General features: G+C 35.9%; 103 protein-coding genes, 1 riboswitch and 1 other annotated feature (1 of these 105 only partly in view). Of the genes, 20 read left to right on the plus strand and 83 right to left on the minus strand.

Translation table 11 applies throughout. The annotated features are described in order from the left end of the window. Positions 1 to 184 precede the first annotated feature (184 nt). A complete protein-coding gene (locus tag BCR21_RS11380) occupies positions 185 to 679 on the plus strand; it encodes a YajQ family cyclic di-GMP-binding protein (RefSeq protein WP_069646582.1) in 495 nt (164 codons plus the stop codon). Between the two features lie 56 nt (positions 680 to 735). On the opposite strand, the gene BCR21_RS11385 is transcribed toward BCR21_RS11380, so the two are convergent. From BCR21_RS11385 to BCR21_RS11595, 44 genes are all read right to left on the minus strand, one after another. After that, complete coding sequence (locus BCR21_RS11385) at positions 736 to 1,701, minus strand: asparaginase (RefSeq protein WP_069646583.1); 966 nt, start codon at positions 1,699 to 1,701, stop codon at positions 736 to 738. Between the two features lie 186 nt (positions 1,702 to 1,887). Then, complete coding sequence (locus BCR21_RS11390; protein WP_069646584.1) at positions 1,888 to 4,245, minus strand: ATP-dependent DNA helicase; 2,358 nt, start codon at positions 4,243 to 4,245, stop codon at positions 1,888 to 1,890. A 149-nt stretch (positions 4,246 to 4,394) separates the two neighbouring features. Next, a complete protein-coding gene (argJ, locus tag BCR21_RS11395) occupies positions 4,395 to 5,555 on the minus strand; it encodes a bifunctional glutamate N-acetyltransferase/amino-acid acetyltransferase ArgJ (RefSeq protein WP_240488094.1) in 1,161 nt (386 codons plus the stop codon). A gap of 214 nt (positions 5,556 to 5,769) precedes the next feature. Next, positions 5,770 to 6,450, minus strand: a complete 681-nt coding sequence (locus BCR21_RS11400) for a Bax inhibitor-1/YccA family protein (RefSeq protein ID WP_069646585.1) — start codon at positions 6,448 to 6,450, stop codon at positions 5,770 to 5,772. Next, positions 6,443 to 6,925, minus strand: coding sequence for a MaoC family dehydratase (locus BCR21_RS11405; protein WP_069646586.1), 483 nt, complete (start codon positions 6,923 to 6,925; stop codon positions 6,443 to 6,445). The genes BCR21_RS11400 and BCR21_RS11405 overlap by 8 nt, the downstream gene beginning before the upstream one ends. Before the next feature lie 217 nt (positions 6,926 to 7,142). Further along, positions 7,143 to 8,480 carry a UDP-N-acetylmuramate--L-alanine ligase gene (murC, locus tag BCR21_RS11410; RefSeq protein ID WP_069646587.1) on the minus strand — a complete coding sequence of 446 codons (1,338 nt, stop codon included), beginning with the start codon at positions 8,478 to 8,480 and terminating at the stop codon, positions 7,143 to 7,145. Positions 8,481 to 8,738: 258 nt separating this feature from the next. Beyond that, entirely contained in the window at positions 8,739 to 8,945 is a 207-nt protein-coding gene (locus BCR21_RS11415) for a hypothetical protein (RefSeq protein ID WP_139125656.1), read from the minus strand. A gap of 1,085 nt (positions 8,946 to 10,030) precedes the next feature. Further along, positions 10,031 to 10,957 carry a hypothetical protein gene (locus BCR21_RS11420; RefSeq protein WP_455326419.1) on the minus strand — a complete coding sequence of 309 codons (927 nt, stop codon included), beginning with the start codon at positions 10,955 to 10,957 and terminating at the stop codon, positions 10,031 to 10,033. 175 nt (positions 10,958 to 11,132) lie between these two features. Then, complete coding sequence (gene asnS, locus BCR21_RS11425) at positions 11,133 to 12,431, minus strand: asparagine--tRNA ligase (protein WP_069646821.1); 1,299 nt, start codon at positions 12,429 to 12,431, stop codon at positions 11,133 to 11,135. A 49-nt stretch (positions 12,432 to 12,480) separates the two neighbouring features. Continuing rightward, entirely contained in the window at positions 12,481 to 13,671 is a 1,191-nt protein-coding gene (locus BCR21_RS11430; protein ID WP_069646590.1) for a pyridoxal phosphate-dependent aminotransferase, read from the minus strand. Between the two features lie 118 nt (positions 13,672 to 13,789). Then, the gene (locus BCR21_RS11435) at positions 13,790 to 14,296 is read right to left on the minus strand and encodes a cell wall elongation regulator TseB-like domain-containing protein (RefSeq protein WP_069646591.1); all 507 of its coding nucleotides are present in this window, start codon (positions 14,294 to 14,296) and stop codon (positions 13,790 to 13,792) included. A 76-nt stretch (positions 14,297 to 14,372) separates the two neighbouring features. After that, positions 14,373 to 17,141: a helicase C-terminal domain-containing protein gene (locus BCR21_RS11440; RefSeq protein ID WP_069646592.1), complete on the minus strand. Its 2,769-nt coding sequence runs from the start codon at positions 17,139 to 17,141 to the stop codon at positions 14,373 to 14,375. Positions 17,142 to 17,829: 688 nt separating this feature from the next. Next, positions 17,830 to 18,699 carry a DUF6287 domain-containing protein gene (locus tag BCR21_RS11445; protein ID WP_069646593.1) on the minus strand — a complete coding sequence of 290 codons (870 nt, stop codon included), beginning with the start codon at positions 18,697 to 18,699 and terminating at the stop codon, positions 17,830 to 17,832. A gap of 44 nt (positions 18,700 to 18,743) precedes the next feature. Further along, positions 18,744 to 18,959 (minus strand): hypothetical protein, encoded by a 216-nt coding sequence (locus BCR21_RS11450; protein ID WP_069646594.1) that lies wholly within the window; start codon positions 18,957 to 18,959, stop codon positions 18,744 to 18,746. 107 nt (positions 18,960 to 19,066) lie between these two features. Continuing rightward, a complete protein-coding gene (locus tag BCR21_RS11455) occupies positions 19,067 to 19,513 on the minus strand; it encodes a GNAT family N-acetyltransferase (protein ID WP_084013297.1) in 447 nt (148 codons plus the stop codon). A gap of 212 nt (positions 19,514 to 19,725) precedes the next feature. Beyond that, a complete protein-coding gene (locus BCR21_RS11460; protein ID WP_069646595.1) occupies positions 19,726 to 20,223 on the minus strand; it encodes an NUDIX hydrolase in 498 nt (165 codons plus the stop codon). Positions 20,224 to 20,299: 76 nt separating this feature from the next. Continuing rightward, positions 20,300 to 20,494, minus strand: coding sequence for a hypothetical protein (locus tag BCR21_RS11465; protein WP_069646596.1), 195 nt, complete (start codon positions 20,492 to 20,494; stop codon positions 20,300 to 20,302). A gap of 72 nt (positions 20,495 to 20,566) precedes the next feature. Further along, the gene (locus BCR21_RS11470; protein WP_069646597.1) at positions 20,567 to 21,046 is read right to left on the minus strand and encodes a hypothetical protein; all 480 of its coding nucleotides are present in this window, start codon (positions 21,044 to 21,046) and stop codon (positions 20,567 to 20,569) included. A gap of 36 nt (positions 21,047 to 21,082) precedes the next feature. Continuing rightward, positions 21,083 to 21,250 carry a hypothetical protein gene (locus tag BCR21_RS17020; protein ID WP_167351782.1) on the minus strand — a complete coding sequence of 56 codons (168 nt, stop codon included), beginning with the start codon at positions 21,248 to 21,250 and terminating at the stop codon, positions 21,083 to 21,085. 32 nt (positions 21,251 to 21,282) lie between these two features. After that, entirely contained in the window at positions 21,283 to 21,624 is a 342-nt protein-coding gene (locus tag BCR21_RS11475; protein ID WP_139125657.1) for a hypothetical protein, read from the minus strand. A 269-nt stretch (positions 21,625 to 21,893) separates the two neighbouring features. Next, positions 21,894 to 22,136, minus strand: coding sequence for a hypothetical protein (locus BCR21_RS11480; protein WP_069646599.1), 243 nt, complete (start codon positions 22,134 to 22,136; stop codon positions 21,894 to 21,896). A gap of 212 nt (positions 22,137 to 22,348) precedes the next feature. Continuing rightward, positions 22,349 to 22,528: a hypothetical protein gene (locus BCR21_RS11485; RefSeq protein WP_069646600.1), complete on the minus strand. Its 180-nt coding sequence runs from the start codon at positions 22,526 to 22,528 to the stop codon at positions 22,349 to 22,351. 364 nt (positions 22,529 to 22,892) lie between these two features. Continuing rightward, positions 22,893 to 23,345 carry a GNAT family N-acetyltransferase gene (locus BCR21_RS11495; RefSeq protein WP_084013298.1) on the minus strand — a complete coding sequence of 151 codons (453 nt, stop codon included), beginning with the start codon at positions 23,343 to 23,345 and terminating at the stop codon, positions 22,893 to 22,895. Positions 23,346 to 23,848: 503 nt separating this feature from the next. After that, positions 23,849 to 24,022, minus strand: a complete 174-nt coding sequence (locus tag BCR21_RS16680; protein WP_240488095.1) for a recombinase family protein — start codon at positions 24,020 to 24,022, stop codon at positions 23,849 to 23,851. Positions 24,023 to 24,346: 324 nt separating this feature from the next. Next, the gene (locus BCR21_RS11500) at positions 24,347 to 24,850 is read right to left on the minus strand and encodes a DNA topology modulation protein (RefSeq protein ID WP_069646602.1); all 504 of its coding nucleotides are present in this window, start codon (positions 24,848 to 24,850) and stop codon (positions 24,347 to 24,349) included. Between the two features lie 375 nt (positions 24,851 to 25,225). After that, a complete protein-coding gene (locus BCR21_RS11505; protein WP_069646603.1) occupies positions 25,226 to 25,645 on the minus strand; it encodes a VOC family protein in 420 nt (139 codons plus the stop codon). A 107-nt stretch (positions 25,646 to 25,752) separates the two neighbouring features. Beyond that, positions 25,753 to 26,478, minus strand: coding sequence for a YcjF family protein (locus BCR21_RS11510; protein WP_069646604.1), 726 nt, complete (start codon positions 26,476 to 26,478; stop codon positions 25,753 to 25,755). A gap of 197 nt (positions 26,479 to 26,675) precedes the next feature. Beyond that, entirely contained in the window at positions 26,676 to 28,211 is a 1,536-nt protein-coding gene (locus BCR21_RS11515) for a hypothetical protein (protein WP_069646605.1), read from the minus strand. A gap of 195 nt (positions 28,212 to 28,406) precedes the next feature. Next, positions 28,407 to 29,558: an MFS transporter gene (locus BCR21_RS11520; RefSeq protein WP_069646606.1), complete on the minus strand. Its 1,152-nt coding sequence runs from the start codon at positions 29,556 to 29,558 to the stop codon at positions 28,407 to 28,409. 1 nt (position 29,559) lies between these two features. Further along, positions 29,560 to 30,180, minus strand: a complete 621-nt coding sequence (locus tag BCR21_RS11525) for a FadR/GntR family transcriptional regulator (RefSeq protein WP_069646607.1) — start codon at positions 30,178 to 30,180, stop codon at positions 29,560 to 29,562. 110 nt (positions 30,181 to 30,290) lie between these two features. Beyond that, positions 30,291 to 31,733 carry an amino acid permease gene (locus BCR21_RS11530; protein ID WP_069646608.1) on the minus strand — a complete coding sequence of 481 codons (1,443 nt, stop codon included), beginning with the start codon at positions 31,731 to 31,733 and terminating at the stop codon, positions 30,291 to 30,293. 293 nt (positions 31,734 to 32,026) lie between these two features. Beyond that, positions 32,027 to 33,073 (minus strand): lysylphosphatidylglycerol synthase transmembrane domain-containing protein, encoded by a 1,047-nt coding sequence (locus tag BCR21_RS11535; protein ID WP_069646609.1) that lies wholly within the window; start codon positions 33,071 to 33,073, stop codon positions 32,027 to 32,029. A 30-nt stretch (positions 33,074 to 33,103) separates the two neighbouring features. Then, positions 33,104 to 33,382, minus strand: a complete 279-nt coding sequence (locus BCR21_RS11540; RefSeq protein WP_069646610.1) for a DUF1294 domain-containing protein — start codon at positions 33,380 to 33,382, stop codon at positions 33,104 to 33,106. A 91-nt stretch (positions 33,383 to 33,473) separates the two neighbouring features. After that, the gene (locus BCR21_RS11545; RefSeq protein ID WP_069646611.1) at positions 33,474 to 34,376 is read right to left on the minus strand and encodes a diacylglycerol/lipid kinase family protein; all 903 of its coding nucleotides are present in this window, start codon (positions 34,374 to 34,376) and stop codon (positions 33,474 to 33,476) included. Positions 34,377 to 34,541: 165 nt separating this feature from the next. Then, a complete protein-coding gene (pepT, locus tag BCR21_RS11550) occupies positions 34,542 to 35,771 on the minus strand; it encodes a peptidase T (protein WP_069646612.1) in 1,230 nt (409 codons plus the stop codon). A gap of 22 nt (positions 35,772 to 35,793) precedes the next feature. Further along, a complete protein-coding gene (locus tag BCR21_RS11555; protein WP_069646613.1) occupies positions 35,794 to 36,912 on the minus strand; it encodes a Nif3-like dinuclear metal center hexameric protein in 1,119 nt (372 codons plus the stop codon). After that, on the minus strand, positions 36,902 to 37,612 hold the full coding sequence (locus BCR21_RS11560) for a tRNA (adenine(22)-N(1))-methyltransferase (protein ID WP_069646614.1): 711 nt from the start codon (positions 37,610 to 37,612) through the stop codon (positions 36,902 to 36,904). The genes BCR21_RS11555 and BCR21_RS11560 overlap by 11 nt, the downstream gene beginning before the upstream one ends. A gap of 192 nt (positions 37,613 to 37,804) precedes the next feature. Then, positions 37,805 to 39,709: an endonuclease MutS2 gene (locus tag BCR21_RS11565; RefSeq protein ID WP_069646615.1), complete on the minus strand. Its 1,905-nt coding sequence runs from the start codon at positions 39,707 to 39,709 to the stop codon at positions 37,805 to 37,807. Positions 39,710 to 40,077: 368 nt separating this feature from the next. Then, positions 40,078 to 41,514 (minus strand): glycogen synthase GlgA, encoded by a 1,437-nt coding sequence (gene glgA / locus BCR21_RS11570; RefSeq protein WP_069646824.1) that lies wholly within the window; start codon positions 41,512 to 41,514, stop codon positions 40,078 to 40,080. Then, complete coding sequence (gene glgD, locus BCR21_RS11575; protein ID WP_069646616.1) at positions 41,514 to 42,665, minus strand: glucose-1-phosphate adenylyltransferase subunit GlgD; 1,152 nt, start codon at positions 42,663 to 42,665, stop codon at positions 41,514 to 41,516. Before glgD ends, glgA begins: the two co-directional genes overlap by 1 nt. After that, positions 42,655 to 43,797, minus strand: a complete 1,143-nt coding sequence (locus BCR21_RS11580; protein ID WP_069646617.1) for a glucose-1-phosphate adenylyltransferase — start codon at positions 43,795 to 43,797, stop codon at positions 42,655 to 42,657. Before BCR21_RS11580 ends, glgD begins: the two co-directional genes overlap by 11 nt. A 71-nt stretch (positions 43,798 to 43,868) precedes the next feature. After that, entirely contained in the window at positions 43,869 to 45,776 is a 1,908-nt protein-coding gene (gene glgB / locus BCR21_RS11585) for a 1,4-alpha-glucan branching protein GlgB (protein WP_069646618.1), read from the minus strand. A 399-nt stretch (positions 45,777 to 46,175) separates the two neighbouring features. After that, entirely contained in the window at positions 46,176 to 48,815 is a 2,640-nt protein-coding gene (gene alaS / locus BCR21_RS11590; RefSeq protein ID WP_069646825.1) for an alanine--tRNA ligase, read from the minus strand. A 329-nt stretch (positions 48,816 to 49,144) separates the two neighbouring features. Next, positions 49,145 to 50,251: a DUF7278 family profilin-like fold-containing protein gene (locus BCR21_RS11595; protein ID WP_069646619.1), complete on the minus strand. Its 1,107-nt coding sequence runs from the start codon at positions 50,249 to 50,251 to the stop codon at positions 49,145 to 49,147. A 127-nt stretch (positions 50,252 to 50,378) separates the two neighbouring features. Here BCR21_RS11595 and BCR21_RS11600 point away from each other — a divergent pair, with 127 nt between their 5' ends. Further along, positions 50,379 to 50,813 (plus strand): GNAT family N-acetyltransferase, encoded by a 435-nt coding sequence (locus BCR21_RS11600; RefSeq protein WP_069646620.1) that lies wholly within the window; start codon positions 50,379 to 50,381, stop codon positions 50,811 to 50,813. Positions 50,814 to 50,841: 28 nt separating this feature from the next. Here BCR21_RS11600 and BCR21_RS11605 read toward each other — a convergent pair whose 3' ends face one another. After that, entirely contained in the window at positions 50,842 to 52,194 is a 1,353-nt protein-coding gene (locus BCR21_RS11605; protein ID WP_069646621.1) for a DEAD/DEAH box helicase, read from the minus strand. Between the two features lie 66 nt (positions 52,195 to 52,260). Then, a complete protein-coding gene (locus BCR21_RS11610; protein ID WP_069646622.1) occupies positions 52,261 to 53,436 on the minus strand; it encodes a VanZ family protein in 1,176 nt (391 codons plus the stop codon). 189 nt (positions 53,437 to 53,625) lie between these two features. Here BCR21_RS11610 and BCR21_RS11615 point away from each other — a divergent pair, with 189 nt between their 5' ends. From BCR21_RS11615 to BCR21_RS16860, 4 genes are all read left to right on the plus strand, one after another. Then, on the plus strand, positions 53,626 to 53,949 hold the full coding sequence (locus BCR21_RS11615) for a hypothetical protein (RefSeq protein ID WP_069646623.1): 324 nt from the start codon (positions 53,626 to 53,628) through the stop codon (positions 53,947 to 53,949). A gap of 136 nt (positions 53,950 to 54,085) precedes the next feature. Next, positions 54,086 to 54,508, plus strand: coding sequence for a cytidine deaminase family protein (locus tag BCR21_RS11620; protein ID WP_069646624.1), 423 nt, complete (start codon positions 54,086 to 54,088; stop codon positions 54,506 to 54,508). Positions 54,509 to 55,271: 763 nt separating this feature from the next. Next, on the plus strand, positions 55,272 to 55,550 hold the full coding sequence (locus tag BCR21_RS11625; protein ID WP_069646625.1) for a hypothetical protein: 279 nt from the start codon (positions 55,272 to 55,274) through the stop codon (positions 55,548 to 55,550). A 153-nt stretch (positions 55,551 to 55,703) separates the two neighbouring features. Then, positions 55,704 to 55,802, plus strand: a complete 99-nt coding sequence (locus tag BCR21_RS16860; protein ID WP_111247096.1) for a putative holin-like toxin — start codon at positions 55,704 to 55,706, stop codon at positions 55,800 to 55,802. Between the two features lie 332 nt (positions 55,803 to 56,134). On the opposite strand, the gene BCR21_RS11635 is transcribed toward BCR21_RS16860, so the two are convergent. The 4 genes from BCR21_RS11635 to BCR21_RS11650 form a co-directional block, all read right to left on the minus strand. Continuing rightward, positions 56,135 to 56,479: a zinc ribbon domain-containing protein YjdM gene (locus tag BCR21_RS11635; RefSeq protein ID WP_069646626.1), complete on the minus strand. Its 345-nt coding sequence runs from the start codon at positions 56,477 to 56,479 to the stop codon at positions 56,135 to 56,137. Between the two features lie 114 nt (positions 56,480 to 56,593). Then, positions 56,594 to 57,436, minus strand: coding sequence for a histidine phosphatase family protein (locus BCR21_RS11640; RefSeq protein WP_069646826.1), 843 nt, complete (start codon positions 57,434 to 57,436; stop codon positions 56,594 to 56,596). 204 nt (positions 57,437 to 57,640) lie between these two features. Further along, entirely contained in the window at positions 57,641 to 58,591 is a 951-nt protein-coding gene (locus tag BCR21_RS11645; RefSeq protein WP_069646627.1) for a DHH family phosphoesterase, read from the minus strand. A gap of 14 nt (positions 58,592 to 58,605) precedes the next feature. After that, a complete protein-coding gene (locus BCR21_RS11650; RefSeq protein WP_069646628.1) occupies positions 58,606 to 59,928 on the minus strand; it encodes a DRTGG domain-containing protein in 1,323 nt (440 codons plus the stop codon). A gap of 626 nt (positions 59,929 to 60,554) precedes the next feature. Here BCR21_RS11650 and BCR21_RS11655 point away from each other — a divergent pair. Then, positions 60,555 to 61,991, plus strand: coding sequence for an MFS transporter (locus tag BCR21_RS11655; RefSeq protein WP_139125658.1), 1,437 nt, complete (start codon positions 60,555 to 60,557; stop codon positions 61,989 to 61,991). 79 nt (positions 61,992 to 62,070) lie between these two features. On the opposite strand, the gene BCR21_RS11660 is transcribed toward BCR21_RS11655, so the two are convergent. Both BCR21_RS11660 and BCR21_RS11665 read right to left on the minus strand, forming a co-directional pair. Continuing rightward, on the minus strand, positions 62,071 to 62,454 hold the full coding sequence (locus BCR21_RS11660) for a phage holin family protein (protein ID WP_069646828.1): 384 nt from the start codon (positions 62,452 to 62,454) through the stop codon (positions 62,071 to 62,073). 179 nt (positions 62,455 to 62,633) lie between these two features. After that, the gene (locus BCR21_RS11665) at positions 62,634 to 63,053 is read right to left on the minus strand and encodes an ArpU family phage packaging/lysis transcriptional regulator (RefSeq protein ID WP_069646629.1); all 420 of its coding nucleotides are present in this window, start codon (positions 63,051 to 63,053) and stop codon (positions 62,634 to 62,636) included. Between the two features lie 434 nt (positions 63,054 to 63,487). Here BCR21_RS11665 and BCR21_RS11670 point away from each other — a divergent pair, with 434 nt between their 5' ends. The 4 genes from BCR21_RS11670 (at position 63,488) to BCR21_RS11685 (ending at position 66,981) form a co-directional block, all read left to right on the plus strand. Beyond that, positions 63,488 to 63,865, plus strand: coding sequence for a helix-turn-helix domain-containing protein (locus BCR21_RS11670; RefSeq protein ID WP_069646630.1), 378 nt, complete (start codon positions 63,488 to 63,490; stop codon positions 63,863 to 63,865). 4 nt (positions 63,866 to 63,869) lie between these two features. After that, positions 63,870 to 64,547, plus strand: coding sequence for an ImmA/IrrE family metallo-endopeptidase (locus tag BCR21_RS11675; protein WP_069646631.1), 678 nt, complete (start codon positions 63,870 to 63,872; stop codon positions 64,545 to 64,547). 633 nt (positions 64,548 to 65,180) lie between these two features. Beyond that, positions 65,181 to 66,311: a baeRF6 domain-containing protein gene (locus BCR21_RS11680; RefSeq protein WP_069646632.1), complete on the plus strand. Its 1,131-nt coding sequence runs from the start codon at positions 65,181 to 65,183 to the stop codon at positions 66,309 to 66,311. Positions 66,312 to 66,780: 469 nt separating this feature from the next. Continuing rightward, entirely contained in the window at positions 66,781 to 66,981 is a 201-nt protein-coding gene (locus BCR21_RS11685; protein ID WP_010760878.1) for a cold-shock protein, read from the plus strand. 102 nt (positions 66,982 to 67,083) lie between these two features. Here BCR21_RS11685 and icd read toward each other — a convergent pair whose 3' ends face one another. From icd to BCR21_RS11745, 13 genes are all read right to left on the minus strand, one after another. Then, the gene (gene icd / locus BCR21_RS11690; RefSeq protein WP_069646633.1) at positions 67,084 to 68,361 is read right to left on the minus strand and encodes an NADP-dependent isocitrate dehydrogenase; all 1,278 of its coding nucleotides are present in this window, start codon (positions 68,359 to 68,361) and stop codon (positions 67,084 to 67,086) included. Further along, on the minus strand, positions 68,358 to 69,503 hold the full coding sequence (locus BCR21_RS11695) for a citrate synthase (RefSeq protein ID WP_069646634.1): 1,146 nt from the start codon (positions 69,501 to 69,503) through the stop codon (positions 68,358 to 68,360). The genes icd and BCR21_RS11695 overlap by 4 nt, the downstream gene beginning before the upstream one ends. A 57-nt stretch (positions 69,504 to 69,560) precedes the next feature. Further along, positions 69,561 to 72,269 (minus strand): aconitate hydratase AcnA, encoded by a 2,709-nt coding sequence (acnA, locus tag BCR21_RS11700; RefSeq protein WP_069646829.1) that lies wholly within the window; start codon positions 72,267 to 72,269, stop codon positions 69,561 to 69,563. Positions 72,270 to 72,850: 581 nt separating this feature from the next. Beyond that, entirely contained in the window at positions 72,851 to 74,242 is a 1,392-nt protein-coding gene (locus tag BCR21_RS11705; protein ID WP_069646635.1) for an oxaloacetate decarboxylase subunit alpha, read from the minus strand. A gap of 1 nt (position 74,243) precedes the next feature. Then, entirely contained in the window at positions 74,244 to 74,807 is a 564-nt protein-coding gene (citX, locus tag BCR21_RS11710; protein ID WP_084013299.1) for a citrate lyase holo-[acyl-carrier protein] synthase, read from the minus strand. Beyond that, complete coding sequence (citF, locus tag BCR21_RS11715; protein ID WP_069646636.1) at positions 74,773 to 76,302, minus strand: citrate lyase subunit alpha; 1,530 nt, start codon at positions 76,300 to 76,302, stop codon at positions 74,773 to 74,775. The genes citX and citF overlap by 35 nt, the downstream gene beginning before the upstream one ends. 1 nt (position 76,303) lies before the next feature. Next, the gene (gene citE / locus BCR21_RS11720; protein ID WP_069646637.1) at positions 76,304 to 77,191 is read right to left on the minus strand and encodes a citrate (pro-3S)-lyase subunit beta; all 888 of its coding nucleotides are present in this window, start codon (positions 77,189 to 77,191) and stop codon (positions 76,304 to 76,306) included. After that, on the minus strand, positions 77,179 to 77,487 hold the full coding sequence (gene citD / locus BCR21_RS11725) for a citrate lyase acyl carrier protein (protein WP_069646638.1): 309 nt from the start codon (positions 77,485 to 77,487) through the stop codon (positions 77,179 to 77,181). Before citD ends, citE begins: the two co-directional genes overlap by 13 nt. 12 nt (positions 77,488 to 77,499) lie before the next feature. Beyond that, positions 77,500 to 78,495 carry a [citrate (pro-3S)-lyase] ligase gene (citC, locus tag BCR21_RS11730; protein WP_069646639.1) on the minus strand — a complete coding sequence of 332 codons (996 nt, stop codon included), beginning with the start codon at positions 78,493 to 78,495 and terminating at the stop codon, positions 77,500 to 77,502. A 12-nt stretch (positions 78,496 to 78,507) separates the two neighbouring features. Further along, positions 78,508 to 78,633, minus strand: coding sequence for an OadG-related small transporter subunit (locus BCR21_RS17280; protein WP_276204494.1), 126 nt, complete (start codon positions 78,631 to 78,633; stop codon positions 78,508 to 78,510). Between the two features lie 36 nt (positions 78,634 to 78,669). Further along, a complete protein-coding gene (locus tag BCR21_RS11735) occupies positions 78,670 to 79,785 on the minus strand; it encodes a sodium ion-translocating decarboxylase subunit beta (protein ID WP_069646640.1) in 1,116 nt (371 codons plus the stop codon). A 42-nt stretch (positions 79,786 to 79,827) separates the two neighbouring features. Then, positions 79,828 to 80,214: an acetyl-CoA carboxylase biotin carboxyl carrier protein subunit gene (locus BCR21_RS11740; RefSeq protein WP_069646641.1), complete on the minus strand. Its 387-nt coding sequence runs from the start codon at positions 80,212 to 80,214 to the stop codon at positions 79,828 to 79,830. A gap of 145 nt (positions 80,215 to 80,359) precedes the next feature. Continuing rightward, the gene (locus BCR21_RS11745; RefSeq protein ID WP_069646642.1) at positions 80,360 to 80,689 is read right to left on the minus strand and encodes a hypothetical protein; all 330 of its coding nucleotides are present in this window, start codon (positions 80,687 to 80,689) and stop codon (positions 80,360 to 80,362) included. 399 nt (positions 80,690 to 81,088) lie between these two features. Here BCR21_RS11745 and BCR21_RS11750 point away from each other — a divergent pair, with 399 nt between their 5' ends. From BCR21_RS11750 to citG, 3 genes are all read left to right on the plus strand, one after another. Then, positions 81,089 to 82,432, plus strand: coding sequence for a CitMHS family transporter (locus tag BCR21_RS11750; protein WP_069646643.1), 1,344 nt, complete (start codon positions 81,089 to 81,091; stop codon positions 82,430 to 82,432). Positions 82,433 to 82,588: 156 nt separating this feature from the next. Continuing rightward, complete coding sequence (locus tag BCR21_RS11755; RefSeq protein ID WP_069646644.1) at positions 82,589 to 83,293, plus strand: GntR family transcriptional regulator; 705 nt, start codon at positions 82,589 to 82,591, stop codon at positions 83,291 to 83,293. Then, entirely contained in the window at positions 83,277 to 84,164 is an 888-nt protein-coding gene (gene citG / locus BCR21_RS11760) for a triphosphoribosyl-dephospho-CoA synthase CitG (protein ID WP_069646645.1), read from the plus strand. Before BCR21_RS11755 ends, citG begins: the two co-directional genes overlap by 17 nt. 80 nt (positions 84,165 to 84,244) lie before the next feature. Here the strand turns inward: citG and BCR21_RS11765 are convergent, their stop codons facing one another. Then, the gene (locus BCR21_RS11765) at positions 84,245 to 84,973 is read right to left on the minus strand and encodes a response regulator transcription factor (RefSeq protein WP_069646831.1); all 729 of its coding nucleotides are present in this window, start codon (positions 84,971 to 84,973) and stop codon (positions 84,245 to 84,247) included. Positions 84,974 to 85,084: 111 nt separating this feature from the next. Here BCR21_RS11765 and BCR21_RS11770 point away from each other — a divergent pair, with 111 nt between their 5' ends. Further along, positions 85,085 to 86,935, plus strand: a complete 1,851-nt coding sequence (locus tag BCR21_RS11770; protein WP_069646646.1) for a sensor histidine kinase — start codon at positions 85,085 to 85,087, stop codon at positions 86,933 to 86,935. Positions 86,936 to 87,229: 294 nt separating this feature from the next. Then, on the plus strand, positions 87,230 to 88,444 hold the full coding sequence (locus BCR21_RS11775; protein ID WP_069646647.1) for a YdcF family protein: 1,215 nt from the start codon (positions 87,230 to 87,232) through the stop codon (positions 88,442 to 88,444). Between the two features lie 54 nt (positions 88,445 to 88,498). Here the strand turns inward: BCR21_RS11775 and BCR21_RS11780 are convergent, their stop codons facing one another. Then, complete coding sequence (locus BCR21_RS11780) at positions 88,499 to 88,840, minus strand: hypothetical protein (protein WP_069646648.1); 342 nt, start codon at positions 88,838 to 88,840, stop codon at positions 88,499 to 88,501. Continuing rightward, positions 88,837 to 90,135, minus strand: a complete 1,299-nt coding sequence (locus BCR21_RS11785; protein ID WP_069646649.1) for a Y-family DNA polymerase — start codon at positions 90,133 to 90,135, stop codon at positions 88,837 to 88,839. The genes BCR21_RS11780 and BCR21_RS11785 overlap by 4 nt, the downstream gene beginning before the upstream one ends. 194 nt (positions 90,136 to 90,329) lie before the next feature. Here BCR21_RS11785 and BCR21_RS11790 point away from each other — a divergent pair, with 194 nt between their 5' ends. Continuing rightward, entirely contained in the window at positions 90,330 to 91,376 is a 1,047-nt protein-coding gene (locus BCR21_RS11790) for an AI-2E family transporter (RefSeq protein ID WP_069646650.1), read from the plus strand. Positions 91,377 to 91,657: 281 nt separating this feature from the next. Here the strand turns inward: BCR21_RS11790 and BCR21_RS11795 are convergent, their stop codons facing one another. Both BCR21_RS11795 and BCR21_RS11800 read right to left on the minus strand, forming a co-directional pair. Then, positions 91,658 to 92,173, minus strand: a complete 516-nt coding sequence (locus tag BCR21_RS11795; RefSeq protein ID WP_069646651.1) for a DUF5067 domain-containing protein — start codon at positions 92,171 to 92,173, stop codon at positions 91,658 to 91,660. A gap of 152 nt (positions 92,174 to 92,325) precedes the next feature. Further along, positions 92,326 to 93,552 carry a serine/threonine protein kinase gene (locus BCR21_RS11800; protein WP_069646652.1) on the minus strand — a complete coding sequence of 409 codons (1,227 nt, stop codon included), beginning with the start codon at positions 93,550 to 93,552 and terminating at the stop codon, positions 92,326 to 92,328. Between the two features lie 131 nt (positions 93,553 to 93,683). Between BCR21_RS11800 and BCR21_RS11805 the strand changes: the two genes are divergently transcribed. Further along, a complete protein-coding gene (locus BCR21_RS11805; protein ID WP_069646653.1) occupies positions 93,684 to 94,112 on the plus strand; it encodes a helix-turn-helix domain-containing protein in 429 nt (142 codons plus the stop codon). A gap of 69 nt (positions 94,113 to 94,181) precedes the next feature. On the opposite strand, the gene nhaC is transcribed toward BCR21_RS11805, so the two are convergent. From nhaC to tyrP, 3 genes are all read right to left on the minus strand, one after another. Further along, positions 94,182 to 95,552 (minus strand): Na+/H+ antiporter NhaC, encoded by a 1,371-nt coding sequence (nhaC, locus tag BCR21_RS11810; protein ID WP_069646654.1) that lies wholly within the window; start codon positions 95,550 to 95,552, stop codon positions 94,182 to 94,184. Between the two features lie 140 nt (positions 95,553 to 95,692). Beyond that, complete coding sequence (gene tdc / locus BCR21_RS11815; protein WP_069646655.1) at positions 95,693 to 97,546, minus strand: tyrosine decarboxylase; 1,854 nt, start codon at positions 97,544 to 97,546, stop codon at positions 95,693 to 95,695. Between the two features lie 64 nt (positions 97,547 to 97,610). Beyond that, on the minus strand, positions 97,611 to 99,017 hold the full coding sequence (gene tyrP / locus BCR21_RS11820) for a tyrosine-tyramine antiporter (RefSeq protein WP_069646656.1): 1,407 nt from the start codon (positions 99,015 to 99,017) through the stop codon (positions 97,611 to 97,613). Positions 99,018 to 99,400: 383 nt separating this feature from the next. Further along, positions 99,401 to 99,603, plus strand: a binding site (T-box leader). Between the two features lie 52 nt (positions 99,604 to 99,655). On the opposite strand from tyrP, the gene tyrS reads away from it, so the two are divergent. Both tyrS and BCR21_RS11830 read left to right on the plus strand, forming a co-directional pair. Next, positions 99,656 to 100,924: a tyrosine--tRNA ligase gene (gene tyrS, locus BCR21_RS11825; protein WP_069646657.1), complete on the plus strand. Its 1,269-nt coding sequence runs from the start codon at positions 99,656 to 99,658 to the stop codon at positions 100,922 to 100,924. A gap of 314 nt (positions 100,925 to 101,238) precedes the next feature. Next, on the plus strand, positions 101,239 to 101,553 hold the full coding sequence (locus BCR21_RS11830; RefSeq protein ID WP_069646658.1) for a YerC/YecD family TrpR-related protein: 315 nt from the start codon (positions 101,239 to 101,241) through the stop codon (positions 101,551 to 101,553). 84 nt (positions 101,554 to 101,637) lie between these two features. Here BCR21_RS11830 and lpdA read toward each other — a convergent pair whose 3' ends face one another. The 10 genes from lpdA to BCR21_RS11880 all read right to left on the minus strand — a co-directional run. Further along, entirely contained in the window at positions 101,638 to 103,044 is a 1,407-nt protein-coding gene (lpdA, locus tag BCR21_RS11835) for a dihydrolipoyl dehydrogenase (RefSeq protein WP_069646659.1), read from the minus strand. Between the two features lie 7 nt (positions 103,045 to 103,051). Further along, positions 103,052 to 104,698: a dihydrolipoyllysine-residue acetyltransferase gene (locus BCR21_RS11840; protein WP_069646660.1), complete on the minus strand. Its 1,647-nt coding sequence runs from the start codon at positions 104,696 to 104,698 to the stop codon at positions 103,052 to 103,054. A 139-nt stretch (positions 104,699 to 104,837) separates the two neighbouring features. Beyond that, entirely contained in the window at positions 104,838 to 105,815 is a 978-nt protein-coding gene (locus tag BCR21_RS11845) for an alpha-ketoacid dehydrogenase subunit beta (RefSeq protein WP_069646661.1), read from the minus strand. A gap of 2 nt (positions 105,816 to 105,817) precedes the next feature. Continuing rightward, the gene (gene pdhA, locus BCR21_RS11850) at positions 105,818 to 106,933 is read right to left on the minus strand and encodes a pyruvate dehydrogenase (acetyl-transferring) E1 component subunit alpha (protein ID WP_025869280.1); all 1,116 of its coding nucleotides are present in this window, start codon (positions 106,931 to 106,933) and stop codon (positions 105,818 to 105,820) included. A 570-nt stretch (positions 106,934 to 107,503) separates the two neighbouring features. After that, on the minus strand, positions 107,504 to 110,116 hold the full coding sequence (mgtA, locus tag BCR21_RS11855; RefSeq protein WP_069646662.1) for a magnesium-translocating P-type ATPase: 2,613 nt from the start codon (positions 110,114 to 110,116) through the stop codon (positions 107,504 to 107,506). A gap of 739 nt (positions 110,117 to 110,855) precedes the next feature. Then, positions 110,856 to 111,024, minus strand: a riboswitch (M-box (ykoK) riboswitch). 81 nt (positions 111,025 to 111,105) lie between these two features. Next, complete coding sequence (locus tag BCR21_RS11860) at positions 111,106 to 111,468, minus strand: DUF6483 family protein (RefSeq protein ID WP_069646663.1); 363 nt, start codon at positions 111,466 to 111,468, stop codon at positions 111,106 to 111,108. A 211-nt stretch (positions 111,469 to 111,679) separates the two neighbouring features. Next, on the minus strand, positions 111,680 to 112,072 hold the full coding sequence (locus BCR21_RS11865) for a DUF1398 family protein (RefSeq protein ID WP_069646664.1): 393 nt from the start codon (positions 112,070 to 112,072) through the stop codon (positions 111,680 to 111,682). A gap of 111 nt (positions 112,073 to 112,183) precedes the next feature. Next, positions 112,184 to 113,116, minus strand: coding sequence for a thioredoxin-disulfide reductase (gene trxB / locus BCR21_RS11870; protein ID WP_069646665.1), 933 nt, complete (start codon positions 113,114 to 113,116; stop codon positions 112,184 to 112,186). A gap of 280 nt (positions 113,117 to 113,396) precedes the next feature. After that, the gene (locus BCR21_RS11875) at positions 113,397 to 115,181 is read right to left on the minus strand and encodes an ABC transporter ATP-binding protein (RefSeq protein WP_069646666.1); all 1,785 of its coding nucleotides are present in this window, start codon (positions 115,179 to 115,181) and stop codon (positions 113,397 to 113,399) included. Further along, on the minus strand, positions 115,181 to 115,343 hold the final stretch of the coding sequence (locus tag BCR21_RS11880) for an ABC transporter ATP-binding protein (RefSeq protein WP_069646667.1). 1,589 nt of this gene lie beyond the right edge of the window; 163 of the gene's 1,752 nt are visible here — the last part of the coding sequence; the start codon falls outside the window, past its right edge; the stop codon is at positions 115,181 to 115,183. The genes BCR21_RS11875 and BCR21_RS11880 overlap by 1 nt, the downstream gene beginning before the upstream one ends.

The raw sequence follows: 115,343 nt of genomic DNA on the forward strand, positions 1-115,343 counted from the left end.
AACAGTTTGCTAAAAAAAAGAAAAGAAAAAAAGAGGAAAATGAGGATTATTTTAGTCTTACTCATTGCCCTTTCTATCGTTCCCCTTCTCTTGAACTGATCTTTATCCTAAAAATATTTTATACTTGTTTCTTCCCTAATTAATGGTACTATAAAAGTAAGAAATAATGAGAGGAGCTTATCCAATGGCAGCAAAAGAAGCAAGTTTTGATGTAACATCCGAAATGAATATGGAAGAAGTCAAAAACTCTATCCAAATCGCACTGAAAGAAATCAAAAACCGTTTTGACTTCAAAGGATCAATCGCAGATATCAAATTAGAAAATAATAAATTAGTCGTGGTCGCAGAAGATGACTATAAAATCGAGCAAGTAAAAGATGTCTTGTTCAGTAAGTTAGTTAAACGTGAGGTCCCTATTAAAAATATCCACTTCTCAACAAGTGAAAAAGCACTTGGCGGTTCTGCCCGTCAATATGGTGATTTGATTAGCGGAATTGATCGTGATAATGCTAAAAAAATCAACGTTGCTATCAAAAATTCCGGCATTAAAGTTAAATCTCAGATTCAAGAAGATCAAATCAGAGTAACTGGGAAAAGCCGTGATGATTTACAGAAAGTGATTACGTTGCTTAGAAATTTAGATTTACCAGTGGAATTACAATTTACGAATTTCCGTTAATATAAAAGCATAACTAGCTGAAACAATTTGTTTCTAAGCCCGTTATGCTTTTTCATTTATTCACTCAAGAAATCAGATAATGCCTGTGGATCTTTCCCACTGTTTAAGCCGACGATCAATCGGATTCGAGCTTTCGGTCCGTTTAAACCTCTAGAAAAAATAATGCCCATTTTCTTTAAATTAACGCCGCCACCTTCATAATCATAAATATCCTCAGCGATTCCATTTGAACAGCGGGATACTAAAACGATTGGGATATTTCTAGCTAAGAGACGTTCTAATGATGGTAAAGTCTCTGGTGGAAGATTACCAGCACCTAATGCTTCTATCACAATACCATCTGTCTGATCATTATCCACTAAATCGAACAAACTGCCATCCATTCCAGCATAAGCTTTAATCACATAAACTTCACCTGATACATTTTGGATATCACAAACTTCTTGCGGACGCACTTCACTAGCAAAAAAAGTACGTTCCTTGGCAATCATACCAATCGGACCAAATGTTGGGGTCCGAAATGTTGCAACATTTGTGGTATGAGTTTTCGTCACATAACGAGCTGTATGAATTTCATCATTCATCACAACCAACACCCCTTTGCCAACAGATTCATCTGAGCAAGCCGTCCAGACTGCACTAATAAAATTATATAATCCGTCTGTCCCAATTTCATTACTAGAACGCATAGCCCCTGTTAGTACAACTGGAATTTTATTTTCTAGTGTAATATCTAGAAAATAAGCTGTTTCTTCTAACGTGTCTGTTCCATGAGTGATCACTACTCCATCAACATTTTCAGTATACGCTTTTTGAATACGTTCCTTTAATTCCAACATCCGTTCTAAGGTCATGTGAGGAGAAGGAATATTGAAAATCGGTTCTACAATCAAATTTACTTTCCCTGCTAGTAGTTCTTCTTGGTTGAGCAGTGGATTCATGTTGTTTGTCGTGACATTTCCATCTGCCTCTTTTGACATCGAAATCGTACCGCCTGTATGTAATACTAAGATTGTTTTCATATTTTAGTCTCCCAACAATAATTTTATTTAAATAAACTGGTAAATTTTTGCTCAAAAAAGAGCCGATAATCAGACCTTCGGCTTTTTTATAGTCATTGTACATCATTAAAAATAAAGAGTAGCTTCTACAAATCAGTTCCTGTTTTAGTATACCAGTAAGACGCGTTTTTTCCTATTATCATTTGCTTAATCCAATTGCCAAAACTGTTGTATAAGCGCCTTTGTCTGTTCATGGGAATAAGAAGTTTGAACCTGATTCCAATGAGGCGGAAAAAAACGTTGAACAGCAGCTGTTGAAAATCGCTGATCCAACAGCAAAACGATCCCTCTATCCTCTATATCTCTAATCACTCGACCTGCCGCCTGCAAGACTTTATTCATCCCAGGAATTTGATACGCAAATTGAAATCCTTGATTTTTTTGTTGATCATAATAACCTTTGATCAATTCTTGCTCATGATTGATTTGCGGTAATCCAACTCCAACAATTGCAGTACCGATCAAGCGACTGCCTTTTAAATCGATCCCTTCTGAAAAAATCCCTCCTAAGACACAAAAACCAATTAATGTTTCTGTCGGTTCTAAAACAAAATCAGCCAAAAAAGCTTCACGTTCTGCTTCATTCATCATGCTAGCTTGTATTTTTGTTTTGACGTGGGGATTTTTTTCTCGGAACATTTCATAAATAATATCCATGTACGAATAGGACGGAAAGAAAACAAAATAATTTCCCTGCTTTTGCTGAATCATATTCGTTAAACTTTCAATGATTTTTTCATAGCTATTAACACGTTCTTTATAGGTCGTTTGAATATATTTTTCGATCACCAATAATTGGTTTTCTTTTGGAAACGGACTGGGAATTCGATAACGTAAACTTTCCTCTCCACCACCTAAAATTTCCTGATAATAATCTAACGGCGTTAAACTTGCTGAAAATAAAATACTGGCTTTTCCTTTGTCTAGTTTTTGCTGTAAAAGATAGTTTGGGTCAATACAAAATTGCTTGACGATGATGTCATAATTTTGACAATTCACATACGTGCAGTAATGGTCATCATACCCTTCGCTGATTTTAGTATAATTCAGCAACTCAAAATAAACAGACAAGATTTGATTCAACTCAGCATGATCTTGATTTTCTGGGAGCCACTCTTTGATTTTTTCAGCTAGCGAATACGCCGCTTTAACAAGAGAATCGATTGGCGCATGTTGATGTAAAAATTCTTTTTCTTCTTCATCACAAACTTGTTTGATTCTTTCAAATTCTTTTTCGATTTTGTTAAGCGCTCGGATCAGCTTGGTCTGATTCTTATCCAGTACTTGTTTCAGTGCTGAAAACTTACTTTTAGACAATTCTGCCGAATACATTTCTCTAGAGCGATTGACTAAATTATGAACCTCATCTACTAAAAATATATTTTCTTTGACTTCTGTCTGCTCCTCAAAAAAACGTCTTAAATAAACAACAGGATCAAATAAATAATTATAATCGCAAATCACTAAATCACACCACAAACTAACATCTAAAGAAAGTTCAAACGGGCATAAGGTATGTTTACGAGCATAGAGTTCAATGATTTCACGAGTAAATTGATTTTCATTGTTTAACAGATCCCATAATCCTTCATTCAAACGATCATAATAGCCATTAGCAAAAGGACAAGCTTCCGGCGTGCAGTTTCGTTCCGTTAAGAAACATATTTTATCTTTTGCTGTTAAGGTAACACTTTTTAGCTGCATATCCTTTTGTTTCATCGCTTCTACAGCATCTTCTGCTACTTGGCGAGTGATTGTTTTAGCGGTTAAATAGAACGCTCTTTCTGCTTGTTCTTCACCAATTGCTTTTAGTGTTGGAAATAAAGTCGAAATAGTTTTTCCCGTTCCAGTTGGCGCTTCAACAAATAATTTTTGATCACTTAAAATTGTTTTATAGACAGCCACAGCTAATTCCCTTTGGCCAGCCCGATAATCGCCATATGGAAAAGGTAATTTTTGTAATGAGCGGTTCCGAATTTTACGCCAATTGGCTTTGAAAATCAGCCATTGTTCATATTTTTGAGTCAGATCGTCAAAGAATTCTTTTAACTGTTCTTTGGTAAATTCCTTTTCTTGTCGAGTAATTTCTTCGGTTGTTGTTTGATAATAGGTCAATTGCAACGTGATTTCATCTAAGTCTTCCTGCTGGCAATAAATATGTCCATAACACATCACTTGATACCAATACATGTCGATTTGTTCTTCTAACAATTCTGAAAATGCAGGTTCTGATGTTTTGATTTCATCAATCACAGTTCGTTTTGTATCATCAATAAAAATGCCGTCTGCACGACCTTCAATTATGTAGGTTTGCTGGTTTAATTCTATGTTAATAGCGAGTTTGATTTCTTTTTGATAATTCTCACCGGCTGTTTTCTGAAGTTTTCGATGGATCTTTGCGCCTTCTAACGCGGTATGTTCGCTAGTATGTCTAGCGTCGATACTCCCTCTGCGCAAAATAAACTCCACTAATCTGCGGACTGCGATTCTTTGCGTATTCTGCATATTCGATCCCACCTATTCTGTCCTTATTATAGAACATACATTCGTAAAATAAAAGAGAAGAAAGTAAAACTTTTAAATTTAGAATCAAGGTGGGGCCGACTAGCTAATTGTATGCTTTTTCTAAGAGTCCAACCAGCAATGATAGATACTCAAGTCGAGTAATCACTATTTATTTTGACATACTCATAACTTAAATCACAACCGATCACTTCAAAACTTTCTGTGCCTTGATGTAGATCGACCGTTAAATAAATGTCCTCATTTTGTTCAATGTATTCAGCGATTTTGTTGATGTTTTGTTTTTCTTCATTATTAGTTGAAAAAATTGGATACTGTCCATAATAGATTTCTACTTTATTTTGATCAAAAATCAACCCTTCTGTTTTACCAAGAGCCATTGCTATACGCCCCCAATTAGGATCATGTCCAAATAAAGCAGTCTTTACTAAAGGTGAGTTGATGATCGATTTCCCGGCATTTTTTGCTTGTTCTTTGCTTTCAGCATTTTTGACTGTCACAAACATCGTCTTTGTAGCGCCTTCAGCATCTTTTACTACATCTAATGCTAATCCTTTACAGATTTGATTCAACGCTTCTTGCAATTCTGTTTTTTTGACTTCATGGTGCCCACTGGCTAAAAATGCGACTGTGTCACTAGTACTTGTATCCGTATCGATACTGATTGTATTGAAAGATTGATCGACTGCTATTTTCAACATAGGATAAATCTCTTGTTTTTCCACTTTTGCATCAGTCAAAATGTAGGACAACATCGTCGCCATATTTGGTTCGATCATTCCTGAACCTTTGACGATTCCTAAAATCGTAGCCTCTCCAACTTTCAAGCTACGAACCTTGATTCGGTTATCTGTTGTTAAAATAGCTTGTGCAAAATCTTCATAATTCTCTTTTAAAACGATCGGCTCTGCATCTAAAAAATTTTCAATGCGCTCAATCGGTAGCTGCGGACCTATTACCCCCGTAGAGGAAGGGAGGATATTTTCCTTTTCGATCGTTAGTTTATTCGCTAATTTTTCTAAAATTTTATACTCATTTTCTCTACCAATTTTACCAGTTGCAACATTAGCAATACCGCTCGTCACCACTACAGCCTGCAATTCAGTATTTTTCACGTGGTCTTTCCCGATAGGAATACATTCTCCGCAAAATGTATTTTTTGTAAAAACTGCCGCAGCATGACAAACTTTATCTGCTACGATCAGCCCAAAATCTTTTCTTTTTTTCTTTATCCCAACATGCGTCCCGTAAAACTGAAATCCCTTTGGCACTTTTTCATACACTTCCATCATTTACACCATCCCATACATTGATAATCATCTGTATTTCTCTGATTTTATAAAAGTATAAATCAAAGCACCAGGTTAGTCAATGCATTTTATATCACATTTTTACTAAATAAAGAATTTTAATTCATTATAATTTTCATTTTGTGTATAAATATCTATATAAACAAAAAAACAGTATCTAGATTTCTCTAGATACTGTTGATTTAGTTTCATTGGATTAATTGTTTTTACCAAAAATTCGTAAGAAAGCTAAGAATAAGTTGATAAAATCAAGGTATAATTGTAACGCGAAGAATACTGCGATACCAGTTCCTGCTTGTCCACCTGATTCGTTATAAACTTGGCGAATTCTTTGATTATCATAAGCTGTGATTCCAGCAAAGATCAGTACCATCAAAATAGAGATGAAGAATGATACTGCGCTACTGCGTAAGAAAAAGAAATTAATCACCATCGCAATGATAATTCCGATCAACGCACTGTAAGCAGCGTGGCCCATTGCAGATAAATCTTTTTTTGTAAACATTCCTACTAATGACATTGCGCCAAAAGTTGCTGCTGCACTTACAAAGGCACTAACCACAGTTGCTTGTGCGTATAATAGTAGTGTCGCAGATATTGTCACACCATTTAAAATGGAATAAACCAAAAAGCCACTAATCGCTAAAGTAGGATTCTTTTGTGCTTTAACACCTAGAAATATGACTAGTCCAATTTGGGCGATCCATAAACCAAAAAACAAAGCTGTTGAATGCAACAATGTTACTAAAACGATTGGGTAAACATTTAAAATCAGATAGGATACCAGCGCACTAACTCCGATTCCCATCGCTAAAAATGCATAAATCTTTGAATAAAACTTGTTTATTCCGGCATTTACTACTGCTCCATTATTCATCTATTTCTCCTTCTTTCTCTTCTAAATCTGTTATTGTAACTTGAGGGGGCTGCACCATTACGACCGCATCAAGTACTCGATCTTCTTCCTCATTTACGACTTCAATCGAAATTGTCACAACATCTTTCATTTTATCTACCTTGATCACTTCAAACTGAAACGTCAATGTTTCGTAATGAAAAACGGGTTCCACAAAGTTCACAGAAAAATTCACCACATGAGATCCTGGTCCTGGTAAATGCTTTGAAATTGCACTCGTGATGATTCCCATCAGCATGATCGATGGTACGATTGGTTTGCCATATTCTGTTTTTTGGGCATAATCATGTTGGATATATAAGGGATTGGCATCGTTTGTTAAGCCCAAATAAAGGAGCAACTCTTTATCTTCGATCGATTCGGTTAAAGACAGCGAATCGCCTTCCTCAATATCTTCGATGGTTTTGCCTAATTTTCTCGGTTTTCCGATATTCAAATTAGTACACCTCCACTAATGATAAGATAATTGTACCAAAATGACGATAAAAGGCAAGTTAAAAAGAAGAGGCAGGTAAAAAAGCGTTTAGCTCCGAGAAATAAGAAGGAATTCACGAAAATTGTTCTTCAAATTTTTGTGAATTTCAGCTTATTTCCGAAGGAGTTGCTTTTTTCCCGCCGTTTATTCTGATTAAGAAATAAATTTAGCTATATAATTATAAAACACTTCTAGTCGTATTACTTAATAGCGTTTCATATGCTTGTTCAAATTTCTGAACATCGCCTGCACCCATGAAGACCATTACAGCATTCTCATGATCTAAAAGCGGAGATACGTTATCTTCTTTGATGACTTGTCCACCTTTTTGGATTTTATTCCCTAAATCTTCGATTTTTACATCGCCTTTTTGTTCTCTAGCAGATCCAAAAATATCACAAAGATATACAGCATCCGCTAAATCCAAGGCTTCAGCAAAATCATCCATCAAGGCAATCGTACGTGTGAAGGTGTGCGGTTGAAACACAGCAATGATTTCTTTATCTGGGTATTTTTGACGAGCGCCATCGATTGTTGCTATGATTTCTGTTGGATGGTGAGCATAATCATCCACAATGATCATGTCTGAAACTTTTTTCTCTGTAAAACGACGTTTTACACCTTCAAAAGTCAGCATCTCTTGTGCTACTTTATCCATATCCAAATCTTCAAAATAAGCTACAGCAATCACGCCTAATGCGTTCATGATATTGTGTTGACCAAATGCTGGTAATACAAAGTGCCCAACAAATTCTTCATTGTGATAAACATCGAAAGAGGAACCTTGTGTTGTCCGTTTAATATTTTTAGCTTGAATATCATCATCATCTGCTAGTCCATAATAGTATACTGGAACATCAGCTTTTAATTGACGTAGATACTTATCATCACCATAAGCAAAAATCCCTTTTTTCACTTGTTTCGCCATTGTTTGAAAAGCAGAAAATACATCTTCGATACTCTTAAAATAATCAGGATGGTCAAAATCAATATTTGTCATAATCGCATAATCTGGAGAATAGGCTAGGAAATGACGGCGATACTCACACGCTTCAAATGCGAAAAATTCAGCATTGGGATCACCATGACCTGTCCCGTCTCCAATCAGATAGCTTGTTGGTGCGATTCCAGTCAATACATGAGACAATAAGCCTGTTGTGCTCGTTTTCCCATGTGAGCCCGTCACAGCTACACTTGTAAACGGCTGAATGAAACGTCCAATAAAATCATGATAACGAATGATTTCCGCTCCTAATTCTTTTGCACGAACTAATTCTTCATGTGTATCAGGGAATGCATTCCCTGCTATCACGATCATGTCTTTTGTGATGTTTTCTTTATCGAAAGGTAAAATAGTAATACCAGATTTTTCTAAATCACGTTGTGTAAAGAAATACTCTTCTACATCAGAACCTTGTACACTTAACCCTTTTTCAAATAATACAAGTGCTAATGAACTCATACCTGATCCCTTGATTCCAACAAAATGATACAATACGTTTTCTTTTTTATCCATGATAATCCTCTTCTCTTACTCGCTATATATAAAAATTAATGTCATCGTTTTTATAAAATTGTACGTTCCCCATTATCGTACAAATCCCCAAAATAATCAACCCAAAACAGCCAGATAATTACTAAGAAAGATGAAAACACTTATCTAGCTCGATGATGCTGTTTTGCTAATTATGTCTCCATACAACGAAATAACTCTGACACAAAAGCTTTGGTGAATACTAGCTGATTTCTTTAAGCTATGCACTATTGTCTCATCTCATTGATTGATGCATTTAGGACCTAGCTCTATTGTCCACAAAATTTGAGCACTGTATATTTTATCTTTCATCAAGCTTCCAGGCATCATCTTCAATAAAAATTGCTGATCACTCTCTTTACCAAAGTCAAATTCTTGCAAACGATGGTCAGATTGACCTTTTTGTCGATAAATTTCAATTTCTTTTTCTTCCGTCATGTACTTCATGTCTTCTTTATCTTGAAAAACTATATCTGATGCTTTTTTTTCGCCTTATCTATTTTAAGTTGTGTAGTACTAAGCTTAATTGCTGTATGACTACTATCTGTAAATAAATACTCTATTAGTATCTTAGACTCTTCAATAGCATGAGCAAAATCAGCCAAAGTTACACTCGTAATACCACCAGTATTCCAATTCCTAGACTTATTATTATAATATGATGCATACTTTGACTAAATGCACGGTCCTCTTCCACTTCGTAATAATAAAATGAATTTAATTTGGGTCTACCTATTCCCAGAAAAACTGACAAATCGTATTTACTATTGCGGTTTCCTGCAGCTCCACTAGTCATAATAAAAGTGTATGCCCTTGCCGAAATTTGATAGATTTTTCCAAGTTTTGTATCAACGACTTACTTTACAGTCGCTTTTGCAGAACGAGAAGGTATGACAATTATGGTAGTTGTAAGATTATTCTCTTTTTTCATTGTAAACTTAGTTGGAGTATCATCTTGCCAATATCCAGGAAGAAGTGTAGGTTTTTGAGGAAGCGATTTATCATTTACAAGTGGAATTCATCCCTCATATTTCAACAAATCAGTCTTTGATAAACCTGCATCATTCGTAATTGGTGGGGGAAACACGTACTCTGCCTTTATTCTTGTAACAGTACGCTTTGAGATATTTATGTAAATTAACGAGCAAAAATTAAGTGTAACTATGGATAGGTAGACTATTTTTCTTTTCATATTATTTCTCCCCCATCCTATAGCTCAATCTATAACTCAGTTATTCAACACTCCAATTGTGAACATTTTTCTATTCAAAATAAGATAATATATTTGAGACGGAAATGGGTTATTTTACTTTGGTAATCATTTTCTACTTGAAAAATTGGATCTGTTGTTTTTAAATACAATACGTTATTAGTCTATAAAAAAAGATTAGTATGATTTCCGGTACAATACCGAAGCCATACTAACCAACTAGTTAGGTAATCTATTTATAATTTTTGAGTCCATATCAAAGGAGACAAAACAATTGATAGACTTTAGAAATAAGCTAGTATAGATTTTAAACGAAGCATTTCTATTTAAAATATTTGCTGTTTTCTAACTCCATACTTGAGTCTTCAATAATACCACTTAAGGACTTATCCAAGATGCCACGTTTTTTATCCTGTTCTGCTTCAGCTACTTTTTGACCGTATGCTGTTTGGCTTTTGGCATTTTCTTTCGCTGTTTTCAGTTCTTTTCGAGAGCGCGGTAATGTATGGCTAATATCTTCTTCTTTACCAAATCGTTCCATATCAGGTTTGATTTGTTGATATTGACGTCTTGTTACCGGAATTTCAGGCGAACCTTTAGGAATGTTGAATTTTTGAACTGTAGGGTCTTCATTCCCTTTCACTTGAAAGGCTGCTGGTTCATCGTCAAAAAGTAAATAAGAATTTTGATCCTTTTTCATAGCATCTGCTAATTCTTGTTCAGTCAAAGTGGGTTTTTTTTCTTCTGGAATGACAGAAGCTGGAATATATTTCGGTACAAAATAGGAACGGGTATCATAAGTAAAATCCTTTGAAAACGCCGCTTTATTTTTATTTGGAGATTGCTGAGAACCGAAACCATACGAACTTCTTTTAGGCATGTTGCCAAATAGATTACTTTTTTGTTTTGGTGACGTCGTTTTATTATGAGTCATCATATAATTAGGCAAATTAGATTTATGACGGGCTAATTCTGCTACTTGTTCTTGGCTGTGGGAAACATGTTGATTATTTGTCTGTGTCGATTGTTTTTGTAGCATTGGTTGAACACTTATCGGATCTATTACAGGGGAACTTTGCTGTTTTACTGTTTGTTTCGGTGTTTGCGTCCCCATATTAGTGAGCATTGGTTCTTCTTGAAACAATGTTCGTTTATTTTCAGAAACTAATTTCACGCCTAAGTCATCGTCATAAGCTGGAAAACGAAAATGTTTTCTTTTAATTTGAGTTGGGTTTTCCATTCGAGTCATTCCTTTATTCTACTTTCTGTCAATTCTACCATAAAAAAGCGGAATTCTAAACAATTTGCCTTATATTTTCTTTTTTCTTGCTGCAATTTTAACTGGGCGTTTGTATTTCTATAAAAATTAGTCGCCAAAACAAAGCACGATGCTTCTTTCAACGACTAACTTCACTTTTATATTTCTATGGGTAAATACGGTTTAATAAACGTGGGAATGGGCTTGCTTCACGAACATGCTCGATTCCTGCTAACCAAGTAACTGTACGTTCTAAACCTAGACCAAAGCCTGAATGCGGAACAGAACCGTAACGACGCAAATCTAAATACCAAGAATATTCTTTTTCATCTAGATTGTGGTTACGAATTTGCTCTAATAAGTAATCATGGTCGATTGCTCTTTCAGAACCACCAATGATTTCGCCATACCCTTCTGGTGCGATCATATCTGCACAAATCACGACATCATCACGAGTAGGATGTGGTTTCATATAAAATGCTTTGATTGCTTTTGGATAGTTTAAAATGAAGACTGGACGGTCAAATGAGTTGGCAATAAATGTTTCATGCGGTGAGCCAAAATCATCGCCCCACTCAATATCGTCAAACCCATTTTTCTTCAATAACTCAACTGCTTCATCATATGAAATACGTGGAAATGGTAATTGAGTATATTTTTTCAAGACTTCTCTATCACGTTCTAAAACGTCTAAAGCATGATCACAATTGTCTAATACACTTTGAACTAGAAACGCTACGTATTGCTCTTGTACTTCTAAACTTTCTTCTTGATGCATAAACGCCATTTCTGGTTCGATCATCCAAAATTCGATCAAGTGACGACGCGTTTTTGATTTTTCTGCTCTAAAAGTTGGGCCAAATGAGAAAACTTTACCGAAAGCTAAAGCGGCTGCTTCCATGTATAACTGTCCACTTTGAGATAGATACGCTTTTTGATCAAAATAGTTTGTTTCAAATAAATCAGTCGTACCTTCTGCTGTGCTGGCAGTTAGAATCGGCGGATCGATTTTCACAAAGTTGTTGTTATTGAAAAATTCATATGTCGCACGGATAATTTCGTTACGGATTTGCATGATAGCATGCTGACGTGACGAACGTAGCCATAAGTGACGGTGGTCCATCAAAAAGTCTGTTCCGTGTTCTTTTGGCGTGATTGGATAATCATGACTTTCACCGATGACTTCGATCCCTGTTACACCAATTTCATAACCAAATTTTGAACGGCTATCTTCTCTGATTTCACCAGTGATCCATACAGAGGTTTCTTGTGTTAGGCTTTTTGCTAACTGAAAGACTTCTTCTGGAACTTCACTTTTTACCACAATTCCTTGAAAATATGCTGTTCCATCACGTAATTGTAGAAAGGCAATTTTTCCACTTGAACGTTTGTTGGCAATCCAAGCACCTATTTTTACGGTTTCCCCTACATGATTTTTTGAATCAATAATTTGAATTTGTTCCACGATCGTCTCTCCATTCATTTATTCTTTTACCTATCCCGAATTAAGTATTTTATTTAATTGATTTTTTCTCAATAAACGCTTTGATCCGTTTGACTGCTTCTTTTAATGTCTCCAAATCTGTAGCATAACTGATCCGAACATTTTCTGGTGCGCCAAATCCTGCACCTGTAACAAGAGCTACTTGCGCTTCAGATAGTAGATCGTCTACCCATTTGGTCACATCTGTGTAGCCACACATCCTTAATGTTTCTTTGATGTTTGGAAATAGGTAAAATGCACCATGCGGTTTCTCTAGTTTGAATCCAGGTAATGCTGCAAACAGCGGGTAAATCTCATTTAAACGTGCTTCAAATGCTTGTCTCATGATTTCGACGGTATCTTGTTCTCCAATCAATGCTTCGATTGCTGCATATTGGCTGACAGCCGTGGGATTACTGGTCGATTGTGATGCAATATCATTCATTGCTGAGATAATCGTTTCATCCCCTACCGCATACCCAATGCGCCAGCCTGTCATCGCATAGCTTTTAGAAACACCATTGATAATGATCGTTTGTTTTCTGATTGCTTCAGATAAAGTAGCTATGGGTGTAAACGTGGCTCCATTATAAACCAGTCTGCCGTAGATATCATCTGATACGATCAAAATATCATTTTGTACAGCCCACTCACCGATTTCACGTAATTCTGCTTCGGAATAAATCATTCCCGTTGGATTAGAAGGTGAATTTAAAATCAATAATTTCGTTTTATCTGTTCTGGCTTCTTCTAGTTGTTCCACGGTTACTTTAAATTCTTTTTCCTGAGCACATGAGATAAAGACTGGTACGCCCTCAGCTAATTTAACTTGTTCTCCGTAACTTACCCAATACGGCACTGGGATAATCACTTCATCATTGGGATTCAATACCGCTTGAAAAAGGAGATACAAAGCAAATTTTGCACCATCTGTTACAATCACATTTTTTGCCTGATAACTCAGATGATAATACGTTTCAATATATTTTACAACCGCTTCTCGCAATTCCTTGATACCGGCAGAAGGCGTATAGTAGCTTGCTTTTCCGCTTTCGATAGCTTGAATTGCTGCTTGTTGAATATTTTTAGGTGTAGTAAAATCTGGTTCACCCACAGTTAAACTTAGAACGTCTTTGCCTTCCGCTTTTAATGCATTGGCTTTAGCAGAAGCCGCTAGCGTAACAGAGGGTTCTAATTTTTGTGCACGTCTTGATATATCCATATTATCGCTCCATTCATTTTTTAGTGGCTAATACGAAAGTGTTCAACGCTAACAAACAAGCTACTTTCCTATCCCCATTTTTCTTGGATTTTACAAATTTCCTCATAAAACTGTCTCGTCAGACATTTTTGATGATCATGATCTCTTCCGCTTTTTCAAATGATAACAGATAATAACTCAATGACCCGTCATCATTTTTTGTAACGACTTCCCAAGTAGGTTTTTCGTTATATAAGCCCAAGCTGATTTTTTGGATATTCTTTTCTTTATAGTCTGTTTCAATAATCTGGCGGATATGCCCTTCTTCCACACCATCTTTTTGATTTAAAACAGTTACTTTGTCTCCCTTTTTCGGGATAATCACAGCCAATTCTTCGCCTTTATCATCTTTACCCGTCACACTAAAGTAGGTATCTTTTCGGGTAAACCAATAAAAGTTATCGACTGTTTCCAAATGTGCATATTCTTTTGCAATTTCTGTCGCTTCTTTTTTCGCTTGTGTTCTTGGATGTGTTGAGCGAATATAGAAAATAGTGATCATGACAATAATCACTAATAACACCGCAATTACACTTACTAGGATCTTGGTTTTTCTTGCTTCATTGTGATCTTCTTGTTCTTGCAATCTTATCGCCCTTTCCAAACTTACTGGCTACCATTATAGCAGAAAATCAGTTTGATTTAATAGATAGTAGTTAAATTTATTTATTTAAAAATCCCTTTAGCTCTGACACTATTTTTGCTAAAGGTTCTTCTTTCACTGATAAATCTTTCGGTAAGGCTTTTAACATACGCTTCCCATACTTTGCTGTCACTAATCGTCTATCCAAAACGAGTAAAGCTCCTTTATCACCATCAGAACGAATCAAACGTCCTAATGCTTGTCGTAAACGTAAAGCGGCTTTAGGCAAAGCCTCATGCGTAAAGGGATTAATTCCTTTTTCTTCAAGATAATCATACCGTGCTTTGACAAAAGGTCGTTTGGGATTTTCAAATGGTAAGCGTGTCACGATCAACAGTGACAACGTCTCTCCGGGTAAATCAACGCCTTCCCAAAAACTATCCGCACCAAGTAAAACACTATTTTTTGAATGAGCAAAACGTTTAAGAATTTTTTCCCGACTACCACTGATTCCCTGAGCTAAAAGCTCTCTTCCCCCATTTAGAAATTGAGGATGTAAACGATAATAAACACTGGATAAAATCTCATGTGACGTAAATAAGACCAGCATGGAACGATCCTGTTCCTGTGTCAATTCTTGGATTACAGATGCGATATACGCTGAAAATTCTGCAGCGTTCGCTTGACTGATCGCTATGGCTTCAGTTGGAATATACAAGCGAGCATTTTGTGCATAATCATAAGGGTCAGGTAACGTTTTAAACAAAACATCCGTCAAGCCTAATTTAGTAGGCAAATACTTCTTATCATTCCCAAATTTCAGTGTGCCACCTGTGTATAAAATCCGTTGATAGCGTCCATACCAAGTCGTTTCCGGCAAAATACTCGCCTCTAAATCGTTGATTGCAAGTAATCCGTATCCTTGAGGCGTGGTATTGTATTCTTTGATCCAACGTGGATGCCATTCATTGACATAAATATCAAAACATTTATAAAGAAATTCGATCCGCTCAAAGAATTGCAGTAAGCTAACGAATATAATCCGCTCAGATGCTGTATACTTTTCCAACTCATCAACAATCGACTGCTGCAATCTCTTTTGAATTTCTTGCATTTCAGTTAAGAGAATCTCAATCTTTTGAATCGAAGTCTCTCCATTCAATGATAAGTGATCGAATATTGGCTTAGTCAACAGTGTCGCTTCCAAATTCGGCTGCTTATCGTTTTTAAACAACTGATTTATTTCGTAAAATAAATCACTAAACTCTTCCACTAAGTCATTCAGGGCTTTAGAATAAATTCGCAATAATCGCTGTTCTTGTGTTTCTGATTTGAAAATTTGATTCACTTGATCAAACAGCTGATCTTCTTCTAGATAAAGAGTTGCTTGTTTTTTAAAGGAAACATAGTTAAATTGACGATTCGCAATCTTCCCAGCAATATCTGGCAGATGATGCGCTTCATCGATAATCAGATAGGAACTTTTAGGCAGAAGTGGAACTTCTCTAAGCGTTTCCTGTGCTAAAAATGCATGATTAACGATCAATACATTACTTTGTCTGACTTTTTTATAAAGAAAACGAACAAAATCTTCTTGATATAACGAATCTTGATCCGATAAAAAATCAATCCCACGATGGGCAACATCGCGCCAAAAAATATGGTTAAAGTTCGTTAATTGAAGTTCATCAAGATCCCCTGTCTCTGTTTCCACCAGCCAAACCAAAACACCCATTTGATATAATGCGTATTGTTTTTGCTGTATCGGATTTTTCAACGTAGCTTGAAACCGTTGCAAATCAATATAGTGACGATGACTCTTAATGATCACAGCTTGAATTGGTTTTGGACAAATTTGATTTGCTAACGGAATATCTTTCTCTGTTAATTGATTTTGCAACACGATTGAAACAGTGCTAATAATAACAGGGTTATCTGGTGTTGCTAAGTAGCTTAATGGGAATAAATAACCTAGCGTTTTTCCTGTTCCTGTCGCTGCTTCAATAAATAAATTTTTATTCTCGTCATTCGTAAAATGGTCATAAACTAAATTCATCATCCGGCTTTGTTCTGAACGATAGCCGATCGTATCTGCGAAAACTTTTTCTTTCGCTTTTTTCTTTTTGGGGAAACTCGGTTTTCCGTACAACTTTTCTTCATATAACGGAACTTCTTTTCTCCTCAGAGCAATTCCAGACACAACATGCTGTTCTTTAGATAGCGGTTGAATATCCTGTTTCATTTCTTCATATATATGATGGATATAAGAACTTGTATCCATTCCTGTTTGCTGACTCAAACGATCGATTGCTTCCATCGTAATCAATGGCAAGCGACGCATTTTCGCTTCGATCAATAATAAAAGTTCGGCAGTTACCTGTGCATCGCTATCTGCTTGGTGAGGATTATCATGAATCAGACCTAAACTTTCAGATAAATCGCCTAAACGAAAACTTTTTTCTGTTGGTAAAAATATCTGAGCTAGCTCAACTGTATCAATTCCGGGAATCTTTAATTTAGGTGTACCGCAACGAAGCAATTCCTGTGTGAGAAAGGAATAATCGAAATAGATATTATGCGCAACAAATACGGTATCCGCTAATAAATTATAAATCGTTAAGGCCACATCTTCAAAATAAGGCGCTTTTTGTACACGAGAATTACTAATACCAGTAAGCTGCTGAATCTGCTTAGAGATGGCCTGATTAGGATTAATGTCAGTCGCAAAACGGGAAATGATTTTTCCTTCTTGGATCAGTACACAGCCGAATTGAATAATCCGGTCAACCAATGGATCGGTCCCAGTTGTTTCTAAATCAACTACTGCATATGTCTGATTATTTTTCATAGACTTCCCCGCCTTTCCTCTATCCCTGAAAATTATACTACAAAACGAACTTTTTTTTTAGTGTTAGTTTGTAAGGATTTTTTTTGAGGGGGATTTAGATGTTTTTTGGAGTTAAATTAGTAGAATGATTACTTTGATTTTCTATGATTTATCATTTTGGGAACTAAATTTCTGACCAGTAGAAATTCCCCCAAGAAAAGTTTTCGTTTCTTTATCACCATGACTAATTTCAATAAGCGTATCAGTTTGTTTAATTCATTTTTCTTAAATTTTAGTTACTTGTCTTGATAGCTGCATACTTTTCACGAGCCCCTATTAAATCTTGCATAATAGTTGGATATGTTTTTTTATATCGTTAGCAGTAATAAAAAATAGAATCAATAAATTTTCTATATAAAATACATATAATTAAACATTGGGTACTCTGAAATTGTATGCCCAGTTATCTGTGGGTCCATAATGAATTTTCTTCTAATTCTACAAGTTTTTTTCTCATACTGTTTGTTCAAATATAAATAATTCCTCTTATAATTCTAAAATGCGCGTTATCGTTTATGAGGTCAATAGACAAGCACGCTATTTTTGTCTTTTTAAACAAAAAAATGGTAATTATTTCACTTTGCTTTTAACTTGCTCCATTTCAATTATTTATTTGTTTACTGACCCTTTTTAGTAATTTATCACGATACTATTGTTTATAATAATACACATCGGAAGGGTAGTTACCACCTTGCTGTGTAATCAATAATCTGGGTATTGTACTATCCGAATTATCACCATCTGGATTTTCAACCCCTATTCCATACAATGCCAGAGCTGCCCCTCCAAGTCCCTCCGTACCTAACCTCGCAAATGGAATTTTGCTTTTTTTGTCTGATTCCGGAACTCCATATACTACAAACTCCTTATTTGTAGTACCGTCAGCATTTATAATTAAAACATCACCTTTTCCATTTTTCCATGTTCCTGCTAATGAAGTGAAATCGCTATTGTTTATTGCTTCAATGTTTAAATCATTATCGGAAACGTTATTTTGGTTTTTTAATAATTCTAAAGCAATATCATCATAATCAGTCTTTAAGTATGTCTTAGCTGGTGACATTGTCGGATCTGGCGGATATTTTCTCATACCATAATGTTCTATGAATCCTTCTCCTAAAGGCAAATAATAGATATATCTATCCTCAGTACCAATTTCTTTAATGTGTATATTTTTATACTTATCTGATACTGATGTGTCAAATGCCACTTGATTACTTATCACTCTTTCAAGAGTGTATCCTATTTTATTTTCAACCCCTAAATTAGCGATCACTCGAGCATATTCTATTTGTATGTCATCATAGTTAAATTCTAGTTCTATAGTTGCCTCACTTTTAATGGTTGTTTCTTGATCCGAATTACTAGCTAGTATTGAATTCACTGAAGAACTATTGGTTGTAGCATTTTCATTCGTATCAGTATTAATATCATTTATTACGGTCTCATTTTTACTGTTTGCACATCCAGTTACAACAAGTAACAACAAAATAAAAATCAGAATTTTACATTTTTTCATATTCCCAACTCCTTTTTACATATCAATGAATTAATTTTGAATTGTTAATATTTATCCTCTTTGGGAGTGCCTTCAGTATTCCATTGATAGCTATCAACAAGATAATGTTTAAGTCCTGCAAATGTTACACCATTAAATGATTTGTTAGGCAAATCCCCCCATACCAAAGATTTGTCAATGATTAAATTTCCTTCTATTTTACTTAATTCAAAATCTGGACAAACCGTTAGCCATTCTGTAATTTCCATTTCATTATTCATCGCTTAGTTACCTTTCTGATTTTTATTCGTACTTATGCTGCTATTCATCCTTTTTGAGAATACCCAAAAATTACTTTCATATAAACTTAACCTTAAACAGAATGATTTTAAATTGAAACTTCCAGACAAAAAACAAGTTCATTTTCTTGTATCTCTCCAGTTTTAAAAAAGTTGAACGATTCATATAAGGATACAGCCTTTTTATTTTCAGATCCAGTACTGAGAAAAATCTTTTGACAATTAAAGCAATCAACCATTTCAGATATAATAAGAGGAATGACTTTCTTACCGATTCCTTTCCCTTGATAGCGATAATCAACCATAAGACGACAGAGTTCATAGCGTTCATTTTCTTTATCGAACCCATACATCGCAAAACCAACAGATTCTCCATCATACATAATACCTTTAGTAATCCAACTTTCTTCAAAATAAGACTGTACGAGAGAATATGCGTTGGATGATACAAAGTTTGCTCCTTCATCTCCAGGGTACATGGAACAAAATATATCCCAATTTTTTTTATCAATAGTTACTAATTTTAATGTAGACAAATTTGACACATCCTTTTTGAGAATCTATTTAATACTATAGAATGGAAGTTTAAGTACTAATTTCTTTGAACGCGCTATCTTTTGGCATAAACATATGCGTAAACAACATTGTCGAGTAGCTCTTCTCTTTCTAATCCAACAGATTTCAAATGCATTTTAAGACTCCTTTCATCCTTACTGATCTTTTTTAGCAATCATAGAATTTCGGTTTACTAGGAATCTTTATTTACAATCCAATTAAAATTTTCATATTTTTCCATTTCGTTCTCTTGTGCTACCTCTTCTTTTATCTTTAATATTAGTGGTGAAGAATTATCCTCATTCAAATCTTCCAACTTTTTCCATATAACTCCATCTGAATCATTAAGCCCATCTGGCAGTACTTTAGGCAATGATTTTCTGCGAGTGGTATCAACCACAACATCATAAAATACCATGATATGATGAACAGTATGGGTAGAATTTATTTCTTTAATAAAAGCATCATATACTCTGGGATTTGAATATGCGTTTATACTATAACCAGTTTCTTCTAAAAATTCTCTACACAGTGTTTCCGTTAAACCTTCAAAATCTTCTTGACTTCCTCCTGGAATATCGAATCTGTTTTTATATGGTCCTGCATTTTTCTTTATACACATTAGATAATTTTTTTTCTTACTAACGCCATAAACCCCAAAATGAGCACTAACACTACCACTATTTTTCATAGTTATCACCTATATTTCTAAATATATTTTCTTTTCCCACTTTACTGATCCTTTTTGAGAGTTAATCTTTAGCTTATTAATCCTTTTTTCTGAGTTCAAAAATAAAATCTTTTTCACGATATTGCAGTTTCTTCTTGATTCTCAGTGCATAATGAATATTATGATCAGATATTCCTGTATAGGCGCTTGCATCGAGAGTGCTGGAAGCCTCATAAATAATCTTACCTTCACCATTCATAACAGTTATTTCGTTTCTAATTCCTTTGGGCATATTTTTTCCCTCCTTTAGTTATTGATCCTTTTTAAGAATCCTGCTATCTTTTAAATTTAAATTTTTTATTTGTCATTCATTTTGTGCTCTTTCCTGTTTCAATTCTTCTATCATTTGCTTCACTTCTTTAATCGAAGTTGCTTTTGGATTTTTAGTTAAATTATATTTTTCTGTGTCTTCTTTGTTTTCAGTGTACGCAACAGGTTCCCCATTAGCAGGACCACTAATAAAGCTGTATGATCCTTCTTCATAAGTCGGCTCTGCTAAAATTTTATAATCATCTGGCGTATCGTAAAGACCAATTATCATAGTGTCCAAATCGGCACTATTTTCTGCCATTTTTCTTATTGCTTGTAATGTATAATTTGGTTCATGGCTATCAGTAGACACTTTTGTCGTTTCATCCGTTACATTTTCTGTTATTATAGTTGTAGTTGAATTTTCTGATTCTAGATTTTTAACCTTTGAAGTAACTACTTCTTCTGATTGCTTACTAGTACAACCTACTAGTGCTGCGCTTAAAAATAAAATTAAAAGAATTGTCTTTTTCATTATTATTCCCTTCTTTTATATAATCCTTTTTAGGAATCACTTTTTTCTTTTTGCCAACAATGATAATGTTGTTACACCCACTGAAAATGTTCCTAACAGGGCATACACAACATAATAGAACCAACTCACAGATAACAGTTTAATAAATACAAAAATCAATGCAAATACTACTATCCACGGTACAGCCTTACTTAATCCTTTCATTCAATTATCCTTTCTGATCTTTTTTGACAGACCTATTTTAAATATTTTTTTATTTTACTTCTTGAAATAGAAAATCGTTTTGTTGTTTTATCAAATTCGCTACTTATGCCTAGTTGGTAAGCTGTCCACGGTGGAGAATCCATCCAAGTCCCGATACCTCCAAGTATCTCAGTTTTTACTAATAATCGTTTTGCCTTCTCTTGATCATGTAAGTTTGATTCTAGAATTTCCAAAGATTCTTCGAATCTTTTAGTAAATTCCGAATAGTTCAATCTTTCAGATAAAAGCTTAATTTTTATTAGTGGCGTTCTAAATTCAAATAAAGCTTTTCTCAATTGGGTATTTTCTTTAACCTTTTTATTTTTTCGGCACATGAGGAATCCCAAAAAATCACTCCTTCAGTTTTAATCTTTTTTGACATTCTATTTTTAGCTACTAATAATGAAATAAATCAAAATTGGTAGTATTAAAGTGACAATAATAATAATGCTCACAATAAACAAAATTTCCCAAAAATATTAAGCATTTTTTTCAATAGCTTCTATTTTAAGATTTCTATAACTAATAAAAGGTAATATCACAACAAAAACTAAGGAAAGAAATTTCACCATATTATTTATCACAGTTTATAAATCTCCTTTCTTTACAGATCTTTTTTGGTAAATCTAAAGTTACGATCATTAATAAAAGTAGTTATCGGAGCTGGTGCAGGCGCAAACATATAATCTATATATTCGGTCACTAAAACAGTATCATCTGAAACAGCTATTGTCACCGTATTATAGTGTGCCCAGTAACCTCTTTCAAAAAATTCGATATCTACTTTATCCCTATCATTAAGTGGTTCACCGTATCGATCTCTATATCCACTAAATATATTTCCCATAACATTCTCCTTCAGTTATTTATCCTTTTTGGGTACTACGAAAAAATCACTTAAACATAAAACTTACGATTTATGTTTACATACCATCGTATAGACTCAAACTTCTGTATATTGTGTAACTCTAGTATTTTTCTGTAAAATGGTCCTTTAAAATTCATACGATTTACTTCACTTGGAACTTTAGCAAACACTACTTTTTTTCCTTTATCATCTCAGAAGTCTTGATCAATACTTGGCCATACAAAACCTTCCAACTTACAACGCCTGAATTCCTTTTCTAACACTTCAGAATCGATATAACTATCCTTTAAGTTTACTAGTCCTTTTTCTGTCACATCACCATAGAAAGTTAATCCTAGTATATTTTTCTTCTGGAAATCTTTAAACTCCATTTATTCCACTCCTTTACCGATCCTTTTTGAGAGAACTTATAGCACTATTCTCAATTTTTTCTAGTTCTAAATTATAGTAGCTCAAATTAACAAACACCAATCCAACTGTGATAGGTGCAAAGTAATACTCCATTAGTTTATTAATAATTTGATAAAGACTTGGAAGCTTCTCATTGATCCAAAGTTCATTGACAACTACAAAAAATTCTACTAATATTATTAAACTGAATACCATCAACAATTACTGATTTATATTGGTTTTTCTTTTCATCTTATACTCTTTTATATCCTTTTTTATCTCAAATATACAGCTATCAATTGTTTCCGTATTCTCATAATTATTCTAATTCGGGACGGACTTATATTAACAAAAATGATTTTTATTTCCTTGCTGATGGTTTTTGACAACATGATTATTCATGAAAATACATCTAAAACGTTCCACATTCGGATATTTTTCACCTAAACTATTAATCTCAAATCCATATTTTTGATAAAATCCCACAGCCTCGCTATCTGTCTCAGCAATTATTCTTGATGGTTTATATATTTCATTAACAAAGTTTATCATTTCACTAGCATTACCTTGTCCCTGATAAATCTTCTTAACAGCTATGTGACAAATAACAAGCAATTCCTCTTCAGAATTATCTACACCTACACAACCTTTTATAACATTATTGCTTTGTTTTACATATAAATCTTTATTAGGAGACCTTAAATATTCTTCTAATACTGGTTCAACCTTGCTCTCAGCTGTTACAAGTGAAAGTAGTTTTACAATATCCATATCTCTACTATTAACTTTATTAATCATTTATCTTCATCCTTTTTGATAAAAATTATTTATTTTACTGTTTCAGCTATTCTGGTTGATTCATCAACTACGCTATCATTTTTTAGTGATTATTCAGCATTCTCAACAATTGTACCTTTTTCAAGAAATGAATTATTTTTATATTCAGATTATTCATTACACTTTTTTATTTCAATAAAATCTGCAAAATAAAATGGTACACCTTTTTCTTTAAGAAAATCGGCACCATCCATTGCTTGAATATGAAGTTGAGTAGAATTTCCAGAATTACCACATTTCCCTAAAAGCTCTCCTTCTTTTATAAATTGACCTACTTAAACTTTAATAAATTGGTATTTTAAGTGAACTATCCCTACAAACATATCTGTTTTTCATCTCGAATAACGATATAATTTCCAGCAATTCCCACTGGAGCATTTGAGATTCTTTCCTTCTGAGCAAGCATGCATGGTATCCCCTTAACTAGAGACCTTCTTACATCATGATCTAGTTCAGAAATACGTTCAACTATCAAATTCTGCAAAAGCTCGAAAGACGGATAGCATTACCTTCCCCTGTGATGTGAACGTACCGAATTTTTCTTTGTCACTAATCACTTGTACATTCTCGCTAGAAAAGAAATCAACTAATTCCAAAAGGTCTTTGGTACTACGTCCGAGTCTACTCCAATTTTCCACAACTACAGTACTTTATGCCATCACTACCACTATAATTATACCTTAACCGAAGTTATCTATACATTGATTTTGTTGTAAATTTTGGGAATAAAGGGTTTAAAAAATGGGAATTATTCGTCTCGTTCTAAAAGCAATTGTTTTTTTGAAACTGATAAAAAACATTTATTGTCTATACTCAAAAATCTTTAGTTTAAATAAATGACTTCTATTAGCCTATTTGTAAATAGACCACTTGTACTTTACAAATAAAGCCCACCAGACAACAGAATGGCGGGCTGCTTGAGTTAATTAGAACTTATGGTAACCACAGGATCAATAATTTTTTTATAGCTCATCTAAAAAAAGTTGAATCTGTTTTTTATTTTTTAAAACTATTACTTTCTTAGTTTTTGGTATGTTTTTTAACATTCTAAGAATATCAATTCTTTGTTTGTTAGGAAAATTCCATACCCATTTTATAAAGCTAAAATCAAATTTCTCTGGGCAATTATTTTGCATATCAGGTCTAGTTATACCGTTATACTTTTTTACTCTTTTTAAAATCTGATAAATACAAACGAATCTATTTCGATCTAAAAATATTATAGTATCTGCCGATTTCATTCTAATATCCAGCGTTCCACCATAGTTTCCGTCAATAATCCATGAAGGCTTCATGATTAAATTATTTTGTATTTCATTTTGGTATTCTCTATCTGTCATTTCCCAGTTGGGCTTCCAAAGTAGTTTATCTAAATGAAAAACTTCAATATCTAATTTTTCACCTATTTTAAGTGACAATGTCGACTTACCAGCTCCACTTGAACCAATTAATATAATTTTTTTCATGAATATTCCCTCCAATATATTTTTTTCGGAAATTTCATTATATCATTAATAAATCAACTTGGTATAGCCTTGTTAAAGTTTAGTTGGCTTTACTAAAAATTAACAAGGCTTGCACTAAAGAAAATCAAAATTAGGTATACTTAAACGTTACGATTCTAACTCTCACTGATTAATCTTTTGGTTAAATCAAGACACCTAGGACTTTGTTTTTTATAAATATTATTAAATTTATAGGTTGCTAGAACGTAGTAATCTGAATCTATAGCCTAGTTGATAATTACGGATAAAAAGCGCATTAATTTCCTTTCTATTTTCTCCAATTTCTTGAATCAATACGCATTCTAACTATCCACTACTGGCAATTTAATCAGAAAATCATATTCGTTCACTCATCGGATGTTGCTCATCAAACTGAACCAAATCCCATAAATTACCATACAAGTCTTTAAAAACTGCCACCACGCCATAATCAGCTTCTTTAGGCTCCCTCACAAATTCAATTCCGTTTGCGATCATGTTATTGTAATCTCTATAAAAATCATCCGTACCTAAAAATAAAAATACTCGTCCACCTGCTTGATTTCCAATAAAATCACGTTGAATCGGTTTCGAAGCTTTTGCTAGTAAAATCGTTGTTCCTTTTGAATTTGGCGGCGATACCACAACCCATCTTTTATCTTGAACTGGTTGATAAGTATCCTCTATCAATGTAAAACTCAGTTTTTGTGTATAAAATGCGATTGCTTCGTCGTAATCATCAACAACCAATGCTATATGGACTATAGATTGTTTCATAAAAAAGCTCCTTTTTAATTTTAAAGTTTCTGACACACTATTTGAATTCAGTCATTTTTCTGACCATCGGCTCTGTAGTTCGTATCATTCCTAATTTTCCACAAGCTCTATTTTGATTTTTTATTAGAATTTTGAACTACATTAAATAGCTTTTGAAATTGCCCTTGAAACGTCATTGTTTGCTCAAAAATATCTTCTCCATCATTTAACATTTTGACCGTCACCCAACCAAGTGTTTCTGTGATCGTGCTCGCAACAGTCGCATTTATCGCAGCGCCAGCAACAGTCCCGACACCGGGAATAAATTTTATTATATTGCCCACTGCACTTTTGCCTAGTCCAACGACCACAATTTCTTTTCCTAGGCTTTTCCCCATACTTTCAGACCATGACTGCCCAAATATTTTATGCAAACGAGCCATCATCGTTAACTGAATCGGAACAAGTAGAAGTGCATCCGAAAAAGGAATTGGTGAACAACCTACGATTGCAGCAGTTAAGGACGCTGCATGAACGGTTTTATGACATTTTTTACGTGTATCCTCATCTACACCTTCTAAAAATTCATCGAAAATACTATCAAATTGTATTTTACTTTTGGCTAGAATTTTTTCTGCGCGCTCTTTTGATTTTCCGTAGCTATTAAGGATAACGGATGATGTTTTACCAGGAAATTTTTTTATTACTTCAGAGAAAAACGATTCAAATTCTTTTTCATCTGCTTCATTATCTATAATTACAATTTCTTTTTCTTTTAGTTGGTTACTTTTTTTAGTTGTTTTTAAGCGTGATTTTTTTTCGTCTGCAGTTTTTTTCTTAAATATTTTCTTCATGTTCAATACCTCCACTATGTATATATTTCAAATAATACTAGTAACGCTTTGCTAATTATAATCATACATTAGAAATCTTATTTAACCAATCCACAACACTTTAGTCTCGAAAAAACTAAAAAATAGGCTACGACAAAACTTTTACAGTTCTGCCTTAGCCTATTAAATTTCAATTCACTTTTTTTCTATTCTGCCAACTATTTTTCAACCGGCATCAAACTTAGATTTTGCATATATTGATCCATTAAAATATAGCCTTCCAAGCGACGCAATAAATCAACTGAACAGCGGACTTTTTTACCAAACAATGAACGACTATAAGCAATTTCCCGCATTTCTTGTAGAAAACCATCTAGAGAAGAAACTAAACCACCACAGCTTAAGCGACCACAAATCAAGACATCTTCTTTTCGTTGTCTTAGTACTTGGCCCCATGAATAATTTAAATATTCTGCTTGACTGATTTGAGCTAGTAACTCTGAACGTAAGATGCTTTTTTTCTGCGTGTGACTTTTCTTTGTCCCTAATCGCATACGTTTATTCATAAAACACAAATAGATTTCATCTTCTAGGTTTTCCATCTCGCTCTTAGAGAAATTTGGGATTTTTGCTGGTGCCTCAATGCGTTTACAAGCTTTCAATTGCTTGGAAAAACGTGGCCAGTTGCTTGGCGTAGCCTTTTTCGTTTTTCCTTTTTTGAATACTAGCAATGTGAGATCTAACGGTTCATAAGCTACAATTTCCTGCTTTGTTTCTTTTTTCAGTTCAGGATCAATTATTTCTTTTGCTTTGTCTGTCTCCATTTGTTTACGTTTCAATTTGATTGAAGTACGTTCTTTTTGTGGTTCTTCATTATTTTCTATTTTTGGGATTGGCGAAATTGTAGGCTCTTCTTCTGCTTGGAAATCTTCTTGAATTGGTTTTTCCGCCAATTCGTTCTCCGACTTTTTTTCTGTTTCCGCTCCTACTTCCTCCGTTGGTTCTGCTGATTGCTCAACAAGTTCAGGTTTTACAGCTTCTTCAACCGTAGCTTCATCAACAAGCTCAACTTCTACATCGACACTTTCATCTATATCAGGATTTTCTGCTGTTGCTTTTTCAGCTTTACTCTCTTCAATCACTAAAGGTTGAGCTCTTTTAAGATGGATGGTCTGAATACTTCTAGAAATGATTGGATTACTTTTAGGTGTATGCATTTCGATTTTCTCTTGATTGATCGTTTCTGTTAAGTCACTGATCATTTTACGTAGGCGGAAAATCTCATTTGATGTTTCAAGCATTTGCTTCATCATTCCCTGCATTTCTCCAGAGTTCAATGTGGCTTCTCCTCGAGAAACAAGCGAGCGCTCCTCTTTTTCAAGCGTAATTTCTTCAAACCATTGTTTCAAGTTCATGCGAAGTTCTCTTCTAGTTGGCTCAAAACTTCCCATCAGTAATGTGTAATACATGATTTCAGTTTCAACATACATATAAATCTTTTTAACGACTAATTCTTCAAATTCTTCCGTTGCATCCCAGCTATCACAGATTGCATCAAAAAAAGCTTCACCTTCAGCTAAATTTTGATAATCTTTTGCTAGATTCAACTTCCGAACTAAATAAAATGAATAAGGTGTATCTACATTATCGGCATAAATCTCACGGCCAAGATAATCGGGATCAACTTCTTTACAAAGATAGGTTGATCTTTCTTCTTTTTCTGGTTGACGTTGTCGTTTACTAATCGTTCTCACTTCCTCAATTTTTTTCCTGTATAAATCGTATCATTTTTTTAGAAAAAAGAACAGACTTCCCTTCTATTATACCGATAAAAAGGAAGAAATGTTCTCATTTTTTTTCAAATATATGAAATTAAAAGAAAAACACGATGTTTAATTACTGTTTTACTCAATAAATAGAGTAGAGAAAATAATGAATTTACCGACAATTTATATTTTCTTCAAAATACTAGTAAGAAAAACAATGAATAAAGACAGTATCAAAACAAACCATAAAGATGCATTTTCAACTGCAAAACATTCGCTAACTACACCCATTAAGATTGGAATGCATCCACCTATCATATAACCAAATGATTGAACCATGCCAGTCCATGCACTCGTTTCTTCAGGTGAATGCGTTAATTTTAGTGGCAACAACAAGCCAATTGGAAACAGTCCGCCTAATCCTGCCGCAATCAAAAAAGTTGCACAAATGAAAAACCAAAATGGTCCTTTGATCATTAATCCCACTATACCAAGTACAACCATAAGGCTGCTGAAAAACGCCCAACTCTTTATTTTCCCACGATAATCCATCAACATTGGAATCACAAAACTAAAAAACATCTGGCTCAATGTGTAAAAGGTCAAAACATAACTGGCAACCGCTATACTTACACCTCTTGAAAATGCAATTGTGCTGATCCAGGTTGTCACTCCGTAAAAAATACCAGATTGAGTACCAAAAAAGAATGTAATCTTCCAGGCTTGTCTATTTTTTAAAGGCAAAGAAACCTTTTGTTTGATTCCTTTATTTTCACCGTCTACTGTTGCACCTTTACCCCAGCAAAAGAAACCAATCAGAGCAAAAATACCGAAAATCGCTAAAGCAAAGGTCCAACGTCCATTGAAGTAACTCGTTAAACTCGTAATGCTACCGGAACTAATAGAAGCCCCTAATCCCATACTTAGTGAATAAATACCGATCAATAAACCTGAGTTATTTGGAAACTCGCTTTTGATATAACCTGATAAAAGTGGTCCAATAATTGCCGTTGCAACCCCAATCAAAAAAGCGGTGCTGATAAGGCCTACATAATTACTTGTAAGTGCTCTTAAAAAGATCGCTAAACTTAAAACCAAAAGAAAAACGAGAATTCCTTTTTTTCGCCCAAGTTTTTGTTGAACAAAAGGGACAGACAAAGCAAAAATCCCCATACAGATCACTGGAATACTCGTTAACAAACTTGCTGCTACATCAGAGATCATCAGTTGTTTTTGAAGCATTGGCAACAATGGTGGAATCGTGGAAATACCCACTCGCAAACTAAACGCAACTAAAAATACCAACCCAACTTTTTTTCTATCTTCTTTTTTCATCTTATTTACTCCTGTTGTTCTCTAAAATCGCTTCAATGACAAGGGATGGATCTTTATCTAGGATGCCTTGAAACATTTTTTGGTGCTGCTTTGTATTATCAAGATACTCTTTTGACTCGATCACTAATCCACTTAGCATTATTTTTAACTCTTCAAAAATCTCTTGGTACCAATGGATAAGAAAATTATTTTTACTACTCTTAACGATCAAAAGATGAAACTCCAAATCTGCTTGTATATACTCCCTAAATTTGCCTTGTTCCAATAAGCGATTCCGTTTAAATAAAGTTTGATTCAATGAAACTAAATCTTCTTCTGTACGATTTTGACAAGCTAATTTTCCAGCAGTCGTTTCGATCATTTCTCTTGCTTCAGTCAATTCTTTAGCCAAATCGCTGTTTTCTTTCACTGCTTTTATAAAAGTACCTGCTCCTTGTCTCACTTCCAATAGATTACTATATTCTAAAATTTTAACCGCTTCTCTTAAAGTAGAACGACCGACACCAAACTTTTCTGCCAGTTGCTTTTCTATTGGTAATTTTGCTCCGACTGCTAATTTCTCAGTAAGAATATATTGTTTTAACTGCTCGATTGTTTCTTGTACAAGGTTCTTATTTTTCATTTTTCTCTGCACCCCAAATCATCATATGAATTATAAATTCATCATATCATTTTTTGAGATAATTAAAAAGAGAGAAAAATACTCTCACAGAGTATTTCCCTCTCTTTCTGTTAATTGATTTGTGCTTTCTTTTTATCACGACGAGCTAAAGCTGGTAAAATCATACCTAATAAAATCAACACAACTGGTGTGATGATATTAGATGCTAATTGGAAGAACCATGCTTTAGGGTCTGCTGCAAAGTCAATTTTTGGCACCATTCCTAAAATACAAGCGAATGCTGTAAATAAGAAACACCATAGTCCAAAGCCAAAAGCAATTTTAGGATTTTTTATAAACTTATATTCAGACGAATAATTTTTATAGGCTTTATTTAACATCATATAAGCAAAGAATACCCATAGATAACGCATTGGCATCACAACAGAATTCAAATTGGTCAACCATTTCACTAATTCTTTGATATTCTCGATACCAAACATCGGTAATACGATGATGATACTTACTAAAATTCCTGTTAATAAATAACCATTAATCAATGTTCCTTTTTTACTTCTTTTACGTAAAGCAGCTGGAACGTAATCTGGATCTGCATCAGCTAAAAGAATTTGTAACGGTGCATCGATTGAAAAGGCTAAAGCTGATATTTGTCCGATACCATTTGTAATCGCATAAATGATCATCAGTAAGTTACCAACGCCATAATACTCACCTAACAATTGGAAGGCAGTATATGCACCGTTAGCCATTAAATCTTCTGGAATATTATTACTTGCAAACAACATCCCCATTGCAAATGAACCCAATACCGCAGAAACACCAACCATTGCAGCCAAGAAAATCATTCCTTTAGGAAATTCTTTGGCTGGATTTCTCATTGAGTTTACATATGGTGAAATCTTTTCAGCGCCGCCAACAGCAAACACGAGCATGGAAACTGTCGTAAAGTAACTAAAATCAAATTTAGGAATATACGTACTGATTTTATCCATATGCGGTGTAGCAAATTCAACAGATGAATTCATCATTGGCGCACCAATTGCTAATAAGATAAACAGCATAGACATTACAAAAATTGCGGTTCCGGCCATTCCACCAATGACTTTTAAGGTCATCAAACCTTTAGTAGAGAGTAATAAGAAAATTAAGAAAATAGCTAAAGAAATCAACGTGATGCCTACAACTGAGAAATTATTCACAATATCTCCATTGCCTTGGATCGCCCAACCGAAAGCGATCAGAACTAATTGCGGTTTTTGAGCTAAATAAGGGATATGTACAACCCAATACGTCCAGGCAGCATAATAAGCCAAACGCTTCGTACTCGTATTTTGAACCCATGAACTAACTCCGCCACTACTGTCTTTGAATGTTGAACCAAGTTGTCCGACAATCAAAGCATAGGGAATAAAATATAAGACCAAAATCAAAATCCAGGATGTCACAACAGAAATCCCTTGTTGTGCATAGTTATTCACGACATTACCTAAGCCCCAAACCATGTTAAAGGCTATCAAACCAACGGTAAACCATCGCATTTGCTTTTGTTCCATCAAAACACTCCTAATCATAATTAAGTATAAAATATCTTTTTAATCATAATCATTTTTAAGAGTTTAAACAAGCTTTCACATGCATAAATATTAATTTTATCAGCAATTTATTAGATAAAAAACAAAAATATCCATTCTCTCTAATAAAACTTTTTTTCTCTTGAAATTAAAAAGACCAAAACCTTGATAATTCAAAGTTTCAGTCTTAATCGCTATTTTATAGAACATTTATTTTTTCTCATTAACATTAGAATATAGCAAAATTGGATTAAATCAATCAAAAATCACCAGTTTTACTCATCCGTGACTCCTTTTTTCTCTTCCCTAACAGCATGAAGTCCTAATTTTATCTCTCGTCTTTTTTGAATCAAGACATAAACAAACCCAATCAAAAATGGTAAAACAAAGCTGCCAAAGCGATACAATAATAAAGATGATACTGCATCAACAGTCCCCACTAAAGGTTTAAAGAGTAATAAATAAACAAATTCAAACGGACCAATTCCTGCTGGTGTTGGAAATACACCAGACAAGATAACTGAAAAACTGGTAAAGGAAAGAACTAAAAGAAAATCAATATTCGGATGATTCACAACCAATACAACATATGGAATCACATACCAAAAAAGTAACTTCGCTACATTCCAGCCAAAAATCCGAATCATGGCTGAACGGTCTTTGGTAACAGTTTGAACCGTTTCTCTTAAAGAATAGATTTGCAGATTGCATTTATCTACCCAATCCCGTAATTTTTTTCGCTTAAAGTGCTTATTTGTCCAGCTTATTAATATCACTTGAAGATTGATACTGCTTGAAAGAATCAGTAGTGAAAAAATAATCACAAAGGTCAATCCGACGCCCATTAAAATAAAAGGAATCATTTTTGGTGCACGTTCATAAAATAAAGAAAATTGGAAAATCAATCCAAGTACTGACAAAAAAATGACGGCGACTTTATACATGATCATATGTAACGCTGTCACGCCTACACCTTGAGAAACCGCTAGTCCTTTTTTCTTATAAAAATAAATTTCAGAAAGCAATGTTCCAGTTCCAAATGAAATCACACGATAAAATGCGACATAACAAGAAGTAAAAAAACCATCTTTCGTTGTGAAATCTTTTTGAAAATAAGAAGCAATCTCTTTGATGGAACGGCCTTCGACGATTTGATATATGACTCCCAACAAAATAACTAGGGCAACAACGATCCAGCTTGTTTCCATTAATTGAGCAAATATATCACTTAGAGAATTATCCATCACATAAATAAGCACTCCGATAAAAATGGCTAACAGACCGATATTCAGGAAAACTTTTGTTTTAGAATTGCTTTTCATAGTTTCTCCCCACTAAATTTGTATTCACGATTATCTTTTATAACTAAAACAAATAATTGCAATAGCCACAAGTGTACCAAAAATAAAGAAAAAATAAAAGCGTAATTTTCTCGTTTTATGATGAAAAAGTTGTTGAGCGAATAAACCACCGATTCCTCCTCCAATCAAGCCTATAAATAAAAGATCAAATTCAGGAATCCGCCATTTTTTTCTTTTAGCTCGCTGTTTATCAAGATACATCACAAATAATTCAACCAAATTTACGATGAGCAAATACACCCAAGGTAAATGTTTCAACAAACCTGTCATTCATTTTCCTCCAACCATCATTCTCTTAATAGAATACCTTGAAAAACCAAGAGTTGTAAAGTTAATCAAACACTTACACAAAAAGTCAAGCCTAAGAACCAGGGACAAAAACAGTCAAACCATGCTTAGCCACTTTCATTTGAATTGGTAAATCTTCACTTGGATCACCATCCACACGTGTTCCAACTTTTTTTTCGTTTTGACTTTTAATGTTTATTTCAGCCGCTGTCATGTATTTGATATCAGGAAGCTCATAAATTTTTCCTGCAATAATTTTGGGTAAATAAAAAGCCAATTTGAAAAAGTTTAATTTCGGTAGAATAGTTAAATGAAACAGCCCATCATCTGGTGATGCCGAATCATCAAAATTTGTATAACCACCAACAGAATTTGTCATCGTCACAGTAACCAGCTGTGTCTTTCCTTGCCACTGCTCTTTTTCTGTTTTGATTTCTAAGCGATAACGTTTTTTCTTTGCGAGCAATTTGAAAAAGTTCTTAACAAAAATAAGCTTGCCGTATTTTTGTTTGTCTTCTTGACTGATCCGAGCCGCTGTATCTGCTAAAATACCAATCGTCATTGTGCTAACAATCACTTTTTCGTTAATCATACCATAATCGATTTTTCTAGTGACTCCACCCAAAATCACATCAGCAGCTGCTTCAAATTTCATCGGTATGCCTAAAACTCTAGCCATGTTATTCACCGTTCCACCTGGCAATAACCCAACGTTTAGGTGCGGCAACTCTTCTTTGAAATCCTCCACATTATGATTGATCGTGCCATCTCCACCAATGAAAATAAGCGTATCAATATTTTCAGTCTTAGCTTTTTCGACTGTTTTTTTGCTATCACAATCTGGGCCAACTTGTTCTAATAGAAAATGCGTGTTTGTTTGTCCGTGATTTTTTGCATACTCTACAAACTGTTCTGCTAATTCTCTGCCTTTATCTTTACCAGATGTTTCATTAAAAAGTATCATTACATTTTCCACTTGAGTTCCTCCTCATACTAAAAATGGTGACAACGTCCCACTATGTTTCAAAGCAAAGGCGCAGCAGGTTCTTCTAACCTTGACAGAAAAACAGGAAGTAAGTCACTACCTGTAACGTTACTCCCTCTTTTCAAATTTTACTACTATAATCAATTGACACTAACTTTATTTAGCGTTAGATTCTGCAATTTTCACAATGACATCCGTCGCTTTTTCCATGGCTTGCAATGAAACAAACTCAAAGCGGCCATGCATATTTTCGCCACCAGCAAAAATATTTGGCGTTGGAATACCTAGATAAGAAATTTTAGAACCATCTGTTCCGCCTCGGACAGGTTCGATCAAAGGCTCGATATCAAGTTCGATCATCGCATTTTTTGCCAATTCAATAATGCTCATATCTTTTTCGATTACTTCACCCATGTTGTAATATTGATCAAATAAATCGATTTGAACGCGTTCTTGATCAAACGGCTGATTGATAATTTCTTGAACTTTAAGAATCAACGCTTTGCGCGCTTCAAATTTTTCACGATCATGATCACGGATGATATAAGTCATTTGTGCTTCTTCTGGAGTACCACTCATTTGAGCTAAATGGAAAAATCCTTCGTAACCGTCTGTTTTTTCAGGCACTTCATTTTGCGGTAATTGGTTCTGGAAATCGATTGCCAACTGCAATGCATTGATCATCGTATCTTTTGCTGTTCCAGGATGCACATTTTTCCCTTGAATGGTGACTTCTGCTTGTGCTGCGTTGAATGTTTCGTATTGCAATTCACCCACTGGACCGCCATCCATTGTATAAGCGAAATCAACGTTAAATTGTTCTACGTCAAATTTATCCGCACCAACACCAATTTCTTCATCCGGACCAAAAGCCACTCGGATTGTACCATGTTTGATTGAAGGGTTTTTGATCAAAATTTCCATAGCAGTCATGATTTCAGCGATCCCAGACTTGTCATCTGCACCTAAAAGTGTTGTACCATCTGTTGTGATCAACGTTTGATTTGCATAGTTTTTTAGATTAGGAAAATCAGTTGTATTTAATGTGAACTTTCCTTCTTTATCTAATTTGATCGTTGATTCACCATCATAGTTTTCAACAATTTGTGGATTGACGTTCACTGCATTGAAATCTGCTGTATCCATATGCGCGATAAATCCGATTGAGCGAACCTCTTTGTCTATGTTACTTGGCAAAGTAGCAATCACAAAACCATTTGTTTCACTATATATCACATCACTCATGCCGATCTCTTCCAACTCTTTTTTTAAGGTTTGCGCAAAAGCTACCTGTGTTTGTGTTGAAGGAGTCGTTTCACTTTTTGGATTTGAGCGTGTTTCTGTTTTTACATAGCGTAAAAAACGTGGCAATAAATTTTCATACATCGTTAAGTTCCTTCTTTCTACTTTATCTAAATTTAAACGGATTTGTATTTACCTCAGATTCGATAAATTCTATAGTCCAATTATAATCTTTTTTCCACTGATTGAATAGTTCGACCAACTTTGGTTTACATAATTGTTCGATATAATGCCCTGGATCGATCACGGGTAAGCCTTCTGTCAGCATATCATGCCCTGTATGATAATAAACATCACCAGTGATATAAACATCTGCCTGCTTTTTAATCGCATCACGGAAAAATTTTTCGCCACTACCGCCACAGATTGCAACACGCTGAATCAGTTTGGACTCATCTTCTGCTACGATTCGCAATCCCTCTAAATCAAATGTCTCTTTGATAGTAGACACGAAATCGTTTAAAGAGACTGCTTTTTCTAAATGACCCACTCGTCCCAAACCGAATTCTTTAGTCATATTTTCAATTTGATACACATCATAAGCTGGTTCTTCATAAGGATGTGCTTCTAACATTGCTTGAATAACTTTTGTCTCGATTGTTTCTGGAAAGATCACTTCGATTTTAGCCTCTTGAACCGTCTCTTCTTTATCAACCGTCCCAAGGGTTGGATTAGCGCCAGTCTTTGGTGTAAATCTGCCTGTTCCGATCAATGAGTAGCTCGTATTTGTATAGTCACCTTGTTGGCCTGCGCCTGCTTGTCCAAGTACTTTACGCATGTTTACTGCATCCTCCACAGGGACAAAGACAGCTAATTTCTTATAAGCGATCGTATGTGTTTTCGTTAAATAGGTCGTATCTTGTATCCCTAGCAATTCGCAAAACCAGTCATTTAGTCCATTATCGATGATATCCATATTGGTATGGGCCGCAAAAACAGCAATGTCATGTTTCAATAAATCAGCATACATTTTTGTTTGTAAATCATCAGTATCTAAACGTTTTACCGGTCTAAAAATAGGTGGATGTTTGGCAATGATCAAGTCAACGTGCTTTTCGATTGCTTCGGCAACAACTTCTGGACGGACATCTAATGTTACTAAAACTCGATTTAGCTTTTTATTCAATGTACCGATGTGTAAACCTACAGGATCGCCTGCTTCAGCTAACCACTGAGGACAATACGTTTCAAAGCGTTCAATAAATACGTTACCATCAAGACTCATTTGACAAAACCTCCTCGATTTCAGTGATTTCTTTTTCTATTTGTTGGATTCTGGCTTGTTGATCGCCAGCGGCTTTGGCTAATTGAGCTAAAATCGTTTCACGTTGTTTTAATTCACCTTGCCATTTTTTTTGAAAAATAGGCGATTGTTTTTTTAGTAAAATAGGACCGAAAAGGCGTTCTTTCTCTGAGTAAGCGACTCTTAGCTCTTGTCTGGAAGCAACAATGATTTCATAGATTTTATTATTTTCTTCTAAGATATCTTCTTCGATAATTGTATAGCCATGGACTGTCAACCAATCGCGTAAGGGCTTTTCGCCAATATTGGGTTGTAAAACTAAGCGTTCGTTTCCTTGAAGACGTTGCTTATTCCAGCCAGCATCTAAAATATCACGAATTAGAACACCACCCATACCACAAATCGTGACAGCCGTGATCTTGTCTGTTTCTTTTACAGCATCTAAGCCATCAGCCAAACGAACGATGATTTGTTCTGTTAAACCATTTTTTCTAACTTGTTTTTTGGCTGCTTCATATGGACCTGTTACGACTTCTCCAGCCACCACAAAATCAAGTTTCTTTTGTAAAACTAATGCTACAGGTAAATACGCATGATCAGAACCGATATCTGCTAAACGGCTTTGTTCAGGGACTAATTCTCCCACACGTGCTAAACGTTTTGATAATTGATTTTCATTCATTCGACATATTCCTCCGTGGTTATTATACCATTGAAAAATCGGGTTGAAAACTTTGAAAGATGGAATTTATTTACAATCGTTTTTTTCAGCTAATTCCGATGAGTAGGTTCATAAAAAAGCAGAACAATCATCAGATTTTTTTCTAAAAATTGTTCCGCATTCTTCTTGGATTTTATATATAAGTAAGTCTATCTAATCATTATTTTTTGCTTGCCTCTCCTGCATTTCTTTTCTTAATTTTTTGTGTGCTTTTTTTGAACCCCTTTCAAGATCGCGATTTCTCTTACGGTCATGATAATTTTCAAATAAGGAATCTAGATCATAGTTTGGTGGATATAGCTCTTTTGCGCTGCGGTCTAGTTTTAATTGGCGTTTATGAACGGTTATTTTTTCATTTTCCACGTAAATCACTACATCATCCGACATTTCTATTGGTTCAAATACTAAACCAATTTTCTTTTTCTCCGTCCAAAATACTCGATCCCCTTTTTCGTATGTTTGAAAGATCGTTTGCTCTTTTTGTTTTTTGACTTTTTGAAGAGACGCTTCTTTTTTCGTTGAATAGTTGCGATCATGTAAATAATTTTGGGCAAGTTTAACGACTTGTTTGTCCAAGTTCATCTTATTTGCGATCCAAAAAGCGTTGCTTTCACCAGTTTCTCCTAAAATTAATTGGTATTTAGGCATTAAGTTTTCTGAATCAAACGCCATTGCAGCAGTCAGAAAATCTTCATGTTGCTCAGAAAAACGTTTAATTTCTCCATAGTGCGTCGTTGTAATAATGATACTGCCTTTTTTGTAGAAAGCCTCCATGATCGCGATTGCTAGTGCTGCACCTTCATTTGGTTCGGTTCCACTACCGATTTCATCGAGTAAAATCAAGCTGTTTTGTTTCGTCTTAGCAAGAATTTCAGAGATATTATGCATATGTCCTGAGAAAGTGCTCAGCGCATTCTCGATACTTTGCTGATCTCCGATATCAACAAAGATCTGATCAAAAATGGCAATATTCGTGCCGTGATCAGCAATAATTTGCACACCAATCATTGTTTGCAACGAAATCAGGCCAACGGTTTTTAGCACAACCGTTTTTCCTCCTGCATTCGGTCCAGTGATCGTCAGGCCGCGATAGTCTTTGCCTAGTGATAGATTCAATGGTACAGCCGTATCTCCTAACAAAGTGTGTTTCACATTGACAAATTCGATGATTCCTTCTTGATTGATTTTAGGTTCAATGCCGTTGATTTCTCTGCTGTATTTCGCTTTAGCAAAAATCATGTCATATTGTGCAACCACTTCTAAATTTGAGTGGATCGAGCTCATTTGTTCTGCAATCAAACCAGTCAGAGTTGATAAAATTTGATACACTTCTGTTGCTTCTTCCATCTTTAGCTGATATAACTTATCATTCAGTTTTGCTACGGTTGCCGGCTCAACAAAAACAGTCGTCCCTTTCGAAGAAGCATCTATAATGGTTCCTGAGATTTGGTTTTTATAAGTAGCTTTGATCGGTACTGTATATCGGTCGTTTTTCTTAACCACGATTGCTTCTTGAATTTTCGGTTTATTTTGCGCATTTCTAAGAAATGAATTTAGTTTCAGTTCAATTTCTTTTTCACACTCTTGAACAGCTCGACGGATTTTACGAAGCTCACGACTGGCATCATTTTCCACTTGATTGTTGCGAATAACCTGATAAATTTCATCTTCGATATCAGAAAAGAGCTGTAACGATTCGCTATATCTAGCTAAAAGTGGTGCGATAAACTGATTTTTTTGCATGAATGATTGGATCAAACGACTACTCCTAAGAAAATCTGCGTAGCTGACTAACTCATTAGGCTCTAAAATAAACCCTTTTTCAACTTGATTGGTTAGATGTTCAATGTTGTTTAAGCCCATAAATGGAACATGTAGATTTGCCAGCAACAAAGCTTTTGCTTCTGAGGTTTCTTGTAAACGTTTTTTGACCACATCTAAGTGACTACTTGGCTGTAATGCGTTGATTCGCTCTTTTCCGTAGTAACTAATTGCATAGGTCATTAGTTTTTCTTTGATTGTATTAAATTGCGTTTTATTATATGTTTCTTGATTCATTGGTATCTCCTTCTCTTTTAAGAGATACCTATCTTGTTTTGAATAAGCCAAAGAAATTCCTTTTAGCTGCGTATAAGTTTTATCGATCAATCGGGTATACAAAAAGGGATGAAGTCTCCCTTCATCCCTCACTAATCAATAAATATAGATAGATATACTACAGTCTATCAGGTGATTTTTTATGAGTTAAGATAGGTATCAACATAGGTATGCTAAAGAAGCCATCTAAAAATGGTTGTTTATTCTTCAGCTATTCATTTCCTCTAGTTAGATACTTACACTCACAAAAACACCTCTATGGCTTTCTTTGGCTATTCATTTCTCGCTAAAAGTATACCTCAGTTATTTTTATTGGTCAACAAAATTTTTTAGAATCCCACCATCTGTTCATATAGATCCAAGTATAATCGGCTTGATTTTTCCCAGCTAAAATCCTTCGCCATTGCTGTTTCCATCAATTGTATCCACGTTTTCTGATCATTCCAATACAAATCAATCGCCATATTTGTGCTATATAATAAGTAATAGGAACTAAAATCAGAGAAACCAAAGCCTGTTCCTGTTTTTGACACTGGATTAAAGGGAATCACGGTATCTTTCAAGCCGCCAATTTCGTGAACGATCGGTAAAGTACCGTAACGCATTGCGATCATTTGTGATAATCCGCAAGGTTCTGTTGCAGATGGCATCATAAATAGATCAGAACCCGCATAAATCAATTGCGCCAAGTCAACATCAAACGTAATCTTCGCTTTAAATTTAGTTGGATAATGCTCAGAAAAATAATTAAACGAATGTTCAATTCCCGGATCGCCCGTTCCAAGAAGTACCAGTTGAACATCTTTTTCCAAAAGTTTCGCTAACTCATCTAAAATCAGCTGAAATCCTTTTTGAAACGTTAAACGACTGACGATACCAATCAACGGTACATCATCCCGAATGGGCAGTTCCATTTTCATTTGCAACGCTTCTTTGTTTTTCTTTTTACCTGATAGGTCGTTTATCGAAAAATTTGCTGGGATCGATTTGTCTGTCTCTGGATCATTCATTTCATAGTCGATTCCATTTAAAATGCCGGTTAATTTTTCTTGTTCTAACCGTAGAACACCATCTAAGCCAAAACCAAATTCAGGTGTTTTTATTTCTTCTGCGTAAGATGGACTTACTGTGTTCACTCGATCAGCGTATAAGATCCCCGTTTTTAAATAATTGACGCCATCACCAAAGCGGGCAGCACCATCATAATAACGATCTAGTCCCATTCCAAAAAAGTCTGGCAACAAATCTTGGCTATACGCTCCTTGAAATTCAATATTATGAATCGTTAACACCGTCTTGATTGAACGATAGGCTTCGATCCATTGGTATTTTTCCTTTAATAAAAAAGGAATCATTGCTGTGTGAAAATCATTTACATGGATAATATCAGGTAACAAATCGATTTTCTCCAACATTTCAATGATTGCCAAAGAAAAGTAGGCAAAACGTTCTCCGTCGTCCTCGTAGCCATAAAGATTTTCACGATCAAAATAATACGCGTTCTCAATAAAGTAATAGGTAACATCATTCAGAACTAAACGTTTAATCCCGCAATATTGATGCCGCCAACCTACATCAACATAAAAGTTGGTTAGGTCCTCACATTGTTCTTTAAAGGATTCAGGGATCTTTGTAAAATAGGGCAAAACAACAGAAAGTTTTGCCCCTTTTTTAGCTAGTTCTTTAGGCAATGCACCTATTACATCACCTAATCCCCCCGTTTTAAAAAAGGGTGCGCATTCTGCGGCTGCAAATAATACCTTCATCATTCACGTCCCCCAATAACATCTGCTTCAACCACTTGATTTTTATGGATCACGACAGGATTATGTGCTGTACCAGAAATTTTTACCCCGGCCTTGACTGTGACATTTTTATCTAATATAGCATATTCAATCACTGCATCTTCTTCAATTTGAGCGTTCGACATCACGATCGTTCGTTTCACTTTAGCTCCTTTTTTAATCATCGTTCTTCTTGAAATCAAACTATTTTCCAAATGTCCCTCAATGACACAGCCCGTTGCACACTGACTATTTTTTACACTGGAGTTCTCTGAATAATAAGTTGGTACTTCATTCTTACGTTTCGTGTAAATTTTTTGTTTTGTGTACATCAATGCATTGAATTTTTTTACATCTAACATATCCATATTAGCCTGATAGTATGAAGCAACATCATCGATATTACTTAAATATCCAGTATATTCGTATGCTGTCGTCTGAATATCCGCTATTTTTTCTCCTAAAAATTCAATCAAACTTATCGAACTGTTGTTGGCTTGACCGATTATTAATTGTTCTATCAGCCACTTGGTTTGAACGATAAAGATGTCCATAGAAAGACTCAATTGTTTTTCTTTTTCTAAATCTTGCTCAAAGGCCTGAACACTTGCGACATTTCCAGTTTTGTCGACTTGAATGATTCGATTATTTGCTGATAGTTTTTCTGCTTCCATCCGTTTATAAACAACCGTCATCTTATTGTTTTGTTTTTGATGAGTTTTCAAAACAGCCCGCAGGTCAATCGCACAAAGCATGTTACTTCCCATAAAAACAGTATACTCAGATTCTGATTTTTCAAGATAATCGATGACCGCAGAATAATATGGCAGTCCTTGTGCTTTTTGCTTTAAAAAATCCTGATAGAAATAAACAAAATAGCTATTTTGTAGAGAATCTAAATTCCATTCTTTACCACCACCGATATGATCAAAAACGGAACGTGTTTCCCCTTCATTGAATATCATAAAAATCGAGTTGATGTTTGCATTAGCAATGCTTGAAAGAGGAAAATCGATCAACCGATATTTGCAATCAAAAGGCAATGTATCTAATGGTCGTTCTTCAGTTAATGGTAATAGGCCTTGAAACGCTGATACATTTCCTAAAATCGCACACATTTTTTTAGTCTTCATCGCTTTGCACCCCAATCACTTCAGAATAGCCGATCACTTCAATGTCATCTTCTTTATAAATCACTGCATTGTCGCCAATAATCGCATTTTCACCGATAATCGCATTTTTGATTTTAACATTTTTTCCGATTGTTGCACCCGGCATGATCACACTACTTTCAATCGTTGAGCCAACCTTTACTTGCACATTAGTTGAAAGAATACTATCTTTGACCGTTCCTGCCACATAACAGCCATCAACTACTAATGAATTGCTAACTGAGGCTGTTTCAGTAATAAAATGTGGAGGAGAAATAGTGTTTTTTGAGAACATACGCCAACTTTTATCTCGCATGTGTAACTCATTTTCCAAACTTATAAATTCCATATTTGCTTCCCATAAAGACTCGATCGTTCCGACATCTTTCCAATAACCATCAAAACGATAAGCATAAACATTTTCACCAGCATCCAAGTAGGATGGAATGACGTGTTTCCCGAAATCAAGCATTTGACCATCTTTTGAATAGTTATTTAGTAAGACATTTCGTAGTCGTCCCCAATTAAAAATATAAATGCCCATTGAAGCCAAGTTACTCTTAGGTTCTTCTGGTTTCTCGTCAAACTCGATGATCCGATTATTTTCATCCGTATTCATGATACCAAAGCGTGATGCTTCTTTAAGAGGCACTTCAATAACAGCCACGCTCAATGAGGCATTATTCGCAATATGTTCTTCTAACATCTCTTCATAATTCATTTTATAAATATGGTCCCCAGATAAAACCAATACATATTGCGGATCCATTTGATCAATATAGGAAATATTTTGATAAATTGCGTGGGCAGTCCCTTCAAACCATTTTTCACCATCGGAACTAGAATAGGGTTGTAAAATCGTCACACCAGAATCAATTCCATCTAAGCCCCAGCTTGCGCCATTTCCAATATGGTTATTTAATGCAAGCGGCTGATATTGTGTGACGACTCCAACATTTTTGATGCCTGAATTGATGCAATTACTTAATGTAAAATCAATAATTCGATATCTGCCGCCAAAAGGCACAGCAGGTTTAGCGATATTTTTCGTTAACTTTCCTAGGCGTGTTCCTTGCCCACCAGCTAAAATCATGGCCAACATTTCTGTTTTCATCTACTTCGGGTGAAATTCCACCCTGCCCCCTTTCAAAAATCCCTGTTCTTTTATCTGAAATTAAGAATTCACTAATTAATTGTCGTTCTTTTTATTCTTGTGTTGATTACTTTTGGCTTTAAAATGATTGCTCCAAGAGAAGGAACAATGGTCTGAATTCGATAATCAAATTGTTTAAAAGAGTCTTTACTTGTTTCACTTATTTGATTTGGTTCGGTCCATGTCCCACCGAAATCTTTCATCTCAGTATTCAGTACTTCCTCATAGGTCCCAGGAAACGGCACACCAATCGTAAAATTTTGTCTTTCTACCGGTGAAAAATTCAAGATAACGATCAAAAAGTCTTTTTTGCTCTTCCCTTTCCTGATAAAACTCAATACTGTTTCTTCGCTGTTATCAGCGTCGATTACTTCAATCGTTTCAGAAACATGATCTAATTCCCACAATGCCTTTTCATTTTTATAAAATTGATTAAGTGTCTTTGTAAAATACTGCATGCTATGATTCATTTCATCCTCAAGATCGATCCATTCCAGACTTTTATCTGACTTCCATTCTAAAAACTGGCCCCATTCACTTCCCATAAACAGAAGCTTTTTACCAGGATGAGCCATCAAATAGACGTATAAATTACGAAGTTGAGCAAATTGCTTATATCGATCGCCCCACATTTTATGCATCAAACTTCTCTTTCCATGAACGACCTCGTCATGAGATATGGGTAAAATGTATTTTTCATTCATCATATACATAAACGAAAAAGTCAGTAGACGAAAATTATATTTTCGAAACACTGCATCCATTTCATAAAAACGCAGCGTATCATTCATCCAGCCCAAATTCCATTTGTAGTCAAAACCTAAAGCTCCGCTTTCAACAGTTCCTGTTATTTTAGTCTCTGAGGAACTTTCTTCGGCAATCATGATTACCTCTGGATGAGTCTGTTTGATGACAGCATTTAGTTTTTGTAAAAAGTAAAAACCGGCCCAATTACGATTGCCTCCTTCTTGATCAAGAAACGTAGGTCCTTCATCATAATCAAGATAAAGCATATTAGAAACAGCATCCACACGTATCCCATCAACATGAAATACCTCGATCCAATATAAAGCGCTGGAAATCAAAAAACTCTGTACTTGTGGTTTGCTTAAATCAAAATTAAGCGATCCCCAACGAATATTCTCCGCCAGAACTGGATCGTCATACTCAAATTGCGGCGTTCCGTCATAATAAGCCAACGCATCATCATTAATACAAAAATGCCCAGGTACCCAATCAATGAAAACACCGATACCATTCACATGACAGGCTTCCACAAACTCTTGAAACTCAACTGGTGTACCATAATACGAACTTAGTGCAAAATAGCCAATCAACTGATAGCCCCATGACTCACCTAATGGATGCTCCATCAAAGGCATAAACTCAATATGAGAAAAGCCCATTTCTTTTACATAAGGAATCAGTGTGTCTTTTAACTGTTTAAATGTATAGGGCGTTCCATCCTCTTCACATTGCCAAGAACTTGCATGAACTTCATAAATATTTAATGGCTGCTTAAAATGATCCTGCTGTTTTTTTTCTTGATGCCAAAGCCCATCACGCCAATTTTTCTCAGCTATTGTGTTGACCATTGAAGCATTATTGGGTCGTTTTTCGAAAAAAGTAGCAAAAGGATCGATTTTATAAACTTCTCTGCCATCTGCTTGTTTCACTAAATATTTATAGAAATCACCTTCTTTTGCACTTGGGGTGAAAATTTTCCAGCTACCAAACTCTTCCTCTTTTGCCATAGGTAACGAACGATCCCAGTTATTAAAATCACCCACTAACCAAACAGCTTGCGCATTTGGTGCCCACAATCGAAAAACAAATCCTTTTTGATCCTCATAAACTGCTTGGTGAGAACCAAAATAACGTTGACTATAGAAATTTTCGCCTGTTTGAAACTGTTCGATCTGGCTTTTTTCATTAGACATTTATTTCTCCCCACTCTCCTAAAAAGCATTTACATTATTTTCTACTTACATATGAATCAAAAAATCATGATTTTATTTCATGATAGACAAAAAAGTTACAGAAAATATTTTTCTTTCTGACTTTTACAAAAGAAAAGACACTAAACTTTCTGAAACTATCACTGATTTTAACCGTTCAATAGAATAAAAAAATCACAGATTACTTCTATGCAATAAGGATTTTTTCACTTTATTTTTTTGTACGTATATAAACTATTCATCCCATCATTATTAAATGAATATGAGTAATACTATCTTAAATCTAACAACAAAATGAAAAAAATGAAAGAAATAGCCCTCTGAATTGAAAAATAAAAAAGCAGACAAAACCATGTCACTCGGTTTTGTCTGCTTTTAGTATTAATTTGCTAACCAGTTGGCTACTTCATTCAACGCATCACTGATCCCCGCTGGATTTTTACCGCCAGCTTGGGCCATATCTGGACGGCCACCACCGCCACCGCCTACTTTTGGTGCGATTGTTTTGATTAAATCACCAGCTTTTAGGCCTTTTTCGTTTGCTGCTTTAGACATAGCTGCTAACAAGCTGACTTTGTCCTCTTGCGCTGTAGCTAAAACTAAAACATCTGACAATTCTTTTTGTTTCCATTGATCTGCTAATTGACGTAATTGATTCATATCTTTTACGTTTACTTGTGCCGCAATGTATGTTGTCCCATTGATTTCTTTAACGTCTTTGAAAATGTCTCCAGCTTGTTGATTTGCTAATTTTCCAGCAAGTTGTTCATTTTCTTTTTGTAAATCGCGTAATTGTTGTTGTAATTGTTCAGTTTTTGTCACAACTTCTTTCAATTGAGGTGATTTAACAATCCCAGCAATTGTTTTTAATTGTTTTTCTTCTTCATTCATAAGCTCATATGCTTCTTTACTTGTAACAGCCTCGATCCGGCGTACGCCCGCACCGATTCCTGATTCAGAAACAATTTTGAAAATACCGATATCTTCTGTATTTGTTACATGTGTTCCACCACAAAGTTCGATCGAGTAGCCACCGATATTGACAACACGGACTTCTTTCCCATATTTCTCACCGAATAAAGCCATAGCGCCCATATTTTTAGCTGTATCGATATCTGTTTCGACCGTTTCAACTGGAATGGCTTCCCAGATTTTTTCATTGACGATGGCTTCCATTTGAACTAACTCTTCTGGAGTAACTTGTCCAAAATGAGTGAAGTCAAAACGTAAGTGCCCTGGAGCAACCAATGAACCCGCTTGATTCGCGTGATCGCCTAAAATGTCTTTCAACGCACGGTGTAGTAAGTGCGTCGCCGTATGATTTTTCAAGATGCGATTGCGCATTTTTTCATCTACATGTAGTTCGTATGTTGCGCCTTCAACTAATTTACCAGTCACTTGAACTGTGTGTAAAAATTGACCATTTGGTGCTTTTAAGACATTTTCTACGTGGGCTACGATCGTACCATTTTGATCTTTGATCGTTCCGTGATCGGCAACTTGTCCACCCATTTCTGCATAGAAAGGAGTTTCAGCAAAAATCAACTGTGCTGTACCTTCTGACAGTTCGCTAAGAATTTCTTCGTCTTTTAGAATGATCAAAAGCTTGCTTGTCGCTTCTAAGTTACTATAACCGACAAATTTACTTTCGACTTTAATATCCGTCAAAACAGCCGATTGAACACCCATTGAAGTTGCTTTACTTCTAGCAGAACGAGCACGATCTCTTTGGGCTTCCATTTCTTTTTCAAAGCCTGCATGGTCAACTTTTAAACCAGAATCTTCTGCGACTTCTTCTGTTAATTCAACAGGGAAACCATACGTATCGTATAATTTAAAGATCTCTTTCCCATTCAAAGTCGCTTCGTTTGCCGCTTTCACTTTTGTGATCAAGTCATTTAAAATCTCTAGACCTTCATTGATTGTTTCGTGGAAACGTTCTTCTTCTGTACGCACTACTTTTTCGATAAATTCTTTTTGTTGCAGTACTTCTGGATAATAACTTACCATCACTTCTCCAACGACTGGAACTAGTTTGTATAAGAAAGCTTCGTTGATTCCTAATTTTTTCCCATGCATAACCGCACGGCGTAATAAGCGGCGCAATACATAGCCACGGCCTTCATTTGAAGGTAACGCACCGTCACCGATTGCAAATGATAATGCACGGATATGATCTGCAATGACTTTAAAGGAAATATCAGTTTGCGGTGATTGACCATATGTTACTTGTCCGCTCAATTTTTCTACCGCATGAATGATCGGCATAAATAAATCTGTTTCAAAGTTAGTTGGTGCATTTTGAACGATGGAAACCATTCGCTCTAAGCCCATGCCCGTATCAATATTTTTATGCGGTAATGGCTCATAAGTATCATCCGCTTGGTGATTAAACTCAGAGAATACTAAGTTCCAAATTTCTAAATAACGTTCATTTTCGCCACCAGGATAATTTTCTGGATCATCTTCTGCGACATCGTTGAAAGACTCACCACGATCATAGAAAATTTCTGAATCTGGACCACAAGGACCTGCACCGATATCCCAGAAGTTATCTTCGATATCAATGATATGATCCATCGATAAACCAACTTCTTCATGCCAAATACGTTTTGCTTCTGTATCTTTTGGATAAACTGTGACATATAATTTTTCAGGATCAAATGCCATCCATTCAGGAGACGTTAAAAATTCCCACGCCCAATGGATCGCTTCATTTTTAAAATAATCGCCGATTGAAAAGTTTCCTAACATTTCAAACATTGTATGGTGACGAGCAGTTTTCCCAACATTTTCGATATCATTGGTACGAATCGATTTTTGAGCATTCGTGATTCTTGGATTTTCAGGTACAACAGAACCATCAAAATATTTCTTCAATGTCGCAACACCTGAGTTGATCCATAATAATGTTGGATCATTGACAGGAACTAAAGAAGCACTTGGCTCCACAGAGTGTCCTTTTGATTTGAAAAAGTCTAAATACATTTGACGAACTTGACTACTTGATAATTGTTTCATTGTTCGATTCCTACTTTCTAAAATAAGTGATTGGTGTTGGTTTTTGTGCAACAAAAAAGCGGCTTTCACTGCAATACAAGGACGACAAATCGCGGTACCACCTTGTTTGCAATGAAGTCGCTTGACATACATTCATTACCTCTTAAACTCGTTAACGCTGAGTAACGTTGGTATTTCTACCAAAATTTAGTAAAGGGAGCAATTACGTTTTTGCGTTATTCTTCTTTCAGCACCGAAGAACTTTCTGTAAACACTAAAAAAACGAATCATATCCTTTAGATTCCCTACAAATTATAAGGAAAGAATGAAAAAAAGTCAATGTTTTCTGTTTAATTTTCAATTAGAATTGCTTTTCGGTATAAATAATCGGTTGGGCTTAATTTTTGTTCAGGTAAAAGAACATGGTCGGAACGAAAATAAGTGGATAACGGCAACATCTCTTCAATCAAGCTACTACGATTGGATTCATTTTGAGTTAATTTTATTGCGGTCGGATCAGTCGTCAATTCATAACGATCTTTTTGCGTATCGATCACTAACCCAAACATGTTAGCCCCGTCCATTTTACTTTTGATTTGGCGTCCAGATTCATTTTCCTGAATCAGTAGTTCATTGCCCCAACGGAATAACCGTCTTGTTCCTCCACCTACAGCAAATTCCCATTGATCTTCAGATAATAAACTAAAGCCCTCTCGTTTAAGTGATAACTTTAGTTCGTCATGGGTACAATCTGAATGGCTATAGACAAAATAGTAATCAGATTCAGGTAAAAATTCTAGATAAAATTTATCTTTCTCCAACAGTGTTTTCGGAAATGACCAACTAAGACTTTCAGCAGCTGTTAATAGTGGAAATAATTTTTCACAAATCTGTCTTTCATGGGGAAAGAATTGTTGGATTTCTCCTTCAAATGTTCCTGTGACTGTATCAAAAATTCCTAAAAATTCTGTCCCAGCCGGTAATGCATATTTTTGAACAAACATTGCAGGAATTTTAACTTTTCTTAATTCTGTCGTATGTTCATTTATGTATTCTGAAATTCCTTCTAACGAGGTTAAATCATAGCTTATTTCTTCTTCATTCCACTCATCGGCAGAATCGATTGCTTCATTGGTCAAGGTGGTCTTAAATGTATTCTTTGCCAAATGCTCAGTATCAAATCCCAACAGTTCATGCGCTCGTAAACCCTCTGCACCTAAATCCCAACCAAGGATCGCTTCATTATTTCCTGGGATAAAAACAAACAATTCACCATCTAATTCTAATTCGAAGGTGCGGCACTTAATGCCATACAATTCAAAATTCACTAATTCAATTGTATTCACTTCTATTGTTGGCGGAACAAAATACATCAATAGTTGCTGTAAAAGAGCTTCTTTTTCAACATCTTTTAAGTTTTTCCAATTTGACCACTCAATTTGTTCAAATAGGTCCAAGTTAAACCCTCCTCGTATTTTAAAAACGACGCTCGTAAGTATTGCTAGATGACATCAAAAATATCTGCTATGATTAATTATACCATTGAATGAATCTTTCACTAAGAAAATTATCTGGAGGGCTTATATGCACACTCACTTTGGCTGCGAGCGCTGGCATCAAGCAGCGGCTTTTGCCTTACGTTATGATGTTTTTGTTTTAGAGCAAGGCATTTCACTGCAGGATGAATTTGATGAACTAGACACATTAGAACGTAATTATTTTGTTGTTTATGAGCAATCACTTGCTGTTGCAACGATTCGCTATCAGAAAAAAAACGATGACACCGTTCAGCCAGATCGCTTTTGTGTAAGAAAAGAGCATCGCAATCAAGGAATTGGTCGAACATTGCTTCTACTTTTAGAAGATAAGGCGACAAAAGAAGGCTTTAAATTCAGTATTTTATCCGCAGAAAAAACTGCATTGTCTTTTTACCAAGCATTGGATTACTCAGTAAACTCTGAAGAGTATTTAGAAGACGGCATTATTTGCGTAGAAATGATCAAAAAATTAAGCAGCTAAGATGACTTGACCATCTTGCTGCTTTGTTTTATTTATAACTATTTTTTTTAGATTTTTTCGCTGTCCGAGTTTGCTGACGACGTTCAACTTTACGTTTTTGCTTATTGCTAGCTGAAATTGCCCATTCGATTTTCTTTTTATAACCTGGTTTGATTTTTTTCTTTTTCTTTTTCACCAAGCCAATCAAGGTTGGGTCTTCTAACGCATCTTTTGACTTCTCACGTTTTGTACGGCGGTTACGATCATAGGTATCGATCAGCTCACCATTTTTGATTTCTTTTGGCTGAAACTTAATACCTAATTCCTCAACCTCAGAAATTGCTTCTTCATCCGCAGGTGAATAAAGTGTGATTGCTGTTCCATCCAGACCATTTCTTCCAGTTCTACCGACACGGTGAATAAAGAAATCTAAATCACTTGGAACTTCCGCATTGATCACATGAGAAACACCTTCAATATCGATTCCTCGTGCAGCTAAATCAGTTGCCACCACATATTGAAATTCAAGATCTTGCACTTGGCGCATGACACGTTTACGTTCTCTAGGAGAAATATCCCCATGGATTTTCGCAACTTTCAAGCCTTGATCTTTTAAATAATCAGTGATTTCATCCACTCGTTGTTTCGTATTCGCAAATATGATCACTAGATAAGGATGCCCAATCGTCAATAATTGGTAAATCAAACGATTTTTGTCTTTCCCTTTTGTAGAAATCAGCCAATTATCAATGGTTTCAGAGATAATATTTTTTGGTTGAATATGTTCTATAACTGGATTTTCCATGTATTTCTTCAAGAAAGGTTTTAATTTTTCTGGAATGGTCGCAGAGAAAACCAACATTTGTAGTTTATTTGGCAAACGTCCAGCAATTTGATCGACTTCTTCTAAAAAGCCCATGTCCAGTGTCATATCAGCTTCATCGACTACAAAAGCAAAAGCTGTATGTGCTTTTAGTGCTTGCTCGTTCATCAAATCTAAAATTCGACCTGGTGTTCCAATAACCACATGGGGTTGTTGATGTTTCAACTTGGCGATTTGACGTTGCTTATCCGTTCCACCGACAAAATTCGTCACACGAATTTCAGGTTGACTGAATTTAGCGATTTGGATCGCTTCTTGATAAATTTGATTCGCTAATTCACGACTAGGTGCCGTGATTAAAATCTGTACTTCATCCAATTGAGGATTTACTTTATTCATCAATGGTAATAAAAATGTATGGGTCTTTCCACTTCCGGTTTGAGATTGTCCAATTACACTTTTGCCTTTTTTAATGACAGGAATCAATTTTTCTTGTACTTCTGTTGGTTGTTCAAACCCTTTATCCGCTAATGCTTCCATGATAAAATCGTTGAACTGAAATTGTTTAAATGAACTCATTTACCTCACCTCTTTCAAACTTGTTGTGTAAGTCCTCATGCATTATACCACAAAAACCGCAAATCCTTATTGATTTTCTGTATTTTTCTTCTCTTTTATCGTACTGATCGTATAGGTATGACTTGCTTTTTCGTAAAACAGCCGCCGTTTTTTTCTGATTAGCACATAGAAAACATTGATGAAAAACAAGAGTAGTAAAAATGAACAAAATAGAAACAGTATAAAACTCACAAGCTGCAACATCCGATTATTCGAATTCAACAAATCAGATGCACTTGTCATGTATGAACTGATTAGGCCATAAACAAAGTACAAATACCCGTATCGAATAAATAGAGCCCTAAAACGAATTTTTTCACGTCCTTCTTCCACTACTTGAATCCGTACGACTTTCTTGCCGATCGTTTCCCCATTCGTAAGTTTCGGTAATAGCATAAACACTAAAAATACCATAACAAAAAACCAAAGTCGTCCTTCTAACGCAGGATATCCTGCAAACCACTGTTTATACTGAGGAATTAGATTTAGAAGAAGCATTGCAATTGTTTGAACGATGGAAATCACAAACCAATCAATCAAAAAAGCGACAAAGCGCCTGAATAAGCTAACGAACTGTCCTTTTTCATATGCCGCCTCATCCAATTCATCTCTTGTTGGAAATAAAAAGGTCAACATCGGTGTAATCGCATACCCGACAATTCCACCAAACGTATTATTGATCAGATCATTTACATCAGCTAAACGATACGGTCTAGGATAAATAAAGTACAACCCGCTCAACTGTGTCAGCTCAAAAAATAACGACAAGAGAAAACTGGCTAAAACAACTTTTTTAAATGAAAGTTTATAATAATAACGCAAGTACACCCCAAATGGCACTAACAACAAGACATTGAACACAGGTTCCAACACGACTCCTTGCCTTAAAGAAGGAATAAACGTACTCGGATCATGAATATTTAATACCGTATCCTGTAAAAATCGACTGACAAAATAAAATGGCCGCAATTCCAAATACTGACTCGTATATTGTGCCACTTCCGCTCGAGGTGGCAAGGGTAAAATAATTAAAAAATATGCACATAATAAATAGAAAACAAATGAATAAAGAATAAGCGCTCGCCTAAATAAAAACGTGCCATATTTGCGGTATTCACGAATAACAAGCACAAACGATATCGCAAAAGCTAAAAAAGGAAAAACAATGATCGCTGTTTTAATTGGTTCGGCATATGCTGACATCTGGAAAATCACTCCTTCCTCTTTAGTGTAGTGGAAAATAAAAACTTTGTCATTTCTAAAAACGCTAACTTTAACAAAAAATATATTTTGCAAATTGAAAAAATTGCAGTATGATTAAGTTATAGAGCAATAAACATCAGTACTTCTAATAAATTATAGTAGTCAATTTTTACATACGGAGGCTTTTCTATGTTAAATCCATACTTTGCATTTGGCGTTCCTATCTTTTTACTCTTTCTATATGTTGTGTTTGCTATTATCAGAAAAAAAAGTAAGCTGCATTATATTGGTTTTGTCCTTTTATTGATTGCCACGTTTATGATGGCGTTTAGTTTTCAGGTGTTGCAAGGGCTGTGGACTTTGGAGGATACTCAGGCTTCGAAGCAGTTAAGTAATTTAAAATACTCCCCAGAATTATTGTGGATTCCCCTTATTTTAGGTGGTGTTTTGGCTATTGTTAATCTTTGGCGTGGTGTGAAGAGAGTGCAATCGTTTCGGGAAGATTCGGATTAATAACAAAATTAGAAAATAAAATGATAGTTCGAAGACTTGTCTTCATTCTATCGTTTTTTGGTTCTAAACCATAGCTGTTCTTTGAGATGTAACCTTGTTATAATGAGTCCTATCAATAATTGAATGGAGTGAAATGATGGATATCTGGGAAACGTTGTATGAAAAAGCAAAAAAAGAGTATTATCCCACAGAAGTTACACCTTTTATTTATACTCATCATGTTGTTTGCGCATTAGAAAGTGAAAACGGTAAAATTTATACTGGCTTTTGCATTGAAAGTTGTTGTGGTGTTATGGATTTATGTGCTGAACGGACTGCCGCATTAAATATGTATATGAATAGTGGTCAAACAGTCATTAAACGCAGCATTACATTCCGTAGTGAGGCACCAGAAGGTTTGGGCGGAATGCCTTGCGGTGGTTGTAGGGAACTATTACTACAGTTTTCTCCTAAAAATAAAGATACCGAGATCATGGTCGATTATCAGAAACGAGAAACGGTTAGACTGGAAGAGTTAGTTCCAAATTGGTGGGGTTGGCCAAGGTATGAAAATCAATAGATCTTAACACTTGCGAAAAGGGGTAAAAAGACAACAAACAATACGCGCTCACTTTCTCCTATTTGTTACCTATTAATTACGCACTATTTAGGATTTTTCATGAAAATAAAGTTTAAAAAATTTCTTCTGTTCCCGTTGAGCCGACGTATTCAATTCGGTATACTTAAGTTGTAGAATAGAAATGAAACGAAGGTAACTTTTCCTAGTTTAAACGATAATTAAATAATCATTGGCACTTTTTCAATGGACCGCCAATCCAATGAAAAAGAACATTGTAATGACAGCACACACTGCCGGAACAAATTGCCAATAGTGCGAGAAACAAACTCGCTTGTTTTGTTGTATCTAACTTTTTTTAGATACGAAAGACAGGTTTATTTGTTGGACTATTGTCAACGGTATTGGTGAAAACTGATACCGTTTTTTCTATTCTGCTACTCTTACATGGGAGGTGAATAGTTTATACGTTGTACAAGCATAAAACAGAAAAAATAGGCACTTTATCAATTGGCGCCAACCGACTGATAAAGCCCTGCATAGACAGCACACACTATCTATACAAGTTGCCCATTGCTAGTTCCGAAGTTCTAGCTTCTTTATTGTACCGAACTTTTGTCTGAATTTCTAGACATGATTGTTATTTTTCGGTCGTTTAGCTAAACTTCTCTCGCATTGGAAACGATATTGGTAGTTGTGCACTGCTTGTATCGTTTTTTTTGTATCATTTCACACATTATTTTAAACGAAAGAAAGGAAGATTTTTATGGAAAAATCAATAAAATGTGTTAAAGCAATTCCTTATCAAGATATTTTAGATTTAAAAGAGGTCTTAGAAAGAATGCAATCCTGGGAAAAACCGTTGTTATTATTGAATGATTTTTTCAGTGACCAAAATATACCTGTGAACAAAAAGAAAATCATTCGCGAATATTATGCTTGCAGAAAAATTTATCACAGCTATTTTAAAGAAGTGGAAAGCATGCTGCAAATTTTAGATAAGCAGATTTGTGTCCTTACTGAGAAACAGTCGATTCCTATATAATATATAAGCGACAAAAAGAATAAAATAAACATACGTTCTTGATGTTTATTATGATACAATAAAAAAACAGAGAAGTTATGACGGTGGCTACTTCTGAAAGGTGGTGGTGCTTATGAAAGTAAGTACTGAAATCTTTAGAGAGGAGAATGCCTTTTGTCCGCATTGGAAGCAATTCAGCTGATTTTAAGCTTTGGTATGTTTACCATCGCCTTGATCAAACTGATTGTGGAATTGCTTAAAGACAAAAAATAACCGTCAGCTTTGACTGGCAACGGTTATTCTTAAAAAATAATTTAGTCTAGTTACCGTCTTAAACGGCTCTGTCGAAGAGGGTATGTTAGCGCATATCCTCTTTACGATTTTTATTATAGCATAGAAATGAATAAGTTTATAGTTAGATTATCTTTATTTTTATAATGATGTAAAATCAATCATAGGAAGAAAATTAATGAAAATACTTTAATTAGATTAAATCAAAAAATATTTTACACTCTCTTTTTTTAAATATGCAAAAAAACCGAGTATTAGATTTTACATCTAATACTCGGTAAAAATCAATAACATAAAACAAATTTTTTTATCCTTTAATTCTTCTTTACAAACTCAGATTTCAATTTCATCGGACCAAAGCCTTCTACTTTACAATCGATATTATGACCATCTGCTGCATCAACCACTAAACGAATACCTTTAACTTTCGTTCCTTGTTTGATTGCACCACTTGCCCCTTTGACTTTTAAATCTTTGATAACTGTCACATTATCACCATCAGCTAACACATTGCCATTTGAATCTTTGATGACAGACGCTGTATCTTCTGCCGCATCTGTTGGTGACCATTCATGTCCGCATTCAGGACAAATCATCATGCCACGATCCTCGTAAGTGTATGTTGAGCCACATTCAGGGCAACTTGGTAAATTTTCCATTTAGCTTAAACTCTCCTTCATTGTATCGTTCTCTTTTAAAGTGTTATCACTTCATTCTATCGCACTTCTAAACGAAAGAAAAGAATTATTATATTTACAATTAGTGAAGTAAATCTATTTATTTTCTTTTCCTTTCTCTACATAAGAAAGGTCATTCACACTATCGATTGTATATTTCCCATCTTTATACGTTACTTTTGACACACTAGCATTTTTCAATCCGCCATCTGGTAAATCTGCATTTGCATCTAATTCACCTAACAAAGTAATAATACTCATTCCGTGAGAAACAAGCAACACATTATTCGCACCTTCTTTTTGCGCATCCTTCACAATATCATCCAAACCTGCAGTTAAACGAGTCACGATCGTTTTGCTATCTTCGGCAGGCCAGTTCACACCTTTTTCAACATTTTTCTTATCCAAATCTGATAAAATATCGGCAAATTCGATGATTCCTTTATAGAAACCAACTTCTTTCATCCAATCATTATATTCCTCATATGTTTGTCCTTTTTCTTTAGCAACAGCCGTTAGCATTTCTTCATTCATCAAGCCTTCATACGTACCAAAATTATATTCTCTTAAACGTTTATCCTTCGTCATTTCTTTGGTTAATTTTTCTTGACCGTTATTTTGCAAGACTAGTTCAGCCGTTTCGATTGCACGTCCACTGTCACTAGTCACAACCTTATCAAATTTGACATCAGATAATCCTTTACCCAATTGCTCTGCTACTTCAACGCCTGCTGGGGTCAATGGTGCATCGATCCAACCTTGTGAACGGTCCACCGTATTCAACATCGTTTTACCATGACGCGCAAGGTAAATCACTACTTCTGAATTATCTTTCTCTTTTGTATCAGCTTTCTTTTCTTCTTTAGCCGTTCCATTACTACATCCTACTAAAACCATTGACAATAATACCACACCAACAAACATCTTTTTCAATTTCATCATTTTTTCTCCTCCATGCTATTCCTTATTTTTAGTTAAATGATGCTTGGATACTTTTGTCTATTAGAAAAAAGAAAAGACCCAACTACACCAAATAAAGTTATTTGGTACAATCAGGTTTAGCTTGTTATAAACAATCACTATCCGCTATTTAACTAGCTTTAGTATAACGGATGCCGCACTAAATGTAAATGTTTTCATTCTCTATTTTTTATATTCTTTGCACAACTGCTTAATTTCAGAGTAGATTTCATTGATCTCTTCTGGATTTTTAGCATTCGCTCCACTAGCCAGAGGATGTCCACCACCATGATGCTTCTTAGCCAGCTCATTGATCACAGGTCCTTTTGAGCGTAAACGTACTCGGTAATAGCCTTCAGGTTGTTCTACAAAAATTCCCCATGCTAAAACTTCGTCAATCACACCTGGTAAAGATACAATCGAAGCCGTCTCTGAATCCACAATCCCATATTCATCAAGTAATGTCTGAGGCAGTATAACTTTTGCTGCACCATGTCCGTCTACTTCAATATTTTGATACACATATCCTGCTAATTTTGCGACACTCATCGGAATTTGCTCTAATTCACGATTTAATTCAGCCGCATTAAAGTCATACGCCATCAGTTCAGCGGCAACTTCTAAAGTATGCGGTGTTGTTGATGGATATAAAAATCTACCTGTATCCCCAATAATTCCAGCATAAAGCAGACGAGCCGCATTGTTATTCATGATCAATTCCTCTTGATTTAAATGATAGAAATCAGCGATGATCTCGCTACAGCTGCTCGCTTTTGGATTGACCCAGACTAAGTCCCCATAAGGATCATCGTTAGGATGATGATCGATTTTGATCAATTCAGCACCTAAATTGTAACGATCATCACTGATTCTAGGAGAATTAGCCGTATCTGTCACGATAACTAAAGCATTTTGATACGCTTCATCAGACACTTCATCCATTTCCGCTAAAAATTCTAACCCTTCAACGGGACCACCTGCTTGATAAATTTTTTTCTCTGGAAAACTCTCTCTCAAAATCTCTGCTAAACCAACTTGTGAACCGATCGCATCTGGATCAGGTCGTTGATGACGATGAATAATGATCGTTTGATACGCTTTGATTTTTGTTAAAATTTCTGTTACAACATCCATATTTTTACTTCCTCCTAAGTCCGCTCCATCACTTGGCAAACAACGATTGCTTTAGCCACTAGAGCATTCTCTAAATAAACTTCGATATCCAATTTAGCTGAACGACGGCCGATTTCTAAGACTCTTGGACGAATATCCAGTTCACTTTCTAATTGAATCAGGCGCAGATAATGTAAACTCATTTGTTCGATCAGCACATTTCTTCTTTGATTGGTGATCATCGTGCGCTGTGTCACATTTGAGATGATTTCACTTAACACCCCAAAAGATATCGTCCCTACACTGTTGACCATTTGAGGTGTGACAGAGAATTTAAACTGCGGTTCACCTGCTTTACTCACCTCTTCGACAGGCATTACTTCACCAGAAATTTGGTCTGAAATCGTATCCGCAATTTGTGGCTGCCGCTGAACTAGCTGCATCGCCTTCATTACATCCTGTCTGGAAACAAAACCAACTAAAGATAAATCATCTTCAACAACTGGCATTACTTCCAGCCCATCCCAAATCATTTGATGGCTAACACTGGCTACACTCATCATTTTTTTCACAACGATTGGATCTTTTGTCATGACCTTATCCATCGTCAAGGTTTCCGTTTTGCCTAAAACATCTTTAGCTGTAACAATTCCCACTAAACGCAGGCTTTTATTCACTACAGGAAAACGAGAATGATGTGTTTTTTCAGAAAGTTTTTGATAGTCTGCAATTGTATTAGTTGAGAATAGATAATTCGTTTTTTCTAAAGTTGTGTAAATATCGCTGACAAGCATGATATCTTTTTTGATTAATTGATCGCTTAACGCTCGATTGATCATTGTGGCTACTGTAAATGTATCATATGTTGTTCTTAATACCGGCATGTCTAATTCATCTGCCAGCTCAGCGATTTCGACTTCTGTATCAAATCCACCAGTAATCAAAACAGCAGCCCCATTTTCTAAGGCTAATTTCTGAACACCTTGCCGATTCCCAACAATCATCAATGATCCTGGCGTGATGTAGCGCGTCATTGCTTTTTCAGTCATCGCACCGATTACAAACTTATTTAAGACCTTATCTAAACCGGCTGACCCACCTAAAACATCCCCTTCAATGATCCGAACCACTTCACCAAAAGTCAATTTTTCAATATGTTTTTTTAATTTCCGTTCGATCCGAATAGTTCCCACACGCTGAATCGTTGAAACCAGTCCAATATTTTCAGCATCTTTGATCGCTCGATAAGCAGTCCCTTCGCTGACACCAAGATTTTTGGCAATACTTCTAACAGAGATACGATCCCCAATTGGCAATCCTTCAATATACTTTAATATTTGATCATGTTTCGTAGCCATAATATCCTCCTTATTTTAAAAGCTGAACGAGCTCGTTCTGTCTCGACTGGAAAATAGGGAAAAATGACTGAGATGCTTTTTGTCTCATTCAGTTTTTATCTTTTTCCTGAGAGACTAGCTCGTGAAGCTAGATAGTTTTAAAAGCTGATCTAGCTCGTTCTGTCTTTTCCCCGAAAGGCTCATTTCTTAAGCCAGATTAAAAATCTATGTTCATAAGTGTCTATACATCTGTTCTACTTTCATTCATGATTAAACAAGTGTAATTTTTATAAAAATCAGTAGCTTTGTTTTTTTAGTAAGTAATCTGTTTTAATTCACTCTGAGTCGACTTTGAAACAGATACAACTTCCTTATTTATTGACTTCTTTTAAAAAGTATAACAAAAAATTCTATATTTTAGTACAGTTTTTCTTCTTTTATTGTAACAGAAGTTAAAAATAAACAAACATAATTTTCTTTCTCTTTGTGATCACTCTCATAAAATTTCGTAAATTCATTCATCATCTAATTTTTTGAGGGAAAAATAAGTTCTTTCCAATTATTTTCATTATTTTTTCACTGACATTTTTTCAAAAAAAGGAGTATGATAAGAACGGATTGTTTACAATTTTTAAGGAGATGACTAGATGGAATCAGTGAATAATTTTCAAGAAAACCCTATTGTACAAAAAAATCGCTGGTGGATTTTGGTTTCAGTGGCAATGTTTACCTTTATGTCCACTTTAGATGCCAGTATCGTCAATATAGCGTTGCCGACAATTTCCAAAGATATGAATGTACCGATGAATCAATCAGAATGGATCGTTTCAATTTATTTGATGATTGTCTGTGCTTGTTTGTTACTTTTTGGGAAAATCGGGGATAGCTTTGGCAAAATCAAAGTATATCGGATCGGAACCGTAGTCTTTACGTTAGGCTCATTATTGTGTGGATTTAATCATTCGTTAGGCTTTCTTTTGTTTGCGCGGATCGTTCAAGGAATTGGTTCAAGTATGACGATGGCTGCAAATTCTGGGATCATTACAGAAGTTTTTCCGTTTAAAGAACGCGGTCGAGCATTAGGTTCGATCGGAGCTTTCGTTTCTCTAGGGTCAATTGCAGGACCCGGAATCGGTGGCTTGATTCTTTCTCAATTTTCATGGCCTTATATTTTCTGGATCAATGTTCCAGTTGGGATCATCACGATTTTGATTGGCGAGAAATTCTTACCAAAAGATATTACCAAAAGTGGCAAAAAAGTTGATATACTTGGATTTATTTTGTTTGCTGTTTTTATTATGACGTTCTTTGGCGGTATCTTTATTGGTCAGGAAATCGGCTTTAATGCTGCTTTATCAGTGGTATTATTTGTTCTTGCAGTCCTTTCATTCATCATTTTCATTAGAGTAGAAAAACGTGTCAGTCAACCTTTGATCGCCTTTTCGATTTTTAAAAACAAAGTCTTTACGATGAGCTTGATCACAGCTGTGTTGATTTTTTCATCTAATTTCTTTGTCAATGTTGTGATACCATTTTATTTGCAAAATGCACGTGGTTTACCCGCAAGTAAAGCAGGATTGTTAATGATGGTCTTTCCTTTATTGATGGTAGTTGGTGCTCCTATCAGCGGTTTTTTAACGGATAAGATCGGTACAAAGCTTTTAACTTTTTCTGGATTGATTTTATTATCGATCACGTCTTTAATGTATATGTTTTTAAATCAAGGTACTCCGCTTTGGTACTATATCTTGGCGACTGGCATTATGGGATTAGGCAATGCACTTTTCCAATCGCCTAATAACACGACTGTTATGAGTAGTGTTTCAAAAGAGGATCTAGGTGTTGCTGGAAGCATGAACTCGTTTGCACGTAACTTAGGCATGGTTTTAGGAATTGCGTTAGCTACAACAATTTTGTATAACGCAATGAGCGCCGTTTATGGTCAACGTGTGACGACGTTTATCAGTGAACGTCCTGATATCTTTATCTTTGGGATGAGAATCACTTTCTTAGGTTCCTTTATTTTATGTTTAACGGCATTAGGTTTAACTTTATTCCGTTCATTAAAAGCTGGAAAAAGATAGGCAGACTAAAAAAATGAAACTGGTCAGGTAAATCTGATTTCAGTTTCATTTTTTTCAATAGATATAAAATCGCTTGGAACTACTCATCTTCTTTTCCGTTTTTGATACTCTTGATAAAATCCTCAAATAGTTCGGTTCCGATTCCCATTTTTTTATAATTTTCAAGAATCGACTTTAACTCCATTAGCAGATAGCCAACGTATAAAACATAAATCAACCCAACCCCTGCTCCACCTGGAATCAATGGTGCTAAAGGAATAAAAAACATCAACAGCACCATACTTGCTACTTTTCTCAAAATTCCATTGATACCTACTTTACTTAAAAAGTTAATTTTTGGATTGATTTTTGCAGCCAAACTACCGCTTAAAAAATCGATGATCATTGCGACACAAATCAATGTTAAAACGTAAATTGCTTTGTGATCTGCATCTACTAAAAAACGATCTAAATACTCAAACATCTTCATAATTACCACCTTTTTTTCATTATTTACTTCAATTTATCGTTGCTTTTTAAAGAGATCCGATAGTTCAAACTAAATGACTTTTCTCGTTATTTGACCATTGTTTAACTAGCGGTATACCAATAGTTTACTCGATTTCTCTCTACTTAAACTGGCATATTTCTCCCATAATAATGTCATTTTTCTATCAATAGTTTCCCACTCTCATAAGACTCTGCAAATCGTATCATTGCCTTATCTAGCTCTCGATAAAACTTACTTTCACTCATATGATGTTTCATATAAATCGCGATATTTGTTGTAAAATTGCGGTCCATATACTTATCGTATAACAGCTGTCTATCATACTCATCCAATTGATTCATGGCTTCTGTAATCTTGGATAGCTCAACTTCAGCAAGATATTTACGCTCAATTACTTTATCAGCTTTACGAGAAAATTCCCCATTAGTGCTTTTCATTTCAAATGTATACGCAGCCGTTACGTTAGGTGAATGTTTCTCTCCAGCGATTCTTACTAAAGAACGATACGTATTTAATAAATCATGAACCTTTTTTTTCGTTTTCTTTCGATCAATTTCAGGGAATAATAACATCTTTTATCCTCTCCTTTATCTATTAGTCTGGCTTTCAATATTTAACGATTGTTACGATTGAAGTGTTAATACAATTTCCTTGTCTTTGCAGCAAAGCAATAGCTCAGCAAAATAATGGCTCTTGATTTTTAAATAGTAGTGATTTTTTTAATTCCTTTCTCTTTATTACTTCTCGTTTAGTGAATTAGCTAATATATAATAAAATCATTGACTTGAATTAGCATTTACGCTATTATATAAGTATAGTTAAATAAGCTCTATTCTACTTCCGTCGCTTTCTCATTTAAGAGATTAACTGCTAGAATGGCTTTGCCTAACTATTTACTGATAAATTAGCTTATAAGAACATTTTAATAGTTTAAAAGCTAATTGTCAATAAAAAATAGCTTAAAAGCTAATGTTTTTTTCATTAAGCTTATGAAAGGTTGAAAAACATGAGTTTAACTTACAGAATTAAAGAGCTGGCTGACAAGAAAAAAGTTACTTTTGCTGAAATCGAACGCAATACAGGTATTTCTAATGGACAAATTCGGCGTTGGGATACTTCTTCTCCCAAAATAGAAAATATCCAAAAAGTAGCTGATTACTTTGACGTTTCTACCGATTACTTATTAGGAAGATCAGCTGTACCTTCCATTAAAGAAACGGCTCAAGAAGAAAATCTTTCATCTCAAATTATGTTTCGGATGAACACAGAAGGCTTATCTGAAAATGAAGTAGACGAATTGAAAGATGAAGTGGATCGTTTTCTTCGTTTTAGGAGATCTGAAATTGAACGTGAACGAGAATTAAAACAAGACGACAAGGCGTGATTGGATGACAGAGCAAATTGATGAATATCTTAGTTTTTCGGATAAAATAAACGATTATATCTCAGCGTTGATGGTCGCAAATAATATCGGTTATGAAAATTACGACTGTTCCTATCTTTGGGATTTCGTAAAATCTAAGGGAGTTTCAATGCGCAGTTTTCCTTTCGATGGCGTGGCAAGAGATCGTATTTCTGGTATGATCGTTAAAGACTCTTTAGAGACAACGATTGGTTATAATCAAAACATGAGTGAAAAAAGAAAGAATTTTACGATCAGTCATGAGATCACTCACTATTTGTTTCATATGACTGAAAATGATACGATTTTTACTGATACAGATTGCAGTCTGCGATATTCATATAATGAAGTCCTTCATGAATTTCAGGCGAATATTGGTGCTTCTGCGATTCTTGTGCCGGATGTCGTTTTCTTTCGCTTTTTGAAAGAAGGATGGAATTTATCCCAATTGTCGAACCATTTTGGGATATCAGAAAGTGCCCTTTATGTCCGTTTGATTCATACGATGCAGGCTAATTTTGGTGTTTCTTATATCGCAGCTAAAACGAATGCAGATGCTATTCGGTATAAATTTAGCGGTAAAGGGCATCATGCGGCTGTTGAGCTTGGAACTAATTTAGAGGCACGGTTGTTTCGAACGAATCGGTTTATCGAAGCGTTGTGATAGAAATATAGAAAGTGAAACTAAAATCAGGTATTTACTGACGATAGTTTCACTCTCTTTTTTATTTAATTAGCGATTTTTGCACAAAAAACCACCACGACCGTCGTCTATGGTGGAAATGAAGGTTGTTATTTACTCTTGGTAGGAGTAAGTATGAAAAACCAATTCGGGATAATTGGCATGAAGACATATTAGCATCTCTATTTAAAATAAAAATGAACCCCTATTTTGTATTTCATAAAAAAACTATGAGGAATTACTCATAGAGCAACTTTTTACATTTTCCTATTGTTTATCTCCTTTTGGACCATATTAGTTCCAACATTTTTATGCCTGTGCTACACTTTTATTAGTACCAAGAAATGTTACCGATATATTATTTAGCTGTACAAATCAATCCTTAGAAAAATAGACAAACTGGCAATGAAACAAAAAATGTTTCACACCAATTTCCTAATTTGCTATAGGATCAACTGATTTGTTCTGCTTTTAATTATATCTAGCTTCGCGAGCTAGCGCTTCGGAAAAAAGATAAAATATGCCTGTGGCCAAAAGCGCCACAAACACATTTTCCTATTTTTCTGTCAGAGCTAAACGAGCCCGCTACGCTTTAAAATTTAGGAGGAATGTATTATGTTAGATCAAGAAAAAGACAATTTATCTGTTCTATTCTCTGACGAAGTTCAAGGTCCCTTTGTAACATTTATTCTGAATACTCATGTCGCTCACCAAGATGTCGAAAAAGATTCTTTAGCCTTCAAAAATTTTGCTAAAGCTGCAAAAATCCGCTTCGAAAAAAAATATACTGATTTATCTTGGGCACCATTCCAAGAAAAAATCGATGCTTTACTGGCTGATGCATCCTTTTGGCGTAATGCGACAAAAAGTGTATCAATTATTATTAGTGAAAAAGACATCTTTATCAATCGATTAAATGTTCCTGTCGACGATCAATATTACGTTGACGATCGACCTTATCTCCTAGGAATCATCAAAAATAATCAATTTAACTATCGTTATTATTTAATGGCTTTAAATCGTGATTCTATGCAACTTTATTTAGTAGAAAACAATCAAGTGAAAACAGTTGATTTACCGGCTGACGCACCAACTGATCTTGTTGGTACTTTAGGTGATGAGTTGACTGGTGGCAGTATGAACTACTCCATTCAAGGCGGAACCGGATATAATGGCTCTTCCAAAGAAGGCGTTGCCTATCACGGTGTGAATACTAAAGATGAAGAAGTAAAAATCGACTGGACTAACTACTATCAAGCCATCGATAATTACTTAAAAGACACATTTGTAAACTCTGATAATTTACCAATTCGTTTGTATGCTTTACCAGAAAACCAAACACTATTTAAAAAAATCGCGAAAAATCCTTATTTAGTAACGGATGCTTCTGTTTCTCTCTCTCCTGCACAAGTTTCGTTTCAGGATATTGAAAAAGGCGCATATAAAATAAATCAAGCACTAGAAACAATCGAAACAACAGCTTATAATCAGTTATTAGACAAAAAATTTGTCGATCAGCTTGTTGATATCGTCCCTGCATCTGATGAAGGAAAAGTATCTCATTTCTTCATTTCTACTGCCAATTTTGTTAATGAGACAACGGACATGTCGACAGAAGAATTTGACCGCCGTAAAGTTTTGAATAAAGTCACAGACAATGTGCTTAGAACTGGTGGAAAAGTCTTTGTTTTAGATCAAAAAGCTTCACCTGATGAAAAAACCTTATTGGCTGTTCTACGCTACTAAACGCTGAAATGGACAAGAGCCACTCAACAAATACGTTGAGTGGCTCTTTAATTAAGTTGATTAAATATTTTTTTAGCTATAAAACCATGTAAAAACTATCTATTAGTAAGGATAACCTTATTCTCATCTAAACAATCTGAACCCTTCCTACTTTCAAATCTATGCAGCTCCAAGGCTGCGCCTTCGGAATAGATTTCTACGATATAACTCTATCATTACTTTCATATTTAACGCTCAATACTCCTATACTATAACAGAAATACATTTATTTTGACAATTAATCCTTATTTCTTAACAAATTTTTATTTTTCAGAGAGATATTACTGGTCAACTAGTGTAAAATATGCTATATTAAGAGAGTAGTTTTTGTTCGGTAATATATGTGTAGCTGTTTCAAATAAACATCTTCCACATTTTCACCTTTCAAGTAATTGCAAAATATGTGTATATCACAAGGAGGATTTTTATTATGGAAACAGGTACAGTAAAATGGTTTAACTCAGACAAAGGTTTTGGATTTATCACTGCAGAAAACGGTAACGATGTATTCGTACATTTCTCAGCTATCCAAGGCGACGGATTCAAAACTTTAGAAGAAGGTCAAGCAGTGACTTTCGACGTTGAAGAAGGCCAACGTGGTCCTCAAGCTACTAACGTTAACAAAGCGTAATTAACTTAACTTTAGTAAATTCAAAACCTGACGAATATTCGTCAGGTTTTTTTATGTCTCAAAAAAACGATGTTCAGAATAGTACTATTCTGAACATCGTTCTTAGTTATCATTAATCAACCGTACTAACTCTTCTCCAAACTCAGAACAACTCAATAAGGTTGCGCCTTCCATTTGGTCTGCAAAATCTTTTGTTACTGTTTTGTTCACCAACGCTTCTTCAATACTTCTTGTAATTAACTCACTAACCTCGCTCCAACCTAAATAATCAAACATTAATACACCAGATAAGAGTAAGGAGGATGGATTCAATTGATTTAATCCAGCAAATTCTGGTGCTGTTCCATGGGTTGCTTCGAAGATTCCATGTCCCGTTTCCAAGTTCAAATTAGCGCCTGGTGCAATTCCAATGCCACCAACTTGAGCAGCTAATGCATCAGAAATATAATCACCATTCAAATTCAGCGTTGCAATCACATCATAATTTTCAGGATGCAGTAAAATATCCTGCAAGAAAATATCAGCGATACGATCCTTTATAATTAGTTTCCCAGCTTTTTCCGCTTCTTCTAGCTGTTGATCTGCTGCAGACTTTCCTGTAGTACTCTTGATTTCTAAGTAGCTTTCCCACGTAAAAACCTTGTCTCCAAATTCTCTTTCAGCTAAAGCATAGCCCCAGTTTTTAAAACCACCTTCTGTAAACTTCATGATATTTCCTTTGTGAACCAATGTTACTGATTTACGATTATTTTTTAAAGCATATTCAATCGCTCCACGAACCAATCGCTCTGTCCCTTCTTTAGAAACAGGTTTGATTCCGATAGCAGACGTGTTTGGGAAGCGAATCTTATTGACACCAAACTCTGTTTGTAAATAACGAATCAATTTTTCTGCTTCTGGACTTTCAGCTGGAAATTCGATCCCTGCATAAATATCTTCAGTATTCTCTCTAAAAATCATCATATCTGTTTTTTCTGGGTGTTTTAATGGTGAAGGCACACCTTCAAAATAGCGAACTGGTCGATAACAAATATATAAATCTAATTCTTGCCTCAATGCCACATTCAACGAGCGGAAACCTCCGCCAATCGGTGTAGTCAACGGACCTTTAATAGCTATACGATGGGATTTGATTATTTCCAATGTTTCATTTGGCAGCCAGTTTCCTGTTTCATTGAAGGCTTTTTCTCCTGCCAAAACTTCTTGCCAAACAATTTTACGTGCCCCTACATAAGCCTTGTCTACTGCTGCTTCAAATACTTTTTTGGCCGCTGACCAAATTTCTGGTCCAATTCCGTCTCCTTCTATAAAAGGAATGATTGGATTATTCGGCACAACCAATTTTCCAGTTTCAAATCCAATTTTTTCCCCACTTATCATGCTTCCATTCCTCCAGAATGTAATTTGCTGTTCAACTCACTATACCTTAACTGTTTAGGTCCAATATAATGTGATCGCGGTCGAATCAAACAATCATCTTTTTTCTGCTCATAAATGTGACCTAACCAACCAGAAACTCGACTCATAGCAAAAATCAAAGTGAACAAATCACTATCAATATCCATACAATGATAGACTGTAGCTGAATAAAAATCGACATTAGGAATCAAGCCTTTTGTCTCTTTTAAATAGCGCTCAACTTGACACGATAAAAAATACCACTGTTCTTTTTGTGTAATTGCAGTCAACTCTTTTGCTAGTTTTTTCAGATGTTTCTTTCTGGGATCTTCTGTTTTGTAAACGCGATGACCAAAACCCATAACTTTTTCTTTGCGATCTAATTTTTGATTTAGATATTCTTCTACATTTAGATTTTCAGAATCGATTTCCTTTAACATATCAAATACTTTTTCGTTTGCGCCGCCGTGAAGCGGCCCTTTTAGAGAACCAATCGCAGCCGTAATACATGAATAAACGTCTGACAATGTAGAGGCACAGACCCTTGCCGTAAATGTACTTGCATTTAAATCATGATCCGCATGTAGGACTAATGCCTGATTCATCGCTGACACCTGTACTTCTTCAGCTTCTGTTCCCGTCAGCATATAAAGAAAATTGGCTGCAATCGATAAATCACTCCTAGGAGAAATTGGGTCTAAGCCTTTTCTTAGCCGAGCATAGGCCGCGATGATCGTCGGCATTTTTGCTTGTAGTGCAATACTTTGCTGATACGTCGAATGCTCATCTATCGCTTCAGCATTTGGGTCAAACACACCCAAAAGTGAAACCGTTGACCGCAAAACACTCATAGGATGAAGGTTCTGGCGTGTTTGGATTTTCAAGCAAGTGATGATCGTATCAGAGATCGGCATTTGCACAGATAGCTCTTGTTTAAATTTCTTCAACTCTCGATTTGTTGGTATTTTTAAATACCATAATAGATAGATCACTTCTTCAAACTGAACATTCTCATCTACTAAATCATCAATATTAAACCCTGCAAATAATAGCTGATTTTCCACGATCGAGCTGATTTTTGTTTCAGAAACAACGACACCTTCTAAGCCTTTGTGAATCTCCATCCAAGTACCTCTCTTTCGTATATAAATAACAACGTTCAAAATCATCCCAATTTATGCTTAAAGTTTTTTACGGATAACCATTGGTAAAATTCCACCATGCTGATAATACGTGATATCAACGGCTGAATCAAAACGAAGAATCGTCTCAAATTGAATCGTTTCTCCATTTGGCTTACTTGCAGCAACGTTTACAGTGTCCAAGATTCCTTTTGTTTCATCGATATCAATGTCAAATAACTCAGTTCCTGTTAATCCTAAGCTATCAGCATCCTCACCTGGTTTGAATTGTAATGGCAAAACACCCATCATCACTAAATTAGAACGATGAATCCGCTCATAACTTTTGGCAATTACAGCTTCCACACCAAGTAACTGCACGCCTTTTGCTGCCCAGTCTCTTGATGAACCCATGCCATAGTCATCCCCTGCCAAAATTACTAGTTTTGTTCCTTGTTTCTGATAGTTCATTGCGGCATCATAAATAGCCATTTTTTCTTGTTTTGGCGCAAAAATCGTATAACCGCCCTCGATATCTGGAACTAATTGATTGCGAATACGAATATTGGCTAATGTCCCTCTCATCATTACTTCATGGTGACCACGTCTGGCTCCATAAGAGTTAAATTCACGGACCCCAACACCTCTATTAATCAAATACTGACCTGCTGGACTATTTTTTTGAATGCTTCCAGCTGGCGAAATATGGTCAGTTGTAACTGAATCGCCAAACTTAGCTAAAACAGCTAGTTTTCTTAATGGCTTTCGTGGTTCTCTTTCTTTTGTCATTCCTGTAAAATAGGGTGGATTCGCAATATACGTTGATTCTTCTTCCCAGCCGTATAATGGTTCATCGTTTGTTTCAATCTCATTCCATTCCTCGTTATCACTAAACACCCGTGCATATTCTTCCTGGTAAAGTTCTGGTGTAACACATTCATCGATCAATGCCTGAATTTCATCTCTAGAAGGCCACAAATCATTAAAATAAATTGGAATATCATTTTCGCCAATTCCAATAGGTTCATTGAATACATCGATATCCACCGTTCCAGCTAATGCATATAAAACAACAAGTGGCGGTGAAGCGAGGTAATTTGCTTTAACTAACGGATGAATACGCCCTTCAAAGTTACGATTTCCACTTAAAACACCTGCGGTTAGTAAATCATTTTCTTTGATTACTTCTTCGACTTCTGGCTTCAATGCCCCTGAATTACCAATACAAGTAGTACAACCATACCCAACGAGATGAAAGCCTAACTGTTCTAAATAAGGCAGTAACCCAGCTTTTTTCAGATAAGCTGTCACAACTTTTGAACCTGGTGCTAATGAGGTTTTTACATAGTTTGGTACATTTAATCCAAGTAATGCCGCTTTTTTAGCCACTAATCCTGCACTTAACATAACGAATGGATTCGATGTGTTTGTACATGAGGTGATTGCTGCAATTGCTACTGCCCCTGGTTTTAATTGATGCTGTATACCTTCCAACTCTAACTTCACACTTTCTGTCTGCTGTTTCTCAGAAAGTCCGAAACCTTGCAAGCCAGCTGGTGCTTTCACAGCGTGCTCAAATGCTGTTTTCATTTCTGATAAAGGAACCAGATCCTGTGGTCGTTTTGGTCCTGCAAGATTGGCTTGTATTTCACTTAAATCGATTTCGATCACTTTTGTATAACTCGGTTCTTGATCATTTACTGGATCATAGAATAATTGATTTTCTTTTAAATAACGCTTAGCTATTGCTACCGTTTTATCTTCCCTTCCTGTTAGTCGCAGATAACGAATCGTTTCATCATCTACAGGGAAGAAGCCGCAGGTCGCGCCATATTCTGGGGCCATATTTGCCACGGTCGCTCGATCAGCTAAGCTTAAACTAACTAAACCTGCACCGAAGAATTCTACAAATTTACCCACAACTTTTTGTTCTCTTAACACCTGTGTTACTTTTAACGCTAAATCTGTCGCTGTTGCACCTTGGGATAATTCATTCACAAAACGGACACCTACAACATCTGGAATAGGAAAATAAGAGGGCTCACCAAGCATACTCGCCTCTGCTTCGATTCCACCGACACCCCAGCCTAAAACTCCTAATGCATTGACCATTGTCGTATGAGAATCTGTCCCAACTAGTGTATCAGGATAAAGTAAAATTGTGCCATCTTCTTGTTTTTTTTGCGTCACAACCGTTGCCAGATATTCAATATTGACTTGATGAACGATTCCTGTTGCAGGTGGTACAACCCGATAATTATCAAAGACTTTTTGCGCCCAACTTAAAAAGCGGTAACGTTCTTGATTACGTTGAAACTCCATTTTCATATTTAACTGCAGCGCTTGTTTTACTCCAGCTACATCAACTTGAACTGAGTGATCGACAACTAAATCAACTGGAACTTCGGGATTGATTGTAGTTGGATCACCACCGAAGTCGGCAATTGTTTTTCGTAAAGATGCTAGATCAACGATCGCTGGGACACCTGTAAAATCTTGAAGAATCACTCGAGCTGGCTTGAAGGGAACTTCGCCTTTGTTGTTGTGTTCTGAAGACCATTCAGCCAAATCCTTGATATGCTCTTGTGTGATCCCAGTTCCATTTTCTTGCCGCAGCAAAGATTCCAACAAAACACGAATACTAAATGGCAACGTTGAAATAAATTGAGGTTGCTCCGTTTCTAGTGAAGCTAATGAATAATAGTGATACTTCTGATCTTTCATTTCAAAAAAAGTTTTCGATGCTTGTTTATTCGTAATCAAAAACATCCCTCCTAAATTTAAGCGCTGAGCCAGTTCTGATTTAACCTTGGCTGAAAAATAAAAAACTGTGAGAACAGCGCTCACTACCATACTCATAATTTATGTATGTTTCAAACAGCTCCCCCACATAACTAACTTAATTCATTTCTATGTACAGGATCAAAATAAAAAATGATATAGCTATCCTATTCTATACATGACTTGATTTCAGCTATTATAACGGCATTATAAACAAATGTAAACCTTTAGAACAATGAGAAAAGTCATATTAATTAACTCGATCATGTTACATTTATGTCACATATAAAATAACCGATATATAACGACTATATCAAGGTTAAAAAGGTTCCACCCTATCTAAAAATTAGCTTTTATGCATTATTTTCACATTTTTTTTTAATCTAAAATGCATAATAAAAGAACTAAAATATACTCCATATCTGCTAACATTTGCTAAGTCATATTTCTTCTATTTTAAGCTATTTTTACCGTTTTCATGTCAGACAAAAATTATTTCATTTCCTTAAAAAAATCCTTATAACAAATAAAAAGAGTTGCAAAATCTGCTGATTTTGCAACTCTTTTCTTTAAATATCTAACGTAACATTTACTTCCTGCATCGGAACATCATAAAATCGATCTTCTCTTCTCCCTAAAAAGTCTTTCCCTTGTTGCGGGAACAACGCATACATCAACACATCTTCGGTTGATTTTGCATATTCTGCGATCTCTTTTTCATATTGCGGAAGCTCTGGCGTCAATAAATCAGCGGGTCTAATCGTAATCACTTCTTCTTCCCCAATGATCAATTTCGTCATTTCTTCTGAGATTGCAACAGGTGGTTTCCCATATAAGCCTTTGACATAGTCTTTGATTTCTTTTGGTACCATTTTATAACGTTCTCCACTGATCACATTCATAACGGCTTGGGTTCCTACCATTTGAGAGAGCGGTGTTACAAGTGGTGGATAACCTAAATCTACGCGAACTTTGGGTACTTCTTTTAAAACTTCTTCGTATTTATCTGCTAGTCCTTGCTCTGTTAATTGACTCAACAAATTCGATAGCATGCCACCAGGTACTTTATATATCAGCGTTTTCGGTTCTGTATCTTTTACTTTAGGATTCAACAAGCCTTCTTCTCTAAACTTATCACGAATTGGATTAAAATAATCAGCTGCTTCCGCTACTTTCTTCATATCTAAATGTGTATTGTACCCTAAATTCTCTAATGCCAACGCCATTGATTCTGTCGCTGGTTGACTCGTTCCACCAGAAAATGAAGAAATGGCTGTATCAATAATATCTGCGCCTGCTTCAACGGCTTTTAGATAGGTCATTTCAGAAATCCCACTAGTTGCATGCGTATGAACTTCTAGCGGTACTTGGATTTTATTCTTGATTTCTGTAACCAAACGATATGCGTCATCCGGTGTCAAAATTCCCGCCATATCTTTAATGCAGATGGAATCGGCACCCATTTTTTCTAATTCTGTAGTTAATCCGACAAAGTAATCAATCGTATGAAAATCACTCGTCGTATACGAAATAGCAGGTTGACAATGACCGCCGAATTTTTTTGTTGCTTCGATTGAGGTTTGCAAGTTTCTTGTATCGTTAAGCGCATCAAAAACGCGGATAATATCAATCCCATTTTCAATTGATTTTTGTACAAAGGCTTCTACAACATCATCGGCATAATTTTTATAACCAAGTAGATTTTGTCCGCGTAAAAGCATTTGTAATTTGGTATGTTTAACGGCTTTTCGAATCGTTCTTAGACGCTCCCAAGGATCTTCATTCAAAAAACGAATACAGGCATCAAATGTTGCACCGCCCCACATTTCTAAGGCATGATAGCCTGCTTCATCCAAGGTTTGAATGATTGGCAACATATCACTTGTTGGCATTCTTGTGGCAATTTGGCTTTGTTGACCATCCCGCAGCACAGTTTCTGTAAAAAGGATTTTTTTTGTCATTTCATCCTTCCTTTCTTAATAAGTTACTGATTGTTTCTTGCATTTCTTCTACGCTATGGTGTCTTTGTCTACCGCAGACTTTTGCTTCTTCGTCACAAATAAAACAAGTTCTTGGTTTGTGATTTAGTTCTGTACGGCTGATTGAATGTCGTGTATGATTGCTTAAATAGATTACATCTAGATCCATCAAACGGCCGAAACGATGTGTTTCTTCAACTTCAATTAGTTTTCTTTTCAGCTCTTTAGGTGTTTCATTAAGGACTAGATAATATTCAGGACCTGTTTTTAACTCTCGGTGTTTACGAGCTGCTATTTTTTCAGGAGGAAAAAGAGAATTGATCTCTTTAATGACAGTTAAAAAGGCTTGTCTTAGCTGCTCATTTGTTTTTATAGGTCCTGGAATATTCATCGTAGCGCTTAATAAGGAACATCTTGGATGTTTTTGTAAAAGTTCTTGCTGGATAGTTACTCGTTTTTCTCTGGCATCTAGCATTTCTACCAAAGTGACCGTCTCTCCCCGTAGATAGGTTTTAGACATTTCTGACCACATCGATAATTGAACCATCACGGTATTCAATCAATGCAACCACTTTATCTCCGTACTCGATCGCATCTGGTCTATCCACGATACTATAGGCTTTTTCTTGTAGTTCTTTCATCGTTAATTGCGGAACATCTAATGCTTTAAAATGTTCGATCAAATCTTGGCGTTCTGGATTGATGGCTATGCCGACTTCGGTTACCACAACATCAATACTGTTACCTGGTGTCACAACCGTATTGACTTCTTCAACAATCGTTGGAATTCGACCTCTGATCAATGGTGCGATCACCAAACTCATCTTACAAGCGGCACTAGTATCCGAATGTCCGCCAGATGCCCCTCGAATGACGCCATCTGATCCCGTAATAACATTCACGTTGAAATTTGTATCGATTTCAAGTGCTGAAAGGATCGCTGTATCCAATTGGTTGATTACGGAACCTTTACTTAATGGTGAAGCATACATATTGGCATCGATTTCGTAGTGATTATCATTTTTACCTAATGAAACAGCAGATGGATGGTCAAAATCTTGGACATCGATGATTTTTTCGACTAGTCCTTCTTCCAATAATTCAACCATTGCGTTCGTAATACCACCTAAAGCAAAACTTGCTGTGATACCATCTTTGATCATTGCCTCTTTCAAAAATCTGGAAACAGCTAATGCTGCGCCACCTGTTCCTGTTTGGAAAGAGAAGCCATTTTTATAATAAGGCGAATGTGTGATTACTTTCGCTGCATATTCTGCAATCAATAGCTCTTTTGGATTTTTTGTAAAACGAGTTGCGCCTTTAGCTATTCCATTTGGATCACCGATTGCATCCACTTCTACTACAAAATCAACATCGGTTTGTGGAATACTGATTGGTGTATTTGGATAAGGCATCAAACTATCCGTGATGATCACTACTTGATCTGCATATTTCGCATCAATCATAGCATAACCTAATGAACCGCAAGTCGCTTTGCCTTTAGTTCCATTTACATTGCCATATGCATCCGAACTTGGTGCTCCAAGAAACGCCACATCGATATGGATATCTCCGGCAGCAATCGCTCTAGCGCGACCGCCATGGGAGCGAATCACAACTGGATTTTCCATGATTCCTTCAGAAATGGCAGCCCCGACTTTATCACGTAAACCGCTAGAAGTAATATTAGTCACCACGCCATTTTTGATATGGTCGATCAATGGTTCATGAACATTTGCGATTGAGCTAGGTGCAATTGATAAATTCTTGATCCCCATCGCGGCAATTTCTTTTAAAACCATATTCATGACAAAATCGCCTTCTCTAAAATGATGATGGAATGAAATCGTCATACCGTCTTTTAATCCCGTTTTTTCAATCGCTTCTCTTAAACTACCCAATAACTTTGTATCTCTTGGTCTGACTGGATTGATTGTACGGCTGGCTTCTTTATATTCATGAATATTTGCTAGTTCACCTTTAAATAAACCATATTGTTCAGCATAATTATCTGGAATTTCTTTGCCTACGTTGTTTTTCATTTTAGACTTCCTCCTCAGAAATTAATTTTGCTGCAATGGCTAAAGCAATCACTCGCTCTGCCCGTTCTACGATTGGTTTATCCACCATTTTTCCATTGACTGAAATCACGCCAGAACCTTTTGCTTCCGCTTCACGAATGCCCCAGATCACTTCCTTGGCGTTTTGGATTTCTTTTTCAGTCGGTTCATAGACACTATTTACTAATGGAATTTGCCGTGGATTAATGACTGATTTACCATCAAAACCTAATTGCTTGATCAACTCAACTTCTGTAAGAAATCCTTCCGTATTCTCTACATCTGAATACACTGTATCGATTGCCGCAATTCCAGCTGCTCTAGCTGAATGCAGAATAAAACTACGGGCAAAAAATAATTCTTGTCCATTTGCATAGCGATGTGTTTTCATATTTGTTACATAATCTTCAGCACCAAGAGCAATTCCAATTAGTCGATCACTCGCTAATGCGATTTCGCGAGCATTTAAAACACCTTCAGCTGATTCGATTGCGGCCATCATTTTAGTCGTGCCAATAGTGATTCCATACTTTGTTTCCATTTCGGTGATTACCGCAGCCACATCAACAATATCTTGAGCTGTTTCTGTTTTGGGTAAACGAATCACATTCACTCCTGCTAAAACCATCGCTTCAACATCCTGACGACCGACTGTATCTAATCCATTGATTCGAACTACCGTTTCTACCGCGGCATAATCAAAGGTTCGCAAGGCATTAAAAACAAGTAAACGAGCGCTATCTTTTTCTTTTAGAGAAACAGCATCTTCTAAGTCAAACATCAACGAATCCGCACCATATAAAGTTGCATCTCTAAGCATTGATGCATTGGCTCCTGGCACAAACATCATCGTTCTTCTTAAGCGTTCCATGACTGAATCACCTGCCAATCAATGTTTTCTTCACCAGCTGCACGATAAACTGCTGCAATAGTCCGCGCTTCAATCGTACAATCTAACGCCCCTTTATCTACTGCATTGACTTTCACATTCGTTACCTCTAATTTTTCCAATATTTCTTGTATTTTAGCTCTAATCTGACGACCAAATTGTTTTTCAACACTACTATCTAAATCGATTTGAATACCGTTAGCATCATTTTGAGCGAGTGTGATCAAAATGTCACTTGATTCAGTTGTACCAGCGGATGCGTTTTGTTTAATTTCCAAACTAGACACCTCTTATTCTTTTTTTTGATTCATTATTTCTTTAAATGTACTATCGGGAACAAGTAATTTTATTTCTTCATAAGCTTGTTTTTTCATTAAAGAACGGACTCTTGAAGCACTAATCACTTCATCATTCGCTTTTTTTCTAGGCAAAATAATCAGATTCAAAGAGGAAGAAAATACCTTTTTCATTGCTTGATTATAAATATTTGTCACAGGCGACAGCGGCTCTTCCCCGACAAACCTTGTCATGATATTTAAAGTTGGAGCAATCCTCTCTTTAAAAAGTAATGCATCCAATTCTGCTTGAACTTTTGCAACATTGTCTTTTGCTTGGTTTTTTAAAAAATAGGAAGGAAATGTTGCACTTGAAACGATATATTCTCTTGTTGGTAAAACCACTACATTTGATAAATGACTGATTCCTTCTTTTACCAGTTCAAAACGTGTCTTTGCATCAAACAGTGATCCTTCCTCAGACAAAACAAAGAGATAAACTGTTTCAGCACATTTAGCTGCTTCTGTAACTAAATATAAATGTCCATTCGTAAATGGGTTTGCATTCATTACAACTGCTGCATTTTGCTTAGTCATTCGTTGATGCTTTTTGAGTTCCATTAAATAGTCTTCAAAATCAGGAAAACCCTGCTCCATAAAAACCAGTTCAGTCGTTGCCGCAATTTCAGTAAATCCTAAAGAGCGAAATAACTTACTGGTTTCTGGTTTTGTATACAAAAAATAATGCTGATAACCTATTTCTTGTAGCCTTTCCCGTAAAGTTTGAACAATTTTAGAAAGCAGGTTTTCGTTTTGATAAGAAAGGTCAATTGCAACACATTTTAAAATATTCCTAAAAGTCGACCCTGTTCCAACAAGCTGGTCCTTATCGTAGATGCCGATCGTATAGTCTAACTGATCATCAGGTATTAAATCAGCGGCAGTCAGAAAATCTGCCCATTGCTTTTTCCCACCCTGATCGCGATCAAGCCAAATTCTTCTGATATTCATTACTATCACTTCCTACTTCTTCGGTGGAAATAATTTATTTAACATAAAAGACGCAAAGTAAATCACGAAAATGACAACAAATACGCCACCCCACCCAAAAATCAATAGCTCCAATGATTTTAGTAAATCAGCTGACATAAGCCAAACTCCTTTCCATTTCTTCTAATCAAAATTCTACGCAAGCAACGCCAATAATAAGCCGCCCGCAATAACAGATGCGATCTGTCCAGATACATTTGCACCTGCTGCATGCATTAAAATAAAATTCTGTGGATCTTCATCCGTTGCCATTTTTTGAATCACCCGACTGGACATTGGAAACGCTGAAATCCCTGCCGCACCAATCATCGGATTGATTTTTTCTTTTCTAAACAGATTCAATAATTTTGCAAACAAGACACCACCAACTGAATCCATTACAAAAGCAACTAACCCTAGGCCAATGACCATTAAAGTATCCACTTGTAGGAATTCTTCGTACTGCATTTTCACTGAAATGGCTAATCCTAGCACAATACTGATTATGTTTACCAACTCATTTTGCGCTGTCACAGATAAACGATCCAAGACGCCACATTCACGTAGTAAGTTCCCAAACATTAAGAATCCAACTAGCGGAAGAGAAACCGGTGCTACCAATCCAGCAACAACTGTAATCACGATAGGGAATAAAATCTTCGCTGTTTGTGATACTTCACCCGCTCGATAGTTCATACGGATTTGGCGTTCTTTTTTCGTTGTAACAGCTTTGATTGCCACTGGTTGAATAATAGGAACTAAAGCCATATAAGAATACGCTGCCACCATGATCGCACCCATGTATTTCGAATTCAATGTATTCGCAACAAAGATTGACGTTGGACCATCAGCTGCTCCGATAATCCCGATAGAAGCCGCATCATTTAAATCAAAACCTAATAAAACGGCCGCAATAATCGTAAAGAAAATCCCAAATTGCGCGGCTGCTCCGAACAATAATAAAAATGGATTTTGTAATAATGGCCCGAAATCGATCATAGCACCAATTCCGATAAATAATAACAATGGAAATAACTCTGTCGAAATTCCTATATCAAACAACACTTGAAACGGACCAGCTTCTCCACCGGCACTTAGTACACCTGAATTGGGAAAATTGACTAAAATAGTTCCTAATCCCATTGGAACGAGTAAGGTAGGTTCATACTCTTTTTTGATCCCCAAGTACATCAGGATGCCTCCGATCACCATCATTACAATGCGACCAGGCTCCTGTCCCATTCCCACTACGCCTTCAATTAATGTCTCCACAAACGTCACTTCCTCTTTTTAAATTAAACTACTTTTTTCTATTTAACCGATTGTAATTAATGGCTCTCCTGGATTGACCATATCACCTTGTTGAACATGAATACCTGTAACGGTGCCAGCTTTGCCAGCTACGATTTCATTTTCCATTTTCATAGCTTCAAGAATGATTAACGGCTGATTTTCCTGTACAGTATCACCAATATTTACCAAGAGTTTCAAGATAGTTCCAGGCATAGGTGACAACATCGCATCATTTCCAGCTGGAGTGCTTGCTACAGATGGTACTTCCTCAACAGGTGCAGGTGTTGGTGCTGCTTGTGCTGCAACTGCTGTTTGTGTTGTAATTGGTGCTTGCGGTACTCCCCCAATTTCTTCCATTTCTACTAAATACTCTTTTCCATCAATTGAGATTTTGAACTTACGTAACATTTTTCTTCCTCCTAAAATTAAAAGTGTAATGGGGCTCGTTCAAGCTCGACGAAAAATAGGAAATGATGACTGAGGTGCTTTTTGCCTCATTCAATTTTTATCTTTTTTCCGAAGAACTAACCATCCCCTCAAGTAATCAAAAAAACTAATTTGCTCTTTTTTCCTTGATTGAACGAATGACAAACTGACTCTCTGCATGATCAGCCGATGCAATACTAGTGGCGATCACAGAAACCAGTTGTGCTTCTGGATTTCTTTTTGAAATGCGTTTAATAACAAACTCGCTTTCTGGTTGATCTCCGGCAGCAATTGCGGTTGCAATTAACGAAACAAATTGATGTTCTGTACTTTCTACTGGGGTGTATCCAGCAATTTCTTGCCACTCATCTTCTTCCTCTACAATAGAAGAAAGTAGTTGCTTATCCGTTTTCATTTCTGTTTTTTCTTTATTAAACAGCCGTTCAAATAGACCCATGAACTCACATCCTTTCTGTTTATGAATTCATTATAGGTAAAAACGATTACAAAAAAATGAAATCATCAACCTCAAATTGTTCTTTCACTGTTCCTCTTCATGGAAAAACTTCTAAAACACATACAAACACTGATATATCAACGTTTTTACCCATTTAAGGTTTTATTAACATCTTATTAACATCTCTTTAAGAAACCGCTCTCATTCGTGTTTTTTTGGTGTTCTTTTTCCTCTTCTCGTCTATTTATCTAAACTTGCTTAGATTAAACTTAGCATTGTTAACGAAACAAGAAAGGGCTTTCTAAATCTACCTTACTGTTATTTTTCTATAGACCCAACACCACAAAGAGACGCCCGATTGTTTCGGAAAACGAATTTAGTGTTGAAGGAGAGAAAAAAATGTTATTAACTGTTTTGTCCTATGTGATGATCATCGTCTTTATGTTTGTCATCATGAAAAAGAAAATGTCACCGTTTACAGCTTTGGTTTTGATTCCACTGATTTTTGCCCTGATCGCAATGTTTGCGGGTGTTTCTAAGAAAGGCTCTATTGGAGACTTTGTTATGGAGGGAATCAAAACAACATCCACCACGGGTATCATGTTATTGTTTGCCATTCTTTATTTTTCAATCATGTTGGATGCTGGGTTATTTGACCCAATCACAAAAAAGATGATCCACATTGCAAAAGGTGATCCGATGAAAGTACTAATCGCTACAGCTGTTGTTGCAGCGGCCGTTTCTCTTAATGGAGATGGTACGACGACTACGTTGATTTGCTGTTCTGCTTTTATTCCTATTTATAAAAAACTGGATATGAAGCTGATGAACTTAGCGGTCATTGTTATTTTGCAAAACACGATCATGAACTTACTGCCTTGGGGCGGTCCAACAGCTCGTGCGATGAGCGTATTGAATGTTGGTGCTGAAATTCTAGCTTACCTAATTCCAGGAATGATCATTGCGTTACTTTATGTGATTTTCATCGTTGCGCCTTCTATGGGTAGAAAAGAACGTGCCCGTCTTGGGATCAAACAACTGACAGATGAAGAAATCGATGTAATGACCACTGTAACAGATGAAGAAACATTGGCGATCCGTCGACCAAAAATTTGGTTGTTCAATGCAATTTTGACTATTTTATTGATTGTTTTATTAGTAACTGATTCATTTGTTGGTCTTGGTTTGCCGCCATTGTTCTTATTCCTTACAGGTACAGTGATTGCATTGATGGTAAACTACCCTGTCTTAAAAGATCAGTCTTCTCGTATTGGCGCAAACGGTGGTGACGCTGTTCAAGTCGTTATTTTAGTCTTTGCAGCCGGCGTCTTCATGGGACTTTTCCAAGGAACTGGTATGGCAGAAGCATTAGCTCAAAGTTTCACAAAAATAATTCCAAATCAATTAGCCGGTTTCTGGGGATTAGTGATTGCGCTGATTTCGGCTCCAGGTACCTTCTTTATTTCAAATGATGGTTTCTACTTTGGCGTTTTGCCTGTTTTAGCAGAAGCTGGGCGTGCATATGGCTTTACCGATATGCAAATGGCATTGGCTTCATTGATGGGACAAGCATTCCACTTGTTAAGTCCCCTAGTTGCCTTCATCTATCTATTACTTCGCTTAACTGGTTTAGATATGGGGCAATGGCAAAAAGAATCAGCAAAATGGGCATTGGGAATCTTCGTTATCTTTGTTGTAACGATCATCTTAACTGGTCATATGCCACTATACATTCCACAATAAAAAACTTAATCCTTGAAAATCGCATAATCTGTAAAATAGGTTGTGCGATTTTCTGTTAAAAAGAAGATTTTCTTATATTTTTTATCTTATTCTTAGCGATACCAAATAGGAATATTTAGTTATTTCTTTACTATTAATCTCCAAAGGAGTAATCAGATGAGTACAATATCAGAAGCAGTTGGGAAAAATTTGGATTTAAGCATCAATGAACCGCTGAAAGAACTTGTTTATAAAGCCTTCCGAAAAACAATCATTTTGGGTGAGATTTCGGCTGGACAACGAATAAACGAAAAAGAGTTTTCCGAAGTGATGAATATCAGCCGTACACCAATCCGCTATGCTTTGCAAAAATTAGTTGAAGAAGGATTAGTTGATCATGTTCGCGGTGTGGGAATCATCGTTCGAGGAATTTCACTCAATGATGCTAACGAGATTTACGCTATTAGAAAGTCATTGGATGTTTTAGCCACGATCACGGCCATGAAAGAAATGACAGTTGAAGATTTTGATGAACTGAAAACATTACTGGAAGAAACAGAGCGTTTAAATGAAACAAATGAAATCGATCAGGTTCTACAAAAATTTTCTGATTTTAATGAATTGATTTATGAAAAAAGCAAGATGCTACGGTTAAAATCGATCGTCATGAAATTACGTGAATACCTAGTCTATTTTCGAGATATCTCGATTCGTTCTAAAGATCGTCGAGACAAAGCATTGAATGAACATTGGCTGATTTATAAATGTATGATAAATCAGGAAGAAGAACAATTGGCATTATTGATTACAGAGCATTTAGATTATTCTCAAACATTTATTCTTAAAGAAATGGAAAAACATTTAAATGAAACAACAACATAAAGAAGCAAGTTCTCAAGTGATTGGTGAATTTGCTTTGCAGGCTTTGTTATATGAAGCCGCCCTTTATCCTAAGCCAGGTCTAGTCGATCCTAAAAGTTGCGGTGCACATGCAGACATGAATTATTTTACTTTTATTGATAGCAGCACAGCTCTTGCTCCATTTCTCATTGAGTATGTTCATTTAGGCTTGATTCATAACGGAACCCCTTTAGATTTATTTGAAAAAGTTCGGGCACTCGGACAGCAAGCTGAAATTGCAATGCTGAACCAAACAGAAGGTGTCAATACTCATAAAGGAGCAAACTTTTCTTTTGCCTTACTTTTGAGTGCCGTAGGAAAAATAATGAGTGAGCAACAACTCAAAATTCCCTTTTCAGAGCAAAATACAACAGCTGTTTTCAACTATGTAAAGCAAATGACACAAGGATTACTTTCAAAAGACTTTGCCAGTTTAGCTCAAAAAAAACAATTGAGTTACGGAGAAAAGCTTTATTTAGAACACGGGATCGTTGGAATTAGAGGTGAAGCAGAATTAGGCTATCCTGTACTTAAAACTATCGCATTGCCTTTTTTAAGACAGCACCGAAAAAGTGAGCAAAGAATCCTATTTTTACTATTACTACTGCATTTAATGGCTACGACTGAAGATTCCAATGTAATCAATCGTGGTGGAATCGTGGCTTGGCGAAACGTCAAAAAACAAGCTTCTGATTTGTTGCAAACTTTTTCCATTGGCAGCTTAGAAAAGGATCTAGAAGATGCTTTGATTCGTTTTGATCAACAGCTAATCAAAGAGAATCTTAGCCCAGGGGGATCAGCTGATTTATTAGCGTTAAGTTTCTTTTTTGGTCGGTTAGAAGGTCTATTTTAAGTTTTACATAGTAGGCAATTCACAAACAGCTGATGACCATTATTGATCATCAGCTGTTTTACAACTATAAATTTCTAAGGTTAAATATTTGCTCCAGCCTCTTTGCCTTCTGGATTAAAAAGATAACCAATGCCCCAAACGGTTTGTAAATATTTTGGCTTTTTAGGATCATCTTCGATTTTATTTCTGAGGTAATTCATATACACCGTGATCAGATTTTTATCCATGTCTCCATCACTCCAGACACTCGCATAAATCTGTTCTTTACTGAATACTTGATAAGGGTTTTCCATGAAAAACAAGATCATCATGATTTCTTTCGAGGTCATATTGATAATTTCACCATTTTTACTAAACTGATACTGATTTTTATCAAAAGAAAATATACCTTCTCGCAACATTGTTTCTTCATGCTGCTGGCTAAGTGTCAGTAATTGCTCTGTTCGATTTAATGTGCTGATGACTTGTGCTCTTAAAACATCTGGTGCAAATGGTTTGGAAAGATAAACATCTCCTCCAGACTCTAGACCACTGATAATATCTTGCTCGCTTTTTTTTCCACTAACAAATATAATCGGTGTCAAAGGTTGACGTTCCCGAATCAATTGAGCCAAATGATACCCATCATTTTCATGCTCTAAACTTACATCTAATAAAAATAATTGAAACTCCACTCGATTCATGATATCTAATGTTTTTTCAATCGTATCACTTTGGTATACCAATAATCCCGTTGACTGAAGCGACTTCCAAATCAATCGGCGAATTGCAGGGTCATCATCTACCACTAAAATTTTTTCGTTACGCAACATGCACACCTCATTATTCTTTTTACATTATCTATACAATAGCGGAATTATCTTTAAATTTCAACATGAACTTGTTATGATATGAACAAACTTTAAAAAGGAGCTAGACCAATGAAACGAACAAATAGAATTGTAAACATCATGATTGCAGCAATGATCGTCTTTATTGTTGTATCCGTTTTCTTTGCAATTCGCGGGTTTTCTGTTATTCGCAAAACAACGACCGCCAGTGGACAAGATTTTTTGCTGCAGTCGACAGAATATGTTGGAAAAGTGATCCAGCTCTCTATGAAAAATCGACACCAAGCACTCAATTATCTGGCGATCGATGGAAATTTAAAAAATAGTGATGATCCAGCAACCTACTTAAAAAACAGCTCGTCTTCGCTGAATACATTTTTTGAATCACTAAATAATGAAGCAGACGCACTTTTTTACATGGAACCAGATGGAACACCTTTATATGCTTTTCACTGGGATTCTAAGAAAAAACAAGTATCGATCGCTGATATTCAAACTATTCGCCCATTTATTAGTCACGACTTATCCTTGAACCAGCTGTTGGCTAAACCGACTGCTCAAAATGGCGATTCGTATTTTATCGATAAAAAGGCCTATGTCAATTTTTACCAAGAAATCAAAACTTCTTCTGGTGCTATCGATGGTTATCTTATTTTACCGCTAAATTTAGAAGCCTTTTATAAAAATTTTCTACAAGATTTTGAAGTAGACTATAAGGGCTATCCAATGATCAAGGATCGGTCAATGACCGTTGTCATGCATCCTGTAAAGCAACAAGTCGGTTTAGATATTATCAACGACCGAGAAAAACTTTACCCTGACTTTGATTATTCTGATCTAAAACGCTTGGAAAAATATCAGCTAAACCATTCTTCTGGAAAATTAACCTACAAATCTTATTGGTGGGATGAAGACACGCCAACAGAAGTCTTAAAAATCAGTGCATTTGAATGGATCGATGTTGGGCTCGCACATTGGGTTGTTGCAATCAATGCAGATTATAATGAACGAAATGATGATATCATAAATTTTGTAATCGTCTTATCTTTTCTTTTAGTCCTATTATTACTATTGATCATCATCTGCTCGCTCTTTATTCATAATTTTAGAAAAAAAGAAACCATCGAAGCTGAAAATCGCCAATTGATCGAAAAACAAAAACAACAAAAAATTCAGCATCAACTTGAACTAGAGCTCTATCAGCGAAATAAAATGGAAACGGTCGGCTTATTAACTACCTCGATCGTTCATGATATGAACAATTTTTTAACACCAATTATCGGCAATACACAATTGTTATTAGAGGAACATGGAGAAGATCCCGTATTGGAAGCAGATCTAGAAGAAATTTTGCACTCTGCTCAAAAAGGCAAACAACTTTCTTCAAATGTATTGCGCTTTTCTAAACCTCAAAAAAGCGTTCAGGAATGGATGGATATCTCTGCTGCTATCGGTGTAGCTACTCATTTGATTGGAGAAATCATCCCTAAAAAAGTTCAACTGACTCTATCTATCCAAGAAAATTTAGGAACTACTAAATTAGAAGAAATAGATTTACAGAATTTGATCTATAACTTGATCACCAACGCCTATCAAGCAACAAAAGATAACAGAAACAAACCACAAAAGATTCAAGTAACAGTTGCTCCTGCTACAAAAGAGATAGCTGATTTACTGAAAACTGACAATCACCGAATGAATCATGTTGACAATTTTGTCACATTGGAAATCTCTGACAACGGTCCTGGAATTCCGTCAGCGTTAAAAGAAAAAATATTTGAACCCTTCTTCACAACGAAATCTGCTGACGAAGGGACTGGACTTGGCTTGTTTGCAGTGACCTCGATCGTCAATAAATACGAATGGCATCTTTCACTAGATTCAAAAGAAGGTTCAGGAACCAGCTTCTTTATCACGTTTCCAGTTCGTTCATGTAAATAATTAGACTAAAAACCGCACAATGCTGGAGATGCATTATGCGGTTTTTAAAGATCAAGTAGTTGTTTTATTCCATCAAAAAGAATAAAACAACTGATTTTTTCATTTCGCTTATTCCGGTTTTAGATAGCATTGAACTAACGCAAAGAGTTTTGTTTCAGTCATCTGTTTTATTAATTTGAAGCTATTTATTTTTATCCAATCATTTCTAAGTATTATAAAACAAACGTTGTAGTATTTTTTTCTCTCATTTTTCGTTATACTAATATGGAAATCATTCATTGAAGGAGTTCTATTATGGTCAATTATTTTATTATTATCATTGGTATCATTTACCTTATTGGTGTATTCACAATCCCAAAATGGCGACAAAAAAAGGTGAATCAAGATTGGAAATTTTATGAATTACTTTGGTTTTCCACTTGCTTTATTATCTATGTCATTTATTTGGAAACACAGCTTCACACTTATTATTTTTTGATCCCCTCAAGCTTTTTACTCCTTTTTCTTTTTAGTTATTTTAAGGAGAAACGTAGATTGGTAAACGGGCTATTATTTAACTTGTTTCTAGTCGTTGGTATGACATATCTAGGCTCCTTGCTTGTTAGGACCTACAATCCACTATTGATTGTTTTAGCAGGAATCACACTGATTGTCTTATTTCTGCTTATATTGATTGGACTTTATGCTTTACTTGTTTTCTTGTATTGGAATGCGATTGTTGTGATGCGTAAAGAAGGTCATTCCTTAGCAAACTTATTGACATTGCTTTTAGCGATCGGTTTGACAGCTTTTCTGATTTTCAATCATTATTCAACACGAATTTTGCCAGAGTGGGCTTCTTTATTATTCGGAATTTTACCGTTATCTATGCTTTATTTTTCCATTGTTTTTTATAATTTTTTAACGATTTCAGTCATTTATCAATTCAATCAGCCTAAATATAATCAAGACTTTATCATCGTTTTAGGTTCAGGCTTAATTGATGGAAAAACAGTGCCACCACTTTTAGGAAAACGGATCGAAAAAGCGATTCAATTTTACAAAGCTCAATCCCATGCTACTTTAAATCCACCTAAAATTCTTATGTCTGGCGGTAAGGGTGATGATGAGCATATCGCTGAAAGTCTTGCGATGAAAAATTACGCTCTTGAAAAAGGGATTCCAGAAGAAGACATTTTAGTTGAAACAAATTCAACAAACACGTTAGAAAACATGGAATTTTCTAAAGAAATCATGGAAACAACTTTTGGTGGAACTGATTTTCATGCGATCTTCACTACCAATAATTTTCATCTGTTTCGCGCAGGTCTTTTTGCAAAAACGGTCAATTTGAAAGCAGACGGAATTGGAGCGAAAACAGCGTTTTACTTTCTGCCAAATGCTTTTTTAAGAGAGTTCATTGCAATCGTAATGATGCACAAACGTCGCCACTTAATTATATGTGGTCTAATCGCTTTGATGATGATCTTCTTAGCATTAATTCAATTCTTTTTAGTCTCTCGCCAATAAAATAAAAGCAACATCTAACATTAGAGTCTTCTTTAACGTTAGATGTTGCTTTTTTTAACGAAACTGGACATGGCGGATTTCGTCATAGCCAATCTTATGTCCCTCGACATAAATCCCTAACTCATCATGACCTTGAATCATCCCTATAATATCCGCTCCATAATTCCCTTCACAATCTAATTCTTCTTTTTGGATCATCACTTCAACTTGATTTTGAAAAGCTTGAGCTAAAATTTCATCGATTTCCATCCAACTCATTTGGATTTTCTTTTCAGCAGGCTGTCTTTTTTTCTCTTGTTCAATGATTGCAGTATGTTCGGATAAATAAAAACCTGCCCATTTTTTCATTTTTCGATCTTGATATTGTTCAAAATAATAGTCTCGTTCCTTGCTCATTGCAATCCCTCCATTCCCCCAGCATGTCCACCTACTAATGATGCTCTTGAAATTGCTGTACCACCAGACGACACTGAACTTGCATGAACTAGAGAAACATAGCCAAAACGTTGACGGATCTCATCAATCAGCTGATCTAATTTTAGTTCTTTCATCTGCTCATCCGGTTCATGAAACAAATCTAGCTGTACATAAGTATTATAATTCAGTTTGGAATAGGTAATTCCAATATGTCGTACTTCTTCTCCATGCCAATGCTGTCTAAAAATCATTAGACAATAATCAATCAACATCTTGCTACTATTCGTTAGCGGCACCTTCATTTGCCTTGAAAATCCTGATCCACCTGACTTACCAGCTCTTGAAAAACCGATGTATAGATGGACACATTCCGTCTGGCAATGAGCTTTTCTAAGTCTAGCTGCCACTTGTTCTGCCATTTCCCGAATCACAACTTCGATTTCGTCCTGTCTTAAATAATCCCGCATCAAAATTTGAGAATTATTATAAGAGCGTTCTTCTGGTATGTATTTTTCAGATAAACGGCTGCGGTCGATGCCATGTGCATGGGCATAAAGCTGTTCGCCGATAATCCCTAAATTTCGTTTCAAACTATTCAAATCCGCATGAGCCAAATCATAAACAGAACGAATCCCTAAATTGTTTAATCGTTTCGCTAATCGACGCCCGATTCCCCACATATCAGTCATCGGTTCAATTGCCCAAACTTTTTCAGATACATCCTCATAATGCCATTCAGCTAAGCGTTCATTATTATGCTTGGCTTCAATATCCATCGCTAATTTTGCTAATAAGGGATTGTCCCCAATACCGACCGTAATCGCTAATCCTGTCTCTTTTTTGATTCTTTGCTGGATGATCTGTGCTAATTCTATCGGCGTTTGTCCAAATAATTTCCAGCTGGCTGTCACATCTAAAAATGATTCATCGATCGAATAGATATGTAAGTCTTCTTCTGCTACATATTCCTTATAGATATCGTTGATTTTCATGTTCTCCTTGATATATTCGTTCATTCGCGGCGGAACGATCACTAGCTCTGGGTGATTTGGTACATCATATTTGCGTGTTACATTAGTGATACCAAGAACTTCCTTTGCTTTTGGAGAAGAAGCTAGAACGAGACCGCCGCTATTTTCCGCATGGCTCATCACGACCAGCATTTTTTCAAGTGGATCAAAATCTCTAGCGACACATTCGACTGAAGCGTAAAAAGATTTTACATCTATACAAAAAATAACTCTTCTGGGCTCTTTTTCATAATCAAAAAACATAGCGTTCCTCTCCTTGTTTTATTTCATAACCAATTATACGAACATACGTTCTTTTTGTAAAGGGGAACACCTTTTTAAATTTAGTTAGAAGAAAAAAATTTCGAATTATTGATTAAACTGCTATCTTAAAATGTGAAAAAGCATTATAGTTATCTTATATGTAATAAAGTTAATAATTAAAAGGAGTGACATTTGTGTCGATTTATGAAAAATTTATTCAAAACGAGCGTTTAAGACGTTTTTTTGTTTTAGCTGTAGTTATCTTCATTTTATTTTTAGCGAGAAGCATGATCACAATGATTTTATTAACATTCATTTTTACGTTTTTGGCGCTTCATTTCGTGAAATTTGTTCAGCATTTTTTTAAAATCCCATCGCTCATACTCGTTTTAGCAACCTATTCTTTGATCGTTTTCTTGATCTATTTAGCTATTACAAAGTATGCACCCGTTCTTATTCACCAAACCGTTCAAATGTATAATTCAGTTGTTCATTTTTATCAAAACCCAGGAGACAATCATAATCAGTTATTGATGATCATCGATGATTATCTGGAGAAATCTAATTTAATGTCTCAAATCCAAAATGGTGCTAGTACGATCTTGCGTTATATTCAAGATATTGGTTCTATCGGACTTGCCTTTGTCCTTTCGTTCATCCTAAGTTTCTTTTTTATGATCGAGAAAAAACAAATGGCAGAATTTTCTAAGTTATTTTTAAAGAGCGATTTTGATTGGTTTTTTCAAGATATTTATTTCTTTGCCGATAAGTTTGTAAATACCTTTGGCGTCGTAATGGAAGCTCAATTTTTTATTGCTGTTGTCAACACGAGTATCACAACGATTTGTTTGGCTTTGATCGGCTTTCATCAATTACCAAGTTTAGCGATCATGGTTTTTATTTTGAGTTTGATTCCCGTTGCTGGTGTGATCATCTCTTGCATTCCATTAAGTTTTATCGCTTATTCAGAGGGTGGAATCAATGATGTCATTTACATTTTAGTTGTGATCATCGTGGTTCATTTATTTGAATCTTACGTATTGAACCCTAAATTTATGTCTAGCAAAACAGATTTACCGATTTTTTATACGTTCGTTATTTTACTGATCAGTGAACGATTATTTGGAGTGTGGGGACTGATTGTCGGTATCCCGATTTTTACTTTCTTTTTAGATATTTTAAAGGTCAAACCTATTCATTCTGTTACTGAAAAAATCCCTAACGATACGGAAAAGCTCTAATAAAAAAAAGAAAGTGAACGTTTGGATTTACTCCAAGCATTCACTTTCCTTGTGGTTTTGGCAGTTTTTGTATTTGGAAAATCAGTCAGGCAGCAAAGACTAATTGATTTCGGACCAAATAACTATCTCTTAACAGCTACCTGATCGATACCCCAATACACGGCCATATATAAGGAAAATCCATTTTCCTTTGCTCCTTTTGAAGCTAAAAACTAGCTCTTCTTTAATCCAAGAAAAAACTAGCTGAACCACCGTTTACAACCCTTTTTTCATTAAACTCTTTACTGTAAGACAAACTCTTTCGTCAATTTCACTTTATCACTGAATAGTTTCGTTGCCTCAACAGATACTGGCGTTGACATATCTGCCAATTTGTAAGGCACTTTTAAATTCAAAGTAGCATTTGGCTGAATTTCAGTCATTGAATCTACATAGCCTTCTTCGCCCATTATCGCTGAATCTAAAGCAATCCCATTTTGAAAGGCTTTTGTTGAAATCGATGTTAAAAACATCGCATTTTTGTCGCTGTTGTTCGTAAATTCATAATCGATCACAGCTACATCTTCTCCTTTGTAGTCTTTGGCAAAGGTCAACTCCTTGATCACAACATGATAATCACCTAAATCACCAGCATCGGTCGCAGTTGGTTCTGCTTCTGATTCTTGACTCTTTACAACCGTCCCTGTCGTTGGCTCTTTTTTGTTTTTTTCTTCTTTAGAATCAGACCCCATATTTACTAGAACACCGCCTACTACTAAAACACCGATCACAATCAAAACAATTTTTTTCACGTTCATTTTTTTGTCTCCTTTGTTATTTAGTCCGTTGGTACACCTTGATATTACTCAATAAACAAAGAATAATCTTATGCATTTTGCATAGTCTGATAACAAAAAAGCTTATTCTGTTATACGAAGCGTAGCGATTCGTGACAGAATAAGCTTTTTTATTAGTTGAAACGTCTGTATATAAACGAATTCAGCTCTAAACCACCTTTTGTGATCAAAAGCCAAAATAAAAACAATAGTCCATAACCAATAGAACGGTAAATTTTATTTTCAGAAGAGAGCAAAGGTAATTTTCTTTGATAATCTAAAAAATTAGTAAATAAAACAACTGGTAAACCAAAAATCAAAAGATAGTCAACAAACTCTCTGATTTTCAAACTTTCTGTTGGCTGATCCACTATATTTGCTGTTATCCCGACAAAGAAAATGGAATACCAAACCAGTGCAGCAGCTCGCTTCCACAATGTTTCCGTTCGAAAACCTGGGACATACTTTCTGAAGAAACTCACAACCACTTCTATCAAACGACTACCTAGAATAACAAACTGCCTCACATATTTGTTTGTGTCCCATATAGTTGTAATAGGTCTAGTATCTGCATACGTTCTGATTGGTCTTTTTTCCAAATTCGCAGCATGAGCCTTCGCTTGTTTAATGGCAGCTATTTGCTTCGATTTTTGCTGTCTAAGTGCCAGATGCATTTCCAAAGCCGTTTGGTAACGTTCGCCCGGCTCTAATTTTGTTGCCTTTCGAATGATCCCTCTTAATACACGATCTTCCGTCAAACGTTTTTTGGGATACTCTTTTACCGAGCAAATATTCATCACAATCCCTAGTGAATACAGGTCACTCCGCTCATCTGATTCCGCAAATCCAAACTGTTCTGGTGAAGCGAATCCCATTGTTCCTAACTGAACAGTATCACTTTCTTTCTCCCCATCAACAGCCCGAACTGCATCAAAATCAATCAGCTTGACCGTCCCCTCATTCGTCATCATAATATTTCCAGGTTTTACATCTCGATGCACTAAGCCTTTCTTGTGCAAGGCACCTAATGCCTCTAAAACAGACATTGCTATCGTTAAAATTTGTTCTGTTTCTAAAATTCCAGATGACTGAATCACTTCCGTCAATGTTTTGCCTTGAATAAATTCTTCGTACAGCCACAGTTTTCCGTCTTGAACAACAAGCTCTTGAATTTTAGGTAAATGGGCCTGTTTGATATTTCGAAGTGCGGCTAAATGCTCTTCTAAATATAATGGGTAGCATTTTTTTACAAAAAATTCTTTGGTATCCATTTTTCGAACAAGAATTGGTCCATTTGTTTTATCCGTTAGAGGTTTGATTTCTTTATAAAAAAATGCTGTCTCATTATTGATCTTTTCCATGATTACACTCCATTGATTTGATTTACTTTTTAATTATAGCAAAGAAATAGTTGTAATAGGATCTATCTTTGTTAAAATCGATGTATAATGGATACAATATAATTTAGATTCACTAATAGGGGATAATGAACATGCACGAGAAAGATACAGACAAACTAGTACACTCACTAAAACAAGCCGAAGATTTTCAAACAATTTTTTCTGAGACTCGTCAATATGTCATTGACCAAACACTGAAAAACTATTTAGCTTATTGGTTGAGTGATAAACAGCTCTCTAAAAGCGCTGTGTTAAAAAAAGCTGGTATTGCAGAAGCGACTGGCTATCAATACTTTGATGGTAAACGAAATCCTTCCAGAGAAAAAGTCATTGCCTTGACGATTGGCTTAGAACTAACCTTGGAAGAAACCAATGAACTAATGAAAAAAACAGGCTATGCTCAACTTTATCCGAAACATCCTTGGGACGCCGTAGTTATTTATGGCATCTCACATGGATTGCCTATTCCAGAAATCGATGATTATTTGTATAACGAAAATCTTAAAACATTTGGTGAATAACCGAATGTTATGCTCATAAAAAAAACAACCTATTCTAAAATAAAGAATAGTGTTGTTTATTTTATTTTATTATTTTTTAGCTTCTTTTTTACCAATAATCGTGACTAAAAATGACAATAACGGTAAAATATAGCAAAATACTGCATACGGCAAATAATTTACTGTTGCAATCCCTAACGTTGCCGAAATAAAGACACCGCTCACTCCCCAAGGAATCAGAGGATTCACGACTGAACCTGCATCATTCAATCCTCTAGACAACAAGGTCAATGGAACATTTTTTTCTTTAAATTTATTGATAAATGATTTTCCTGGTAAAATGATCGACAGATACTGTTCGCCAATCAGCACATTGATACCTATCGAACTCATCATCGTAATAAAAATCAGCTTTTGACGAGAATTGATCACTGTTTCAAACCGATGAAGCAAACATTCAATAATTTCCATTTTTACTAATAGTCCACCCAAAGCCAATGCTAAAATAATCAACGATACCGACCACATCATGCTTTGAATTCCACCTCTGGAAAGCAGTTCATCCACTTGTGGGTTACCAGTCTGAGAAACAAAACCATTTTGGATCATATCGGCTGTATCCACAAATGAAAAATGGGTATTCATCACGAACATCAAAACCAATGATGTACAAATACTCAACAGCAATGTGGGAATTGCAGGAATCTTCTTCCAGGCACAAACGAATAAAATCGCCAATGGAATCAGCTCAACAAAAGATATCGTAAAATGGTCACTTAGCGTATTCACAATGTCGTGTACACTTGTACTGTCCAAAGCGCCATCATAGTGCAATCCCATGACTAAAAAATAACCGAATGAAAGCACAGCTGCTGGAATCGCAGTTTTATATGTATTTTTCAAATGTTCAAATAAATCGACTTCTGAAATTGCCGCAGCTAAGTTCACTGTATCTGAAAGTGGCGAAATCGAATTTCCCAAAAATGCACCTGACACAATTGCACCTGTTGTTAATGCTGGATCAACCCCAATCAAGCTACCCATTCCTAAAAAGGCAATCCCGATCGTTGAAATCGTGGTAAAAGAGCTACCAACCGCTCCCCCTACAATACCGCAAACAATAAAAACAGTCGGAATAAAATATTTCACAGACAAAAAAGAAAAACCTAAAACCATGATCGTCGGAATCGTTCCCGCCGCAATCCAAACACTGATCAAAGCACCAATCAAAATGAAAATCAACATCGGGATAATACCAGAAGAAACCCCATCGATCAATGCATCATGAATAAAATCCCAAGAAAATTTCTTATATACCGCAAATAAAAGCAAATAACCAATCGCAATCAAAATAGCAACATGAGCAGGAATACCGAAACCAATAATACTGGTACCAATCATCAACAGTAATGTTATTAATAAGAAAACTGCTTCGTTAAAATTCACTTGATATGTTTTCATACATTGTTCCCCACATTTTTTTAGAAAGTCGATGAATACTCTTATTCATTTTCTCTCATTATTTTTTATAGAAAAGCTGCAGCTATGGCAAAGCTGATTTAGCGCTTTGCCACACCCACAGTATTTCAACTTACAATCATTTATTCAGCGTAAATTGCTTCTAATTTTTCTTGGATTGCTTGTTTAATTTTTTTAGCGTATTCATCAAAAACTTCTTTATCATTCATATACGGAGACATACCTGCAGCACGTAAAATCGTTACTTTATCTGCACGTTCCCATTCAGCGCGGGAGAACCCTAAGCTGTTTACAAATTCAAATGGGCTGTGACCATATTCTTCGATGGCAAAATCAGTATGTGAAGTAATGAATTCATTGTTATATAATCCACCTTTTGCATAAGATGCATAGTCGTAGAAATCATGGTTTAATTTATTCATTTTCACAAGATCTGTATTGCCTTTTTCATTAAATACATAATCAACCATATTAAAATCAGGTTTTGTTAACGCATGGATTTCAATCGTTTTATCGCCAACTTTAAATTCCAAACCATCGATAAAGTGATAGAAATGATAAGCCCCTTCAATACTTGCACCCATTAATTTACCGTAACCTGTTACGTTAAGTGGTAATACTTTGTGAGCCGTCCAAACAGCGGCAGCCGTTGCACCAGCTTTAGATCCTTCAAGAATGTAAGCTCCTAATAAGGCTGGAATATCTGCCCCTTTTTCAAATACATACGTTGCAAAGTAAGAAATCACGTCACGCATACGGATATCTTTGATGACAACACCACCAGCAGAATATGGAATGTAGCCCATTTTATGTGGATCGATTGTTACAGATTCAGCTTGTTCGATTGCTTTGAATGATTCATAAACTTCTCTTGTCAACCAATCATTTTTTTCTTGGAAGATATTATGTTTGGCATAGGTTTCTTCAATTTTATCCCATTCGATAAATTGATCATTTTCATCTAAGAAAATTGACCGTCCATAACCGCCGTAAGCTGCATCGACATGTACATAGAAGTAGATGCCTTCTTTTGCTAATTTATCACGTAAAGCGATGATTTGATCGATACGATCGACTTGACCTTCTTCTGTCGAACCAACCACACCAACAACTCCAAGAGTCGGAATACCTTGTGCTGCTAAATCACGAATTTGCGCTTCTAATTTATCAATATCCATACGGTATTCACTATTTACTTCACCAGCGATCACTTGGTCTAAACCAATCCCGATAATGTCAGCCGCTTTTAACCATGAATAATGTTTTGTTTGTGGCACGATCCATTTACCTAATTTATCTAAGTTTTTACCACTACGAGCTGATTGCGCTTTGATCTCGTCAAAGTTATCTTGCACTTGATCCAAAATATCTAAAACTTCTGTTGTAGACATGTTCAACAATTCCCAGTCCGTTTTACCTGCAACCATTTCTGGCACAACAGCTTGAATAGCAAACGGTAATGATTTCATATTGCGGGCATACCATAAACCTTCTAAGTTAGCAATCGAACCATCAGCTGCGATGTGACCCCAACCATCTTCATACCCCATCAATGTAGCAAATTCCATTCCAACTTCTTCTTCCATTTGTGAAGTTGCTGGTGATGACTCATAAGCCACGTTATTGCCGTTCCAAAGCATTGCAGTTGTATAGGCAATAATTGATGGCATTAATGTTTCGGCGTTCATATGACCCCAAAAACGGCCTGCTGAGTGCCAAGGAAGTGATTCAGTGCGTAAACGTGAAGATAAAACATTGAAAACACTTCTCATATTGTCCGCTGTTTCTTGGAAACTTTTAGAACTTCTATCTTGTGGTGAAATCACTGGTAAATCTTGCGGCATGTAATTTTGTCTCCAGCCAACGTGCTCATCGATCATTTTGTTTAACAGTTCTTTGAATAAATCAACGTTTTCACCTTTATCACCTATAAATAATGCTTTTAAATTTGTATCGTCAGTATTGAAATTTTTCATGATATTTTCCTCCAATAGTTTCATAATTGATCATGCTGAAAACTCTATTTTTTATCGTTATTTCTTATTTATCTGTTTTCTTCCATTCTGGTTTCTTTTTCTTATAAATGATCAATGCAATACCGATCATAATAACAGTTGCTGCCACTTGGAAAATAATATATGCTACATGTCCACTTTGCGGAACAGAAGTTGGTGGAATCAAGCTGACTAGAATTGTAACAACCACACTAACGATCGCTAAAACAGAGACAAACCACATCAAGCCATTGCCTTTACTTCCTAATCTAAATGGACGTTTCACATTCGGCATACTGTAACGCAACTTAATCGCTGAAAGTGAAATCAATAGATACACTACACAATAAAGAATCGTCGTTGTAATCGTGATGATCAAAAATGCTGCACTGATATCTGGCACAACAACATATAGGAATGAAACAAGTGAAATAACAATCGCTTGGATCATAACAAAAACAATTGGAATTCCTTTTGCGTTACGTTTTTGGAAGAATGGTGGTAAGTTCCCTTCTTCTGCTACTTTGATCATTGATTTACTTGGTCCTAAAACCCAAGCACTCAATTGAACTAAGACACCGATTAAAATCATCAAGGAAATAATATTATTGAAAATTGCTGGAATTCCTAAATCTTGTGTCATGATCACAAATGGTTGTGTGATATTAGCTAGTTCCATTTTTCCAGCTGGTACACTATCTGCCACACTTAAACCAGCTACTAAGTTGAATACAACTAATAGTAAAACAGAAGCAATCACAGCAATTGGATAATTACGTTTTGGGTTATCGATATTGTTTGCATGAACAGATGAAATTTCTACTCCAGCAAAAATGAAGATAATTCCTGTTAATGTCGGTAAGCTACCTAAATCACTAAAATCAGGTAATAACTTGCTCGCTTCAAAATGACCTAAATAACTATCTTGGTTGATTCCATGTTTTGCCATGTACATCATTCCTAAAATAACTAATGCCACAAAAGGAATATAAACACCGATCACAGCGCCCCAGTCACCTGCAATTTTTACCATGTCAAATTTCAAATTCAGCAATGTAATGCCCCAATAAGAAACCAATATCATGATAAAAATGAATAAATTATTGTGTCCTAAATCTGGACGGTCAATGACATACCCTAATAACACTCCGACAGTTGAAGCAACCATCACCATTCCGAAAAACATTTGTACCCATAATAACCATGAAGTAACAAAACCCCATTTTTCTCCAAAAGCATTACGTACCCAAACTTGAGGGCCGCCTTCTTCTGGCCAGCCAGTTGATAACTCAGCTGAAATCAAAGCAATTGGTAAAGCAAAGCAGCATGCTGCGATTAACATATAAAAGATTTGTGCCCATCCTGTTGATGCTAATGTTGGAACACTACGAACCGTTCCAAAAAAGGCCATGGTAATTCCAATTAATCCAAATAATGATAATTTCTTATTCATGTTTCTATTTGACCTCCTGATTAAATTTATTTTTTGTTTCCCACATGTGAAATCACTCCCAAAGTATAGGTAGCTTTAAGCCTCAAGTCAAAAAGAGCAGAATTAAAAAAAAAGGCCGTTATTTAACATTCATCTACTCTATACAGCGCGTCAGCGCTCCACTGCACTAAAGCTTTTGTGTGAAAAAAATAACGTAAAAGATCTAATTGTAAAAAGGTCGTTCGCAATTGTTAGAAATTATATTTGTCTTTATATACTTTCAAAAAACCTAGATTAAACCAAAATCGACTTATATGAGAAATACCTCATTTAAAAATAATAAAAGTAAAAAAGAAGTATTTGACAAGTTGGCTTATTTGTCGTAGAATTGCTACAAAATAACATATCAAACTTTAATAAAGCGAAGTAGCAAGAATGTCCCTATTTCAGAGAGTCAACATTTAGTGAGAGTTGGCATATACATTTTTTGTGAATTACACTTTTAGTTTCCTACCGTAAGTAGGCGTCTATCTACGATACAGATTTGAGAGGTATATGGTTTTTCATATACAATTTGGGTGGTAACACGGCGGAGTTCGTCCCATAGGCTAATAGCCTATGGGGCGTTTTTTATTTTATTTAGGAAAGGAAGAAGAAACATGACAAACATTATTGATGAATTAGAATGGCGCGGCGCCATCAACCAACAAACAGATAGCGAAGGTTTACGTGAATACGTTGAAACCGAGAGCATTTCACTATATTGCGGTGTTGACCCTACAGGAGATAGCATGCATATCGGGCACTTGATTCCTTTTATGATGCTAAAAAGATTCCAAGCCTTTGGACATCATCCATTTATTTTGATCGGTGGTGCAACTGGAACGATTGGAGATCCAAGTGGACGCACGACAGAACGTCAATTACAAACAATGGAAACTGTTCAACACAATGTTGATTCTTTAACAAGACAAATGGAAAAACTATTTGCTGTAGATACTGACAACACATTAACACTCGTAAATAACTACGACTGGACACACAACCTTACTCTTTTAGATTTTTTAAGAGATTACGGTAAATTCTTCAACATCAATACCATGCTTGCCAAAGATATCGTAGCAAGCCGTTTAGAAACAGGGATTTCGTTTACAGAATTTACGTACCAAATCCTACAATCAATGGACTTTTTACACTTATTCCAAAACAATAACGTTCGCATGCAAATTGGTGGAGCTGATCAATGGGGCAATATTACAGCAGGGCTAGACTTGATTCGTAAAAAAGAAGGCGCTGATGCAAAAGCCTTTGGTTTAACAATTCCATTGATGCTAAAAGCGGACGGAACAAAATTTGGTAAAACAGCCGGTGGCGCCGTTTGGCTTGATCCAGAAAAAACAACACCTTACGAGTTCTACCAATTCTGGGTAAACCAAGACGACCGTGACGTAATCAAATACTTGAAATTCTTTACTTTCTTAACAAAAGAAGAAATCGATGCCTTAGAAGTCAAAGTCCAAACAGAACCACATTTACGTGAAGCGCAACGCGTATTAGCTGCCGAAATGACAAAATTTGTTCATAGTGAAGCTGATTTAAATGATGCACTAGCCATTTCAGAAGCATTATTCTCAGGTAATGTAAAAAATCTAACTTCTAAACAAATTGAAGAAGGCTTTAAAAACATGCCTACTATTGAAACAGAAACACTTGATCAAACTCTTGTAGACTGGTTGATCGAACTTGGAATCGAACCTTCTAAACGCCAAGCGAGAGAAGATATCACAAATGGCGCAATTTCAATCAATGGTGATCGTATTAAAGAGTTGGACTTTGTCGTTACAGCAGAGCATAGCTTTGACGGAAAATTCATTATTGTGAGAAAAGGTAAAAAACAATACACTTTAGTGAAATTAATTTCTAATTAAACAAGAATGACGCTATTTTTAAAAGGTGAAGCAAAACTAATTTAGTTTTGCTTCACCTTTCTTTGTTTGATTTTTTACACGTATCCATTCAATTTACTGGACAAAATACAAAAAAGTTTTATAATAAAAAATGCTTGCTAAGAAGTATATAGTGAGTAAAAGAAACATTATTGCTATGTATTATCTAGCTTCGCGGGCTAGCTCTTCGGAAAAAAGATAAAATCTGATTGTGCCAAAAAACGCCACTCTCAATTTTTCCTATTCTTCAGTCAAAGTTAAACGAGTCCGCTACGCTTTTAAATTAGGAGGAACTTATGAAAATCGATAAGATACAAGACGGTCACGGTGATGAGTTTTTCCGTTCTCTGTTAGCTCTGGAAACATTGGAAGATTGTTATAATTATTTTGATGACTTGATGACACTAAAAGAACTAGATTCAATGATCCAACGATTTGAGGTTGCAAAGTTGTTAGTCCTAAATAAAACCTATACTGATATTGCTGAAGCTACTGGCAGCAGCACTACAACGATTTCTAGAGTTAAAAGAATTATAGATGAGGGAAACGGCGGATTGCTTGAAATGGTTCATAGAATCGAGGAACAAGATGATAGAGATCTCCATCGATGAAAAGAGTTATTTTTTGAGTTTTTAAATAAAACAAAAGACCGAGCTTGGCTAGCTCGGTCTTTCTTTGTGTGACAAATATGCTATTTAAATATGAATTGGCAAACCTAAAGCCAACTCAGAAGCATCCATAGTAATTTCCCCTAAAGATGGGTGTGGATGGATCGTTAATGCGATATCTTCAGCATTCATGCCAGATTCAACCGCTAATGATAATTCAGAAATCATATCACTTGCGCCAACTCCGCCGATTTGTGCTCCGATAATTACATTGTCTTCGTTTGTTGTTACCAAACGTACGAATCCTTCAGTTTTACCTAAAGAAATAGCACGGCCGTTACCAGCGAATGGGAATTTGTAAGCAGTTGCTTCTAATCCCGCTTCTTTGGCTTCAGCAATTGTCATACCAACACTTGCTAATTCTGGATCAGTAAAAGCTACAGCAGGCATTGCTTTGTAGTCTACTTCAACTTTTTTACCAGAAATTGCTTCTGCTGCAATTTTAGCTTCGTAGCTTGCTTTATGAGCAAGAGCAGCACCTGGTACGATATCACCAATAGCGAAGATATTTGATACGTTTGTTCTACCTTGTTTGTCCACTTTAACTAAACCACGTTCGCCAACTTCAACACTGGCTTGTTCTAAACCAAGATCATCCGTGTTTGGACGACGTCCAACTGTTACCATTACATAGTCAGCAGTGACTGATTCTTCTTTGCCGTCTACTTCATATTTTACAGTTACGCTGTCGCCATTGTCGATTGCTTCTTTAGCCATCGCTTTGGTTACAACTGTTACATTTTTCTTCTTGAAGTCATCTGTAACTAGTTTAACCATGTCTTTTTCATAAGTTGGTAAGATTGAAGGGCTACCTTCTAAAATCGTTACTTCAGAACCAAGGTTTGCATATGCTCCGCCTAATTCTGCACCGATAACACCGCCACCGATGATAACAAATTTCTTAGGTACTTCTTTCAAGTTCAAACCACCTGTTGAATCTAAAACACGTCCGCCAAATTTAAATCCAGGGATTTCGATTGGACGAGAACCTGTTGCTACGATTGCATTATTGAATGAGTAAGTTTGAGCTGAATCCGGATGAATGACACGTAATGTGTTTTCATCAACGAAGAAAGCTTCTCCTTCAATAATTTCGATTTTATGTTTTTTAAGAAGGAAACCAACACCACTTGTCAAAGTGTTAACAACTTTGTTGTCTTTCCATTCTTGTGTTTTTGTAAAGTCTAACTCAACATCTTTAGCTGTTACACCAAACATAGTTGAATCTAGTGATTCTTGATAGTGATGTCCAGCTGCGATCAATGCTTTAGAAGGAATACATCCAACGTTCAAACATACACCGCCGATAAACTCACGTTCAATGATCGCAACTTTTTGACCCATTTCAGCAGCACGAATTGCTGCAACGTATCCTCCAGGGCCTGAACCAATTACGACTGTATCTAATTCAATGGCGAAATCTCCTACTACCATGTGATAATCATCCTTCCATTAATAATAATTCTGGATCAGCTAATAAACGCTTGATGTTGTTCATTGCTTTTTGAGCAGTCGCGCCATCAACGATACGGTGGTCAAAACTCATTGAAAGTTTCATGACACGTCCAACAACGATTTCACCGTCTGCATTTACAACTGGTTGTGTAGCGATTGTACCAACACCTAAAATTGCAACTTCAGGGTAGTTGATAACTGGTGTAAACCAGCCGCCGCCAACTGAACCAATATTACTGATTGTGATAGAGCCATCACGCATATCCGCACCAGTTAATTTGCCTTCAATTGCAAGAGCTGCTTTTTCGTTGATTTCATCAGCGATAGCAAACATACTCTTAGTGTTCGCATTTTTAACGTTTGGTACATATAAACCATGATCAGTATCTGTTGCGATACCAATGTTATAGTAGTTTTTATATACGATTTCTTGTGCTGCGTCATCAATTGATGCATTCAAGATTGGGAATTTTTGAACTGTTGCAGTTAACGCTTTAACAACATATGGTAAGAATGTTAATTTTGTGCCGTTTGCAGCAGCAACATCTTTAAATTTCTTACGGTGATCCCATAATTTAGATACTTCAACTTCGTCATGCAATGTAACGTGAGGTGCAGTGTGTTTACTGTTAACCATCGCTTTAGCAATTGCTTTACGAGTTGGTGTCATTTTCTCACGAGTTTCCGCTTCACCTAAATCAGAAACAAATGGTTTAGCAGGTGCTTTTGGTGCTGCTGTTTCAGTTGTAGCTGTTGCTTGTGGAGTTGCTGCAGTTTGTTCAGCTTGTGCTGGTGCTGCTGCTTGTCCGCCACCTGAGATAAAGCTTTCGATATCTGATTTTGTGACACGTCCGCCTTTTCCAGTTGGTGCAACTTGTGTAATATCAACATCTTTTTCACGAGCAAATTGACGTACTGATGGCATAGCCAGAACACGTTTATTTGGATCAGCAGCTGCTACTACACCTGTTGATGCTGCAGGTGCTGGTGCTGCTTGTTCTGTTTGAGCAGGAGCACTTGCTACTGGAGCTGAACTTGGTGCAGCGTTATGTCCTGGTGCATCGATTTCAATCAATACATCCCCAACATTTGCTACTGTACCTTCTGGAACAACGATGTTTTTAACTGTACCTGTAACTGGTGAAGGAATTTCTTCAACAGATTTGTCGTTTTGAACTTCCAATAAAGTATCATCTTCATTGATTGTATCGCCTGATTTAACGAACCATTTTACGATTTCACCTTCTGCAATACCTTCACCGATATCTGGTAATTTAAATTGGAAAACGCCGCCGCCATTGTCTGCTGCTGGTGCTTCTGGAACTGCTGCTGGTTGTGCAGGTGTTTGTTCTTGAGCTGGAGCGGCTGTAGGTGCTGCATCATTTTCAGGATGTCCTGGTGCATCGATTTCGATCAATACATCCCCAACATTTGCTACTGTGCCTTCAGGTACTACGATTGATTTAACTGTTCCTGTAACTGGAGATGGAATCTCTTCTACAGATTTATCGTTTTGAACTTCTAATAGTGTATCGTCTTCATTGATGGTGTCTCCTGCTTTAACGAACCATTTTACGATTTCGCCTTCTGCAATACCTTCACCAATATCTGGTAATTTAAACTGATAAGCCATTTTTTAGTCTTCCCTTTCTTTTACGTCTAACTTCACAAGATAACCTTGGCAACAATAAGTCCAAACTTTCTCATGATAAAAAATCAGTGAAAGTTCAGTCTTATTGCTCAAGGTTCAGTTATTCTGCTCGACTATTTAATTAAAATTCTGCGATTTCTCTAGCTTTCGCTTCGATATCTTTAGCATTTGGCAACCAAATGTTTTCTGCTTGTCCAAATGGGAAGATTGTATCTGGAGCAGATACACGGCCAATTGGCGCTTCTAATGATAATACTGCACGTTCAGAAATTTCAGAAACAACCATAGCACCAACGCCTGCTTGTTTTTGAGCTTCTTGAACAACGACTACGCGGCCAGTTTTTTCAACTGATTTAATGATTGTTTCAACATCTAAAGGAGCGACAGTACGTAAGTCAATGATTTCAACAGAAATATTGTCTTTCGCTAAGTTGTCAGCAGCTTTGATTGCTTCGCGAACCATTGCACCGTAAGTGATGATAGAAACATCTGTACCCTCACGAGTAACAGCTGCTTTATCTAAAGGCACTTCATAAGACTCATCCGGCACTTCCTCACGGAATGAACGGTATAGTTTCATGTGCTCTAGGTAAACAACAGGGTCATTGCTTCTGATTGCAGAAATCAATAGTCCTTTTGCATCATATGGATTTGATGGGATAACAACACGGATACCAGGGGATTGAGCAATCAAACCTTCTAAGTTATCTGAGTGAAGTTCTGGTGTATGCACACCACCACCAAAAGGCGCACGAACAGTAATAGGCATGTTACGTGTTCCACCCATACGGTAACGAGTACGAGCCATTTGACCTACGATTTCGTCAAACACTTCAAATACGAATCCAAAGAATTGGATTTCAGGAACTGGACGGTAACCTTCTAATGCTAAACCGAAAGCTAAACCACCGATTCCAGATTCTGCTAAAGGAGTATCGAAGACACGGTCTTCACCAAATTTTTCTTGTAAGCCTTCAGTTGCACGGAAAACTCCGCCGTTTTTACCAACGTCTTCACCGAATACTAATACATTTTCGTCTTTCTCTATTTCAAGAGCTAAGGCATCTGTAATTGCTTGGATCATTGTTTTTTGTGCCATGATTATTTCGACTCCTTCGCTTCGTAGAATGCAATTTGTTCTTTAATGTTTTGAGGTTGAACTTCAAACATATTTTTCAAGAAATCAGAAACTTTTTGTTTTGGAACTTTATCTGCTTCTGCAATTGCTACTTTGATTTCTTCTTTTGTTTTTTCGATTACTTCGTTTTCTTTTTCTTCAGACCATAAGCCTTTGTCTTCTAGATATTTACGGAAACGAACTAATGGATCTTTTTGTACCCATTCGTCATCCATGTCTTTTGAACGGTAACGAGTTGGATCGTCACCTGATAATGTATGTGGACCATAACGGTAAGTTAACGTTTCGATCAATACAGGGCCGTTTCCGTTTGCAGACCATTCGCGTGCTTCTTTTGCAATTGCATACACTGCTAATGGGTCCATTCCGTCAACGACGATTCCTGGAATTCCTGCCGCTACAGCTTTTTGTGCTAACGTTTTAGCTGCTGTTTGTTTTTCACGTGGTGTTGAAATCGCAAAACCATTGTTTTGGATGATAAACACGCCGTTTGCATGATAAGCACCTGCAAAGTTGATTGCTTCATAGAAATCACCTTGTGAAGAACCGCCATCACCTGTATAAGTGAAGACAACGTTTTTCTTGCCGCGTTTTTTCATTCCTAAAGCAACACCAGCTGCTTGAATGTATTGCGCACCAATGATGATTTGTGGTGGTAAAGCATTTAATTCTGGTGCGTAGTGGTTACCTGCTACATGTCCACGAGACCAAAGAAAAGCTTCTGTTAATGGTAAGCCGTGTTGAACTAATTGAGGTACATCACGGTAACCTGGTAATAGGTAATCTTCTTTTTCCATAGCAAATTGACTTGCTAATTGGCTTGCTTCTTGTCCAGCTGTTGGTGCGAAGAAGCCTAGACGACCTTGACGGTTCAAAGCAGTTGAGCGTTGGTCTAATACACGTGACCAAACCATACGAGTCATTAATTCTACTAATTCGTCATCTGATAAATCCGGTACAGCATCTTCATTTACGATTTTCCCATCTTTATCTAAAATTTGAAATGTTGGGAAATCAGCGTCGACTTTTTCCATAAGTGCTTTAAAGTCAATAGGTTTTTGTTTCTTTGCCTTTGCCATTTTGTCACACAATCCTCTCTGTTACGTTTCTTTTTTTCGTAAAAAATAAAACAGTGTTAAAAACTGTATTACTTTTTATCGACTACACTTACAAATTATCACTAAACAGATAAAAGAGCAAGTAAAAAGTTAGCATTTCTTTAAATTTGATTAAAATACCCGAAACCTTTCGTACCAAAGGTTAGTGATTAAAATCACAAACAAGAAACCGTTTTACAAAAAGCCTCCACAATCGTATCTTTTGACACTCATCTGTTATAGTCCCTTTGATCATTGTTATGCTACAGAAGATTTACAGGTTAGAAATTCTTTGCTAAAAATTGAACAGACTTTTTTCGAACACAAGAAAAAGAACAAAGACAAAAATTTATGCATTTTGCCTTTGTTCTCTAAAAAACGAATATTAATAATCAAAAAATAATTTTTCGTCACTCTTTCCGAATAACAGATTCAACCACAAAGAAATTTTTCGTCATTTCTTCTAAATGATAGTTTTTGAAAAAATGGACTAACCATTTAATTTCACCAAATCGTCTACCGAATAAAAATTCGAAATCTTCTTTTTCTAAATCAAATCCACTCTTTTGTGATATGAATATAAAGTCGTTTCGCAACTTCTACTGTAATTAAATATAGTACAATGATCAAAATGAACCAGCCCCAATAATTAGCTGGAAGTTTCACAAAGTCGAAAACCTCCCGAATTGGTGTCAAGACAATCAATAATCCTAAAGCGACTGCTCCTAAACTGGAAAGAATTACAGCTGGTGATGCAATACTTTGAATAAATGGTATTTTTCTAGTCCGAACCATTTGAACAACTAAGGTTTGACTAACTAAGCCAACTACAAACCAACCTGTTTGGAACAAATGTTGACTGCCGATCGTGTTAGCGCTGAAGACAAACCACATCACGAGATAGGTCATAATATCAAAGATACTACTTACCGGTCCAATGCATAAGGTAAATTTCATCAGGCCATTTGTTTCCCAACGAACAGGTTTTAATAAATCTTCTTCATCCACATTATCCCAAGGAATGGCCAATTGCGCGATATCATAAATTAAGTTTTGGATCAATAATTGAATCGAAAGCATTGGTAGAAATGGTAAAAAAGCACTTGCGATCAGTATTGAGAAAACATTCCCAAAGTTAGAACTGATCGTGATTTTAATGTACTTCATCATATTACTAAAAACTTTTCGACCTTCGATCACACCATCTTCTAGAACATTCAAGCTTTTTTCTAGTAAAATGATTGAGCTGGCATCTTTTGTAATATCGGCCGCTGTATCAACGGAAATTCCAACATCTGCTTTACGAAGTGCTGGTGCATCATTGATTCCATCTCCCATGAAACCAACTGTGTGACCATTACCTTGCAGTGTTTCAATGATTCGAGACTTTTGCATCGGATTCAATTTAGCAAATAAATTGGTTTTTTCGACTTCTTCTTTCATTTGTTCATCAGACATATTATCGATATCAGATCCAAGTACAACATGTGACACTTCTATTCCTACATCACTACAAACTTTTTTAGCAACAATATCATTATCACCTGTTAAAACTTTTACATTAACACCATGTTGATGTAACGACTTGATTGCAGTAATTGCTGATTTTTTTGCTGGATCCAAAAAGCCCATAAAACCGATCAGTGTCATTCCTTGTTCATCTTCTACACTATAAATGGCTTCGCTGTGAACATCTTTTTTAACGGCAACTGCTAAAGCTCGCATACCTTGTTCATTCATCCGAATATTGACTTCGCGCATTCTTTTTTGCAACTCGGGTGTTAACGGTACGATTTCGCCATTGATTTCAGCATGTGTACAAACAGCTTCCATCTCTTCAACAGCACCTTTAGTGATCATAAATTGATGACCATCTGCATTGACGACCACAGTTAAACGACGACGGGAAAAGTCAAACGGAATTTCATCTAATTTTGTCACCGAATGATATGGACTTTGATTGTTATTTTCTTCATAAAAATTGATTACCGCTATATCCATCAGATTTTTCCAGCCGGTTTGATAATGAGAATTCAAAAAAGCCATATCTAGAACTTGATTATTGACTTCACCTAATGGATCCAGATGTTGTACTAAAACGACTCTATCTTCTGTAATCGTTCCTGTTTTATCTGTACACAGAATATCCATACTACCTAAATTCTGAATAGAAGGTAATTCTTTTACGATCACCTTATGTTTGGATAAACTTAACGCACCTTTTGCTAAGTTACTGGTTACGATCATCGGAAGCATTTCAGGCGTTAAACCAACTGCCACAGCAATCGCAAAGAAAAACGCTTCGCCCCATTCACCTTTCGTGATACCATTGATCAAAAATACGATTGGAAACAAAATCATAACCATTCTTAGTAGAAATTTACTGACTTTCGTCAAACCAATATCAAAAGAGGTTTTTCCACGTTGGGTTGTCGCATTTTTGGCAATATCCCCGAAGAACGTATTTTGTCCAGTCTTCAAGATAATCGCTTTTCCTTGCCCACTCAATACGTCGGTTCCCATAAAAATCAAATCCTGCATATCTAAAGCAGAAACAGATTCAGAATTTTTATCAATTCCTGCTTCAACAAATTTTTCTACCGGCATTGATTCACCCGTCAAAGAAGATTGATTGATAAATAGATCCTTTGTCCAAATCAGCACGGCATCTGCTGGAATCATATCTCCTGTCGCAAGTGTTACAATGTCTCCTGGGACAACTTCGTCCATTGGAATTTCTTTCGTTTGGCCGGAACGCGTTACAGCTGTTGTATTTTCGATGAGTTCTTTTAGATTTAAACTTGCTTTTTGGGAACGATACTCTTGAATAAAGGCAATAATAACACTAGCTAAAATCATGATTCCCATTACAAGTGCTGCTTCAAAATCTTTTGTTGCAGCTGAAACGACCATCAATAAAGCCAATACATAAACAAATGGATCTTTAAATGCTTCTAAAAACATAATAATTGCTGGTGTTGGTTTTTGTGCGGACACTTCATTTGGTCCATACTCTTCTAAACGATTTTTGGCATCTTCTTCGGATAGCCCCTTTTCTGAGGTACGAAGTTCCATCATCAATTCACGTTCAGATAGCATTGCTAATTTTCTTAATTCTTGGTCTTTTGTTGTTTTCTTGATATCTGCTATTTTTTTGTTCATCATTATCTTTTCCTCCTTTTTCTTCATCCAATATAGAAGAGGAAAGAATTATTATTTCAATTCCATCGTTTCTAAGATGAAGGGGACATTTAGTTTATTGCTCGACTGACTGGGGTCTTCCATGTAGCTCTTCCTCTCTTTTGATCATTTTGGAACGATGGATTTTTTTAATTGTTTGGTTAGCATTTTGCTATCTGGATTTTATTTTCTTCCTGGCTGTTTGTTTTTTTTTGCGGAACTTCGCTCCCTTTGGTCGCCAAGTACTGTTCATCATCAGCTCTGGCAAAGACAGTTGTTTCTTCATGTCTTAGAGATCTTGATATCTGGCGTTTATTTTCTTCCTGGCTGTTTGTTTTTTTTGCGGAACTTCGCTCCCTTTGGTCGCCAAGTACTGTTCATCATCAGCTCTGGCGAAGCCAGTTGTTTCTTCATGTTTTAGAGCTCTTGATATCTGGCGTTTATTTTCTTCCTGGCTGTTTGTTTTTTTTGCGGAACTTCGCTCCCTTTGGTCGCCAAGTACTGTTCATCATCAGCTCTGGCGAAGCCAGTTGTTTCTTCATGTTTTAGAGCTCTTGATATCTGGCGTTTATTTTCTTCCTGGCTGTTTGTTTTTTTTGCGGAACTTCGCTCCCTTTGGTCGCCAAGTACTGTTCATCATCAGCTCTGGCGAAGCCAGTCGCTGTGATTCACAGCAAAAACGCACACTCAACAATAGAGTGTGCGTGAAATAGCAACTTAAATAAAAGTTTCTCTATCGTTGAGCTTTAGCACTATAGGGCGTAGATAATTTCTTATCAGCTACGTTATGAATGACCTTAACGATCATTCCTGTTCAACCAACTAAGAGTCTCTCGATTCTTTCGCGGCAGCAGCATGTGTCCAAATAGGAGCCTCACCTAACAATTATTCAGTTCTTAATCCATAATCATCATAATTCATATTTTTACAATTGTCAAAAGATAAAGAAATAAACAAAAAATAATCATTTTTAGTTACACTGATTGACCTAAATCGGCTATTCCTTGATGAATTTCTGCTCTTGAAAAGTTTGCCTCTTTTAATTCTTCGTCCGATAAATTGTTCACCCTATCATAAAACCAATTACCCAAGTCGAAAAACTGTTCGTCTGTCATTTTTTTAGATTCTGAAAATAGTATATTTTCAGCCTGATTTACTTTCAATGTCAAAATCAGTTCTGAAAGATAGCTTTGGATTGGAACAGAATAGTTTTCTCCAGTCCCTTCATCTGTCACCTGAATCATTGGCATGACTTGGACTTCTGACGCTTTTTTAAAAGGGTTAAACACAGCGGCTTTCACTTGCCTCATAAACCAATCTTTTTCATATTCCATCATTGTTATTCCACTCCTTTTTTAATAGTGCTTAAATAACTAAACAGACTTTTACTCATCGTTTTCTAATCTTCTATTTAAGTTTACCATTAAAAATAGGAATTGCTAGGGGAAATTTCAATAATAAATAAAAACTGAAACACACATTTTGCGGTTTCAGTTTCTTGATAGATCTATGAAATTACCTTCACGACAAATATTTAGATAGTTTAAATTAAACTTCTGGAATTGGTTCACTTAACAGAATTTCTCCACTTTGCCCAAAATAATCCACCTGCATAGCCAATAAATCTGTCCGCCAATAGGCTACTCCTGCAGCTCCAGCAAGCTCTGTGAATTCTTCAAAAGTAATGTCACCCGCTTGCGCTTTTAAAACTGCTTTTTTTATTGCTGTCGAAGATTCTTTCATATCAACATTTTTAGGTGTGCCATTCAGTCGGATTTCAATGTATGATGCTTCATCATAGTAGCGATACATACCTGCACCTACTAAATAATCATATTTTTTAACGCCAATCTTTTTAAAATCGCGGATCAACTCGGAAAATTCGCCTGCATTTTTTTCATTATTCACAATTTCTTCAATTGCTTTTAAATTGAGACTCATTAGTTTCACTCCCCTTAATCGTATAAAAATAGATCTAAGTCAAAACTTATCAAGCTTTGACCCAGATCTTGGTCAGTCAAAATTATAGTGATATTTCAACAAAATGATTGATTATTTAACTTCTTCAGCTTCTGCCATATCTTCAATATATTTGTAGACTTGTTGTCCAGCAATTCCGCCCTCGCCAACAGCTGTTGTGATTTGACGTAATGTTTTTTCACGAACATCCCCAATTGCAAACACACCGGGCATACTTGTTTTCATATCTTGATCCGTTTCGATCCAGCCTTCAGCATTCGTCAAGCCAGCTTTTTTGAACGGTTCTGTTAGCGGATCAAGTCCAACGTAGATAAAGACACCATCAGCTGGAATCTCTTTCACTTCATCAGTCAAGATATTTCTTAATTGCCCACCAGTTACAACCTTATCATTTCCAACGATTTCTTCTAAGACAGTATTCCACTCAAAAGAAATTTTTTCATTGGCAAACGCACGATCTTGAATGATTTTTTGCGCACGTAACTCATCACGACGATGCACGATCACAACTTCTGAAGCAAATTGTGTTAGGTAAATCGCTTCTTCAACGGCTGAATCGCCGCCACCAATCACTAAAAGTTTTTTGTTACGGAAAAAGGCACCATCACAAACTGCACAATAAGACACACCACGGCCTGCAAATTCTTCTTCCCCTTTCACACCTAATTTACGGTGTTCACAACCTGTTGCTATGATCACTGTTTTGGCTTGATAGGTTTTATCATCACAAATGACCTCTTTATAAGCACCTTGATCTTTGATATCCATCACAATACCATAGGCATTTTCAGTACCAAATTTTTCAACGTTTTCGTACATTTTATAAGCTAACTCAGGTCCCATGATCGAATCAAAACCTGGATAGTTTTCTACTTCAGCTGTATTATTCATTTGTCCGCCTGGCGCACCGCGTTCGATCATCAATACTGAAAGATTAGAACGTGACGCATATAGCGCTGCAGTCATTCCAGCAGGCCCTGCTCCAATAATAATTACATCATACATAAGTTTTTCACCCTCCGAATTTTTCAAGTACATTTACTTTACAACTTAACGAATTGATTGTCTATCTTTCTGCCCAGTGATAGTATCTGCTCAAAACAAATTTATTTTGAGTCATTTATTTCCGTTTCCCATTATATCATGCTTTTTTCTCGATAGCATCTCTTTTATACTTACTTTTAATAAGAAAAAAACGTGGAGCAAAACTAATTATAGTTTTGCTCCACGCTATGAATCTGAATAAATATCGAGAAAAAAGTAGCTCCTGCCTCAGTCTCTCCTTTTACCCTTCACTATTTTGCAGTTTATACATATCTGCATACAAACCCTTTTGAGCTAATAAATGGTCATGATTGCCTCGTTCAACGATTCGGCCTTTATCCAATACTAAAATCAGATCCGCATCACGAATGGTAGATAGACGGTGAGCAATCGCAATGGTTGTTCTACCTTGACGCATATTTGCTAAACCTTCTTGAATCAAGCCTTCTGTTTCCGTATCGATATTCGCTGTTGCTTCATCCAGCACAAGGATTTTTGGATCCGTTACAATCGTTCTAGCAAATGAAATCAGCTGACGCTGGCCGCTTGAATAACTGGCTCCTCGTTCGATGACTTTTGCATGGTATTTTTTTGGCAAGGTTTCTATAAATTTATCAGCCTGAACAAATTCCGCTGCGGCTTTGATTTGCTCATCTGTGATTTCTGGATTCAACATCCGAATATTCCCAGCAATATCACCATAAAACATAAACGCATCTTGTAAAACTAACCCTAATTTTTTCCTTAATTCTGGCAATGGATACTCACGAATATCACGATCATCGATCAAAATTTCACCTTCATAAAATTCGTAAAAACGCATCAAGACATTAATGATCGAGCTCTTACCACTACCAGTATGCCCAATCAATGCGACAGTTTCACCAGGATTGGCAATAAAGCTGATATTATTCAAGACATTATTCTCTCCATCATAAGAAAAACTAACATTACGAAATTCAATTTTCCCACGAATAATTTCTGCATTGGCTCCAACTTTTTGCTGCGGTGTCAATTCTTCGTTATCAAAGATTTTCAAAATGCGGCTACCAGCAACCATGCCATCTGTAAAGACGCTTAGAAAGTCCATCATTTGCGTCATTGGATTAAAAAACGCCTGGACATACGTCACAAAAGCATAAATCATTCCAGCTTCAACAGGAGAATGTAAAGCATCATACCCAAATAAAGCCAAGGTCAAGCCAATCGCTAGTGTATAAAGGAAATTAATGATTGGTCCTAATAACAATGAATTGGTCTTAATCATTAAAAAACGTGTCCGTAAATAGTCATTATTCGTTTCTTCAAATTCTTTTTCTAAACGATGTTCTTGCCTAAACTGCTGAATGATTTGCATACCTGAAATGTATTCATTTAGCTTTGTGTTCAGCTGACTTAGTTTTTCACGCATACTTCTATAGATTCTAGAACTGAATTTTTGATAGTACCAAATCACGATCAGCAAAATAGGTAAGAAAATCAAATTATACAACGCAATTTTCCCACTGATTTGAAACATCGCAATAAAGGAAGAAACCACGGCAAAAATACCTGTTAAAACCATCAAAAAGACATACCAGAATTCAAATAAGGTTTCCGTATCGTTTGTTACACGAGAAACGATCGAGCCGGCTGGTGTTTGATCAAAATAACGCATACCTAATGTTTGCAGTTTTTCAAACAACTTCACGCGAATATATTGATAGGTTTTCAGTGAAGCAGTCGAATATAAAAACCATTGGAAAAACCAGACGACACTTTTAACGATCACGCCGAAGAGATACAACCCAGCAAAAAAGAGAATGACTTGATTGGTAGCCGTTTTCGTTGTTAAATAATCATCCATAAAGGTTTGAATGATCCTTGGTAAAAGAATATTGATAATTGACAGGATCAGAGCGAACAAAATTGCTGTTAAAAAAGTACGGCGAAATGGTCGTGCAAATTTCAGCAATCGTTTAACGATCGAAACTTGTTCTTTTAACGGAACTGATTTTGTCCATTCTGATTCATATTTTTCTTCCATTATGCTTCACTCCCTTCAATCTTAGCTTCTAATTGTTGTTTATCCCACATACGCTTATACCATCCAGCAAGCCTTAACAGCTCTTGATGTGTTCCACGTTCAACGATTTTTCCTTCATCTAAAACAATGATTTCTTTTGCATGCATCACACTACTTAATCGA

The organism is Enterococcus ureasiticus, from assembly GCF_001730285.1.
Lineage (GTDB): Bacteria > Bacillota > Bacilli > Lactobacillales > Enterococcaceae > Enterococcus_L > Enterococcus_L ureasiticus.

Excerpts from the sequence above, each read along its gene's own strand:
- BCR21_RS11860 (WP_069646663.1), bottom strand. The coding sequence starts at position 111,468 with ATGATGGAATATGAAAAAGATTGGTTTATGAGGCAAGTGAAAGCCGCT.
- nhaC (WP_069646654.1), bottom strand. The coding sequence starts at position 95,552 with ATGAAAACATATCAAGTGAATTTTAACGAAGCAGTTTTCTTATTAATA.
- BCR21_RS11525 (WP_069646607.1), bottom strand. The coding sequence starts at position 30,180 with ATGAAAAATAAGAACCTTGTACAAGAAACAATCGAGCAGTTAAAACAA.
- BCR21_RS11740 (WP_069646641.1), bottom strand. The coding sequence starts at position 80,214 with ATGTTACGTAAGTTCAAAATCTCAATTGATGGAAAAGAGTATTTAGTA.
- BCR21_RS11785 (WP_069646649.1), bottom strand. The coding sequence starts at position 90,135 with ATGTTTTTTGATTATGAAAAAGAGCCCAGAAGAGTTATTTTTTGTATA.
- BCR21_RS11660 (WP_069646828.1), bottom strand. The coding sequence starts at position 62,454 with ATGTTTGAGTATTTAGATCGTTTTTTAGTAGATGCAGATCACAAAGCA.
- BCR21_RS11385 (WP_069646583.1), bottom strand. The coding sequence starts at position 1,701 with ATGAAAACAATCTTAGTATTACATACAGGCGGTACGATTTCGATGTCA.
- BCR21_RS11620 (WP_069646624.1), top strand. The coding sequence starts at position 54,086 with ATGGATATCTGGGAAACGTTGTATGAAAAAGCAAAAAAAGAGTATTAT.
- BCR21_RS11795 (WP_069646651.1), bottom strand. The coding sequence starts at position 92,173 with ATGAACGTGAAAAAAATTGTTTTGATTGTGATCGGTGTTTTAGTAGTA.
- BCR21_RS11450 (WP_069646594.1), bottom strand. The coding sequence starts at position 18,959 with ATGAATAATGAAATGGAAATTACAGAATGGCTAACGGTTTGTCCAGAT.
- BCR21_RS11495 (WP_084013298.1), bottom strand. The coding sequence starts at position 23,345 with ATGATTAATAAAGTTAATAGTAGAGATATGGATATTGTAAAACTACTT.
- citE (WP_069646637.1), bottom strand. The coding sequence starts at position 77,191 with ATGGAACGCTTAAGAAGAACGATGATGTTTGTGCCAGGAGCCAATGCA.
- BCR21_RS11655 (WP_139125658.1), top strand. The coding sequence starts at position 60,555 with ATGGAATCAGTGAATAATTTTCAAGAAAACCCTATTGTACAAAAAAAT.
- BCR21_RS11645 (WP_069646627.1), bottom strand. The coding sequence starts at position 58,591 with ATGGATGTTGTAACAGAAATTTTAACAAAAATCAAAGCGTATCAAACG.
- BCR21_RS11430 (WP_069646590.1), bottom strand. The coding sequence starts at position 13,671 with ATGGATATATCAAGACGTGCACAAAAATTAGAACCCTCTGTTACGCTA.
- citC (WP_069646639.1), bottom strand. The coding sequence starts at position 78,495 with ATGAATATCAGAAGAATTTGGCTTGATCGCGATCAGGGTGGGAAAAAG.
- BCR21_RS11875 (WP_069646666.1), bottom strand. The coding sequence starts at position 115,181 with ATGGAAGAAAAATATGAATCAGAATGGACAAAATCAGTTCCGTTAAAA.
- tdc (WP_069646655.1), bottom strand. The coding sequence starts at position 97,546 with ATGAAAAATTTCAATACTGACGATACAAATTTAAAAGCATTATTTATA.
- BCR21_RS11670 (WP_069646630.1), top strand. The coding sequence starts at position 63,488 with ATGAGTTTAACTTACAGAATTAAAGAGCTGGCTGACAAGAAAAAAGTT.
- BCR21_RS11530 (WP_069646608.1), bottom strand. The coding sequence starts at position 31,733 with ATGGAACAAAAGCAAATGCGATGGTTTACCGTTGGTTTGATAGCCTTT.
- BCR21_RS11840 (WP_069646660.1), bottom strand. The coding sequence starts at position 104,698 with ATGGCTTATCAGTTTAAATTACCAGATATTGGTGAAGGTATTGCAGAA.
- BCR21_RS11635 (WP_069646626.1), bottom strand. The coding sequence starts at position 56,479 with ATGGAAAATTTACCAAGTTGCCCTGAATGTGGCTCAACATACACTTAC.
- BCR21_RS11800 (WP_069646652.1), bottom strand. The coding sequence starts at position 93,552 with ATGGAAAAGATCAATAATGAGACAGCATTTTTTTATAAAGAAATCAAA.
- BCR21_RS11580 (WP_069646617.1), bottom strand. The coding sequence starts at position 43,797 with ATGAAAACAGAAATGTTGGCCATGATTTTAGCTGGTGGGCAAGGAACA.
- BCR21_RS11665 (WP_069646629.1), bottom strand. The coding sequence starts at position 63,053 with ATGTTATTATTCCCTGAAATTGATCGAAAGAAAACGAAAAAAAAGGTT.
- BCR21_RS17020 (WP_167351782.1), bottom strand. The coding sequence starts at position 21,250 with ATGAAAGGATTAAGTAAGGCTGTACCGTGGATAGTAGTATTTGCATTG.
- glgB (WP_069646618.1), bottom strand. The coding sequence starts at position 45,776 with ATGTCTAATGAAAAAAGCCAGATCGAACAGTTTCAAACAGGCGAAAAT.
- tyrP (WP_069646656.1), bottom strand. The coding sequence starts at position 99,017 with ATGAATAAGAAATTATCATTATTTGGATTAATTGGAATTACCATGGCC.
- BCR21_RS11615 (WP_069646623.1), top strand. The coding sequence starts at position 53,626 with ATGTTAAATCCATACTTTGCATTTGGCGTTCCTATCTTTTTACTCTTT.
- BCR21_RS11565 (WP_069646615.1), bottom strand. The coding sequence starts at position 39,709 with ATGAATCAAGAAACATATAATAAAACGCAATTTAATACAATCAAAGAA.
- BCR21_RS11865 (WP_069646664.1), bottom strand. The coding sequence starts at position 112,072 with ATGAGTCTCAATTTAAAAGCAATTGAAGAAATTGTGAATAATGAAAAA.
- BCR21_RS11505 (WP_069646603.1), bottom strand. The coding sequence starts at position 25,645 with ATGAAACAATCTATAGTCCATATAGCATTGGTTGTTGATGATTACGAC.
- BCR21_RS11600 (WP_069646620.1), top strand. The coding sequence starts at position 50,379 with ATGCACACTCACTTTGGCTGCGAGCGCTGGCATCAAGCAGCGGCTTTT.
- BCR21_RS11465 (WP_069646596.1), bottom strand. The coding sequence starts at position 20,494 with ATGCCCAAAGGAATTAGAAACGAAATAACTGTTATGAATGGTGAAGGT.
- pepT (WP_069646612.1), bottom strand. The coding sequence starts at position 35,771 with ATGTATGAAAATTTATTGCCACGTTTTTTACGCTATGTAAAAACAGAA.
- BCR21_RS11540 (WP_069646610.1), bottom strand. The coding sequence starts at position 33,382 with ATGACAGGTTTGTTGAAACATTTACCTTGGGTGTATTTGCTCATCGTA.
- BCR21_RS11520 (WP_069646606.1), bottom strand. The coding sequence starts at position 29,558 with ATGAAAAAAGAAGATAGAAAAAAAGTTGGGTTGGTATTTTTAGTTGCG.
- BCR21_RS11640 (WP_069646826.1), bottom strand. The coding sequence starts at position 57,436 with ATGAAATTGAAAAAGATGTTTGTTGGTGTGGTATTATTGTCAATGGTT.
- BCR21_RS11415 (WP_139125656.1), bottom strand. The coding sequence starts at position 8,945 with ATGAAGTACATGACGGAAGAAAAAGAAATTGAAATTTATCGACAAAAA.
- BCR21_RS11685 (WP_010760878.1), top strand. The coding sequence starts at position 66,781 with ATGGAAACAGGTACAGTAAAATGGTTTAACTCAGACAAAGGTTTTGGA.
- BCR21_RS11650 (WP_069646628.1), bottom strand. The coding sequence starts at position 59,928 with ATGGCTACGAAACATGATCAAATATTAAAGTATATTGAAGGATTGCCA.
- BCR21_RS11380 (WP_069646582.1), top strand. The coding sequence starts at position 185 with ATGGCAGCAAAAGAAGCAAGTTTTGATGTAACATCCGAAATGAATATG.
- BCR21_RS11480 (WP_069646599.1), bottom strand. The coding sequence starts at position 22,136 with ATGGGAAATATATTTAGTGGATATAGAGATCGATACGGTGAACCACTT.
- BCR21_RS11680 (WP_069646632.1), top strand. The coding sequence starts at position 65,181 with ATGTTAGATCAAGAAAAAGACAATTTATCTGTTCTATTCTCTGACGAA.
- BCR21_RS11445 (WP_069646593.1), bottom strand. The coding sequence starts at position 18,699 with ATGAAAAAATGTAAAATTCTGATTTTTATTTTGTTGTTACTTGTTGTA.
- citX (WP_084013299.1), bottom strand. The coding sequence starts at position 74,807 with ATGGTTCAATTATCGATGTGGTCAGAAATGTCTAAAACCTATCTACGG.
- BCR21_RS11705 (WP_069646635.1), bottom strand. The coding sequence starts at position 74,242 with ATGACAAAAAAAATCCTTTTTACAGAAACTGTGCTGCGGGATGGTCAA.
- BCR21_RS11440 (WP_069646592.1), bottom strand. The coding sequence starts at position 17,141 with ATGAAAAATAATCAGACATATGCAGTAGTTGATTTAGAAACAACTGGG.
- glgA (WP_069646824.1), bottom strand. The coding sequence starts at position 41,514 with ATGAAGGTATTATTTGCAGCCGCAGAATGCGCACCCTTTTTTAAAACG.
- argJ (WP_240488094.1), bottom strand. The coding sequence starts at position 5,555 with ATGATGGAAGTGTATGAAAAAGTGCCAAAGGGATTTCAGTTTTACGGG.
- glgD (WP_069646616.1), bottom strand. The coding sequence starts at position 42,665 with ATGAAGACTAAAAAAATGTGTGCGATTTTAGGAAATGTATCAGCGTTT.
- BCR21_RS11805 (WP_069646653.1), top strand. The coding sequence starts at position 93,684 with ATGCACGAGAAAGATACAGACAAACTAGTACACTCACTAAAACAAGCC.
- citF (WP_069646636.1), bottom strand. The coding sequence starts at position 76,302 with ATGAAAAACAACGTAGGCAAAGAAATTCCAGATAATTATGCTGAACAA.
- murC (WP_069646587.1), bottom strand. The coding sequence starts at position 8,480 with ATGGATAAAAAAGAAAACGTATTGTATCATTTTGTTGGAATCAAGGGA.
- pdhA (WP_025869280.1), bottom strand. The coding sequence starts at position 106,933 with ATGGCAAAGGCAAAGAAACAAAAACCTATTGACTTTAAAGCACTTATG.
- tyrS (WP_069646657.1), top strand. The coding sequence starts at position 99,656 with ATGACAAACATTATTGATGAATTAGAATGGCGCGGCGCCATCAACCAA.
- BCR21_RS17280 (WP_276204494.1), bottom strand. The coding sequence starts at position 78,633 with ATGTCAGCTGATTTACTAAAATCATTGGAGCTATTGATTTTTGGGTGG.
- BCR21_RS11755 (WP_069646644.1), top strand. The coding sequence starts at position 82,589 with ATGAGTACAATATCAGAAGCAGTTGGGAAAAATTTGGATTTAAGCATC.
- BCR21_RS11510 (WP_069646604.1), bottom strand. The coding sequence starts at position 26,478 with ATGAAGAAAATATTTAAGAAAAAAACTGCAGACGAAAAAAAATCACGC.
- BCR21_RS11695 (WP_069646634.1), bottom strand. The coding sequence starts at position 69,503 with ATGGAGATTCACAAAGGCTTAGAAGGTGTCGTTGTTTCTGAAACAAAA.
- BCR21_RS11500 (WP_069646602.1), bottom strand. The coding sequence starts at position 24,850 with ATGAAAAAAATTATATTAATTGGTTCAAGTGGAGCTGGTAAGTCGACA.
- BCR21_RS11420 (WP_455326419.1), bottom strand. The coding sequence starts at position 10,957 with ATGACTCGAATGGAAAACCCAACTCAAATTAAAAGAAAACATTTTCGT.
- trxB (WP_069646665.1), bottom strand. The coding sequence starts at position 113,116 with ATGTATGATGTAATTATTATTGGAGCAGGGCCTGCTGGAATGACTGCA.
- BCR21_RS11475 (WP_139125657.1), bottom strand. The coding sequence starts at position 21,624 with ATGTGCCGAAAAAATAAAAAGGTTAAAGAAAATACCCAATTGAGAAAA.
- BCR21_RS11605 (WP_069646621.1), bottom strand. The coding sequence starts at position 52,194 with ATGAGTTCATTTAAACAATTTCAGTTCAACGATTTTATCATGGAAGCA.
- BCR21_RS11845 (WP_069646661.1), bottom strand. The coding sequence starts at position 105,815 with ATGGCACAAAAAACAATGATCCAAGCAATTACAGATGCCTTAGCTCTT.
- BCR21_RS11830 (WP_069646658.1), top strand. The coding sequence starts at position 101,239 with ATGAAAATCGATAAGATACAAGACGGTCACGGTGATGAGTTTTTCCGT.
- acnA (WP_069646829.1), bottom strand. The coding sequence starts at position 72,269 with ATGTTTTTGATTACGAATAAACAAGCATCGAAAACTTTTTTTGAAATG.
- citG (WP_069646645.1), top strand. The coding sequence starts at position 83,277 with ATGAAACAACAACATAAAGAAGCAAGTTCTCAAGTGATTGGTGAATTT.
- BCR21_RS11560 (WP_069646614.1), bottom strand. The coding sequence starts at position 37,612 with ATGAATGAAAATCAATTATCAAAACGTTTAGCACGTGTGGGAGAATTA.
- BCR21_RS11610 (WP_069646622.1), bottom strand. The coding sequence starts at position 53,436 with ATGTCAGCATATGCCGAACCAATTAAAACAGCGATCATTGTTTTTCCT.
- BCR21_RS11470 (WP_069646597.1), bottom strand. The coding sequence starts at position 21,046 with ATGAAAAAGACAATTCTTTTAATTTTATTTTTAAGCGCAGCACTAGTA.
- BCR21_RS11485 (WP_069646600.1), bottom strand. The coding sequence starts at position 22,528 with ATGGAGTTTAAAGATTTCCAGAAGAAAAATATACTAGGATTAACTTTC.
- BCR21_RS11675 (WP_069646631.1), top strand. The coding sequence starts at position 63,870 with ATGACAGAGCAAATTGATGAATATCTTAGTTTTTCGGATAAAATAAAC.
- alaS (WP_069646825.1), bottom strand. The coding sequence starts at position 48,815 with ATGAAACAATTATCAAGTAGTCAAGTTCGTCAAATGTATTTAGACTTT.
- BCR21_RS11770 (WP_069646646.1), top strand. The coding sequence starts at position 85,085 with ATGAAACGAACAAATAGAATTGTAAACATCATGATTGCAGCAATGATC.
- BCR21_RS11750 (WP_069646643.1), top strand. The coding sequence starts at position 81,089 with ATGTTATTAACTGTTTTGTCCTATGTGATGATCATCGTCTTTATGTTT.
- mgtA (WP_069646662.1), bottom strand. The coding sequence starts at position 110,116 with ATGATGAACAAAAAAATAGCAGATATCAAGAAAACAACAAAAGACCAA.
- BCR21_RS11745 (WP_069646642.1), bottom strand. The coding sequence starts at position 80,689 with ATGGGTCTATTTGAACGGCTGTTTAATAAAGAAAAAACAGAAATGAAA.
- icd (WP_069646633.1), bottom strand. The coding sequence starts at position 68,361 with ATGATAAGTGGGGAAAAAATTGGATTTGAAACTGGAAAATTGGTTGTG.
- BCR21_RS11400 (WP_069646585.1), bottom strand. The coding sequence starts at position 6,450 with ATGAATAATGGAGCAGTAGTAAATGCCGGAATAAACAAGTTTTATTCA.
- BCR21_RS11625 (WP_069646625.1), top strand. The coding sequence starts at position 55,272 with ATGGAAAAATCAATAAAATGTGTTAAAGCAATTCCTTATCAAGATATT.
- lpdA (WP_069646659.1), bottom strand. The coding sequence starts at position 103,044 with ATGGTAGTAGGAGATTTCGCCATTGAATTAGATACAGTCGTAATTGGT.
- BCR21_RS11775 (WP_069646647.1), top strand. The coding sequence starts at position 87,230 with ATGGTCAATTATTTTATTATTATCATTGGTATCATTTACCTTATTGGT.
- BCR21_RS11555 (WP_069646613.1), bottom strand. The coding sequence starts at position 36,912 with ATGAGTCTTGATGGTAACGTATTTATTGAACGCTTTGAAACGTATTGT.
- BCR21_RS11460 (WP_069646595.1), bottom strand. The coding sequence starts at position 20,223 with ATGAAAAATAGTGGTAGTGTTAGTGCTCATTTTGGGGTTTATGGCGTT.
- BCR21_RS11780 (WP_069646648.1), bottom strand. The coding sequence starts at position 88,840 with ATGAGCAAGGAACGAGACTATTATTTTGAACAATATCAAGATCGAAAA.
- BCR21_RS11390 (WP_069646584.1), bottom strand. The coding sequence starts at position 4,245 with ATGCAGAATACGCAAAGAATCGCAGTCCGCAGATTAGTGGAGTTTATT.
- BCR21_RS11535 (WP_069646609.1), bottom strand. The coding sequence starts at position 33,073 with ATGAAAAGCAATTCTAAAACAAAAGTTTTCCTGAATATCGGTCTGTTA.